The following is a 115,343-nucleotide window of genomic DNA, read 5'->3' as shown; positions in this document are numbered from 1 at the left end:
CTTGACCACATCCGCTCGCTATCGCTGTCGCGTGGCGAAAGCACCTGGCTGCGCGGCAATACGTTCTACGGCAAGCGCCAGATGTTCCGCTCCGATTTCATGGAGTGGTTCGAGGGGTTGCGCCTGCCGCCCTATGAGCTGGAGCGCAAGGGCGACCAATACGAACTGACGTTTGAAGGCAAATGGCCCGAGGTCATGCTCTGGGAAATCCCGGCCCTGTCGGTCCTTATGGAACTGCGCAGCCGCGCGGTGATCAACAGCATGGGCCGGTTTGAACTCCAGGTGCTCTATGCCCGCGCCATGACCCGGGTCTGGGAAAAGATTGAACAGCTGCGCGACATAGACGGCCTCAGCATCGCCGATTTCGGCACCCGCCGCCGTCATGGGTTTCTCTGGCAGGACTGGTGTGTGCAGGCGATGATGGAGGGGCTGGGCGATAAATTCACCGGTACCTCGAACTGCCTGATTGCCATGCGCCGCGAGGTCGAGGCTATTGGCACCAACGCCCATGAGCTGCCGATGGTCTATTCCGCGCTGGCCGAAGATGATGCCGCACTTGCGCAGGCCCCCTATGATGTGCTGTCCGACTGGCATGACGAGCATGAAGGCAATCTGCGCATCATCCTGCCCGATACCTATGGCACCCGGGGTTTCCTGGATCGCGCGCCGGACTGGCTGGCGGGCTGGACCGGCATCCGTATCGACAGCGGCGATCCCGCAAGCGGCGCCGAAACTGCGATCCGCTGGTGGCAGGAGCGGGGCGAGGACCCGCAGGACAAACGGGTGATCTTCTCCGACGGGTTGGATGTTGCCAAGATCAAGGAACTGCATGCGCAGTTTTCAGGCCGTACCAAAGTGTCCTTTGGCTGGGGCACGCTGCTGACCAATGACTTCCGCGGGCTGGTGCCGGATGACGGCCTCGCGCCGTTCTCCCTGGTGTGCAAGGCGGTGTCGGCCAATGGCCGCCCCACCGTCAAACTCTCCGACAACCCGGAAAAGGCGATGGGCCCGCAGGCTGAAATCGACCGTTACAAGCGGGTGTTTGGTGTCGGTGAACAGCAAAGCCAGGCGGTAATAGTCTAGAAATACTTCGCCCATCTGGGGGCGTTGGGCGCGGATTTCCCAATAAGTTGCGGCAATGGATCTGCCCCAATGTTTCGCACGCGAAACAATGGGTGAGTCCTGCTGACCTTGATCGCGGGCGTCGGCTTAGCCGTGATAGGCCGCAACCGTTTTCAGCTGCGAAAACCCGTAGAGCGCCTCAAAGCCTTTTTCGCGGCCATGGCCCGATTTGCCCACCCCGCCAAAGGGCAGCTCAACCCCGCCACCGGCGCCATAGTTGTTGAGGAAGACCTGACCCGCGCGCAGGCGCTTGGCCAGCCGCATCTGGCGGGCGCCGTCGCGGGTCCAGATGCCCGCAACCAGCCCGTAGTCGGTGCTGTTGGCAATCCTGACCGCCTCTGCCTCATCCTCAAATGGGATCAGCACCTGCACCGGACCGAATACCTCGTCCTGCGCCAGCGGATGATCCGCCGCAACATCTGCAAACAGGGTTGGGCGCACATAGGCGCCTTTGTCGCTGGCCGCCTCACTCAGCACACCCTGCGCCGCAATCGTGAGGTCGGCGCCCTGCGCCAGATAACCCTCGACGATCTCTTTCTGCCGGGCGGAAATCAGCGGTCCCAGACGCAGGTCGGACAGGGCCGGCCCCACGGTCAGCCGGCTGTAGGCCTCGGCCATGGCGGCGCGCACCTGATCATAGACGCCCCGTTGCACCAGAATGCGCGAAGCGGCGGAACAGGTCTGGCCTGCGTTCTGGATCCCTGCGTTCACCAGAAACGGCAGGGCGGCCTCCAGATCGGCATCGTCAAACACCAGCTGCGGAGACTTCCCACCCAGTTCCAGCGTGACCGGCACCACATTGGCCCCTGCCGCCTGCTGCACCAGCGCGCCGGTTCTGACCGACCCGGTAAAGGAGATATGATCAACACCCGGATGCCCCGCCAGCGCCGCGCCAGCCTCGGCGCCGATGCCCGGAACCACGTTCAGCGCGCCTGCGGGCAGCCCGGCCTCGACCGCGATATGGGCAAAGGCGAGCGCGGTCAGGCAGGCTTCCTCGGCGGGTTTCAGGACGCAGGCATTGCCCATTGCCAGCGCGGCACCGACAGAACGGCCGATGATCTGCATCGGGTAGTTCCAGGGTACGATATGACCGGTGACCCCATGGGGTTCGCGCAGGGTGTAGACGGTATAACCGGCCTGATAGGGGATGGTCTCGCCATGCAGTTTGTCCGCCGCGCCGCCGTAGAATTCCAGATACCGCGCCAGCGCCACCGCATCCGCCCGCGCCTGTGTCAGCGGCTTGCCGACGTCCAGTGCCTCCAGCTGGGCGAGGGTCTCGCAGCGCTCCAGCACCATCTGGCCCATCCGGGTCAGAAGCCGCCCGCGTTCGGTGGCGGTCATCTCTCCCCAAACACCATCCAGAGCGGTGCGGGCAGCGGCAACCGCGGCGTCAATGTCGCGGGAGTCACCACGGGCAATCTGGCAGAGGATATTGCCATCAGACGGGTTCGTGAGGGGTAGCGTTCCGCCCCCGGCAGGGGCCTGCCAGCTGCCACCGATCAGGCAGAGTGCGGGATCAAACCAAAGCGGCGCTGCGTCAGTCATTCTGGGCTCCTGCGATGTGGAAACTGTAACTCTTGATCTGATGCTCGGTAAAAGGCGCGCCTTCACGCAGCTGCTCGACCCCCTTCACGGCGCTGAGACAGGTGCCCCAGAACGCCACTGCATTGGGCGAGCCTGCGGAAATGCCCATTCGCCAATACCCCGGAAATTCGGCAAAGATCAGGCTGGCCGCGGCATGGCCGTACCCCTGCCTGCGATAGGCCGGATCAATGGCAAATTCCGACAGTTCACGGCGATCATCGGGCAGGTTAAGTACGATGGCAAACCCGATGCGGTCCTGCTCCTGGCGGATCCAGAACGCCGTCACATCCTTGCGGTGCAGCATCTGGCCTGCGCGCTCACTGGGGTCGATCCGCAGGTCCGGGGCAATTTCGGAGTAGTAGCGGGTCAGCGCCGCTGCCAGCCGCGCCCGTTCGCGCGGCAGGATCAAGGTCAGTCTAAAGCTCATGCAGCCCCCGTTTTCAGATCGGGTAGCACCGGAGCGGCTGCGATCAGAGATGTCGTATATGGATGTTGCGGATTGGCAAACAGATCTTCTGTCCTGCCGTGTTCGACGATCTGACCCTTTTGCATGACCAGACAGCGGTCGGTCATGCTGCGCACCACATGCAGGTCATGGCTGATGAACAGATAGCTGAGCCCATAGGAGGTGCAGAGCTCTGCCAGAAGGTCAAGGATCTGCGCCCGCACGGAGACATCCAGCGCCGAGACCGCTTCGTCAAACAGGATCAGCTCCGGCCGGGTGATGAGAGCGCGGGCAATGGCGATGCGCTGGCGCTGCCCTCCGGAAAACTGGTGGATATAGCGGCCTGCGTCCTCGGGGTTGAGGCCAACGGCACTTAGTGCCTCAGCCACGCGATCGTCCCGATCTTGCCCACTGGGGGCGTCTGGAACGCCGTGGAAGGGTTCGGTGATCAGCCGTGCGACGCGGTGGCGGGGGTTGAAACTGCCAAAGGGATCCTGGAACACCACCTGCATCTTGCGCCGCTGCTCGGCGCTCAACCCCCTGGGCGACAGCGGGGTACCATCCAGCAGGATCTCGCCGCCTTGCAGAGGTTCCAGCCCCAGAATGGCGCGGGTCAGGGTGGATTTCCCGCAGCCGGATTCGCCCACCAGCCCCAGCCGTTCGCCACGATGCAGGGCAAAGCTGACGTGATCCACCGCGCGCATATGGTCTGCTGGCGCAAACAGGCGTTTGCGTGGCAGGGGATAGTCGCGCACCGCGTCGCGCACCTCCAGAAGGGGGGTGTCCTGCGGGTCGGTATCCACCACCGGGGGCAGGGCGGCCTGATGGTTCGAGGCGGCAAAGAGTTTCTGCGTATAGGGATGACGGCGATTGGCAAGAAGCTGCGTCGTGCTGCCGGTCTCGACCACTTCGCCTTTTCGCATGACGACGATCTGGTCGGCCATATCAGCCACCACCGCGAGATCATGGGTGATGATGATCATCCCCATACCGTAGTCGCGCACCAGATCGCGCAGCAGGTCGAGGATCTGCGCCTGTGTTGTCACATCCAGCGCGGTTGTCGGCTCATCTGCGATCAGCAGCGCCGGCCGCATGGCGATGGCCATGGCGATGACCACGCGCTGGCGCTGGCCACCGGACAGCTCGTGCGGATAGCGGCTGAGCGGGAATCGTTCGGCGGGCAGGCCCACCCGGTCCAGCAGGCTGCGCGCCTCTGCTTCGGCTTCGGCTTTGGTCACGCTGCTGTGTAGCAGGAGGGTTTCCATCACCTGATCGCCAATGCTCTGCACCGGGTTGAGCGCGGTCATCGGCTCCTGAAATACCATGCCAATCTTGCGCCCGCGCAGATTGCACATCTGCTCTTCGCTCAGCGCCAGCAGGTCCTGGCCCTCAAGGCTCAGATGCCCGGAGAGGCGGGTGCAATTGGGCAGAAGCCGCAGGATGGTCAGCGCGGTCAGGGATTTGCCGGACCCGCTTTCGCCGGTGATGGCTAGGATCTCGCCCGGATCTACCGACAGGGAGACATCACGCAGGATCGGGAAGGTCCCGATGGAGAGCGAGAGGTTGGTGATCTCAAGCAGGGTCACGCGCGACCTCCCTGCAATTTCGGGTCCAGCCAATCGCGCAGCCCGTCCCCCATCAGGTTTAGCCCCAGAACGGTGAGGATGATCGCGCAGCCCGGCACCAGCGCCATATGGGGCGCGAGGCTGACCATGGTCTGCGCATCGGCCAGCATCCGGCCCCAGCTGGGCACCGGCGGTTGTGCGCCAAGGCCGACGTAGCTGAGCCCCGCCTCGGCCAGAATGCCAAGCGAGAACTGGATGGTGCCCTGCACGATCAGCAGGTTGGCGACATTGGGCAGGATATGTTCGGCTGAAATTCTGGTCGCGCCCTTGCCTGCGACGCGGGCGGCCAGAATGAACTCCCGCTGCCAGAGCGACAGCGCCGCGCCACGGGTGACGCGGGCAAAGACGGGGATGTTGAAAATGCCGATGGCGATGATCGCATTGATCGCACCGGCGCCAAGGATGGCAGTGATCAGGATGGCGATCACCAGCGAGGGGAAGGCAAAGACCAGATCATTGGCCCGCATGATGCCTTCGTCCAGCCAGGACCCGCGTTTGGCTGCCGCGGCGAGGCCAAGCGGCACGCCGAGCCCCATGCCGATGCCCACCGCCACCAGTGCCACCGCAATCGAGGTGCGTGCGCCAACCATGATCATCGACAGGATATCGCGGCCAAAGTGATCGGTGCCGAGCCAGTGTATGGCGTTTGGGGCTTGCAGCTTGGCGGGGATGTTCATCGCGGTGTGGTCGTAAGGCGTCCAGATGAACGACAGCAGTGCTGCCAGCAGAACCAGTGCGGAGAGGACACCACCAAGGATGAGACTACGGGTCATCGGGGTCCTCGGGTGTCGCGGAGTGGCTTGCGTCCGACCCTGGGTGGGTGCAAAGCGCCCTCCCGGGGGGAGGGTCGGGCGCTGCCCGGCTGTGCCGGGCATGTGCGGGACATGTGGTTTGTCATCCGCGCCCCCGCAGTCTTGGGTCGACCAGCGCATAGGTCAGATCGACAAGGAAATTCACCAGGATCACCGCAAAGACCAGAAGCATCACGACGCTTTCCACCACGATCAGATCGCGGGCAGAGATCGCCTGAAACACCAGCCGCCCCAGACCCGGCAGGTAGAACACCTGTTCAATGATGATCGCGCCGGCAAGGAGGAAGGAAAACTGCAACCCGATGATGGTCAGCACCGGGATCAGCGCATTGCGCAGCCCGTGACGCCACAGGGCCTGCCGCTGGCTCAACCCCTTGGCGCGGGCGGTGCGGATGAAATCCTCGCCCAGAATATCCAACAGAGCCGAGCGCATGACGCGGGCCAGAATAGCCGCCTGCGGCAGGGCCAGCGCAATGGCGGGCAGGGTGAGGGAATGCAGCGCGGCCAGCGGGCCGGCCTCCCAGCCGACAAACCCGCCGGCACTGAACCAGCGCAGATTGATGGCAAACACCAGCACCAGCATCATCGCAAACCAGAAGTTCGGGACAGCGACCCCCAGCTGGGTTGCGCCCATCACGGCAATATCCCCTGATTTGCCCCGGCGCGCGGCGGCATAGATGCCTGCGGGCAAGGCAATCAGTGTCGAGAGTGTCAGCGCATAGATCGCAAGCGGCAGCGAGACCCAGAGCCGATCCGCAACCATCCGGGCCACCGGTGTGCGATAGGTATAGGAGGTGCCGAAATCGCCCTGCAACATGCCGGTGGACCAGCTGATGTAGCGGGCGAATTTCCCCTCGTCCAAGCCCAGTTCGCTGCGCAGGGCAGCGATCGTGTCGGGCTGTGCGTTGATTCCCAGCATGAAGGAGGCCGGATCGCCCGGTGCAATCTCGATGACGAAGAAGATCACCCAAGAGGCGATGACAAGGCTGACGATCAGCGACAGCAGGCGTTTGGCGATATAGCGTCCCATTGGCGGCAGGTTAGGGGGGCGCTGGGCGGGGGTCCAGAGCGGGCGGGCATCGACCTTGATAAATCGTCAAAGGCATTGTTTTCCAGTTGTCTGGCAGGATCGCATTAGGCGAAGGCGTGCGGCTATCGCGCAGCTGTCGCGTCGGTTGCAGATACGGGGTTTGGCGGCGCGCGGTTCCGGGCTATCTCTGGTCGCATGACACCGAGAACCGCCGCCATTTCACTGTCTGATCCTGCTCGGACAAGGTCCGTTCCAAAGGCGCTGGAGGCGCCGGTTTTTATCGGCTCGGAGATTTACCGTGGTTCCAGCTACGGGCGTGCGCATCCTTTGCGGGTGCCGAGGGTCTCAACGGTGATGGATCTGACACGGGCGCTGGGCTGGCTGCCTACGGCGCAGTATCAGGTCTCTCCCCGGGCAAAGCCTGCCGCCCTTCGGCGCTGGCACAGCGCTGAGTATATCGCGGCGCTTCAGGCTGCCGAGCAGGCGCAGGCTGTCAGCGATGAGGTCAAGGCACGCCATCACATCGGCACCATTTCCAACCCGGTGTTCCCCGAGATTTTTCGAAGGCCGGCCACGGCCGCCGGCGGATCTATTCTGGCCGGTGAGCAGCTCGCGCATGGTGGGGTGATCTACAATCCGGCCGGTGGCACCCATCACGGGATGCCGGATCGGGCGAATGGGTTCTGTTATCTGAACGACCCGGTGCTGGCGATGCTGTCACTGCGCCATCACGGTGCAGAGCGGATCGCCTATGTCGATATTGATGCCCATCATGCCGATGGGGTCGAGCATGGGTTTGCGGGGGATCCCGATGTGTTGATGATCTCCACCCATGAGGAGAACCTCTGGCCGAAGACTGGTCGGCTGGACGATGACGCAGGTGGAAGCGCGCTGAATCTGCCGGTGCCGCGCGGGTTCAATGACAGCGAGATGGGCTATATGCTGGAAGAGCTGATCCTGCCGGCGGTGGTGGATTTCGCGCCTGATGCGGTGGTCCTGCAATGCGGGGCGGATGCGGTCACCGAGGATCCTTTGGCGCATCTGGATCTGTCGAACAATGCGCATTGGTCGGTGGTGGAGGCGCTGCGGTCGCTTGCGCCGCGCTATCTCGTGCTGGGCGGTGGGGGCTATAACCCCTGGTCTGTCGGGCGGCTTTGGACCGGGGTGTGGGCGGTGTTGAACGGGCATGAGATCCCCGACCGTCTGCCACCAGCGGCAGAGCAGGTGCTGCGCGGGCTGGAGTTCAAGGGGCATCGTCTGGGGCGCAACCCGCCGGAGCATTGGTTCACCACACTGCGCGATGAACCGCGTCCCGGCCCCGTGCGCGATCAGATCCGCGAGGCTGTGACGCTGCTGCGCAGGCGGCGGGGGCTGCGCTGAGGTCTGAGCAAACGGCAACAGCGCCCCGGTCTGGGGCGCTGTTATTCAGTCTCTAACACTGGGGGAATGGTCTATTTTGCCCAGCTGACCGCCGTCAGGTCGGTGGCCTGTGTGGGGGCATTGGCCCAGAGACCTTGCAGATCCGCCTTGGCCACGCTCAGCGATGCCAGCTGGAACAGGAAGCCATTCACATAGTCGTTTGCGATGATCTCCTGCGCCTGTTGCAGCATCTTTGTCCGGGTGTCGGGATCGGTGGTGCCCGAGAGATCCGTCATCAGCTGCTGGAAGGCGACATTGTCATACTGGAAGTAGTAATCGGGGCGGGCATAGATGCCGATATCCATCGGCTCCGTGTGGCTGACGATGGAGAGGCCAAAGCTTTTGCCCCGGAACACGGTTTCCAGCCACTGCGCCCATTCCACATTGATGATCTCTGCGGTGATGCCGACCTCGGCCAGCTGGGCGGCGATGATTTCCCCGCCCCGGCGCGCATATGAGGGCGGCGGCAGGTGCAGCGTGGTGGTGAAGCCATCGGCCAGACCCGCCTCGGTCAGGAGGGCGCGGGATTTCTCCGGGTCATAGGCGCTGCTGCCGGTCAGATCGACATAGGCGGGGTGATGTGGTGCGAAATGGCTGCCAATCGGCGTGCCGTAGCCGAACATCGCACCATCAATGATGGCCTGACGGTCGATCGCATGGGCGACGGCGGCGCGGACCTTGGGATTGTCGAAGGGCGCCTGTTTGTTGTTGATCGACAGGATTGTCTCGCCCTCGGTGGAGCCGACAAGCACCTGAAACCGCGGGTCGGCCTCAAACTGGGGCAGGTTTTCCGGCGCGGGGAAACCGGAGAAGGCATCGACATCTTCGGCCATCATCGCCGCAAAGGCCGCCGTGGGGTCGGAGATGAATTTGAAGGTTGCTCCGTCCAGCATGGCGGGCGTGCCCCAGTAATCCGGGTTGCGCACAAGATCTATCCGGTCGCCCTGAACCCAGCCATCAAAGGCAAAGGCCCCGGTGCCGACGGGCATGGTCTTGATGCTCTCGATGCTTTCGGGGGCCACGATGACGGCATCGCCCCATGCGAGGTTGAACAGCATCATACCGTTGGGCTGCGACAGGGTCAGCCTGACGGTGAGCGGATCGACCGCATCAACACTGGCGATATCTGCAAACAGCGCCTTCTGGGCATTTGTGCTATCCTCGGCGCGGGCGCGATCAAGGCTGAATTTCACATCCTCGGCGTCCATCGTGGAGCCATCGTGAAAGCGGACGTCCTTGTGCAGAGAGAAGGTGTAGGTCAGCCCATCCTCGGAGATTTCCCAGCTCTCGGCGAGACCGGGTACAACCGAGCCATCGCCCATGAAGCGGGTGAGCCCTTCAAAGACGTTGGAATAGAGCACCTGATCAATGGCCCCGGCGGCAGCGCTGGTGGGGTCCAGATGTGGTGGTTCCAGTTGTAGGGCCACGGTGACGGTCTCTCGCGCCGCAGCCGCCCCCGCCAGAATGGACAGTGCGGAACTGGCAGCAAACAGGAATGGCAATCGTGTCATTGGTGGTCTCTCCCTCTGGGTGGTGGCCGCATTTTGTGACCTTTCGGAAAACTGTTCCGCGTTTTCCGTCAGGTAATCAAGGTTAGCGGGACATTTCGCCCCCTAGAAGCGCGCAGCGTAAATTGCTAGCGGTGCGCAATGCGAACGGAGAGGACAGCATCATGAGTGCAACGGCCCGCAAAATGGCTCCCAATGCCGAGGATATCCGCGCCCGCAAAGGCGGCACCCCGCTGGTGAGCCTCACGGCCTATACCACGCCGATGGCGCAGCTGATGGACGCGCATTGCGATTTTGTGCTGGTCGGCGACAGCGTTGGCATGGTGCTGCACGGTTTGCCCTCGACGCTTGGCGTCACGATGGAGATGATGATCCTGCACGGGCAGGCGGTGGCGCGCGGATTGAAACAGGCGATGATGGTCATCGACATGCCCTTTGCCAGCTATGAGGAAGGTCCGCAGCAGGCGTTTCGCAATGCCGCAAGGCTGATGGCTGAAACCGGCGCCGGGGCGGTCAAGCTGGAGGGCGGTGTCGAGATGGCCGAGACCATCCGCTTTCTCGTGAAGCGCGGCATCCCGGTGATGGCGCATATCGGCCTCACGCCGCAGTCGATCAACACGCTGGGGGGCTACAAGGTGCAGGGCCGCGACGCGCAGGCCGATGCCGTGCTGGCGGATGCTCATGCGGTGGCGGATGCAGGGGCGTTTTCCGTGGTGCTGGAAAAGGTGCCGCAGGGGCTGGCCGATCGGATCACCGCTGAGGTGGCGATTCCGACCATCGGTATCGGGGCCAGTGCCGACTGTGACGGTCAAATTCTGGTTGTCGATGACATGCTGGGATTCTTTACCGCCTTTAAGCCGAAATTCGTGAAACGTTATGCCGATCTCGGCCCCTTGGCAGAGGCGGCGATTTCCGAGTATGCAGCCGAGGTGCGCGCGCGGAGCTTCCCGGCGGCCGAACATGTATTTGCAGACCAGGCCCCGGCACCGACGACGGCGGCACCGGCCAAGGCCCCGCAAAAGGACTGATCCCATCATGACTGCTCCGATCCTACGCCGCCTGAGCGAATTGCGTGCGCTGCATTCCGACTGGCGCCGTGAGGGCGCGCGTATCGGCCTGGTGCCCACCATGGGGGCGCTGCACGACGGTCATCTGTCACTGGTGGCGGCGGCCAAGGCGGCTTGTGACCGGGTGATCGTCACCATTTTTGTGAACCCCAAACAGTTCAACAATGCCGAGGATCTGGCCAAATATCCGCGCACTGAACTGACCGACGCGGAGAAACTGGCGCCCTACGGGGTAGATGCCATCTATGTGCCCGACCCGGATCAGATCTACCCCGAAGGCTATGCGACCACGGTGTCGGTGGCGGGGCTGACCGATGTGCTGGAGGGCGAGTTTCGTCCGGGTCATTTTGACGGGGTGGCGACGGTGGTGGCGAAGCTGTTTCTGCAAAGCGGCGCCGATCAGGCATTTTTCGGCGAGAAGGATTATCAGCAGCTGATGGTGGTCACCCGTATGGCGCGGGATCTGGATATTCCGATCACCGTGCAGGGCTGTGCCACGGTGCGCGAAGCCTCCGGGCTGGCGATGTCCTCGCGCAATATGCGCCTGTCAGCCGAGGCGCTGGGCAAGGCGGGGCAGCTTTATCCGGTGCTTAGCGACCTGGCCGGGCAGCTGCGCGGTGGGGCCGAGTTCGGCGCGCTTGTCGAGAGCGCGCGTGCGCGACTGGCCGCGGCCGGTTTTGGCGAGATCGAATATCTGGACCTGCGCTGTGCCGAGACGCTGGCCCCGCTTGTCCGCCCCGACCGCCCGGCCCGGCTGCTGGCGGCTGCCTGGCTGGATGGCATCCGGTTGATCGACAATATCGCGGTTGATCAACTAAATGATTAGTAGGGGCTGGTAGCGGTCGCAGTTTTACGTCTAATCTCTGCTCCAAACGACCCAGGGGAGGGGCAAGATGACGTATATTCTGGCGATTGATCAGGGCACGACCTCGACCAGAGCGATCCTGTTCGATGATAAGATGCAGGCGGTAGGATCCGCGCAGCAGGAATTCCCGCAGCATTTTCCGCAGGCCGGCTGGGTCGAGCATGACCCGGAGGATCTGTGGAGCACGACGCTGGATGTCTGTCGGCAGGTGATGCAGGCGCAGGACGTCAAGGCGGCGGATATTGCCGGCATCGGTATCACCAACCAGCGCGAAACCACGGTAGTCTGGGATCGCCACAGCGGCAAGGCGGTCCACAATGCCATTGTCTGGCAGGACCGCCGCACCAGCGCCATCTGCGAAGAGCTGCGCGCCGCGGGCCACGAGGACAGCGTGCGCCAGAAAACCGGGCTGCTGCTGGATCCCTATTTCTCGGGCACCAAGCTGAAGTGGATTCTGGACACTGTTCCAGATGCCCGCGCCCGGGCCGAGGCGGGAGATCTGCTGTTTGGCACTGTCGACAGCTTTCTGATCTGGCGGCTGACCGGTGGCGCCTCCCATGTGACCGATGCGACCAATGCGGCGCGGACGCTGATGTATGATATCCGCAAGGGGCGCTGGAGCAGCGAGATCTGCGGCTTTCTCGGGGTGCCGCGCGGGATGTTGCCGGAGGTCAAGGATTGTGCCGCAGATTTCGGCACCACCAAGGCAGAGTTCCTGGGCGGCGAGATCGCCATTCTGGGGGTTGCCGGCGATCAGCAGGCGGCCACCATCGGGCAGGCCTGTTTCCAGCCGGGGATGATGAAATCGACCTATGGCACGGGCTGTTTTGCGCTGCTGAACACCGGTGATACGCCAGTTGTGTCGCAGAACCGGATGCTGACCACCATTGCCTATCAGCTGGACGGCGCGCCGACCTATGCGCTGGAGGGGTCCATTTTCATCGCCGGTGCGGCGGTGCAATGGCTGCGCGACGGTCTGGGCATTATCGGCTCGGCCCAGGAGAGCGGTGCGCTGGCGCGCAATGCCGATCCCGGTCAGGACGTCATTCTGGTACCGGCCTTTACCGGGCTTGGTGCACCTTATTGGAAACCCGATTGCCGGGGCGGGATGTTCGGTCTGACCCGCAGCTCGGGGCCTGCGGAATTTGCCCGCGCGGCGTTGCAGAGCGTGGCCTATCAGACCCGTGACCTCTGGGAGGCGATGCGGGCGGATTGGCAAGGCGAGAGTCTGGTCACCCTGCGGGTGGATGGCGGCATGAGTGCCAGCAACTGGACCATGCAGAGCCTGGCGGATCTGTTGGGGGCGGCTGTGGATCGGCCGGTGATGCAGGAAACCACCGCGCTTGGGGCCGCCTGGCTGGCGGGGATGCGGGCCGGTGTCTATCCCGATCAGGCCGGGTTTGCCGAGACCTGGGCGCTGGATCAGCAATTCACCCCGGCGATGGATGAAGACCGGCGCAGCGCCGCCTATGGGCGCTGGAAACGCGCGGTTGAGGCAGTGATCGGCGTCTGACATTGCCGCAGGCGGGCGCTCCCGCCTGTTCCGTCACAGTCGTGGACTGTGTCTGCGCAGTTGGGGGTGGCGCCGCGCGATGCGCGGCGCCCGGTCGCCTCAGTTGATGCGGGTGCCTGCGGGTATGGTGCGGGGGCGGGCGTTCAGCTCTTCGATCGAAAACCCGGCAATGGATTTGTATTTCGCGGCATGGGCGGCGAGCTGATCCTGCGGGATCACGTCGTTGATGTCGGTGAACTCCCCGCCGCAGAGATCCTCGACCTGTTGCAACACGCCGTCGGGGCCTCCCCCTGCGCGGTTGGCCATGCCAATGGCGGTGGTGACGGGACGCAGGGCGTTTTCGTAGCGGGTGAGGGCCTCAGGTGTTGCGCCATGGGTCAGTATCTGGGCGCCAATCACGCGGGCGTCGACAATGGCCTGGCTGGCGCCGTTAGACCCGACCGGATAGGTCGGATGTGCGGCGTCGCCCATCAGGCTGACCGGACCATCCTGCCAGCATGGTAGCGGGTCGCGGTCCACCATTGGATATTCATAGACGGTTTCGGCTCCGGTGATCAGCACGGGCACGTCGATCCAGTCAAAGCGCCAATCGGCAAAATCCGGCAGAATGTCATCTATGTCGGCAGCGCGGTTCCAGCTTTCCTTGTTCCGGGGCACACCGGGATCGAATTGTTTCTCTGCGATCCAGTTGATTACCGCCTTGCCGTCGGCGTCCGGCGCGCTGATCGGATAGGCCACCAGCCGCAGCTGGTTATGGCCGATCATTGCCATGGCCGCGCCGCCGTGGAAGGCCGGGGCCTGTGTGGTGGCGCGCCACAGGATGCGACCGTTCCAGATCGGTGCGCCCTCACCCGGATACATCTGCGCGCGGATGGCGGAATGGATGCCGTCGGCGCCGATCAGGAGATTGCCCTGCACGCCGCGCCCGCCGTCCAGATGCAGGGTGACGCCGTGATCTGTGAGCTCATATCCCGCCGCCCGCGCGCCGGTGGTGAGGACGCTGTCGCCCGCGCGGGCGAGAAGCGCGTGATAGAGCATCATCTGCAAGGCGCCGCGATGGACGGAAAACTGCGGCCAGCTGTAGCCCGCCGCCTGACCGCGCGGCTCCTCCCAGATGGTGTTGCCCAGTTTGGAATAAAATCCCAGCTGCCGTGTGCGGACGCCGATGGCGGAGAGCTCGGCCTCCAGCCCCAGATCGAAGAGTTCGCGCACCGCATTGGGTTGCAGATTGATGCCGACGCCCATCGGTTTCAGCGTTTCGGTGGCCTCGTAGATGTGGAAGGGTACACCCAGCTCGTGCAGGGTGAGGCCAAGTGTGAGCCCCGCGATCCCGGCCCCCGCAATCATCACTGTCATCTGGCCTGTCCTCTTGTGCGCTGTCGAAATGCCGATATTAGAATCACGGCACCCGCATCGGGGCAAGGGGGGGCAAGTGCCTTGGTTAGAGCCTGATAGCCGCGGATGCGTCAGCTGTCCTCGCTGCTGCCGAGGCTGAGGTCGGGGCCGAAGATCACGTCGGAATAGCTGTTGAGGTAGATCTTGAGCCAGGGGGTGAAGCGATCCGGGTGGCGCTTCACCTCGGCCAGAAGGTCGTGGTAATCGACCCAGCGGGTCTCCATCACCTCATCCGGGTTGGGAGTGAGCTGCGGCGCGCGGTGGGCATGGGCGAGAAAGACATCAACCACCTCATGTTCGATCAGCCCGTTGCCGACATCGGCGCGGTATTCGAGGTGATGGCGAAACTCGGGGTAGAGGCCGGTGATGCCCAGCTCCTCATGCATCCGGCGGACCGCGCAGGCGGAGGAGGATTCATCCCATTGCGGATGGGTGCAGCAGGTGTTCGCCCACAGACCGGGGGTATGGTATTTGCCCAGAGCGCGGCGCTGCATCAGGATTTCGCCGCCCTTGACCACAAAGACCGAAACGGCCTTGTGCTTCAGCCCCTGTTCATGGGCAGCCAGCTTTTCAACCGGCGTCAGGGTGCCATTCACCCAGGCGGGGATCAGGTGGGTCATTGCAGGAGCTCGCAAGGATTGTGCAAGGGGCTGGGCTGTGCGGCCATCGGGCAGATATGGTTGTCATCGGGTGGAGGTCAATCCCGCAACCAAGGCTGGCCAGAGTTGCGGGCGCGTGGTTGCGGGTGCCGACGCGGAACGGTCAATATCCCAGCAGAAAACGAAAGGCAATTGTGCGAAAAGCCGCGGCCAGGGGCGCGCGGCTTTTGCTGTCGTGTCAGGGGACCGGGATCAGTTGGTCGCGGTCTCATCTGTGGTGGCGTCTGCGTCGCCTTCGGCGGCATCAGCGGGGCCGTGCATCGCGAGGAAGGCATAGATGTCTTCGGCGCCTTTCTTCAGGCGGAAGGACATTTTGGATTTCGCTTTGGAATCATCCAGATAATCGCGCAGGAACGCCTTGGGATCGGCGGTATAGGCGGCGAAGCTCTCTTCGTCCCATACCAGCCCCTGTTCGCCTGCGGCCACCATGTCGTCGCCGTATTTGTAGCCGTCCGCGGTGCCGGCGGTGCGGCCGACAACGCCCCAGAGGTTCGGGCCGGTTTTGCCGCCCTTGATGATCACGTCACCGCTGTCCGAGACAACCATGTGGCAGGATTTGCACTTGTTGAAGCCCTTTTCGCCCTTGTCGGCGTCGCCTTCGGCAAAGGCAGGGGCTGCAATCAGGCCAAGGGCCGCTACAGCAGTCAGAAGTTTCATGTCGCTTGCTCCAAAATTGAGTTGGCTCGATCAATACGCGCCGGATCTGCAGGAAAGTCAAACGGGCGTATTGCCGCGTTGGCTCTCGGTCGGGCGCTGCGACAGTTCACATGTGTCAGATCGCGCCGAGGTCAAGGGGAGGCCGTGGCGTCACATATCCTGCCAAGAGGGCAGCAGATCGCCGGGTTCGGCATGCGCGAGCGCGGCTGCGCGGGCGATGGCGCGACTGAGGCAGAGGGCGGCGGCATGTCCGATGGCGCCCAGATCAGCGCCCAGATCACCGTCGCTGATGGTCTTTGCCGGATCTGCGGTGCTGATCGCAAAAACCAGATCGCCGTCGCCGGGGGAATGTGCCGGTACGATGGCGCGTCCGATGCCGTCATGGGCGGCAATGGCGAGCCGCTGGCATTGTGATTTGCTCAGCGCCGCGTCGGTCGCGACAATGGCAATGGTGGTATTGCTGCCCTCGGTCGGCAGTTCGGTGCCCTGCGCCAGCGCCTGCATGGCGGCGATCTTGAGGCTCGGGGCGGGGGTGGTGAAGCCGGTGGCGGGATCGACGCCTGCACCGCCGAACTCCCCGTCAATTTCATAAGGAGCGGCCCAGAAATGGCGGTCTCCCGGTGTGGTGACCGAACCGAGCGGATTGGCCGCGACCAGCGCACCGACGGTGGTGCCGTCCGGCAGGACAAAGGACGCCGATCCGAGCCCACCCTTGAGTCGTGCTGCAAGAGCTCCGGTGCCCGCCCCGACGGTGCCAAGGGCAAAGCCGTGATCAGCCGCTTCATAGGCGGCGCGACCGAGGGCGGCATAGGGGTTTTCCGACCAGTCCTTATCGCCGCCGTTCAGGAGGTCAAAGAGGATCGCACCCGGCACGATCGGCACGCGCGCAGGCCCCACGGCAAAGCCCCGTCCGGCGGCGCGCAGCCCTGCGACCACGCCGGAGCAGGCATCCAGCCCGAAGGCGGAGCCGCCGGAGAGCACCAGCGCATCAATCTGAGCGACGGATTTGTCCGGTGCCAGCAGATCGGTTTCGCGGGTGCCCGGCGCGCCGCCCATCACATGCACCCCGGCCGTAAAGGGCCGATCGGCGGTCAGCACGGTGGTGCCGGATTTCAGCCGCCGGTCTTGGGCATTGCCAACCTTGAGGCCGGGGACATCGGTGATCAGGTTGCGCGGGCCGGGTTTCATCGGGTGTCTCCTGTTGGGGCGGGCATCTGGGGCAGATTATGGCAGGGGCGCGCTGGCGCGCGCGGCCTCCGGCGGGAGTATTTCTGGAAAGATGACAGGCGGGTCGGATATTTGGTCGGGCTTGGGCGGTCAGATACAGCGCCCGCCGTCGACCTCCAGCGCGACGCCGGTCACCATGCTGGCCTCATCCGAGCAGAGGTAGCAGGCGGCATTGCCCATATCCTCCGGGGTGGAAAAGCGGCCGATTGGAATGGTGGAGAGGAACTTGGCGCGGATTTCCGGCGTATCCTCTCCCATGAAGGTTTTCAGCAGCGGGGTTTCGCCCGCGACCGGGTTGATCGCATTGACCCGCACCCCGGCGGCGGCAAGCTCAACCGCCATGGTGCGGGTTGCGGTGATCATCCAGCCCTTGGAGGCATTGTACCAGTTGAGATTGGGACGGGGTGAGATGCCGGCGGTGGAGGCGACATTCAGGATGGCGCCGGAGTGGCGCGCCTTCATATGCGGCACCAATGCGCGGGCGGTCAGGTAGACGGATTTCATATTGACGGCAAAGACGCGGTCGAAATCCTCTTCGCTGACGTTTTCAAGCGGCGTCGGCAGGTGGCTGACACCAGCGTTGTTGACCAGAATATCGACCTGTCCGAATTGATCCAGCGCCGTGGCCGCCATCTGATCGACCGAGGCGCGGTCGGAGACATCGACGGTCTGGGCAAATGCCCGATCTGTGCCATGGCTGTTGCGGGCCTGTTCTGCGGCCTCTGCGGCGGCGTCGGCGTTGATATCGGCAATCATCACCCGCGCGCCCTCCTGCAGGAATTTGGTGACGATGCCGGCGCCAAAGCCTGAGGCCCCGCCGGTTACAATGGCGCATTTCCCTGCCAGCCGCATATGCTCTCTCCCCGAATTGACTCGGCGGCAGCTTGGCGGAGACCGGGGAGCAGCGCAATCGCCTGTCTCAGTCCGGGTCGATCTTACCGCGCGTCGCCTTGATGTCGCCGCGCTGGCGTTTGGCCTCCAGACGGCGGCGTACCGAGCCGCGGGTGGGTTTGGTGGCAATGCGGCGTTTGGGGACAATCAGGGCCTGGCGGATCAGTTCGGCCAGGCGTTCGCGCACCAGATCACGGTTGCGCTGCTGCGAGCGGGTTTCGTCGCATTGCAGGATGATCGCGCCGTCCTTGGTCCAGCGGCGGCCGGCCAGCCGTTTCAGGCGCGATTTCACCGCCGGGCTGAGCGCCGGGGAGCGTGCGGCCTCGAACCGCAGTTCGACGGCGGAGGAGACCTTGTTCACGTTCTGCCCGCCGGGACCGGAGGCGCGCATAAAGCTCTCGGTCAGTTCCCAGTCTTGCAGGGCGATGGTGTCGGTAATGTGCAACATGGGCGAACCATAATCTGCCATATCGCCAAGGTCCAAGCGAAAGCCGTGGCTGGGAGGTCACGGGAGGGCATCGCGTGACGCAAAAAGGGCCGCCCCGACGGAGGCGGCCCTTTCCGAAAGTCTGTAAGAGCAAAGGCAGGTTAGGGTCTGAAACCCAGCCGGATGGCGACTGCCAGAGAGGGCTGCCTCAGAGGGCCGCCGCTCCGGTTGTTGCTACGCCTTGCTCCAATACCTTTCTTGACACTGGATCACCTCCTTTTCTCTCTGTTTCCGCTGTCTTGGATGGTGGCACGGAACTGGAAGATCTCCAAATAAAAAGACGGCTGTCAGTTAACGCTGGCCTGCGACCGTGTAAGACGCGCCACGATCAGGCGGAAGGGGACGAGCGCCAGCAGCGCCAGTGCCACTTTCACGCCCCAGTCGGCAACAGCAAGCGAGACCCAGAGCGGGGCGATGGGGCCAGTGCCGAGGATCGGCAGCATTTCACCGGCCCAGCTGACATCATTGCCGGGTTCCAGCCAGACCAGAGCGCCGGAAAAGGCGATGCTGAAGAACAGCGCGGTGTCGAGCGTGGCGCCGATCAAGGTCGAGGCCAGCGGTGCCCGCCACCAGGCGCCATTGCGCAGGGCGGCAAAGATCGAGACGTCCAGCAGCTGTGCTGTGAGGAAGGCAAGGCCGGAGGCGATGGCGATGCGCAGGGTCACGAGGGGGCCGAATTCGCCCATGATCTGGGTGCCGATCAGCGAGCAGATGACGCCAACGACAAAACCGGCCAGCACCACCTTGCGAGCGGGTCCGGTGCCATAGACGCGGTTGGTCACATCGGTCACGAGGAAGGCGATGGGATAGGTGAAGGCGCCCCAGGTCAGCCATTGGCCGAACAGGAATTGCACCAGGATGTTGGAGGCCACAACAACAGCGGCCATGGCAAGAATGCCAGGAAGGTAAGAGCGTGTCATTTTGCAGTCCGTTTTTTAGACAAGGTCGCGGAGACTTGTTTCGCCGATGCGAAAGATCAGGCCCAATAGCGGAAAAGCCCCTGTTTGGGCAAGAGATTTGTCAGGTATTGCCTGCTGTCGCACCGGTGGTGGCCTAATCGGGCAGCCGGTATTCCACCAGTTCGGTGCGTTGCAGCGATTTGAAGTTGTCGTCGGAGACCATGGTGGCGCGCAGCGCGCCGCTGCTGTCGCGCCAGATCGAGACGCCCTCCAGATTGTCGTGCAGACCGAGACCGGTTTGCAGCAATGTGACCTCGCCGCTGATGCCATCGGCGGTGATGTCCCAGCGCCGCAGGCGGCTGCGAAAGCCGATGAAGCCAAAGTCGCGTTCCAGGAGGTAGAAGCGGCCGTCAGGGCCGAAATCGGCGCCCACAGGGAGGAATTTTCCCCGGCTCGGCAGATCAAAGGGACGGTCCCATCGGCTGCCATTCCACCGCCAGACGGGGATATCTCCGGCCTCGGTCAGGGCGCGTTCCGGCAGCGTGTAGAGATGGCCCTTGCCGTCGATGGCGAGGGCCTCCAGCGCCTTGTTCAGGGGCAGGCGGCGAAAGGCCTTTGGGCGGGGCAGCACCTCGGCGCGACTGTCGCCCCGGCGGTGCCGGGCAACGCGCGAGACGCCTTCAAAGGAGATGAAGAGGGTGCCGTCACGCGCGATGGCGAGGCCTTCTGCGTCGACGATCCGCCCGCGCAGGATCGCGCCGTCTGATGCGCGCAGCTTATGGGCCTCGGTCGGGGTGATGGCCTCGATGGGGTGCAGTGCCGCGGTTCCGCGCTGAATGCGGGCGGTGACGATGGTGGCCCGATCGCTGACCACGGTCATCTGCGCCCCGTCCGGCGACAGCGACAGGGCGGAGAACCCCCCGAACCATTTGGCCGGGTGGGTCCAGCGATAGGCCGCGATGAACTGCGCCCCGCCCGGCTGTGCGGCCGAGGCGACGGGCCGATAGGCCAGCAGCGCCGTCAGAGAGATGGTCAGCGCCGCTGCCAGCCCGAGGCTCAGTTTGATTGCAGAACGGCGGCGCATTGCTGAGGCAGGTCCGAAAGAGTGTATTCACGCCGGGGTTTGGGCGGCGGCGCATTGGGGTCGCGCGGTTTTGGCGGCGGCGGATTCAGGATGTCCTTCACCCACTGGCGCGCGTCATCGCAGCCGTCGCCGCGCGGGGGCGGATCCTGATCGACACAGCCGCGCGCGCCGGCCGGGCATTTCAGCCGGACGTGGAAGTGGTAGTGATGGCCATACCAGGGCCGGACCTTGCGCAGCCAGTCGCGGCTACCCTTCTCGTCGTTGCACATCTGGACCTTGGCGCCGGGGAAGACAAAGATCCGCGCCACGCGGTCATCCTTGGCGGCGGCGCGTAGGATGGCGTGGTGCTGGGGTGACCAGCTGGAATTGGTGTAGGCACCATTGGCCCGGCGTAGGGAGATCGAGGAGATCTTCTCGCGTTCGGCGACGGAGAGGTCGAGGCGCTTGGCCGGCAGCATCCAGATATCGGCGTCCAGACCCACCTGATGACTGCGGTGCCCGGACAGCATCGGGCCGCCGCGCGGCTGGCTGATATCGCCGACATAGAGCCCGTTCCAGCCGCTCTGGCGGGCGGCAACGCGGCTCAGATCCTTGATAAAGTCGATGGTTTCGGGATGGCCCCAGTTGCGGTTGCGCGACAGGCGCATCGCCTGCCAGGTCGGGCCGGTCTGGGGCAGCTGTTCTGCCCCGGCCACGCAGCCCTTGGCGTAGGAGCCATGCGGTGCGGGTTTCTGCGCGGAGCCTGCGCGTTTGGCACCGAACAGCTGCTTTGCGGGTACGTCCGAGTTTGCAGAGCGGCTGACCACCGGATTGGCGGAGGGTGATCGGCTGTCCCCGGCGGGGGCGCAGGCTGTCAACAGGAGGGCGGTGAGGGTGATGTATCGACTGAACTTCAACTCTGGTCTCCTTCTGCATTGACCCAGCGCAGAACGATGAGCCCGATAATGAACAATAGAATAACCGGTGCAATGCCGAGGCGGGCACTGCCGGTGAGCGTGGTGGCTATTCCGATCAGGGCCGGTGCCAGAAAGGCTGTGGCGCGACCCGAAAGGCCATAAAGACCGAAGGCCTCGGTCGCGTTCTCGGGCGTGGTGTGGCGGACCATGAGGCTGCGGCTGGCGGCCTGAAGGATACCACCAAAGCCACCGATCAGCACACCGCAGGCAAAGAAGACGGCGTCAGGCAGGCCGGAGCCTTCGGCGAGAGAGAGGCCAAAGAACTGGTCGCGGGACATGTTTACGACCAGGAAACAGACGGTTGTCAGGATCAGAATTGCGGTGGTGATGACCGGTTTCGGGCCAAAGCGGCGATCCGCCAGCCCGCCGAGCCAGCTGAACAGCGCCGAGGAAATCACGGCGATGATGCCGAAGACGCCGATCAGGGTGATTTCCCAGCCCAGCACCAGCCGCGCGTAAATTCCGCCAAAGGCATAAAGCCCGTTCAGCGCATCCCGGTAGAGCATCGAGGAGATCAGATAGCCGGTCAGGCTGGCGCGATGGCGCAGACTGCGGACGGCGCGACCAACGGAACGGATGGCATCGCCAAACCGCCCGCGCGCGCCGGTGATGGCATCGTCGCGCACCCAGCGGAAATAGGGGATGATAAAGAGCGCAAACCAGATCGCTGTCAGCGGACCTGCGGCGCGGGTGCCTTCGCGGGTCTCCGCATCCAGCCCCAGAATGGGATCAATCCCGATCAGGGTTTTGCCATTCCCCTGTTCGACGAACAATGTGAGCATCAGGAAAAGCGCGATCACCCCGCCAAGGTATCCGATAGCAAAGCCGGTGCCTGAGATGGTGCCGACGTCTTCCTTGTTGCCGAGAGAGGGCAGCTGCGCATTGACAAAGATCAGCGCAAATTCCGCGCCGATAAAGCCGAAGCCAAAGCTGATGAGCATCCACCAGAGGTTTGATCCGTCCGGGTCCATGAACCACAGGCCCCAGGCGCCGGTCACATACATCAGCGAAAACATCATGATCCAGGGCATTTTGCGCCCGGAGATATCCGCAAGCGCGCCCAGAAACGGGCCGCCAAGGCCGATCATCAGGCCGGTGATGGTGAGGCACATCGACCAGACCGTCTGCGCCTGCGCCTTTGCCGCCTCATCCGCGAGGCCCTGGGTCAGGTAATACTCGGCGGCAACGGCTGCGAAGAAGGGCGCAAAGACAAAGGTGACCAGCAGCGTGTGATAGGGCTGACTGGCCCAGTCAAAGGCCCACCAGCCCCAGATGCGCTTGCGCATGGATATCTGCGTCATGCCTCGTCGTCCCTCGCCCGATGCCTGTCGTGGTCTTTTGTCGTTACCTTTTGGTATGACAGGCCGGTATGGGGTTAGGCAAGCGTGTCCTGCGTTGACCTGTGGTAGATCGCGCTGGTCCTTCGTACAGCCATATGCTGTGCGGTCGGATGCTGCGGCGGGCCGACCCTAGCCGTTTTGGAGGGTTTCGGGCGCCGCAGGGGCAGGATCCGCCATCATCGGTGGCCAGGGGCGGCCTGCGTCCGCCTCGCACCAGGCCTTGATCCAGGCGGGCATCTCGGGGGCGTGGCTGTCGGTGCGACCGATCGTTTTGAGCACCTCCTGCGGTGCGACGATCCCCTTGGCATCTGTGATGGCGGTGCGCAGCATCACGTGGCTGGCGCAGTCGCCGTTGGATTTCCACATGGATTGTTCCAGATAGATGAAGCGATCGTCCCAGGCCACTGCCCGGCTGCGCATCTCGAACCGTTCAAAGCCGCGGATGCGGCGGCGAAACCGCACCGTGGTGCCCGCAACCGTCATGCCCCAGCGACGGCTGCGCAGGGCGCCGATCAGGCCGACACGCTGGGCCAGCATGGTACGGCCCAGATCATAGAGCGTCATCGCACGGCCGTTGTTGAGCTCCATCCAGATATCCAGATCCCAGGGCCAGCAGATGTGGCGGGAGACATGGGTGTCGGTCAGATCCAGCGGCGGCATCCGGCGGGCAACCAGCAGATCCTTGATCAGGCGGACGATGGGAAACATGGGCGCGCTCTCCTGTGTGATGTGCCCGTGTTGCCATCTGTTTACAGCGCGTCAACCGCAACCTCGCGGCAGTCTTGCGATTTTGCGCGGGCGCGCTTACCTGTGGACAGGCTCCAAAAAGGGAAATCAAAGAGATGCTGTCGCTGTTTCAAATTCTGATGCTGATCCTGGACATCGTCTGGTTCTTCATCATCGCCCATGTGATCATGAGCTGGCTGATCAATTTTCAGGTTCTGAACCTCAATCAGCAATTTGTGGCGCAGGTCTGGTATGGTCTGAACCGCTTGTTAGAGCCGCTTTATGCGCCAGTGCGCCGCATTTTGCCCAATATGCAGGGCCTTGATCTGGCGCCGCTGGTGGTGCTGATCGCCGTTTATGCGCTGCGGATTATTCTGACCAACAATATCGCCATGTTCTATTGACCCAATGGGCCGAGGCGCGGCGATCGCTCTGATCGCGGCGCGGCGATTGATGCGGATGGACCGCCCAGGCATCGGCCTGCGGCGGTCTTTTCGGTGCCACTTGTCTGACGGTCGGGGGTGCGCACCCTTGTGGGTCGAATCCCGTTGTGGGATTGTAGCTGCCAAGACGAGCAGAACACAAAACGAGGCCCCCAGCCCCCATGTCCGCATTGCAGCCGGAAATGACCGCTCCGACCGGGGCGACCTCCAGTGGCACATCCGTCACCGCCGCCTGTGCTACTGGCGCGACGCCGCTGTTGCGGGAAATCTTTGGCTTTGACGGGTTTCGCCCGGGGCAGGAGGAGATCGTCGACGCCGTGACCGCCGGTGAAAATGTGCTGGCGATCATGCCGACCGGCGGCGGCAAATCCCTGTGCTTCCAACTGCCTGCTCTGCTGCGTGAGGGGGTCACGGTGGTGATCTCGCCGCTGATTGCATTGATGCGCGACCAGGTGCGGGCGTTGCAGGAGGTTGGCGTGACCGCCGGGGCGCTCACCTCGGGCAATACCGACGAAGAAACCGAGGCGGTCTGGCAGTCCATTGAGGAGGGGCGGCTGAAGCTTCTGTATATGGCGCCGGAACGGCTGGCCTCCGGGGCGGCGATGGGGATGCTGCGGCGGATCGGTGTCAGCCTCATCGCGGTGGATGAGGCGCATTGCGTCAGCCAGTGGGGCCATGATTTCCGCCCCGATTACCTGCGGATTGGTGAATTGCGGCGGGCGCTGGACGTGCCGCTGGCGGCCTTTACCGCGACCGCAGATCAGGAAACCCGCGAAGAGATTGTCGAGAAGCTGTTTGATGGTGTCGCACCGCGCAGTTTCCTGCGCGGCTTTGACCGGCCCAATATCCATCTTGCCTTTGCCACCAAAGACAGCCCGCGCCGACAGATTCTGGAGTTTGCGGCCGCCCGAAAAGGTCAATCCGGCATCATCTATTGTGGGACACGTGCCAAGACCGAAGCGCTGGCGGCGGGGCTGCGCGAGGCGGGCCACGCCGCCTGTTATTATCACGGTGGCATGGACGCAGAGGACCGGCGCGGGGTGGAGACACGCTTTGCCCGCGAGGACGGTCTGATCGTTGTGGCCACGGTGGCCTTCGGCATGGGTATCGACAAGCCCGATATTCGCTGGGTCGCCCATGCGGATCTGCCCAAATCCATCGAGGCCTATTATCAGGAAATCGGACGCGGTGGCCGCGACGGCGCGCCTGCCGAGACGCTGACGCTGTTCGGGCCGGAAGATATTCGACTGCGTCGCAGTCAGATCGACGAGGGTCTGGCGCCGCCGGACCGCCGCAGTGCAGACCATGCCCGGCTGAATGCGCTGCTCGGACTGGCCGAAGCGCTGAAATGCCGCCGCCAGACCTTGCTGGCCTATTTCGGCGAGGCGGCTGAGCCCTGTGGCAACTGTGATCTCTGCGACCAGCCGGTGGATGTGTTCGACGGCACCACGGCGGTGCGCAAGGCGCTGTCGGCGATCCTGCGAACGAACGAGACCTATGGATCGGGACATCTGATCGACATTCTGGTGGGCAATGCCACCGACCGGGTGCGTGACAAGCGGCATGACGATCTGTCGGTCTTTGGCTGTGGCAAGGAATATGGCAAGCGACAGTGGCAGGCGGTGTTCCGGCAGATGATGGGGCATGATCTGGTGCGCCCCGACCCCGAACGCCATGGCGCGCTGCGGATGACCGAGGCGGCGCTGCCGGTTCTGCGCGGTGAACAGGACATTGCGCTGCGCCGCGACACCATCAGCTCTGCCAAGCGCAGCCCTGCGGTAAAGGCGCTGGTGTCGGATGAGGACGCGCCGCTGTTGTCGGCACTGAAAGCCAAGCGGCGCGCGCTGGCCGAGGCGCAGAAAGTGCCGGCTTATGTTATTTTTGCGGATCGCACGCTGATCGAGATGGCCGAAACCCGGCCCGATACGCTGGATAAAATGGCGCGGATCGGCGGTGTCGGGGCGAAGAAACTGGAGCGGTATGGCAGCGATTTCCTGTCGGTGATCACCGGCGAGAGCGCGGCGCTGCACCCGATGCGGCGCAAGCTGGCCGGGCGCGATGCCGGATCGGTTTATGATGCGTTGATGGCTGTGCAGGCGGAGCTGGCGCGGGGCAGCGACGGAACCGAGAAACCGCTGAGCTGTTCTGCGGCGCAGCTGACGAAGCTGGCGCAGGTCCGTCCGCAGACTGAAATCGCCATCACAAGGCTGTTAGGCGAGCGCCGCGCGGAACGTTTTGCAGCGGCGTTTCTCGACGTCTTGCGCGGCGCGGGCTAGGTCTTGTCCAGAACAGATGGGGGCAGAATATGCTGGTAGTGACTTCTCCGGCCAAAAAGCTGGACTGGAGCGAACGCGACGTTGAGATGACATGGCCCGCCATGCACGACGCGGCGGTGGATTTGGCATCCGTGGCGCGCGATCTGTCGGTCGCCGAGCTGATGAAGCTGATGCATATCAGCGAGGATCTGGGCAAGCTGAACTACGAGAGATTTCAGAGCTTTACCGCCGATCCGGGCAGCGATGCCACGCGCCCGGCCGCGCTGGCCTTTGCGGGTGACACCTATCAGGGGCTGGAGGCGGGATCTCTGGACGCGGAGGAAATGGCCTGGGCGCAGGACCATTTCCGCATTCTGTCGGGCCTTTACGGGCTGCTGCGGCCGCTGGATGCGATGCAAGCCTACCGGCTGGAGATGGGATCGCGGCTGAAGACGGCAAAGGGCAAGAATCTCTATGACTACTGGGGGCGGGACATCTCTGATGCGTTGAATGCCCAAGGTGAGGCAGTGGGCAGCGATGTGCTGGTGAACTGCGCCAGCCAGGAGTATTTCGGCGCGGTTGATCGCGAAGCGCTGGCGCTGCGGGTCGTGACGCCTGTCTTCATGGAAGACAAGAACGGCACGCCCAAGGTGGTGAGCTTTTACGCCAAGCGGGCGCGGGGCGCGATGGCGCGCTACATCATTCAGAACCGGCTAAGCGATCCTGCGGCGTTGCTGGATTTTGACAGCGGAGGCTATCGCTACATGCCGGAGATGTCGGAGCCGGATCAGCCGGTGTTCCTGCGCGCGGGCTGAGCGGGGCCGGTGCAGATCAGGCGGCGCCGGTCTGGGTAAGGTCGTCATCCGCCAGCGGCGCCGCCTCGGCAGGCAGATAGGCGTGAATACGTTCGTGGATCAGCGCCTTGCGCAGGGGTTTGGTCAGGTAGTGATCCAGACCTGCGGCGAGAATCCCGTCTGAATCGCCGGCCATGGCATGGGCCGTGAGGGCGACAACCGGCGTGTAGATGCCGGTGCCGTGTTCCAGCGCGCGGATTTTCTGCGTTGCCTCCTTGCCGTCCATCACCGGCATCGAGATGTCCATGAAAATCAGGTCAGGCTGGAAGGACTGATAGGCCTCCACCGCCTCAATCCCGTTGCTGGCAAATTGCAGATCTATGTTCAGATCTTTCACCATTTTGCGGAACACAAGCTGATTGGTCCGGTTGTCTTCTGCTGCCAGAATCCGCATCAGCCGGGGCGTCGGGGTGGCATCGACCGCCGCGGCGATCGGGGCCGGCGCCAGGGTCGGCGCCACGGTCGGGGAGGACGCCGGGGCCGTTGGCTGCGCTGACGGCAGCGGTGTGGCCACCGTATCGAGCACCTGCGGTGTGGCTGCAACCGGCTCAACCATATCTGCGGCACGCGCCGCTGATCCACGCTTGGGCAGGTCGACAAGCCGCTGGAACAGCTCGTCCCGCTGGATCGGTTTCAGCAGCACGCTGTCTGTCACGGATTGTACAACCGCGTTGCTGGCTGCTGTGGGGTCGCTGCTGAGCATGAGGATCGGCACACTGGCAAAGGAGCCGGAGCGCAGTTTGCGGGCCAGTTCGACCCCATCCTGATCGGGCAGTTGTTCATCGCAGATGACCAGATCGACGTCCTCAGGCATCTGGGCAATTGCGGTGGTGCCATTGTCAAAGACCGTCACATCCAGCCCCAGCGTCGCCAGCTGTTTGCTGAGCACGTCGCGCATGACCGATTGGGACTCGATAACCACGACCTGACACAGCCCCTTGGGCAGCGTCGGGATGCTGGTTGAAGCGCCCTCTGCCAATGGCAGCTCCATGCGGAAACCGAAGCAGGACCCCTTGCCCTCCTCGCTTTCGACCCAGATTTCGCCGCCCATCAGTTCAATCAGCCGCTTTGAGATCGCAAGGCCAAGGCCGGTGCCCTCGAACTGGCGATTGCGCTCATCCTCGACCTGATTGAATTCGCCAAAGATGTCCTGCACCTTCTCTGCGGGGATGCCGATGCCGGTGTCTTCGATGGTGACATGGATCGAACAGATCTTGTCGTCAGCATTGGAGATGCCGGTGATCTGCAGGGCAACATGACCTTCTGAGGTGAATTTCACCGCGTTGCCGACAAGATTGGTGAGCACCTGGCGAATGCGTCCGGGATCTCCGACGAAGCTGGTTGGCAGGAACAGATCGTAGTCCAGCAGCAGTGTCAGCCCCTTGTCCCGTGCGGTGGGCTGAAGCAGCATCAGCACCTCATGCACACTGCGCTCCAGATCAAAGGGTTCAGGGTGCAGCTGCAGTTTCTGCGCCTCGATCTTGGAATAGTCGAGCACGTCATTGATGATGACCAAAAGCGCTTCGCCGGAGTTTTTGATCGTGTTGGCGTAGAGCTGTTGTTCCTCGTTCAGATTGGTGTCGCTGAGCAGCTCGGCCATGCCGACAACACCGTTCATCGGGGTGCGAATCTCATGGGACATATTGGCCAGGAAGGCGGATTTGGCACGATTTGCGGCCTCGGCCCGCTCGCGGGCGGCCTCAAGCTCCTCCTCGTATTGGACGGTGGAGGTGATATCGAGCGCCAGGCTGACCATATCGCCGCCATGGCCGCGCTGATCCAGCAGCCGCAGGTAGCGGTCGTCCCACATCCGTACGACCACAGGTTCGGGGGAGGGCGACAGCCAGCGCTCCGACATCTGGGCGCGCCAGTGATCGGGATCCTGTTCTCCGGTGTTCACCAGCCCCTCATCGGTGAGAATCTGCAGGATCCGTACGTAGGAGACGCCCGGCGCCACTTCCTCCAGCCCGTCGAACAGGTCGAGATAGGCGCCATTGGCGCCGATCAGTTTGCTGTCGGCATCAAAGAAGGCAAAGCCGTCCTGAAAGGCCTGGATCGAATGCCAAAGCCGTCGCTCGGCGCGCTCAACCTTTTCGTTGGCGGTGGACAGGTCCGATTTCACCTTGGCGTTTTCGTCGCGCACCGTCGCGACCTCGGCCTGGGTGACCCCGATCTGGCGTGTCAATGCCAGCGCATGGCGCCCGAGTTTGCGGTTGGCTGCCGAAAGTTCCGCCTGCTTCAATTCAAGCAGGCGCTCCGCTGCGAGACGCGCGCGTCGTTCTTCCGTCAATCTGTCAGCAAGGTTCATCCCTGCGAACTCCACATAAAACCAACACGACCTGTCTGCCCTACTTTGGCGGGCAGAGATTAAATTGAGATTAGTTCATCTGTTACGTTGCGATATCTTGCTATGGCGTTAACCCCGTGCCAGCCTCTTGGCAGGTCTGGAGGGTTCTATTGTGCGTGTGCCTGTTTCATTTGTTGTACTTTTGTGCGGTTGGCTTGTTCAACCATTAGTTGTTTTCGCTGATTCAATTTTTCCGGAAACGCGCTATGTCATTCAGCGCGACACCGATCATTTCGGGGCCGATCTTGGGCCGCTTTTTGACACCGATATGGGCAGTTGCGCGCGGGCTTGTTCGGCACAGACCGATTGTGTCGGGTTTGCCTTCAACAGCCGATCAAACGCCTGTTTCCCAAAATCGGCGATGGATCAGCCGTCGCCCTATGACGGGGCGTTTTCAGCGCATAAGCTTCTGGCCGGTGAGGCAGAGAAGCAGGCGGCCAAACAGCGCGCCGCGGCCTTGCAGGGGCTGGAGGTTGCGGATCTGGCTGCGGTGTCCAAACAGGCAGAAAACCTTGGCCTTCGCTTTCCAACGGGTGGATCCAGCGTTGAGGATCTGATTGCTGCGGCGCAGGGGGCGCCGTCGGCAGCGGCGCTGCGGTGGGTTGCCGAGGCTGTGGTGCTGAGTGATCGCGGCGATCTGTGGCTGGACTATGCCCGCAGGCTGCTGCGTCAGGATCTCAACGGATCCGCTCAACGCCGCGCCCATGAAGAGGCCTTTGCGGCAGCGCTCAATGCCTATCTGCGCAGTTCGCAGCCGGCGGCGCAGGCGGCCGGATTGATCACCGCCGCAGAGGCGTTGGAACAGCTGGGGCGGGGACGTGCCGCGCTGGCGGTTCTGCGGCTGGCGGCAGATCGTGAAACCAGCGCGAAACTGTCACTGCGTCTGGATGAGGCAATTGCCAAATATGGATTTCGTGTCACCGGGAGCCGGGTTGAGAGCGACAGCGCATCGCCCCGCATTTGTGTCGAATTTTCTGAAGATTTGGTACGCAGCGGGATCGACTACAGCGACTTTGTGAAACTGGCCGATCCGCGTCTGGTTGCCGAGTCGACCGCGCGCGAGCTGTGTATTGACGGTGTGGAGCATGGCACCCGCTACCGGGTGATGCTGCGGCGCGGGCTGCCGGCGGCAACCGGCGAGACATTGGCCAAGGATGTAACGCTGACCCACTACGTGCGGGATCGCGCCCCCAACGTGCGTTTCTCCGGGCGGTCCTATGTGCTGCCCAAGGGAGATCAGGTGGCGGTGCCGGTTGAGACGGTAAACGCGACCACGCTCGATCTGCGCCTGCGCCGTGTGAGCGATCGCAACCTGCTGCGAACCCTACAGGAGGATTATTTTGCCCGGCCGCTGTCGCAGTGGCAGGATGAACATTTCGCCAGCGATATTGCCGAGGAAATCTGGACCGGCACCGCGGAGGTCCAGCAGGATCTGAACCAATCGGTGACCACACGGCTACCGCTTGATGAGGCGCTGGCGGATCAGCCGGTAGGTCTTTATGCGCTGAGCGCGCAGGTTCCGGGGGCCGATCCCTATGAGGCGCCTGCGGCAACCCAATGGTTCGTGCTGACGGATCTGGGTTTGAGCACCATGCTGGGCAGTGATGGGCTGCATGTGCAGGTACTGGGACTGGCAGATGCCGCGCCGCGCGCGGGCGTTCGTTTGCAGCTGGTGTCCAATGCCAACGCGGTGCTGGGGACGGCAGTCAGCGACGCTGACGGCTATGCCCGTTTCGACGCGGGGTTGACCCGTGGAGAGGGGGCATCGGCTCCGGCTGTCATCATGGCGCTGAGCGGCGAGGAGGACGCGGCGGAGGTCGATTTTGCCTTTCTCTCATTGCGGGACGCCGCCTTTGATCTGTCGGACCGAGGGGTGGAGGGGCGTCTGGCACCGGGTCCGATTGACGTGTTCCTGACCACTGATCGGGGGGCTTATCGTGCGGGTGAGGTGATTCATGCGACCGCCCTTGCCCGTGATCCGAGGGCCGAGGCGCTTCCGGGCGTGCCCTTGATCGCGGTTCTGAACCGCCCGGACGGGGTCGAATACGCCCGGGTGGTTTCCGATCAGGGGGTGCTGGGCGGCCATGTGTTCCGCCTGCCGATTGGCGATACGGCACCGCGCGGAACCTGGCGGTTGTCGATCCTGTCGGACCCCGAAGCCCCGGCGCTGGCCAGCAGGCAAATTCTGGTCGAGGATTTTCTGCCTGAACGCATTGATTTCACGCAAGAGCTGGCGGCAGGAGCCGACCAAGGTCTGCGTCCGGGCACAAGCGCCCCCTTGCGGATCGAAGCGCGGTATCTGTTTGGTGCCCCGGGCCGCGACCTGACTATCGAGGGCGAGGTGACCCTGCGCCCGGCGGAACAGGTGAGCGGTTGGACGGGCTATCGCTTTGGTCGCCATGACGAGGTCGTCGCGCCGCAGAGCCGCTATTTCGGCGGGATGAGCACCGATGCCTCGGGTCTGGGCGTGGTTACCGTGACACTGCCGGAGATTGACGCGCCGGGTCAGCCTCTGATTGCGGAGGTGACCACCCGGCTGGCCGATGGGGGCGCGCGACCCGTCGAACGGCAGATGACTGTGCCCATGCAGCCTGACGGGCCGGTGATTGGTATCAAGCCGCTTTTTGAAGAGGTCGTCGCAGAGGGCGATGCGGCGCGGTTTTCGGTGATTGCGCTGGCCCCGGACGGTAGCACGCGGGATATGCCGGTCACATGGAGTTTGAACCGGGTGGAAACCCGCTACCAGTGGTATCAGCTCTACGGCAACTGGAACTGGGAGCCGACCACCCGGCGCAGCCGGATCGCGACGGGTGAGGCAACCCTGAGCGCGGCGACGCCTCTGGTGCTGGAGCAGCCGGTGGACTGGGGCCGGTATGAGCTGGTGATCGAACATCGGGGCACGCCCTATGTGGCGGCTTCGACCGATTTCTATGCAGGGTGGTATGTGCCTGACGAGGGGGCTGATACGCCCGACCAGCTGGATGTCTTTCTTGATCGCGACAGTTATCAGCCCGGCGATACAGCGCGGTTACGGCTGGTCACCCGCGCGGCTGGCACGGCTCTGGTTTCGGTGATGTCGAACCGGTTGATCAGCCGCCAGATGGTCGAGGTTCCCGCCGGGGAGACGGTGATTCCACTGGCAGTTGGTGCCGACTGGGGCAGCGGGGCATATGTCTCGGCGATGGTGGTGCAGCCGCTTGCTGGCAAGGCGGATCAGACCCCGACCCGCGCATTGGGGCTTGCCCATGCTCGCGTCATTCGCCCTGGCCAGGCGCTGGAGGTAACCTTGGACCTCCCCGAGGTGGCCCGCCCCCGCCGGACTCAGCTGGCCCGCGTCGAGGTCGCGGGGGCCGCTCCCGGTGAAGAGGTCTGGCTGACGCTGGCGGCGGTTGATCTTGGGATATTGAACCTCACCGGGTTTCAGAGCCCGGACCCCCTGGCGCATTACTATGGCCAGCGGCGGCTCGGGATGGAGCTGCGGGATCTTTACGGTCGCCTGATCGAGAGTGGCAACGGCGCCTTGGGCCGGGTGCGCTCCGGCGGCGATGCTGGGGCGGGGATGCGACTGCAGTCGCCGCCACCGACGCAGGATCTGATGGCGGTGTTTTCCGGTCCCGTGAAGGTCAAGGCCGATGGAACGGCCGAGGTGCCGATCGCGCTGCCAGCGTTTAACGGCACGGTTCGGGTGATGGCTGTCGCCTGGTCGCAAGATGCGGTTGGACAGGCGGAGCGGGACGTGGTGGTGCGCGATCCGATCGTGGTGAGCGCCAATGCCCCGCGTTTTCTGGCGCCCGGAGACAGCAGCCGGGTTCTTGTGGAGCTCACTCATGCAGATGGGCCCGCAGGCCAACTGAGCCTTGCGGCGCGGGTCCTTGGCGGCGGGCTTGAGATCGGGACATTGCCGCAAGTCCTGGAGCTGGCCGATGGCGCAGATACCACCCTGATGCTGCCGGTCGAAGCGCTGGCTGTCGGAGATCCGGAGATTGAGCTCGCCGTGACGACACCAGAGGGCGAAACGCTGATCCAGACGCTGCGCCTGCCGGTGCGGGCCAATGATCCGATGATTGCCACGACCAGACGGTTCAGGCTGGCGGCGGGGGATAGTTTTCTGTTCTCATCTGACGTCTTTACCGGGCTGCGACCGGGCGGCGCGCGGGCAGTGATGTCTGCGGGGCCGCTGGCGCGGTTCGACGTGCCGGGTCTGCTGACGGGCCTCGACCTCTACCCCTATGGCTGTACCGAGCAGATCACATCCCGGGCGCTGCCCTTGCTGTATCTGTCGTCGGTGGCACAGGCTGCCGGGTTGGGTGACGGGCCGCAGGTTGCCGCCCGGATTGACAGCGCCATTCAGCAGGTGCTGTCGCGGCAGGCCAGCAATGGCGGTTTTGGTCTGTGGCGCGCCGAAAGCGGTGATTTCTGGCTGGATGCTTATGCCAGCGATTTTCTGAGCCGCGCGCGTGTGCAGGGCTATCAGGTCGCTGACACCCGGTTCCGGCAGGCCTTGGACAACCTACGCAACCGGGTGAATTATGCCCCCGATTTCGAGAATGGAGGTGAGGACATCGCCTATGCGCTGCTGGTGCTGGCGCGCGAGGGGGAGGCGGCGATGGGCGATCTGCGCTATTACGCCGACGTTAAGGCTGCGGATTTCGCCACACCCCTGGCCGTTGCCCAGATCGGGGCGGCGCTGGCGGCCTATGGCGATCAGCGCCGGGCCGATCAGATGTTTGCCCGGGCGGCCTCTATGTTGCAGGGGGATGATCCCGATCCGACCCTGTGGCGCGCCGACTATGGCAGCCAGCGCCGCGATCAGGCCGGTGTTCTGGCCCTGGCCAGCGAGGCCGGTGCGCAGGCGGTGGACAGCCGTCGTCTGAGCGCGGGCCTGACAGCCGATGGCCGGCTGCTGTCCACGCAGGAAAGCGCCTGGACGCTGATGGCGGCTCATGCGCTGATCGAGGGCGGTGGTGGCTCCGGTCTGTTGGTCAATGGACAGGCGACGGACGGGCCATTTGTTGAGGTCTTGGATGGAGATCAGGATCGCGATCCGATGGCGCTGACGGCGGCCTCGGGCAAGGAGGTCGATATCACCCTCACCACCCTTGGCGTTCCGCTGGTGGCGGCGCCGGCAGGGGGAACTGGTTACAGCATCGAGCGGAGCTATTACACACTGGAGGGCGAGGCACTGGCTCCGGATCAGTTCACGGTTGGCGACCGCTTTGTCACCGTGCTGCGGGTGGTCGCGTTTGAGCCGGGTGGCGCGCGGTTGATGATCAATGATCCGCTGCCTGCGGGGCTGGAGATTGATAATCCCAGCCTGCTGCGATCCGGTGATCTGAGCGGGCTAGACTGGCTGACGCTGAGCGACGCGCGACATGCAGAATTCCGTGCGGACCGGTTTCTGGCGGCTGTCGATCTGCGGAGGGGCCGCGACGACGAGGCCGGGTCGCCGGTGACGCTGGCCTATGTGGCGCGGGCGGTGACGCCCGGTCTGTTCCACCACCCGGCGGCGTCGGTTGAGGATATGTACCGGCCCGCCAGCCGGGCCCGCACCGGCACCGGGCGCGTGCAGGTCCGGTGATCCGCGCGCCAAAGATGCGGCTACGGGCAAGCTCCTCCTGGCGGCTGCTGGGAGGGGCAGTTGCCCTATGCGTGACCATTGCTGCGATGGGATTGGGGGTCGAGACCTGGATCGCCCGAACGCCGATGCCCGCAACACTGGCGGAGACAGCCACCGAGGTGCGCGACCGAAACGGCCAGTTGCTGCGGGCCTATCCGGTTGCCGATGGGATCTGGCGGATGGCGGTGCGGCCGGATCAGGTCGACGCGGGCTATCGCGCGATGCTGCTGCGCTATGAGGACAAGCGGTTCTACGACCATGGCGGCGTTGATGCGCTTGCTCTGCTGCGGGCGGCGGCGCAGGCGGTGTGGCAGCGGCGTGTGGTCTCGGGTGGCTCGACACTGACGATGCAGGTGGCGCGGCTGCTGGAGGATGGCAGCACCGGGCGCTGGGCAGGAAAACTGCGCCAGATTCGGCTGGCGCTGGCGCTGGAGCGGCGCCTGACCAAGGCGCAGATCCTTGAGTTGTATCTGGTTCACGCGCCCTTTGGTGGCAATCTGGAAGGCGTGCGGGCGGCGAGCTATGCCTGGTTCGGCAAGGAGCCGTCGCGGTTGTTTCCGGCCGAGGCGGCGCTGCTGGTCGCCTTGCCGCAGGCACCGGAGGCGCGCCGCCCGGATCGCGCTCCGAAACCTGCAGAGATGGCCCGCAATCGGGTATTGGCGCGGATGGCAGCCGCAGGCGTCTTGCCGGTGGAGGCGGCCGAGGCTGCGCAGCGGGCGCGGATCCCCCGGCAAATGCGCCCCTTCCCGCAGATGGCCGCGCATCTGGCGGATCGCGTGATAGCCGAGACGCCGGAGCTTGCGCGGATTGATCTGACGGTGGAGGCCGGATTACAGCACCGGCTGGCGCGGCTGGTGGCGCAGACCGTCGCGCGGCAGGACGCCCGGCTGTCGGCTGCGGTGCTGGTGGCCGATCACCAGAGCGGCGAGATCCTCGCCTCGGTCGGCTCAGCCGGATATCAGGATGATCTGCGACAGGGGTTTGTGGATATGACGCGCGCGGCGCGTTCGCCGGGGTCCACGCTGAAACCGCTGGTCTATGGTCTTGCCTTTGATCAGGGGCTGGCGCACCCGGAAACCATGATCCACGACGGGCCTATTGATATCGACGGGTATGCGCCACAGAATTTTGACGGAGGTTATCGCGGCGACCTGCGGATGCGGCGTGCGCTGCAGTTATCGCTGAATACGCCGGTAATACGGGTGATGCAGGCGCTGGGTCCGGCGCGGTTGATGTCAGCCCTGCGGCGCGGAGGCGCGCGACCGCAGCTGCCCGGCGGTAAGCCGGGGCTGGCGGTGGCGCTGGGCGGGGTCGGTGTGTCGCTGCGTGATCTGGTGCAGGTCTACGCTGGGCTGGCGGCTGGCGGGCAAGGCCCCCGGCTGCGGGCGCGCCTGCAGGCCCCTTATGAGCGGATGCCGCGTCTGATGAGCAAGGTCTCTGCCTGGCAGATCGGCGATATTCTGCGCGGCGTTCCGCCTCCAGCCGGGGCGCCTGCGGGTATGGTGGCCTATAAGACCGGAACATCCTACGGGCACCGCGATACCTGGGCGATCGGATGGGATGGCCGCTATGTGGTGGGGGTCTGGCTGGGACGGGCGGATGGCACGCCGGTGCCAGGAGCCTTTGGAGCGGAACTGGCGGCGCCACTGTTGTTTGAGGCCTTTGGGCGGATTGGACGCGGGTTTACCCCCTTTCCAGCCGCACCTGCCTCTACCCTGCGCGTCGCTACGGCGGAGCTGCCGTTGCCATTGCAGCGCTTTGACAGGGGGGGCATTGGTGGCCCGCCCGGTGAGCGCCTGCAGCTGGCCTTTCCCCCGGATGGGGCGGCTCTGTTGCTGGCTGAGGGCGGGCAAATGACCCTGCGGATCAAGGGCGGCGAAGCGCCGTTTCTGGTGCTGGCCAATCAGATTCCCGTGGTGACCGGTGCCCGCCGTCGCAGCATCGATCTGCCGGGGTTGGAACGCGGGTTTTCAACGCTGGTGGTTGTTGACCGTAACGGCAGATCGGATCAGGCACGGGTGCGCATCACCCGCCCGGATGAGTAGCTGTGAGGTTGCTGGAATATGGAATCAGCGCCGCCCCTCGCGCAGCCAGCCTGCGATGATCGCAGCGCTGGCCAGCAGCAGCACCAGCCAAGCGGGAAGCAGCGGCGTCTGGTTGACCGAGACGGTCCGATAGGCGTCGCGCGGGGTCAGTCCGATCCAGCCACGTCCAGCGGCAACGCGTCCCTCGCGCACATCGCGCAGGCTCGGGATACCGTCGTGCAGCGCGCGCACGCCGCCACGGGTCTGGGCCACGGCGGCGGCCATGATATCGCCGGTGGCAATGGTCTGTTCAAATTCACGCGGCGCCGCAGGGCCGAGGCCGATGACGGTGGACTGGCTGCCTTCTTCCAGTCGGTAAAGACCGGGTTCCGGCCCCTCGTAGCGGCCTTCCCAGCGGCCGGGCGCGGTTTGGGTCATCGTGACGGTGACTGTGCTGCCATCGGGATTTGTGACCGTGACATCGCCGACATCTTCGCCCAGGCTGCGGCGCTGGATGCGCATACGCTGCCCGGTTGCCTCGGCTGACAGGACGTCCTCTTCCAGCTCGGGCTCTTTCATCATCCAATGGGCAAGGCGCCGCAGCAGCTCAAGCTGCGGGCCGCCGCCTTCGTATCCCCGGCTCCAGAGCCAGGCATGATCGGAGGCCAGCAGCGCCACGCGCCCCTCGCCGACCCGGTTCAGAACCAGCAGCGGGCGGTCATCCAGGCCGCTCATCAGGACATTGCCCTGGGGGACGTCGACTTCGATCTGCCGCAGCCAGCGGCCCCAGTCGGAGGCGCCGGTGAGATCGGCGGTAACAGGGTGGCGCTGGCCCAGATCGGTGATTTCCGGGCGATAGGCGCGCTCCAGCACCCGCGCCGAGGGGCTGGCAGGCAGGATGCTGGCCAGCGGAGAACGATAGATGCTGTCGGCGCTGGCAAAATCCGGCCCCGCCGCCACCAGAACCGCGCCTCCGCGTTCAACATAATCGGCCACATTGTCGAGGTAGATCGCCGGCAGGATGCCGCGCCGTTTGTAGCGATCAAAGATGATCAGATCGAAATCATTGATCTTTTCCAGAAACAGCTCCCGCGTTGGAAAGGCAATCAGCGACAGCTCATCGACCGGTACCCCGTCCTGTTTTTCCGGTGGGCGCAGAATGGTGAAATGCACCAGATCCACCGCGCTGTCGGATTTCAGCAGATTGCGCCAGGTGCGCCCGCCCGGATGCGGCTCGCCCGAGACCAGCAGCACGCGCAACCGATCGCGCACCCCGTTGATCTGGACCAGCGCGGCGTTGTTGCGATCGGTCAGCTCGCCCTCGGCGGTGGGGACGGTGAACTGGATCACGTTGCGCCCCCCATGTGGCAGGGTCAGTGGCAGGTCGAAATCGACACCGACAGGCAGGTTAAAGCGCTGCGGTTCGGCGCCGCCGATGGAAATCGCCAGCTCTGCCAGATTGCCGGTTGCGGGGGCCTCGCCCTGATCCTCGATCCTGAGGGTCAGGGTCACGGGTTCACCGATGATGGCAAAGCTGGGGGCGTTCTTGACGATCAGCCGCCGGTCCCAATCGCTGGGGCGACCGGTCAGCAGCAGATGCAGCGGGGCAGGCAGGGCCGGGGTCTGCGCAATGTCATGGATCTGGCCATCGCTGAGCGCGATCATCCCGGCAACCCGACCGCGCGGCACATTGGCAAGCGCCTCGGCCAGTGCGCCCATCAGCAGGGTGCCACTGTTGTCGCTGCTGCCATCACGCGGCGGGACGCTGTCGACGGCAATCCAGCGAACCTCGGTGTTCGGGCGCTGACTGAGGGCGGTCTCCAATGCGACACGGGCGGCCCCTGTCTGGTCGGGGCGGTCGGACAGGGCCTGGCTGGCGGTCTTATCCTCAAGCACCAGAACGATGTCACTGAGCGCGGCGCGGTCTTCGATCTGGTACACCGGGCCGCTGAGGGCCGCGATCAGCACCAGAGCGGCGAGCGCACGCATCGGCCATCCCGCAAGGCGTTTCCAGACCGCCAGAGCCAGCACCGCAACCGACAGCGCCGCAAGCAGGCCGATCAGCGGCCAGGGGACCAGTGGGTCAAAGAGGATGGTCTGTGTCATCTGTCCAGCCTCATGTCATTGCCCCAGCCGATCCAGCAGGGCGGGGACATGCACCTGATCGGATTTGTAGTTGCCAGTGAGCACATGCATGACCAGATTGACCCCAAAGCGGTAGGCCAATTCGCGCTGACGCTCGCCGGTATAGCCGCGCCCCACTGGCAGCAGAGGGCGGCCGTTGTCATCCACGGCCCAGGCGGAGGCCCAGTCGTTGCCGCCGATGACAACCGGTGTGACACCATCATTTAGGTTGCGGAAGGGGATGCCTTCCACCTGCTGGGCATCGGCGGGCGCGGCTTCGACCCAGAGCGTGCCGCGGCTGTGGCGTCCGGGGAAATCCTGTAGCAGATAGAAGGCGCGGGTCAGCACATGGTCTGCGGGCAGCGGTTCGAGTGGCGGCACGTCCAGCCGCAGGGCCAGTTGTTGCAGGCGCCGCCCTGCCGGGCTGCTGGCACCGGCGCGGGTCAGGTCGGCGTCGCGGGTGTCAAAGAGGATCATCCCGCCGGTGCGCAGATAGGTGTTGAGCCGGTCGTAGGCCGCACCCGAGGGCAGTGGCTGATTGGCGGTCACCGGCCAGTAGAGCAGCGGGTAGAACGCCAGCTCGTCGCGCTCCAGATCAACGCCGGCGGGGGGAGAGGGTTCAACCGATGTGCGGAACCGCAATGTGTTGGACAGCCCTTGCAAGCCGTCGCGCGCCAGCTGGTCAATCTGCGGGTTGCCGGTCAGCACATGGGCCAGCGTCAGCTCGGCCGCGCGGTCTGCGGCGAGGGCGTCTGCTGCGGGATCGGATGCGTCGGACCGGGCCGCGCTGTCGGTTTGCTCGATCACCACGGCGTTGCCCTGGGCGTGGCTGCGCAGGTCGCTGCCGGAGCCGGTGGCCCAGATACAGGTGGCGAGGACCAGGGCCGATGCGAGGTTTTGCGCCTTGGGTGCGGTCGGTCGTGTCCGACGCGTCAGTAATCCCGACAGCAGCAGCGCGGCGATCACGTCGAGCGCCAGCAGCAGCAGGGAGAGGCTGATCAGGATGCCGCCAAGCGGGCGCTCCGGCGTGCCACCATAGCCAAGGATTGGCAGCCCGACGGGCCAGCCAATTGGCGTCAGCTGATCCTCGGCCCGCATGACATTGCGGGCAATCCGCCGATCTCCGTTCTGGTACAGCCCAGGTTGCAGGCCGGGGCCGGTCAGGGCGGCAACCAGATCAGGCCCTGCGACACCGGGCAGGGCATCGGCATCCGAAAGGTCACCAAAGCCATCGAGCACCTGAAGCGGCGCCCATGTGGTGCCCTCCAGATCCGTAGCCTCGGCCGGTTTGGCACCGGAGGAAACCGCCAGCCGCTCCATCATCTGCACAAATAGGCCCGAGAGCGGCAGGGTGCTCCATTCCGCATTGGCGGTGACATGGAAGAGCACGATCTGACCATTGCCGAGCGGTTTGCGTGTCACCAGCGGCGTCCCATCGGAGAGTTCCGCAATCACCCGCTCCGCAAGGCTGGGATCGGGTTGCGCTACCACCTGTGAACTGACGGTGACGTCCTCGGGGATGGTCAGCCCGAAGAAAGGAGAGCCTTCGGCAAAGGTGGCCAGCGTCTTGGGCTCGCCCCAGCTCATGGCGCCGCCAATGCTGCGGCCTCCGATCCGCAGGCGCACGGGCAGCAGCGGCTCTTCGTCGGTGCGGGCGGTATCGCTTGCGGCCAGCCGGGGACCGGCAAACCGCAGGAGCAATCCGCCTTCGTTGACCCAGTCCACCACCGCTGCCTCCTGATCGGGGGGCAGACGTGCGGTATCGGCCAGGACGATCACATCCGGGTTGGCAGGCAAGAGATCGTTCAGCCCGCCTTCCAGCAGGTCTGCGTTTGGCGCCAGCGCCTTGCGCAGATAGTGCAGGGGCGACAGCAGGGCGAGGCCTTCGTTGCCGCTCTGGCTGGAGATCAGCGCCACCTCGCGGCGGCGCAGACCGTCATCGGTAAGCGATATAGCCCCGGCGCTGCGGTGACCCTGCAGTTCGAAGAGCCGGATACGTGCGCGCAGCTCAGCGGGCAGGGACAGGCGGGCGGTGGCTTCAAGCCCATTGGCGGCAACGGTATCTGTATCGGCAAAATCCACCGTCGCCGCGCCCAGAGTCCGCATGGTGCCGCCCGGATCCGGCCCACGGGCAAGCACGGTGACGGTCTGGTCACTGCCGGGGGTGATCTGGGTGTGGCTGCGAGTGACCGTGATTTCCATCGCGCCGTCGACATAGACCACCGGACGCAGGGCCAGCCTTGGGGTGGGATGTTGATAGACGGTCAACTCGCCGCGCTGGCGCAGCGTCGCCATCAACGCATCGCGACCCGGATAGTCCAAGCCGTCACTGAACCACAGGCTGTCAAAGCCCCCGTCAACTGCTGCTATCTGCGCCTGTGCCGTCGTGAGCTGGTCTTGCGAGGGTTGCCAGGCCTGTGGCGTTTCGCCGATCAGCTGTCGGCGCCAGCTGACTGCGCTTTGGAACTGCGGGGGCTGCGGTGCGGTGAGCCGCAGCACGGCTACGGGCCGATCGGCACGTCCGGCCTCGGCCAGGAGGCGGTCGATCTCCTCGCGGGTGCGCTCCCATTCCGGGGCGCCGGCCCAGCTGCCATCAAGCACCATCAGCAGCGGGCCGCGGCCCGAGGGTGCGGTGCTTGGGTTGAGCACAGGCCCGGCCAGACCAACGATGGCCGCTGCCACCGCCATCAGCCGCAGTAAGAGCAGCCACCATGGGGTCCGGTCCGAAAGACTGTCATCGTCGCGCAACCCCAGCAGCAGTGTGACCGCCGGAAACAGGCGTTTGCGCGGGGCAGGCGGGACTGCCCGCAGCAGCAGCCAGAGCAACGGCAGTGCCAGGAGTGCCAGAAGCAACCAGGGGGCCGTGAAGCCGATGCCCGCAATCGTTGTCATGTGCCGGATCTTTCCATGGCATGGTACAGCCACATCAGGGCCGCCTGTGCGCTGTCGCCGGTGTGATGGGTGCCGAGGCGCCAGCCTGCCACGCGGCAGAGGTGCTCCAATGCGTCGCGCCGTTCGGCCAGGCGATCAAGGTAGCGTTGCCTAAGCGCGCCTGCCTTCAGGGTTTCGTGCCGCAGACCGCCGCCGATGCTTTCGAATATCGTGCGCCCGTCAAAGGGGAACTCCTCCTCTGCCGGATCAAGCACCTGCATCAGCACGCCGTGCACGCCGCGATCCGCGGCCTTGGCCAGCGCCTGTTCCAGTGGCGCGAAGGGGCCCAGAAAATCCGACAGGAACAGAACCCGCGCGTTGGGTTGCATGGCGCGATCTTCCGGCGGGGCATAATCCGTGGCGTCGTCCCTGCTCAGATACTCGGCCAGTCGCAGGATCTGGGTATTGCCGCGCCGGGGTGGCAGATGCCCACCGGTCAGGCCGACCCGTTCGCCGCCACGTAGCATCATCACCGACGTCGCCAGCCCCAATAGCCGCGCCCGGTCAATTTTCTGCGGCAGGGCACTGCCGGAGGCAAAGCGCATCGACGCCCCCTGATCGACCCAGAGATGCACCGTCTGCGCAATCTGCCATTCCCGCTCGCGTACGAATTGCTGATCGCCCTTGGCCGAGCGCCGGTGGTCGATCATGCGGCGGCTGTCACCGGCCTGAACCGGGCGATATTGCCAGAAATCATCGCCCAGCCCGGCACGGCGGCGACCGTGTTCGCCAATCAGCACAGATCCGGCCAGTTGTTGCGCCTGCACCAGGAGCGGCGGAAATCGGCTGGCGGCACTTTCGGCGCGGTGGCGCAGATCCGCCGCTGCCGGCTGGAGCGCGCTGCCGGTCGGCCGGGCTGGCTGAAGGGCGCGCGGCTGTGTCACGCGGCGACACCGGGCCGGGCCATCGCCTCGGCTGTGCTTGTGATAAGAGCGCTCAGGTTCTCGCCACGGGCACGCGCGGCGAAGTTCAGCGCCATCCGGTGGCTGAGTACGGGCTGGGCCATATCCAGCACGTCGTCGGCATTGGGAGCGAGGCGCCCCTCGAGCAGGGCGCGGGCGCGCACCGCCAGCATCAGCGCCTGAGCGGCCCGTGGTCCGGGCCCCCAGGCAACGGTTTGCTGCACCTGTTCGGAGGCCGCCGGATCATCCGGGCGGAAGGCGCGCACGAGATCGAGAATCAGTTCGACCACGCCGTCACCGACGGGCATCCGGCGCAGCAGAGTCTGCGCGGCCATCAGTTCATCGGCGGTGAAGACCTGGTAGGCGCTGCCTTCCTCAACCCCAGTTGTGGCCAGCAGGATATCGCGTTCGGTCTGCCGCGTCGGATAGGGGACATCAATCTGGAACAGGAAACGGTCCAGCTGGGCTTCGGGCAGCGGATAGGTGCCCTCCTGTTCGATGGGGTTCTGGGTGGCCAGCACGTGGAAGGGCATCCCCAGCGGTCGGTCGGCGCCCGCCACGGTCACCATACGCTCCTGCATCGCCTGCAGCAGTGCCGATTGTGTTCGTGGGCTGGCGCGGTTGATCTCATCGGCCATCAGCAGCTGGCAGAACACCGGCCCCGGCACAAAGCGAAAGGCGCGGCTGCCATCGCTGGCGGTGTCCAGGACCTCGGAGCCCAGAATATCGGCAGGCATCAGGTCCGGGGTGAACTGCACCCGGTTGCCGGCCAGCCCCATAACGGTGGACAGGGTTTCGACCAGCCGGGTCTTGCCCAGCCCGGGCAGGCCGATTAACAGCCCATGACCACCGCACAGCAGCGTGCTCAGAGTGAGATCAACCACTCTTTCCTGACCGATAAAGCGCCGGGTGATAGAGGATCTGGCCTGTGTCAGCTTGTCTTCAAGCGCTTCAATCTCGGCCAGCAGATCGTCGGGTTCGGACATGACTTTCCCTTCACGGCGAATATATAGTGTTACTGTATCGCGTTGAGAGAAAATGGCAAAAGCAATGAGCGGACAAAATCCCGTGACTTCCGGCAGCAAATCCCCTGAAACAGGATCAGAACCGCCCAGTGCCGAGGGGCTGGCGGCCGCTGCCAAGACGGCGAGCAAAGGCGGGTTGCCGCCGGTACATCTGTGGAATCCGCCGTTTTGCGGCGATCTGGACATGCGGATCGCCCGTGATGGCACCTGGTTCTACCTTGGCACGCCGATTGGCCGGTTTGAACTGGTGAAGCTGTTTTCCTCCATTCTGAAGCTGGAAGACGGCAAATACTTTCTGGTGACCCCGGTCGAGAAAGTGGGCATCACGGTCGAGGATGCGCCTTTCGTTGCGGTGGATTTCGAGGTCGAGGGCGACGGCGCCGCGCAGATTCTGCGGTTCGAGACACATGTCGGCGACAGGGTCGAAGCCGGGCCTGCGCATAAGATCCGTGTGGTAAGAGACGATGCAACCGGCGAGCCCTCGCCCTATGTGATGGTGCGTGCCGGGCTGGAGGCCTTGATTGATCGCAAGAGCTTTTATCGGCTGGTCGAGCTGGGATGCCACCGAGACGGCTGGTTCGGGCTGTGGTCGGGCGGCGAGTTTTTTGGGATGATCCCGTCGGCTGATTTGCCGGAGGGCTGACCACGCCGCATCCGACCCGGCGCTCGTCGGCAGGGGTTTGCCGGTGGCAAAGGGCAGCGGCAGGAAGTCGCTGACCCGCTTGAGTATATTGTTAAATTACCGAAAATTCTTGTGAAAACCCGCTCAAAATCGGCGGAGATATGGGGCAGATTGGGGGCGTGCAAAAACGGGCCGATCAATGGCGCAACCGGCGGGGGCCGGGACGAGCCTTTGGTGACTTTTGCCCGGAGCATGTCTGTTTGGCCGCCAATCGGGGGTGGCTCCAAAGGAGGTTTTCGATGCCGAAGTTTGCGGCCAATATTTCATTGCTGTTTGCCGAATTGCCCTATCTGGATCGTTTTCCGGCGGCGGCGCGGGCCGGATTTGAGGCGGTGGAAATCCTGTTTCCCTATGAGCTGGCTGCGAAGGAAACCCAGCGCGCCCTGCTGGCCAATGGTCTGGAACTGCTGCTGATCAATGCGCCGCCGCCAAATTATACAGGCGGGATGCCGGGCTATGCCGCGCTGCCGATGGGGTCGGATCGCTTTCAGCGCGATATTCGGCGGGTGCTGCGCTATGCGGAGGTGTTGCGGCCCGGAATGATCCACATCATGGCCGGCTACGCAAAAGGGGATGTCGCCAAGGAAACGCTGATCCGCAATCTGCAATGGGCGGCCGACTATGCGCCGGGCCAGCAGTTCACCATCGAGCCGCTGAACAGCGGTGATCAGCCGGGGTATTTTCTGGATGACTACAATCTCGCCGTAGAGGTGCTGGAGGCGGTGGATCGCAAGAACGTGGGGCTGCAATACGACGCCTACCATGCGCAGTTGATCCACGGCGATGCGGTGAAGGTCTGGGAAGCCTTTGGTAACCGGGCTGTCCATGTACAGATCGGTGCGGCGCCGGGGCGTTGCGAACCGGGAACCGGGCCGGTCGATTTCGAGCAGCTGTTCGCGGCCATCGACGAGAGCGGCTATGGTGGTTGGGTCAGCGCGGAATACACCCCCAGTACCAAGCGGACAGAGGACAGTCTGGCCTGGATGGGGTGAGAGCGGGCCGAACCCTGTGAGGGGGGCTGGCGGACCCTGAGGCTTGGGGAGGGCTGCGGCCAAACGTCCAGCGGGACAGAAATACATATTCGTGAATTGAAATATGACTGAGCGCTGGGCATAAGGCAGTAAGTCGTGATCTGGAGACCTCCATGCTGCCTGCGCGTTTTGCCCCCATCCTATTTGGTCTGATCCTGTCGGGTATCATGTCGTGTATCGTCACCGGGGTGGCCACGCTGAAGGCGGTGGGCCTGAGTTCCGAAGCGCCGGGACTGTGGATGGCTGCCTGGAGTTTTGGCTGGCCGGTGGCCTTTGGCGTGGTGCTGGTTGTTGCACCCGCCGTGCGCCGCATGGTGGCATGGATGGTGAAGCCGCCGCAGGAAGCCAGCAAGGGTACGGTTTCCTCTCCCCGGCAGGATCGCTGAGCGAAGCCCCTCCGGCGATGTCCTGACCGAGCAAGCGCTCCCGCCCGTCATCACAGCATCATGGATGCTATTCTTCCCGTTGGGCCGGGCGCCATGCCTAAGGCATGGCGTGCCGCTGAAATGCGAGGCGGGCGTCCGATCCGATCCGATCCGCTTCGGTCGGGTTTTGAAAGCGGCCCGGATCTTTGGCATCAAGCCTCGGCCAAAGCTAGTGAGCTTCGGCCCAGTTCCGTCCTTTGCCTGCGTCCACTACCAGCTTCACGTCGAGATGCACGGCCGGATCTGCGGCGGTTTCCATCACCCTGCGCGCGGTTTCGATGGTGTCGTCGACAGCGGCCTCGGGCACTTCGAACAGCAATTCGTCATGCACCTGTAGCAGCATCCGCGCGGGCAGATGGGCGATTGCGGCGGGCATACGGATCATGGCGCGGCGGATCACATCCGCAGCCGTGCCCTGTATCGGTGCATTGATCGCTGCGCGTTTGGCAAAACCTGCACGTGGTCCCTTGGCGGAGATTTCCGGAGTATGGATCTTGCGCCCGAACAGGGTCTGGACATGGCCGTGTTCCTTGGCAAAGGCGACGGTGTCATCCATGTAGCGGCGAATGCCGGGGAACCGCTCGAAATAGCGATCGATGAAGCCCTGCGCCTCGGTGCGCGGGATGCGCAGATTGCGGGCCAGACCAAAGCCGGAGATCCCGTAAATCACGCCAAAGTTGATCGCTTTGGCCTGACGGCGGATTTCGGGGGTCATTTCATCCAGCGGTACGTTGAACATCTCGGACGCGGTGAGCGCATGGATGTCCTGACCTTCTGCAAAGGCCTGCTTCAGCGTATCGATCCCGGCGACATGGGCCAGGATGCGCAATTCGATCTGGCTGTAGTCAAGCGACAGCAGGACATTGCCATGCTCGGGCACGAAGGCTTCGCGGATGCGGCGCCCTTCCTCGGACCGGACCGGGATATTCTGGAGGTTGGGATCGGTTGAGGCCAGGCGGCCAGTGTTGGCACCGGTCTGCACATAGGAGGTGTGCACGCGCCCGGTTTCCGCATTTATGTGATCCTGAAGCGCGTCGGTATAGGTCGATTTGAGCTTGCTCAGCTGGCGCCAATCCAGCACCAGACCAGGCAGGGCGTGTTCCGTCGCGAGATCCTCCAGGATATCGGCGCCGGTGGCATAGGCGCCGGTCTTGCCTTTTTTGCCGCCTTCCAGACCGAGTTTGTCAAACAGGATTTCCCCCAGCTGCTTGGGGGATCCGACGTTGAATTCCTGGCCTGCCAACTGGTGAATTTCCGCCTCCAGCCCGGCCATTTTCTGCGCAAAGGCGTTCGACATGCGGGACAGCGTATCACGATCGACCTTGATGCCTTCGCGCTCCATCCGGGCGAGCACCGGCACCAGCGGGCGTTCCAGCGTTTCATAGACCGTGGTGACCGCTGACCGGTGCAATTGCGGTTTGAACAGCTGCCAGAGGCGCAGGGTGATATCGGCGTCTTCCGCGGCATAGGCGACCGCATCGCCAATGGGCACACGGTCGAAGGTGATCGCGGATTTTCCACTGCCCAGCAGCGGTTTGATCGGGATCGGAGTGTGGTTCAGGTAACGCTCTGACAGCGTGTCCATACCGTGCCCGTGCTGACCTGCGTGCATGGCATAAGACATCAGCATTGTATCGTCGATCGGCGCCACATCAATGCCACGGCGGGCAAAGATCTTGGCGTCATATTTCATGTTCTGGCCGATCTTGAGGATGCTGTCGTCCTCAAGCACCGGTTTCAGCAGATCGAGCGCCTCCTGCAAAGGCATCTGCCCCTCCGCCAGCTCGTCCGAGCCAAACAGATCGTCGCTATTGCCGGATTTATGGGTGAGCGGGATATAGCAGGCGGTCCCCGGCTCCACGCAGAGTGAAATGCCAACCAGATCCACCACCATTTCATCAAAGCCGGTGGTTTCCGTATCAACAGCGACCCAGCCGCGTTCGCGGATCCGGGCAATCCACTTCTTTAACGCCTCGGCATCGCGGACGCATTCATATGACGCGCTGTCAAACGGCAGGTCGGTTACGGTCGGAGCGTCCGTTGCCGCGGTATCTTTGGCCGGGGCGTCCGTGATTGTGGGTGGTTCCTTACCAAGCTGGTCCGCGATGCGTTTGGACAGGGTGCGGAATTCCATTTCGGCGAGGAAGGCCAGCAGGTGATCGGCGTCCGGATCGCGCACCTCTAGGTCATCCAGAGTGAAATCCAGCGTCATGTTGCTGTCCAGCTGAACCAGTCTTTTGGACAGTTCGATCTGCTCGCGATTTTCGATCAGGGTCTGTCGGCGCTTGGGTTGTTTGATCTCTTCGGCGCGGTCCAGCAGCTCTTCCAGGGAGCCGTATTCGTTGATCAGCAGTGCGGCGGTCTTGATCCCGATCCCGGGTGCGCCGGGCACATTGTCGACCGAGTCGCCCGCCAGCGCCTGCACGTCCACTACACGGTCCGGGCCAACCCCGAATTTCTCGACAACGCCATCGCTGTCGATCCGCCTGTTTTTCATGGCATCCAGCATTTCAACACCGCCACCGACGAGCTGCATCAGATCCTTGTCGGAGGAGATGATGGTCACGCGGCCACCTGCGTCGCGGGCCTGGCAGGCGAGGGTGGCGATGATGTCATCGGCCTCGAAACCTTCCTGTTCCTTGCAGGCGATGTTGAAGGCTTCGGTCGCGGTGCGGGTCAATGGAATCTGCGGCCGCAGATCCTCGGGCATGGCCTCGCGGTTGGCTTTGTATTGATCATAGAGATCGTTGCGGAAGGTATGCGACCCCTTGTCAAAGATCACCGCAACATGGGTTGGTGCATCGGGACCACCATTGCCCTCAACATAGCGCTGAAGCATGTTGCAGAAACCGGCAACCGCCCCGATTGGCAGGCCGTCGGACTTGCGGGTGAGGGGCGGCAGCGCGTGGTATGCGCGGAAAATGAATGCCGATCCGTCGATCAGGTGCAGATGGCAGCCCTTGCCAAAAGATGCGGTGGTCATGGCCGATGCTCCGGGTGTTGCGCGTTGGCCCCCGTTATCGGTGATCAGCGGAGGGAGAGCAATTGCCCATTCTCGGCCTTTGTGATGTCGGCTGGCGTCAGGCTGTTTTTGCCTGTTTGTTCGCCTCGACGATCAGGCGCATTTCGTCCCGTGCCATTGGTCGGCCAAAGTAAAACCCCTGTACGGAGGCGCATTTCTCGGTGCGCAGGAACTGCAATTCATCCTCTACCTCGACACCCTCGGCCAGGACCGGGATATTGAGCGCAGCGCCCAGGAGCAGGGTGGATCGGACAATTGCCGCCCGTTGATCGTTTTTGTGGACGTCCTGTACGAAGCTGCGGTCGATCTTGATCTTGTCAAAGGGGAAGGTTTGCAGCATCGCGAGCGACGAGTAGCCGGTGCCAAAATCATCCATGGCGATCCGCAGGCCCATGTTTTTCAGCTGTTGCATGACCTTCAGGGTATGGACCTGATCGTCGATAATGCTGGCCTCGGTGATTTCCAGTTCCAGACGTTCAGCAGCAAGGCCGGTTTCCAGCAGGATGTCGGAGACATGTTCGACGAAAGAGGGCTGCATCAGCTGCTGTGGCGCCACGTTGACCGCGATGTTGAAATGCTCGGGCCAACCACTTGCCTCTCGGCAGGCCGTGCGCAGAACCCAAAGGCCGATTTCGCGGATCAGCCCGGTTTCCTCGGCGATGGGAATGAAGGTGTCGGGGGGAATGCGGCCTTTTTCCGGGTGGTTCCAGCGCAGGAGAACCTCGAACCCGATGGGAGCGAGAGAGCGCAGATCGTTCTGCAGCTGATAGGCCAGTTCGAACTGATTGCCCGCGAGGCAGGCCTGCCGCAGATCGTTGACCAGTTCCAGACGGTCGCGGTTGTGTTTTTCCATCTGCGCATTGAACAGGCATATGTGCCGGTCTGCGTCCGATTTGGCACGATACATCGCCACATCCGACTTGTGCAGCAGATCGCGCAGGTCGCGGCCGTCTTCCAGGCTGGTGGCAACACCGATGGCGACACCGACGATCGCCGATGTGTTGTCAAAATCCACCGGCTCGACGGTCAAGGCGTGCAGCCGCTCAGCAAAGGCCATGACCTGATCGACCCGGCGAAACCCTTGCTTTAGAGCGACAAATTCGTCGCCGCCGACGCGCGCGATATATTCATCTTTCTCCAGAACGCTATTCAGCCGGTCGGCTACGGTCATCAGAACAGCATCCCCGGCTGCGTGACCATAAAGATCGTTGATTTCCTTAAACAGATTGAGATCAAGGGTCAGCACGGCAACGCGTTCGGTTTCGTCGCGCGCCAGCAAGTCGGTCAGGCTGGCCATCTTGCGCGTCAGGGACATCCGGTTGGGCAGGCCGGTCAGGGGATCGTGCAGGGCGGCGTGTTGCAGCTGGTCGCGGGCCTCGCTTTCGACGTTTGTTTCGATGCTGAGCGCCGCAAAGCCGATCACCAGGATGATCGTCATCGTACCCAGAACAAACAGGCCAAGCGTCGCATCCGAGATCACCTCGGGCGGGACGGAATACAGTGGGCTGAGCTGAACGGTGATGGCCGACATGCCGGTGAAGTGCATCGTACAGATCGTCAGCGTCATCAGGGCGACGGCAACAAGCCAATGCCGTCCGGTGTTGAACCGGGTGAGATACTGATAGGTCGCCATTCCGAACACCGTGCCCAGCAGAATGGAGGATATGAGCGGTGTGGTCTGCCAGACGATCTCTCCTGGCAGTAGATAGCCGCTCATCCCGAGATAATGCATGGTCGAGACGCTGAGGCCAAACATCGCGCCGCTGGCCGCAACGCGGTAATTGGTCGAATGTGCAATGGCGTAGACACCGTTTGACATCAGCATACCGACAACGGCTGCACCCAGGGACAGCGCCGTGATCAGCGGATCATATCCGTGGACATATCCGGGATCAAAAGCAAGCATGGCGATGAAATGAGTGGTCCAGACGGTGCCGCCGCTGATCAGGCTGGTCAGCACCAGCTGGACGATTTTGCGATTACCGACGGTCTGACCGAGCCGCTGTGTCATCAGGACGGAAAGACAGGAACCGATGACGCAGACAAGCGCAGCCACGGTCACAAGGCCGAGGCTGTGTTCTTGCGTAATGCATTGAACGACGCTGTACATCACAGTCTCCGGTAGCAGCAGATATACCTTCTATCCTGTGCATCATCATCGTAAAGAATCCGCTACCGCGACCGGATCGACGCCGTCTTGATCACTAAAATTCGCCTCAACCTCGTCGCACTTTTCACGAGCTGGCGCAGGTGTTGGCATAAACGCAAAACGCCGCCCGTTCCGGCGGCGTTTCCAATCTTGTGATTTTTTTCAGGCGGTTACGCCTGGTTCTGTGCTGCATCCTTATGGACAAACTTGCAGTCGCAATAGGGGCATTCGACATAGCCTTCGGCTTCGGGGATTTGCAGGTAGACCCGCGGATGTCCCAGCGCACCTTCGCTGCCGTCGCAGGCGACGCGGTAGCTGTCCACGATCTTGGTTTCCGGCGCTTCGATGGTCATCTCTGGCGGTCCTCTTGGTTATCGTTTAGGGGCTTTTATGAGCCAAGGGAAAACCGGGGGCAAGAGCCGCGATGACAGAGGACGCAATCCGTATTGAAGGTTTGCAAAAAACCTACAAGGGCCGCAGGGGGCAACCCGCGAAAGCCGCGCTGAAAGGTGTGGATCTGAGCATTCCGCGTGGCTCTGTGTTTGGTCTTCTTGGTCCCAACGGTGCCGGCAAATCCACGATGATCAACATCATGGCCGGGTTGGTTCTGAAAACCGCAGGCAAGGTCACGATCTGGGGCTTTGACCAGGATGAAAATCCGCGTCAGTCCCGGGCGGCTATCGGGGTGATGCCGCAGGAGCTGAATCTTGATCCGTTTTTCAGTCCACGTGGCGCCTTGGAAGTGCAGGCCGGGCTGTATGGTGTGCCAAAATCCGAGCGGCGCAGCGATGAGATCCTGCGTATGGTCGGGCTTGAGGACAAGGCACATGCCTATGCGCGAACTCTGTCCGGTGGAATGCAGCGGCGGCTGTTGCTGGGCAAGGCGCTGGTGCATCATCCGAATATTCTGGTGCTGGACGAGCCGACAGCAGGCGTGGATATCGAATTGCGCCAGATGCTGTGGGAGAACATCCGCAAGCTGAACGCGCAGGGCATGACAATCATCCTGACGACCCATTACCTCGAAGAGGCCGAGGAAATGTGTGATGAGATCGCAATCATCAACCAGGGCGAGCTGGTAGCACGCGACACCACCGCAAATCTGCTGGGGCGTCTGGACGCCAAGGCGATGGTGGTGCATCCGGCGGCGGCGGTGACGGAACTGCCAGCCGGTAAGGGGATCACATCGGAGTTGCGCGGCGATGGGGCAGTGATCCTGCGCTATCATGGCAACGCAACCAGTGCCGAGGAGGTGCTCTCAGCGGTGCGCGCCGCAGGGATCTCCATCCGCGATGTGAAGACCGAGGAGGCGGATCTGGAAGACGTGTTCCTGGCGCTGACGACGTCGCGCAGCTGAGACGCGTATTAAAGCAGTCGCGCTGTTGACTACAGGCAACGGGGCCCGTGTTAGAGACGATAAGTTAGCCCAGCCCGGCGTGACGCGGTTATTGCGTTTCGACGCAGTGGCGGCGAAAGGCGCGTTTCAGCATGTCCAGTTCGGCGCGCAAAAGCTCGACCTCGACTCGCAGGTCATCGCCCGTGAGTTCACCGCAGATCAGGGTGAAATCGCCGAGTTTGACATCGCTCTTGAGGTCGTAGATCACAAAACTCTGCACCCCGTCGGCGATCGCTTCGGTTGGGATCGGGATTGTCAGCGACCATTCGCCTGCGGTGTCGCTTTCGGTCAGGGCAACATCGCGAACCGGGCGATCCAGGTGCCGGACCTCAATCAGCGGGGCGGAGGCGCTGTGACCGGACCCCGTGATCCGGCCTTCCCAGAGCCCCTCGCGAAAACGAATTTTGGTCAATGTCAGTTGGCTCATGTCCGGCCTTTCGAATGTGGGTTACAGGCTGGCGCGGCGACTGCGCGACAGAGTGACATCGCGCAGGGTCACCTGGTTCATTTCCGGGGCTTCAAAGATCAGCTCCAGCCAAAGCCGCTCGACCCGTTTTTCGTTCAACTCAGCATAGGCTAGGTCGTATTCCACATGGGTGCGCTTGTCGCCCATCGGCAGTTCCCGCACCATCTGTTCAGTATTCGGGCCGTGTTTGATATTGAGCCGGGCAAAGATCTCGATCGGTTTTTCCGTCTCAAGCGTGCAGTCCACCCGCAGCAGATGGTCACGGTTCAGCCCTGCGGTGACGTCTTGCGGCAACTCGATGACCAGTGACAGGAACGAGCCGTCAAACCCGAACACATCCAGACGCACACCATAAGGGGCGAGGTCTTCCTCGCGGTTGTTGCGCAGCTGGCGCAGGGTGAGTTCGGAAACGGTGCAGTCGTGAAACAGCTCCACCTCTCCGCCGAGCCGTGTTTTGCTGGCGACGGCCGAGGCACCGGGAACCGGCAGCGGGCCACGCCACAGTTCGGGCCGCCAGCCCCAGTCGGTGCCGTGAGGGCGGGGAAAAGCGTTCGAGCCCACCTGCGGCAGCGCCAGCCGACCTTCGGCGATGTGAATGAGCCGGTCCAGATGCAGGCGCAGGGTTCGGGCGCGATTGCGTTGTTCCCTCAGACGGCTGAGGGGCATTTTCGACGCCTGCTGTGCCAGCCGACGCCAACGCCTGAGAACGCGCGCGAACAGCAGTTTTTCTATTGTCCTGCCCATTGGCTCAATATCCTGTCCTGCGAGTCATGCTTTTCGGCGATGCGGCAAAGCAGCAGCGTTTCATTGTTTTCTTCGACCCTAGCCAAAGCGGTGACCGCTGACAAACTCGGAAGCGGAAATCCGTTTGGATGGTTGGTGCTTGGCAGCTCGCGTCGCCGTGTCATCGCGCCCGCCGTTCTGGCGTGGATATCACCGGGTGATACCATCGGTAGCGGGATCAAGATCGGCAGTCACCGATGCTTCGAGCGTTTTTGCGGTCAGTTCGTTCAGCAATTGTGCGCCGCGTCGACCAAGGTTGCGGCTGCCGCTGGGCGCGTAGAGCGCAACGGCCACCAGTTGGTCGTTCAGCACGAAGGCGCCGCGCCAGTGCACGGGGCTGGCGCCACGAGCGCGGTGGTCCGGCATGTTCAGCTTGACCAGCGGCAGCATCATGTCGTTGCGCTCAGCGACCAGCCGGGCGCCGGGTGCTGTCTTTAACAGATCAGCGCTGGTCAATGCCGCATCCGCTGGGCCAGCGGGTCCGACAGCGACGGTGATCAAGGCGCGGTTGCGACTGGCGGGGCCTGGACGCAGACTGGAACAGGGAACGACGATGGCAAACCCACCTTCGGCGCGATGGCCCGTCATGCGGGGATCGATGCAGAAGCCGGCTGGTGGCACCAGATGAATGGTGTCACTGGCAAAGCTCATCCGGGTGATATCCCCGGGCTGCGGCTCAGTCGTGGCCCCCACCAGCGAGAGACCTGAATCGGCGGTGCAGGCGGCCAGAGCGGCGGCGGCAAGCAGGGTCAGAGCACGCCGATACAGTCGGTGGCAGCCGGTCACCTGCAACGTCGTGCGTGCGCCATCGCAAAGCCACTGTGCAATCGCGGTAGAAAAGCAACAACCGGATAGCCGGGGTTGAGTGGACCGATACCCGTTTTCCGTTTGTGCCTCTGACTGCGTTCCATCAGAAATAGATACTATTTTTCCGTCGCTTATGATGGTCACGGTGGTCTCTGCCTGTCGTTGTCTTGCTCGATTCCGGAATAGTCCGGGGGCGCCTCTGTCGCAAGCAGCCCACGCAAAAGTCGGCCGGGTGTTGCCTTGTAATGTCAGGGGGCAGTGATTAGGGTCTGACCGCTGCAGAGCCAGCAGGCGATTTCGCGCTGACACCTTCCGACACGTAAGAGGAGCAGGGGATGCAATCCACCCTGTTTTCATTCATCTGGACCTATTCACGGCGCCAGCAGATAGGTCTGTTGGCGCTGACCATGGTCACATTCCCCTTTCTCTACGCTGCGTTGGAACTGCCCAAGCGGATCATCAATGACGCCATCGGGGCACCGATGGATCAGGTTGAGGTACTGGGCCAGGAGATTGGCCAGGTCGATTACCTGCTGCTGCTCTGTTTTGGGTTCCTTGCTGCGGTTCTGATCAGCGGGCTGCTGAAGATGCGTCTCAATACCATGAAGGGGGTTGTGGCGGAGCGACTGCTGCGACGTCTGCGCTATACGCTGATCAACCGGATGATGCGCTTTCCCACGCCCTATTTCCGCACCACGAGCCAGGGTGAACTTGTGTCGATGATCACCTCGGAGTCGGAGCCGATGGGCGGGCTGATGGGGGATGCCGTGGCCCAGCCAGTGTTTCAGGCCGGGCAGATGCTGACGATCGTCGTGTTCCTGTTCATGCAGAGTCTGTGGTTCGGTCTCGCGTCCATCGCATTGATCCCGCTACAGGCCTGGCTCATCCCGATGCTGCAACGGCAGATCAACCTGCTGAACAAGGATCGTATCCAGGAGGTGCGGGCTTTCTCGGCCGAGATCGGTGAAACGGCGGCCGGGATCAGCGATCTGCGGATCAATGGCGGACGACGCTACCGGCTGGCGCAGATTTCGACGCGTTTGGGGCGACTGTTCGATATTCGGCGACGCATCTACAGCAAGAAATACTTCATGAAGTTCCTCAACAACATGATCGGCCATCTGACGCCTTTTGTGTTCTATTCCGCCGGAGGGGTGCTGGCGATCCGCGGCGATATCACAGTGGGCGCTCTGGTGGCGGCGCTGGCAGCTTATAAGGACCTTTCCGCGCCGTGGCGGGAGTTGCTGACCTATTATAATCAGGTGCAGGATATGAGCCTGCGCTGGTCGATCATGACCGATCGTTTCTCGCCCAAGGGGATGATCCCGGAGACGCTGATCGACGGTGTGCCCGCCGATATTCCCCATCTGCGCGGGGAGATCGAGCTGCGCAATGTTTCGGTGAAGGACGCCGATGGCAATATGGTGCTTGAAGATCTGTCGCTGACCATTCCCGCCGGGGGACGTGTCGCGATCCAGAGCGGCAGCGAGGCCGAACGCGCAGCTTTTGCCGCATTGCTGACGCGTGAGGTGATGCCGTTTCGAGGTACGGTGACCATTGCAGGCCATCGGCTGGATCAGCTGCACCAAGGCGTGATCGCGACGCGCGTGGGCTATGCCTATTCGCGGCCCTACCTATTTGACGGATCGCTCGGGGACAATGTGCTGATGCCGCTCCGTGATCAACCTCACATGCCAGCGCACACCGAGGCGCGCGGCAAAAACCGGGCGCTGACCGAAGCCTGCCGTGCGGGTAACAGCCCCGACCCGCTGACGGCGGATTGGATCAATCCGGCGCTGGCCGGGCTCGGATCGGAAAGCGAGCTGCGCGATTGGTGGTTCCAGCTGGTTGAGGCGATGGGCATTGATGAGCAGCTGTTTCGACGCACCCTGCACACGCGTTTTCAGATCGGACCGCATCTGGGGCTGGTCCAGCAGATCATCGGGCTGCGAGCTCTGGTTGCTGAACGGCTGGAGCGTGCCGGGCTGTCTGACGTCGTGCACCGTTTCGACCCGGACAGTTTCAACCCGGCGGTGCCGTTGGGCGGCAATATCCTGTTTGCCGCGCCCACGCGCGCCATCGCCCCGGAAGAGCTGATTGCCGAAGATGGGCCGATTATCAGTGCGCTGCGTGACAATGGCTTGCAGCAGGATGTGATCGCTTTTGGCCTCGGGGTTATGGAAACACTGCGGCAGACCTTTGGTCTGGCTGATACCGACCATCCGCTGTTCAAGCGGCTGGGGCTGGACGAGGCGCTCTATCAACGTATCGCTGAGGTTGCCGACCGGCAGAAGACTCTGGGTGTGCTGGGATTGCGGGAGGATGAGCGGGGTCTGCTTGCATCGGTTCCGTTTCTGATTTCCGAAGAGCAGATCGGCACCGCGTTCCCGGAACGCTTCAAGCAGCAGATCCTGACGATGCGCCGTGATATGGCGCAGACCCTGCAGGCGCAATTGGGCGATCTCTTTATTTCGATCTCGCCCGACGCCTATCTTCCGCGTCTCACCGTGTTGGAGAATCTTCTATACGGGCGGCTGTCGCTGGGCGCGGGAGCAAAGGCGAAACAGGTTGAGGATCTGGTCGCCGACGTGCTGGAGGAACACGGGCTGCGCAAGCGGCTGGCGCTTATTCTCTATGATCTGCCGGCAGGTCTGGGCGGCGCGGCGCTGGAGCCGGTGTTTCAGGAGCGCGCGGCCTTTACCCGTGCAGCGATCAAACGGCCGGATGTCCTGATCTTGGATCGCGCGCTGGCGAGTCATGACAGCGCCAGTCGGCTGAAATCACGCGAGCGCCTTGCTGAGCTGATGCCAAATACCACGATGCTGTTTCTGGAAGATCAATTCAATCACCCCGAACGCTATGATATTTTTGTGAAAATTCAGAACGGGCGCATCGACGGGGTGGAAGGCGGATTGACCGACCCGATGGAGAATGCCGCGCGAAACGACCTTGGCAAACGGCTGGAGCTTATTCAAAGCACAGATCTGTTCTCGAAACTGGATGCGCGGAACCAGCGTCTGTTGGCCTTCTCGGCGCGCTGGCATGATGTGGCCAAGGGCGATTACGTGTTCCGATTTGGAGAGAGCGGCGATGCGGTGTTTCTCTGTCTGACCGGTACAGCGGAACTGTACTGGCCCGATCGAACGCCGGAGACCACGCCGATTTCCCGGGTTGAGCCGGGGCGGTTGATCGGTGATCTGGCTGTTATCCTGCGCGACACACGGCAATTGGACCTGATTGCGGTGGAAGATTGCCGTTTTCTCAGGATTGGCGCCGAAGAGTACCGTGCCGTGATCGAGGCGGATGCGGGCGTGGCCGTGCAGCTGCTCGAAACGGTCTCACGGCATCTGGTGCAGGTTGCGGGTGTCGTCCGCGCGGCGGATCAGAACGTTGCAGGCAGCCAAGCACCAGCGGTGGCTGCGACCAATACACTTGCGGAGGAGCATAGCGGCAATGTCCATTGATCCCACAATGGCGGCCTATGCTGCCCATGCGCAACTGGTCGATCCGGCCCGGCGCAGCCCGCAGATCTGGCGGCTGCTGCTTGGTATGCTGCTCGTGGCAGTACTCAGCTACGCGATGACCAATGTCGCTGTCCAGCTGCTGATTGCTGTCGCGCCGGGTGATTGGGTGAGTGATTTGCCGACCGGGGGCTCGCCTGTAGCCATGCTGGTGCTGCTGGGCAGCTTCTTACCCGTGACCGTGGCTGTTGCCTGCGTGCTGCGCCTGTTGCACCGACGCGGCCTGACCAGCCTGATCGGCCCGATACCGCAGACTTCGCGACAGTTCTGCCGGACCGGCGTTCGACTGATGGTCCTGATGATGGGGCTTGCCGTTCTGTGGTTGGTCCTGCCGGGCGGGCTGGACGGCGGTGTGATGTCGGATCTGGTGCCGAACCTGCCACCAGCGCAATGGCTGCTGTTGCTACCATTCGCGCTGATGGCGATATTCGTGCAGGTCAGCGCCGAGGAAATCCTGTTCCGGGGGTATCTCCAGCAGGCGCTTGCGGCACGGTTTTCTCATCCGCTGGTCTGGCTTCTGGTGCCGTCGATCCTCTTTGCTGCTGGTCACTATGTGCCGGCCGATGCGGGGGTGAATGCGCCCTTCATTGCGCTCTGGGCGGGGGCGTTTGGACTGCTGATGGCGGATCTGACCGCCCGGGCGGGCACGCTGGGCCCCGCAATCGCAGTACATTTTGCCAATAATATCATTGCTATCCTCTTGTTCGGATCGCCCACCAGCCTGTCGGGATTGGCGCTATATCTGGTCCCGTTTGAGCTGTCGGATCCCGTTGTCATGCGGCAAATGCTCTGGCTGGATCTCGCGGTTGTGGGCTTCTGCTGGTTGGTTGCGCGGCTTGCCATCCGGCGCTGATTGCATTTAGACGCGCGGGGCCTTATTTGAAGGTCCAAACCGCCCCTACAAAGGCATGGCTTATGAACTGGATCACCAACTACGTCCGGCCGCGGATCAATTCGATCTTCTCGCGCCGCGAAGTTCCCGAGAACCTTTGGCGCAAATGCGACGAATGCGGCACCATGCTGTTTCACCGCGAGCTGAGCGACAATCTGAATGTCTGCAACAATTGCGGACACCACATGCACATCACGCCACGCGACCGGTTTCTGGCGCTGTTTGATGGCGGTGTCTTCACCGAAGTCAAAGTGCCTGAACCTCTGGCCGACCCGCTCAAGTTCCGTGATCAGAAACGTTATCCCGACCGGATGAAAGCGGCGCAGAAGAAGACCGCGGAGAAAGAGGCGATGCTGGTGGCTGCCGGTGAAATCGGCCGGACGCCGATCATCGCTGCGGCACAGGATTTCTCCTTCATGGGCGGCTCCATGGGCATGTTCGTAGGCAATGCGATCATCGCGGCCGCTCAGGAAGCCGTGAAGCTGAAACGCCCGCTGGTGCTATTCTCCGCCGCCGGAGGCGCACGCATGCAGGAGGGCATCCTGTCGCTGATGCAGATGCCGCGGACCACCGTTGCGGTGCAGATGCTGAAAGAGGCGGGCCTGCCCTATATCGTCGTGCTGACCCATCCGACGACCGGTGGTGTGACAGCCTCTTACGCGATGCTGGGGGATGTCCATATCTCCGAACCCAATGCGCTGATCTGTTTTGCTGGCCCCCGGGTGATCGAACAGACCATTCGCGAGAAACTGCCTGAGGGCTTTCAGCGCGCCGAATACCTTCTGGATCACGGCATGTTGGACCGGGTGACCCCGCGCACGGAGATGCGTGACGAGCTGATCACCATCACCCGCATGCTGCTGGGCCTGCCGCCGCAGATTGTCGGCGACCTGCCCGCCCCGGATGCGAGCGAACAGGCCGGGAACGACACCAAGGGTGCCGCAGATGCACCGGCCTCAGGCGGCTGATCCTGATAATCTCTGATGTTGCGGCCCGCTCGTTCTTCGGGTGGGCCGTTTGCATATCTTACCGCCTGTACCAACGCCAGTGAGCTGTAGAATGACCCAGACCTCCGACGCGATCCTTGCCCGTATGATGGCGCTGCACCCCAAGATCATCGACCTGACGCTGGACCGGGTCTGGCGGCTGCTGGAAGCGCTGGACAATCCGCAGGACAAGCTGCCGCCGGTGATCCATCTGGCGGGCACCAACGGCAAGGGCTCGACCCAGGCGATGATCCGGGCCGGGCTTGAGGGGATGGGAAAGAGCGTTCATGCCTATACCTCGCCGCATCTTGCGCGCTTTCATGAGCGGATCCGGCTGGCCGGAGAGCTGATCTCGGAACAGCATCTGACCGAGGTGCTGGACGAGTGCTATGCCAGGAACGGCGGCGAGAACATTACCTATTTCGAGATAACAACGGTGGCGGGGATTCTCGCCTTTTCCCGCAGGCCTGCCGACTACACGCTGCTGGAAGTGGGCCTGGGCGGGCGTCTGGATGCGACCAATGTGATCACCCCGGCGCTCAGCGTGATCACCCCGGTTTCGATTGACCATGAGCAGTTCCTGGGCAACACGCTGGCCAAGATCGCGGGCGAGAAAGCCGGCATCATCAAGCGCGGGGTACCGGTTGTGGTTGGCCCGCAGCCCGAGGAGGCCATGGAGGTGATCGAGGCCACCGCCGCCCGTCTTGGCGCGCCGCTGATCGCCTATGGCCAGCACTGGCATGTCTGGGAGGAGCGCAGGCGGCTGGTGTTTCAGGACGAGAACGGCCTGCTGGATTTGCCGCTTCCGGTCCTGCTTGGCGCGCATCAGGTCCAGAACGCCGGCGCCGCACTGGCGGCGCTGCGCCATCTGGGCGCCGATGAGGCGGCTTGCGAGGCGGCGATGGCGAACGCCGAATGGCCCGCGCGGATGCAACGGCTCAAAACCGGCCCGCTGATCGAGGCCGCGCCGGAGGTCGAACTCTGGCTGGACGGCGGTCATAACGCCGCGGCGGGCGTGGCGCTTGCGGATGTGCTGGCCAAGCTGCCGGAGCGCCCAACGCATCTGATCTGCGGCATGCTGAACACTAAGGACGTGCGCGGCTACATGGCCCCGCTGGCCCCGCATGTTGCAAGCCTGACGGCGATTTCGATCCCCGATGAGGTGAACACGCTGAGCGCCGGGGAGACCGAAGTCGCGGCCAAATCCGTGGGTATCGAGGCCGGCACGGCAGACAGCACTATGGCAGCGCTGGAGGCGATTGTCGCCAAGGACCCGCAGGCACGAGTGCTGATCTGCGGCTCGCTCTATCTGGCCGGTCACATTCTGCGCGAAAACGGCTGACGACTGATGACTGACGGCGCCGGTGATCGGTGCCAGTGCTTCCCGTCATCTTTCCAAAAATACTCCGGGGGTGAGAAAGCCGTGCTTTCGAGGGGCAGCGCCCCCTTGTTGCTCTCAGCCCTCGCGTCCCCAGTCCCGGTCCTGCATCTCACGCAGCCGGGAGGCTGTGCGTTCGAATTCAAATGTGCCTTCCCCCTCGACATAGAGCATTTCCGGCTCCGCAGCGGCTGAGCAGATGAGGCGCACCCCTGCCTCGTAAAGCGCATCAATCAGTGTCACAAAACGCTTGGCTTCATTGAAGTTGTTGCGGCTGAGACGGGGAATATCCTCAAGCACCAGAACCTTGACCACCTCGGCGATGGCCAGGTAGTCGCCGGGACCCAGCATTTTGCCGCAGAGATCATAAAATCCGGCCCGAGCGACACCGTTGCGGAAGGCGGGCAGCGTTACGTCTCGCCCTTTGACCTCCAGCGTCAGGGGAAGGGCCGGGCCGCCGGAGAGATCCTCCCAGATTTCGCGAATCTTGGCGTTTGCCTCGGCATTCACTGGTGAGAAATAGACCTGTGCCCCAGTCAGACGATCCTGACGATAATCGACCGGGCTGACCATTTCATGGACCTGCATCTGCTGCTTGATCAGGTCGATGAAGGGCAGGAACAGCTGCCGGTTCAACCCGTTCTTATAGAGATCATCCGGCACCCTGTTTGACGTTGTGATCACCGTTACACCAGCGGCGAACAGCGCCTCGAACAGGCGGCCGACAATCATTGCATCGGTGATATCGCTGATCTGCATCTCGTCGAAGGCCAGCAGCCGGACCGACCCCGCCACCTCTGCCGCAACGGGTGCCAGCGCGTCTTCGACCCCCTGCTGGCGCGCTTCGTGCATTTTGCCGTGGATTTCCTGCATGAAGGCGTGAAAGTGTACGCGCCGCGATGGAACGTCATCAAGGCTGTCGACAAACAGATCCATGAGCATCGACTTGCCCCGTCCGACCCCACCCCAGAGATAAAGGCCCTTCACCGCCTGATAGCTGGCCTTGCGAAAGAGGCCGCGTTTCACCGGCGGGGCTTTCAGGCCCGCGGCGATGCGGTCGAAATGGGGAAGCACGGCCTCCTGCGCAGGGTCGGGCTTCAACATGCCTGCGTCGATTTTCTGCTGATAAAGCGCGGTCAGATGGGTCATGTCGGAAGGGATAGCCTGAGGGCCTTCGGATGGAAAGATATCTCAGCCTATCGCGGTTTTGCAGCTGCAAGGACAGATGCGGGCGGTCGCGAAGTCTCTGTGGAAAAGGGCAGGCTGTAATACATCAAATATTCTTGCCTATAGGCGCAAAAATCCTGATTTGACCGACTCTGTTTTTTCCGTACCGTCGCCTGACCGGAGCCCCTCCGGCAAGGAGAGTGATCATGACCCGCCCCGCACCGCTGTTTACCCCCGTCCTGATTGTCGGCTGCATCATTATTATGGCAAGCTTTGCGGTGCGTGCGTCTTTTGGCGTCTTTCAGATCCCGATTGCCGAGGAATTCGGCTGGTTGCGGTCCGAATTTTCGCTGGCGATTGCCATCCAGAATCTGGCCTGGGGCATCGGGCAGCCGATTTTCGGCGCGATCGCAGAGAAGATCGGCGACCGCAAGGCGATCATCATCGGCGCGCTGGTCTATGCAGCCGGTCTGGTGCTCAGCGCCTTCGCAACCACGCCGTTTGAGATGCAGGCTTACGAATGGCTGGTGGGTTTCGGCATAGCCGGAACCGGGTTTGGTGTCGTGCTGGCCGTGGTTGGCCGGGCCAGTTCGGATGAGAACCGGTCAATGTCTCTCGCAATTGTCACTGCCGCTGGCTCTGCCGGGCAGATTTTCGGCGCGCCGACTGCCGAATGGATGCTGACGTTTTTGAGCTGGCAGAGCGTTTTTCTGGTGTTTGCGGGCGTTGTTCTGGCGCTGATCGCGACCCTGCCCCTGATGCGCGCCTCGGAAGCGGCCTCCAAGGCGGAGCTGGAAGAGAGCATGGGGGCAATCCTGGTAAAGGCGTTCAAGGATCCGTCCTATACGCTGATTTTCCTCGGCTTTTTCAGCTGCGGCTATCAGCTGGCCTTTGTCACGGCGCATTTCCCTGCGTTTGTGACAGAGATGTGCGGCCCGATCCTGCCGGGAGGTGCGCTTTATTCGATGGGTATCACCTCAACCTCGACATTGGGGGCGGTTGCGATATCGCTGATCGGCGCGGCCAATGTCGGGGGAACCCTGCTCGCCGGTTGGCTAGGCAACCGGTATTCCAAGAAATACCTGCTGGCGGCGATCTATACCGGCCGCACGATTGCGGCGGCGGCCTTTATTCTGGTGCCGATCACGCCGGTTTCGGTCATCATTTTTTCCATCGTGATGGGGTCGCTGTGGCTTGCGACGGTGCCGCTGACCTCCGGTCTTGTCGCGCATCTCTACGGGCTGCGTTACATGGGCACGCTTTATGGGATCGTGTTCTTCAGTCACCAACTGGGTAGTTTTCTGGGCGTGTGGCTGGGGGGGCGGATGTATGACATCTACGGAGATTACACGCTGGTCTGGTGGATCGGTGTCGGGATCGGCGCGTTCAGCGCCATTGTGCACCTGCCCATTCGCGAACACCCGCGGGCCCGGATGGCCGCTGCCTGAGGGCTGCGACTTGGGGGTCAGCTCCCTCCTTGCCAGCGGTCCAGAATGTGGCGGCTGGTGATCAGATCCATATGTGCGCCGCCCCCGTTTTTGAACAGGGTGATCTTGGTAGGGTCGAATTCGGGAAAGCGCTCCAGATCGTAGAAGTCCGCCAGGATTTCGTTGCGGCGGATCACGCCGTCGGCCAGCGGAATCTTGAACTCCCCAATGTGATCGATGGTGGTGTCAAAGCTGTCACAATAGATCTCGGCGCGTTGCAGAGCGGTATCATCCGCCTCGCGCATATCTGGGCGGTAGGCGCCGATCAGATTGAGATGCTGGCCAGGGTGCAACCAGTCCCCATGGATGATAGGCGTCGACGACATGGTGCAGGTCACGATGATATCCGCCGCCCGCACAGCAGTTTCCAGATCGGGTGCTGTTTTCGTATGGGGGTAGCGGTGTGCCAGCGCCTCTGCCTTTGCCAACGTACGATTCCAGATGCGGATCTGAGCTTTGGGGTAGGCGGTGCCAAAGGCCTCTATCAGCGAGGCCCCGACTGTACCGGCCCCAACAATCAGGATCTCCCGGCTGTCTGGATTGGCCAAGCGGAGCGCCCCCAGCAGGCTATCACCAGCCGTTTTCCATTTGGTCACCAGATGGAAGTCGATCAGCGCCTCCAGCATCCCGTGTTGATCGTCGTAGAGGCACACCGCACCATTGACCATCGGCTGGCCGCGATCCGGGTTGCCGGGAAAGATCGTCGCGCTTTTCACCGCAAGACCAAGTCCATCAATCCACGCGGCGCGGTTCAGCAGCGTGTCCTTGCCCCGGTAGAGGAAACTATCGGTGACCTCAGCCTTTGGCAGCCGGTGTCCTGCGGCGAGGGCATCGCAGAACGATCGCCAGTCCAGATTGGCTTCGCCCTGGTCGAATGGGATTTGCAGGATCGCGCTCATTGGGCCTCCTCCGGCGACAGCAGTCCCTCTGTTACCAGGCGATCAGCCCAGGTCTGGGGATGGGTAAAGAGATGCGTCTGCCAGCCGCGTTCGGCGGCAGCCTCGATGTTTTCGGGGCGGTCGTCGGTGAACAGGAGACGCTCAGACGGTACGCCGGTATCCTGTTCAAGCTGGGCGTAGATCTCTGCCTCAGGTTTGATCGTGCGTAGATGGCCGGAGACAAATGCTTTGTCGAACTCGTCGAAGAACGGGTAGGTGGTTCTGGCCAGTTCAAAGGTGCCAATCCCAAAATTCGTGAGCGCAAAGACCGGCACAGCGCGTCGGCGCAGAGCGCGCATCAGGCGAACGGAGTGAGGAATCGCAGGGCTGGCCATCTGGAGCCAGCTGTCGTGCCAATGGCGAATCTCCTCGGCCCATTCGGGATGCTGATCGGCCAGCGCATAGACGGCGCCCTTGAAATCGTCGCCCCGGTCTATGCCCAGGTTCATTTCATGCAGGTCGACCTCGCGAAACAGCGCTTCGCGTCGCTCCTTGCCGATCTTGGCATCGTAGAAGCGTTCAGGCTCCCATTCGATCAGCACGCGGCCGATGTCAAAAACGACGGCTTGGATGGTCATCTTCAGGCTCTCCTATCCGGTCGAACGCGGTCGTGGGCGAGGGGCCGGGCGACTGCGGCGGGTTTCGCGCCAGACTGAAACAAGACCGGCGCCAATGATCAAGGTCGATCCGATCCAGACCGGGCCGTCTGGCCATTCGTCAAAGACTAATACGCCCCAAACCACGGCCATCGGCATGGCGATATATTCAAACGGAGCAACCAGACCAGCCTCGCACTGGCGATAGGCCTGGCTGACCAGATAACCGCCGACGGAGCCGGCTAGCCCCACGGTCAGAAACAGGAGCCAATCCTGAGAGGCAGGCCAGATCCAGGCGCGCAGGATGAACTGCAGACCAGCGCTGTCGGAGGTGGCGAAGCGCCCGTCACCGGCTAGCAGGCCGACAAGGGAGCTGACCAGCAGAAACCCAAGCGTCGGGTAGAAGGACAGTGTCGCCGCCTTGTCCGAACCGCCAGCCCGGCGGGTCAGGACATGCAGCGTGGCATAGCCGCAGGCACCGAGAAACGGCAGGATTGCAGCAGGCTGAAAGGTGCCGGGACCCGGGCGCATGATCATCAGAATACCGACAAAACCGATGGCAACCGCCATCCAGCGCCAAGGGCCAACCCGCTCTTTCAGAAACAGGACTGACAGGCTGGTGACAACCAGCGGCGTGGCAAAGGCAATCGCCACCGCTTCGGCGATGGGCATGATCGCGAGACCGGTAAAGAAACAGAGATTGGCAAATAGCACCGCGAGGCTGCGCAGCAGATGCAGACGGGGTTGCCGCGTGCGCAGAATGCCATAGCCGCCTTCCAGAGGGATGATCAGCGCCAGCAAGACGAATATGGCCACGACGGAGCGGAACATCACCACCTGATATAGCGGGTAATCGCCGGACAGGAATTTGAAGATGACGTCGATGATGGAGAAACAGATGGCGGCCCCGACTGCCGCAAGGACGCCAAGAATGGGGAGGCCTGCCTGTTGCTGCGTCACATCTGCTCTCCCCCTCGGTGATTGGTGCAATCAGTGACGCAACGATGGGCAAAGGGCAAGAGCAGGGGGCGACCGGACCGGTTCAGGTGGCGCTTGCGGCGCGGATCTCACGCTCGAGCGCGTCGAGAAAGCGGGATCGGTCGGCTTTGGTAAAGCCTTTGCCGCTGCCCCCGGCACCAAGCGGATTGGCGGCGCGCAGATCTGCCATCAGATCGCGCATCGCCAGTTGTTGGCCGATATTGGCCTCTGTGAAGCGTTCCCCATTGTGCCGCAACACCCGGGCGCCGGCCTCGATACATTTTGCGGCCAGCGGAATATCTCCGGTGACCACGACATCGCCGTTTCCGCAACGCTCGGCGATCCACATGTCGGCTACATCGGCGCCTTCAGATACGATCACGGTCTCTACCAGCGGGTTCTGCGAGGGGCGCAGCCCACCGTTTGAGACAACATACATCGTGACCTTGTGGCGGGTTGCCACGCGCTCTGCCTCGGCTTTGACGGGGCAGGCATCGGCGTCGATATAGAGCGCCATCACTCAGCGGCCTTGGTGGGTTTTACCTTGGCGGCCGGTTTCGCCTTGGCGGCGGTCTTGGAGGTCTCGGGGCCGGTCTTCTTCACCTTGAACTCCTCCGGGATCGGCATCCGGTTGAACGCGTCAAGGCCGGCAATCTTATAGGCCTCGGCCAGGGTCGGATAGTTGAAGGTGTTCTGGACGAAGTAATCCACCGTGCCTTTGAGGTTGAGCACCGCCTGGGCGATATGGATCAGTTCGGTTGCGCCTTCGCCGACAATCTGAACACCGAGCACTCGGCGCGTCTTGAGAGAGAACAGCATCTTCAGCATGCCGTGTTCCAGCCCCATGATATGACCGCGAGAGGTTTCGCGGAAGCGCGCGATGCCGATTTCGTAGTGGATGCCACGTTCCTGGAGTTCTTCCTCCGACATGCCGCAGGTTGACATCTCAGGCACCGAATAGATGCCATAGGGGAACCATGGGCTTTCGGGCAGGGTCGGTGTTTCCAGCGCGTGACAGGCTGCAACCCGCCCCTGCTGCAATGAGGTCGACGCCAGGGAGGGGTGGCCGATCACATCGCCGGTGGCATAGATATGCGGCACGGCGGTCTGATAGGATTTGCGATCAACACTGAGACGGCCGCGGTGATCCGTTTCCAGACCAACAGCCTCAAGGTTCAGCGCCTCGGTATTGCCCATGCGACCAGCGGCGAACAGCAGCATGTCGCCGCGTACATGACGTCCGTTCTCCAGGCTCACCTCGATATGGCTGCCTTCGTCCTCGATCTTGGTGATGGCAGAGCCGAGACGCAAATCGACGCCGTTCTCGCGGATCTGGTGAGTGAAATCCTGAATCAATGTGCTGTCGATGAAGTCGAGGAAGGTGTCGCGCGGCTCGATCAGGGTCACACGGACATCAAGGGCAGAGAACATGGTGGCATATTCGACGCCGATCACCCCAGCTCCGACCACGACCAGCGAACGCGGGATTTCCTCCATTTCGAGGAACTCATCGCCGTCGACGACGGTTTTGCCGTTGAATGGTACATACTCCGGGCGATAGGTGCGCGTGCCGGTGGCAATCAGGAATTTCTCGCCGGTGACACGGGTGGTATCGCCTGCCTCGGTAGCGACTTCGACCTCGTTCGGGCCGACAAAACGCGCAAGGCCGGCCAGGACCTCGACGTGGTTTCGGTTGAACTGATGTTCCAGCACGTCGACCTCATGGTCGAGGGTCATGTGCAGGCGGGCCTTGAGATCCTCGGCCTGGATCTGATCCTTCACCCGATAGGCGCGGCCATAGAAACTGCGCTCGCGCCAGCCAGAGAGGTTCAGCACGGTCTCTCGCAGGGTTTTGGACGGGACAGTGCCGGTATGCACCGAGACACCGCCCAGACGATCCTTGCGGTCGATGACCAATACGCGGCGGTGCAGTTTGCCTGCCTGAATCGCTGCGGTGCGCCCGGAGGGGCCGGATCCGATAATGATGAGGTCGTAGTTGAAATCTGCCATGTATCAGCCCCGGTAGAGCGCTTCGGCATGGAAGGACACATGGTCCTCCATGAAGGTAGAGACAAAGAAATAGCTGTGGTCATATCCCGGCTGCATCCGCAGGACCGCCTGCTGGCGGCGGGCCGCCGCAGCCTCGGCCAGAGCCTCCGGTTTCAACAGGTCGAGGAATTGATCGGATGTGCCGGTGTCGATCAGGATTGGCCCGTCAAAGCCGCTCTCCTGCATCATCAGGGTGGCGTCGTGGCGCGCCCATGCGGCTTCGTCAGTGCCCAGATAGGCCGTCAGCTGCTTGCGGCCCCAGTCACTGGCCGAGGGGTTGCAGATCGGCGCGAAGGCCGACACCGACCGGAACCGGCCAGGCAGGTTCATCGCCATCGTCAGCGCGCCATGTCCGCCCATGGAGTGGCCGGTGATCGACTGGCGATCCATATCCAGTGCAAACTGCTCAGCCAGCAGGGCAGGCAGCTCCTCGGTGACGTAATCCCACATCCGGAAATGCGGCGCCCAGGGATCCTGGGTGGCGTTCACGTAGAAACCAGCCCCCTGTCCCAGGTCATAGGCTTCGTCATCCGCAACCCCGTCGCCGCGCGGGGAGGTGTCCGGAAACACGATGGCGATCCCCTGTTCCGCGCACCAGGCCTGCGCGCCTGCCTTGGTCATGGCGTTTTCGTGGGTGCAGGTCAGCCCGGACAGATACCACAGCAGCGGAACCGGCCCATCGGCGACTTCCTCCGGCAGGAACAGCCCAAAGGTCATGTCGCAATTGGTGCTGCTGCTGGCATGGCGATAGACGCCTTGCACGCCTCCGAAGGCGGCATTTTCCGAGACGGTTTCCATGGGGCGACTCCTTTGTTCTATGTTGCTCTATCGCTACCTGTGGTCAGCCATAGGGTCCAGTGACTGCGCGTCTGTGGTCCCTGTTTTTGCGACATATCATTGCAAAAACCTGAAGACTGCGGACGCCGATGGCCGCGATTGATGTCAATATCGCCCGGTCAGCGGTCGGATCGGCTCAGGGCTGCGTCAATACCGAGACCCCGGCGATCACCAAGGGCAGTGTCAGGATCGAGAGTGTCGTCGACAGCAGGATGGCGGCTGAGGCCCGGTGTGGGGCGACCCCATAGTGTTGCGCCAGCATGTAGACGTTTCCGGCCACCGGCAGCGCTGCGGCGGCGATTGCGACACCGGCGGCATAGGGATCCACAGGCACCAGCACCAGCACGCAGAGCGCCACTGCGGCCGGGTGCAATACCAGCTTGGCGAAGCTGAGCCAGCTGGCAATCTGCACCCGTTCGGCAGATTTGGAGGCCAGAGACGCGCCGATCGCAAAGAGCGCGCCGGGCGTTGCCGCATCGCCCAGCAAGGCGAGAAACGCATTCGCAGGGGTCGGTATCGGCAGCGCCAGCGCCGACCAGATCAGACCTGCGCAGATCGACAGGATCATCGGGTTTCGCAGCAACCCACGACCAACCAGCCCCAGCGTGGCGCCGCTAAGGCCGCTGCCGCGCCCCAGGTTGATCAGGACGACGATCAGAGAGGAAAACACCACCAGATCGACGCTGAGAACCAGCATCATCGGCCCTACCGAGGCCGGGCCGAACAAGATGATCATCATTGGCAGGCCGAGAAAGCCAACGTTGCCGATGGCCGCGCATTGCGCCTCTACTGCGGCGGTTTGCATGTCGAGGCGACGCAGCGCAGCCACCAGCGTGGTGACCCCATAAACTACCGATGTGCCCAACAGATACCCGAGCACCAGCCGGGGATCGAAGATCTCCGAAAAAGACAGATTGGCGGCAAATCGGAAGATCATTGCCGAAAGTGGGAAATAGAAGACGAACTTTGTGAGGCTGGCGGTGGCCTCTTCCGAGAAAAAGCGGCTGCGACCGGCCCAATATCCAAGACCGATGATCGCAAAAAACGGGAGTGTTCTCAGAAATATGTCGAGCATCGTGGGAATTGGTAACCTAATTTGACCAACTCGGGAAGAGCGTTTCTCACCCCGCGCAGGGCTCCCGCCTGTCATCGGACCTCGGATGAGGTCCTCTTCCCGTTGGGCCGGGCAGCGCTGACGCGCTGGCACCTATCCGTTGGCCCCCATGGCGTAACCGCAGAGCCGCCGCCATAAGCGGTTCCGGTGTGTTTCCATCCGCGCGTTTGCCTATGCCGACAAACGCGTTAAGCTCATGTCATGAGTTGGACAGATCGTCGGCGCAAGCGTTTTTTTGTTCGCCGCGCAGGGCTCTGGCTCATAGACTATCACGACGCCGCAACCGTTTGTGAGGTCACGCTTGACCTTGCCGCAGAATGCCTAGATTGGGCCTGCAACCCGCGATATCCGATCACTGTGTCGCCCCCTGACCGAGAGTATTGATGAACCAGCCAACCGCTATTCCCCGCAAGGGTCGCAAATATGATCAGGTGCTCCTCGGTGCGCGGGATGTGTTTATGGCCCATGGGTTTGAGGGCGCCAGCGTGGATGATATTGCCCGAGAAGCCGGGGTCTCGAAGGCAACGCTCTACAGCTACTTTCCGGACAAGCGGCTGTTGTTCATGGAAGTTGCTCGGCACGGTTGCGCGCGTCAGGCTGACACAGCGGTCAGCATTGGCGCGGGTTGCTGTGACCCTGAGACCGCGCTGCGTGAGGCGGGGCACCACGTTCTGTCGGTGATCCTGTCGGAGTTTGGCGTGAAGATGTTTCGCATCTGCGTTGCCGAGGCGGACAGGTTTCCGGATCTGGGACGCCGCTTCTACGAAAGCGGACCGGCAACCATCCGGGCGCAGCTGCGCGAGTATCTGGCAGAAGCGACCGCACGGGGCGAGCTGCGGATCGAGGATCTGGATCTGGCGGCTGATCAGTTTGCGGAACTGTGTCGCGCGGATATGTTCCTTAGGCTGCTTTTCAACATCGACGCCGATATCGGCGATGACGAGCGTGAGCGTGTGGTTGAGGCCGCGATCAAGACGTTTCTTGCCCGCTACGGGATCGCTGGTACGGCAGGCAACAGTGCTCGCTGATCTGCCATCGGGTCGAACCGGCTAGGGCAGCTCAGTGAGTGGTGAATTCGCGCGGTGTCTCACGGTAGATTTGGTGGCAGTTGTGACAGGCGGATAGCAGGCGCGGCAGGCTGCGTTTCAACCCGACCGCCGAGCGGGTATTCAGTGCGCGTGCCGCGCGTTCGGCAGACTCCGCATGGCGTTTGAAATCAGCCCAGTTTGCCCAGATACCGCCGCGTGCATGGGATGACAGATCGGTGACATCCTGGCGGAATTCGCGCGGAATGCGGCGCGTTGACCGGATCAGAGCGCGTCGGGCCGCGCGCGCGGCACCGCGATCGAATGCGATGTAGTCGCGGGTCATCGCTGCAAGATCCTGAACGGCCGTTTTTTGGCCACCCATCAGAGCGATACGTTGGGCAACGTGTTTGTTGGTCGGTTGAGGATCGGCATCGACCTTGCCGGCCAGCAGCAGAAGTGAGGCGATCAGCAACGCGCTGCCCATGAGAAGGCAGAGGCCCCCCAGACCACGCCAGTGCTCGTCGGCTCGGGTCTGAACCCGGTCAGATCGATGGCGTTGTTGTTTGGGGTCATGCTGCATGGTCTCTTGGCTCCAGATCCTGATCAGGCGCGATGCGAAAAAACTATGCGGTTGAGGTTAGATCCCGGTTAATGATGGGACAGACGGGCTGGCTAGAACCCTTCGGCGATGGTCGAAGCGTTTGTACTAGGCGCAATCGCGGGCGGCGGGTTATCGTCTGGCCATGAGCACTCCTCGATTTGATATTCTGGGCCAGGCGCTTTCCGATGCCAGCCGCACCCGTATGTTATGCGAGCTGCTGGACGGTCGGTCCTACACCAATAAGGAGCTGGCGGCGGCGGCAGGTGTCACCGCGCCGACAGCAACAGCGCATCTGCAGCTGCTGCAATCCGCAGGCCTGGTCGTTGCTGAAAAGCGAGGGCGCTGCGTTTTTCACAGGTTGGCCAGCGCCGAGGTGGCACAGACCCTTGAGCAACTGGCTGCGATTGCGCCGTCGGATCATCTGCATCGTGCGCAGCAGCGAAAGGCGGGTGTCCTGGCACCATTGCGCAGTTGCTACGACCACTTTGCCGGTCCATTGGCGGTGGCGATGACCCGACGGTTTCTCGATCTTGGAATTCTGGTTGAGCGCAACGGCGGGTTCGAAGTGATTCCGGCAGCAGAATGGGACCGGCTGGGAGTGACCCTGCCGACACGGCCTTCACGGCAAGCCTTTGCGAAGCCCTGCATGGACTGGACGGAGCGGCGCCTGCATATCTCGGGCGAATTGGGGCGTCAGCTGTTGTCTCACGCGCTGACTTCGGGCTGGGTCAAGCGTCAGCCGGTCAAACGGGGGCTGCTGCTGACCGCCCCGGGACGTGCGGCTTTTGAGCAGACCATCGGTCTGGACACACGCTCTGTTCTGCCCGAGCTTTCGCCTTCCTGAGGACGCCAGCTGCGGCGCAAGGTGGCAATAATGCTTGATTTACTGTCTGTTTGGCGCAACGCTGTCATTATGAGCTTTGACCAAGTGCAGCCCTTCTCATCGTTTTCCGGCCCGCAGCAGGTTGCCTTTCACCGGACCGAACTTTCGGTGATCCTGTCGTTGTATGGCCGTATGGTTGCAGCCGGGGAATGGCGGGACTACGGCATTTCGACCCTTCGGGATTTGGCCGTTTTCTCGGTGTTCCGGCGCACCGCTGAGCACCCTCTTTACCGTATCGAGAAGCGTCCCAAGCTGCGTAATAGGCAGGGGCAATATGCGGTTGTCGGTATGGATGGGCAGATTCTGAAGCGCGGCCATGATCTCAAATCCGTGTTGCGTGTGCTCGAACGCAAGCTCATCCGATCCGTGACCTGACCGCCGGTTGCGGCGCTGCCTGATGATCCGGGCCGCGAAGAAGCGGCTTCAGAGGTCTGGGCGCCGGTGACGAGTGATCGGTCCATCGCCTTGCACCATGATCCGCTCCACCGCATCCGCCACCGGCTCCAGTGCAACCGCCATATGATGGGCGTTTGCATGGATCATGGTTTCGTGGTCCTGCATCAGGGCGACATGGCCCTTCCAGAACAGGAGATCGCCGCGTCTGAGATCACTGGGAACCGCTGTGTTGCCGAGCAATATGTCTTGGCCCAGTTCATTTTCCTGCTGGTCGCTGTCACCGGGGCAGGTGACGCCGCAGGCCAGCATCGCCGCCTGGACCAGACCCGAGCAGTCGATCCCCCAGCGGCTGTTTCCGCCCCATAGATAAGGCGTGCCGAGAAAGAGCTGTGCAACCGCGACCGGATCGGTTTCGGGCACTGAAACCGGCCGCAGATGAGACGCGGGGATGAACCCCAGATTGGTTTCCGCAAATCGATCTGTGAAAGCTAGGACGCTCACCCTGCTGCCGTGGCTGAGACTGCAGAGGTCGGCGGATTTCATATCTGCGGCGCTATAGGCATGTGTTGCCGGTGTGCAGACCCGATGGGTTGCGGGGGCGGCATCGGTTGCGAGGGCTGTGGCCGGAACATAGCCGACATAGCCATCAGCCATAGCCTGCACGAACGCCCATCCATCGCGCTCTTCGTAGATCGTGATCTCGGCGCCAAGCAACAGTTGACGGTCGCGCGGCCCGTCCGGGCGCCGTAACAGGTTTACCACGGGCAAACGAATACAGGCGGGTTGTCCTGTCACTGCCGTGCGGTCGGGCGAGTGCTGCGCCAGATGTGCAGCGATCACGCGGTCATTGGCCGGGGTGCGGCGGGGATCGGTCATCCGGTGCCTCAGAGGCTCAGCATGGTTGGCAACGCATCGAGCAGGGCCCGAGCGCCCTGCAATGCGCCGCCCTTTGGCCGGGCCGGGGCGGCGGTCGGCGTCCAGCCATAGATGTCGAAATGGATATACCGGCTGCCGCCGGCAAAGCGGCGCAGGAACAGAGCCGCGGTGATTGATCCGGCAAAGCCGCCGCTTGGCGCGTTGTCCAGATCAGCGATCAGCGGTTCAATCATGGTCTCATAGGGCGCGTGAAAAGGCATCCTCCAGACCGGATCGGCTGAGGCAGCGGCGGCCGCGCTGAGCGCATCGGCATCGCTATCGCTATCGGTGTAAAACGGCGCCAGATCCGGACCGACCGCCACACGCGCCGCGCCCGTCAGCGTGGCCACGGAGATAAGCAGATCCGGGGCGTCTTCCGCCGCGTAGGACAGGGCATCGGCTAGGACCAGCCGACCTTCGGCATCGGTGTTGTTGATTTCGACGGTCAGACCGTTGCGCGCGGTGAGTACATCACCGGGGCGAAAGGCATTCGCCGAAACGCTGTTCTCAACCGCTGGGATCAGGACGCGGAGCTGCAAAGACAATTGCAGCGCCATGATCATCTCTGCGAGCCCCAGGACATTGGCGGCACCTCCCATATCTTTTTTCATCAGGGCCATGCTGCTGCCGGGTTTGAGATTGAGGCCGCCGGTGTCAAAACAGACGCCCTTGCCTACAAGGGTGAGCTTCGGGCCAGTATTGCCCCAGCGCATATCCAGCAGGCGGGGGCGACGATCCGAAGCGCGGCCAACGGTGTGGATCATGGGGAAGTTCTGCGTCAGAAGATCTTCATCGGCGACAACGTCAAGGGCGGCGCCATATCGATCCGCCAGCGCCTGTGTTGCCTCCTGCAAATCCTGCGGCCCCATGTCAGAGGCGGGCGTATTGATCAAGTCGCGAGTCAGATATTCCCCGGCCGCGCAGGCCTCGATCCGGGCTGCATTGATGCCCTCGGGTGCGATCAGATGGGTTTCGGAGACGCGCCCGGATTTATACCGATCAAACCTATATTGGGCGAGCAGCCAACCTAGGCACTCAGCCGGGCGATCCTCCTCGGCGATCCCTTCGACCAGGCGATAGGTTGCTCCGGGCAGCGCAGAGAGGGCGCCGGCCAGAATGAACCTGCCCCTCGCGCGGTCCTTGGCGGTGCCGTATCCCACCAACACCTGTCTGGGCGCACCGTCGCGATCCGGAATGACGAGCACCTGCCCGATGGCGCCGCGAAACCCATTGGTGCGGGCCCAGTTACTGGTCTCGCTCGGCGCATTGGCAAGCCAGTCTTCGCACTTGTCCTGATCCAGCACATGCAGATCGAGGCTGGCCGTCGCCGGGTCGGCGAAGGCCGGACGCGCAAGGCGGCTGATGGCGGATGGCTTGGCAGAGGGCATGACAGGATACTCCGGGACCGGGGGGCGATTTCATCGTCAGAGTATCTGTCACAGCGCCGTCTGCAAGCCCTGCTGATTGTCGGTCAACCCGTGGTTTCAACAGGTTGCATCCGCCACGGCCGCAGGCGCAACGCCAATAAGGGCCCCGCTAAGAGCCCGGACGCATAACCTGCGTCGCTACGAAATTGCCATTTGGTTGGCATCAAGCCTTGGTCTGACAGTTGGAGACCGGCTCCATCGGCGGCAGATCCGCTGTCAGATATATCCGAGCAAGTGTCCCCCCAGGATCACTTGTCAGACCGAAAGGTCCTGTTGCTCCCATACAGCGGTCAGGGATCGCTCGCCGATCCGCATCAGCCGGAACAGGGTCGCCGAAACTGCTGCAAAATCGTTTATGTCGATCGCGCCGGTCACGTCACGGGCAACCCGTGCCATTGCTGTCATGCCAATCTGATCGGCGATAGCGATCAGGGAACGCGCACTTTTGCGTAGGTTTGGCAAATCGTTCTGGCGCCAGAGACGTTCGCAATGAGACAGCCGCACGGCGAGTTCCTCGATCGCGCGACAAACCACATCTTCTGCCCCGGCTTCGCCGAGTTGCGTATAGAGATCCGACAGTTTGTCGGAGTCTAGGCGCACATTTTCTTTGTGTACTACAGTGAGTATTTGAGCCACCACATTAAACCCCAATTTATTCATGCCCCCACGGCACGGGCCAAACTTGCGCCTTAGAAGTTGTCAAAAGGTTTCCAGCCGGATGACCAAATCTCTCGAATTTGCTAACAATCCTTGGTAACAGACCTGCCAGAGGTCAATCGAGGAACGACACATGCAATTTGCCAAACCCCTGCCGAGCTATCTGGTGACGCGCTATCATGGGTGGAAAGCCACGACCTATAGCGAAAATCAAGGCTGGTACCGGCGGCTCGCCAGCGAAGGGCAGCGCCCGCGCGCGATGGTTATTTCCTGCTGCGACAGTCGGGTTCATGTCACCTCGATTTTCGGTGCCGATCAGGGCGAGTTCTTCATTCACCGTAATATTGCGAATTTGGTGCCGCCTTATCAGCCTGACGGCGATCACCATGGCACCAGCGCGACCGTTGAATACGCTGTTACCGTTCTGAAGGTGGCACATCTGATTGTGTTGGGGCATTCACAATGCGGTGGTGTGCAGGGATGTATCGACATGTGCAAAGGCCATGCACCAGCGCTGGATGCCAAGGAGAGCTTTGTCGGGCGTTGGATGGATATCCTGAAGCCGAAGTTTCCGCTGGTCGAAGATATCGAGGATACCGACGCGCAGGCGCGTCAGTTTGAACGGCAGGCGGTGGTTGCATCGCTCGAAAACCTGATGACCTTCCCCTTCATTGATAGCGCCGTGCGGGATGGAACATTGAGCCTGCATGGCCTTTGGACCGATATCGGCGAGGGTGGTCTGGAGTGTTATGAGCCGCGCAGCGGCAAGTTCCAGCCGGTCTGATCGGGGGCATATCGCCAACGCAAAACGGTCCCGATCAGACCTCAGGCCGCCGCCGGATTTGAAGCGGCGGCCATTCTCAGCGCTGCTTGCGTATAGCCGCCCGCGGCCCCGTCGATGAAATGGACGTGATCGTCGCGCATCGCGGACGGTACGATGCAGGTTACCAGCGCTTCGTCCTGTTCGTGAAGGCCATAGCGCACCTGCCCTGCTGCCGCGGCTTTCTCCAGGATATGCGTGATCTCGTCGCGCACCTCTGCCGGACAGTCGAGTGTCAGTTTCAGGCCATCGTCGAATTTTCGAAAATCCGCGTTGGCGACGAGCATTCTGCGGTAATGCTGGGCATCAAAGCCACCAATCGGACGCTTGCGGGTGAGCGCATAGGCCGCAAAGACAGTCTGAACAAACAACTGCAGCTTTCGCAAAATCAACGCGGTTTTCCCGCGTGACATCTTTGCCTCCAGCGTCAGACCCGGCGGGGGGAAGCTGAAGCTTGGCCCGCCCTCCGGCACCGGATGACCATGGCGCTGCAACTTGTCTGCAACTGCGAGAACATCGCTGGCGATTTTGGCAAAATCCCTGGCTGAGGCCCGACTATCGGGCTGCACCACGACCGAGAGGATCATCCCGTTGCGAGCCGGTATCGTATTCCAGCGGCAGGACAGGCCTGTCAGATCCGGCGGATCGGGCAGCGGTGCGGGGGGCACTTCGAAACCTCCCAGCTTCATCTGCCGTTCCGCCCAGTTGAGGCCACCACCGGCAAACATTGCGTAGTCGGCCGCGTCTGAGACGGCATAGCGGGCAACGGCGACATCCAGGCCTTCGGCTCTGATCCAGGACACCGGCAGCAATGCGGCGCGCAGCTCGATGTCGAATTCCGCGCTGGTCCAGCTGCGCAGCCGCGCCAGCGTGTCGCGCGCGATAGCGGCGTGTTCAGGGGCCACTGCAAAGGAGGCGCCGTCACCGCCAAAGACATAGGGAAACGGCGTGCCTCCTAGGGCGTTGATCATCGCGGCAATCGCCGAGGCGCCGATGGTGTTTACCGTCTTGTAGCGCCCGGTCGCGATCAGATCGGTGGAATTGACGATATCGCAGCAGCCGACCATCCAGTCCCTCGGCAGCGGCGTAAAGGCACCAGAACGGGTCAGACCGGCAAAGTCGCGGCTGGGCGCTAGGCTTTGGTAGAAACCATCCTGTGTCATCTGCGATCCGTTCATCCTGTTGACACCATAGCCTAGCGCGACAGCAGCACACGACCAATCACGGCTAAGTGGTTTCGCACTCTTGTGAATTGGTGCGAAATCGCCACTGTGGACGGATTATGATTGCTGGTCTTGGCTGCTTGCCGGGGCAGACATCTCATTCCGGGGGGGACCAACATGCAGGCCGGGCTGGTCATATTATGTCTGGGCTACGTGCTCAGTCAGTTTTTTCGCGCATTCCTGGCGGTGCTCAGCTCCGCCTTGCAAAACGATCTGGGAGCCACGCCCGAGGATCTCGCCTTTGCCTCAGGGCTCTGGTTCCTGACCTTTGCGGCGATGCAACTGCCGGTCGGCTGGGCGCTGGATCGTGTCGGACCAAGCCGGACCGCTGCGGCACTGCTGCTGCTTGGCGGTGGCGGCGGAACGCTGGTCTTTGCGCTGGCGGCTCAGCCCTCACATATCAGCCTTGCGATGGTCCTGATCGGGATCGGCTGTTCTCCCGTGCTCATGGCGTCCTATTACATATTCGCACGCGAATATCCGCCACGCCGTTTTGCGACACTGGCGGCCGTGATGCTCGGGGTGGGCTCGCTGGGCAATCTGGTCGCGTCCTATCCAACGGCGCTGGCGGTTGAGGTCTTGGGATGGCGGGGCACGCTGTTCGGGCTTGCAGGGATCTCTACCGCAGTCGCACTGGGCATCGCGCTGACGGTAAAGGATCCGGCGCGGGTCGAGGCGGGCGAGGGGGCCAAAGGGTCTGTTCTCGATATTCTGCGCCTGCCGGTCCTCTGGCCGATATTCATCATGATGTTCGTGGCCTACGCCCCCTCTGCGGCCTTGCGGGGGCTGTGGATCGGACCCTATCTGAGCGATGTTTTTGGACTGGGGCGGGAGGCGGTCGGGTTGGCCAGCCTGGTGATGGGGGGCGCGATGATCCTTGGCACCTTTGCCTATGGTCCGATGGACCGGCTGCTGGGAACCCGCAAGGGGGTCGTGCTTGGCGGCAATCTGCTTGCCTGTGTCGCGCTGGGGGCCTTGATGCTGTGGGTGGATGGTCCCGTGCCGCTGGTGGTGGCGCTGATGGCGGCCGTTGGCTTCTTTGGCGCTGCGTTTCCGGTGATTCTGGCGCAGGGGCGTGCCTTTGTGCCGCCGCATCTGGTGGGTCGCGGTGTGACCATGCTCAACTTCTTTGGCATCGGCGGGGTGGGAATCATGCAGTTTGCCAGTGGGCGCCTGCATGCGGAAACGTCCGGTGCGGACCTTTCCTTGCCCTATTTGGCCATTTTCGGTTTCCTGCTCGCGTTTTTGCTGGCCGGATGCGCAATATATCTGCTCAGCCGAGACAGCTTGGATTGATCTAGCCTTTCCTCGCGCGGGCTTTCCCGATAAGACACCGCAGCCGGTCACGAGGCCGGACACAATTGGAGACACAAAATGGGTTATCGCGTCGTTATCGCGGGCGCCACGGGCAACGTGGGCCGTGAAATGCTGAACATTCTGGCTGAACGCCAGTTTCCTGTGGATGAGATTGCAGTTCTGGCGAGCCGCAAATCCCTCGGCACCGAAGTCACATTCGGCGACAAAACACTGAAGACCCAAGATCTCGACACCTTTGATTTCAGCGGCTGGGATATGGCGCTGTTTGCCATCGGGTCCGACGCGACCAAGAAATACGCGCCCAAGGCCGCTGGCGCCGGTTGCGTGGTTATCGATAACTCGTCGCTTTATCGTTATGATCACGATGTGCCGCTGATTGTTCCTGAGGTGAACCCGCAGGCGGTGCATGGTTATGCCAAAAAGAACATCATCGCGAACCCCAACTGCTCGACCGCACAGATGGTTGTCGCGCTGAAGCCGCTGCATGATCGCGCCAAGATCAAGCGCGTTGTGGTCTCCACCTATCAGTCGGTTTCCGGCTCCGGCAAGGAAGCGATTGATGAGCTGTGGGATCAGACCAAAGCAGTCTACAATCCGACACAGGATGTTCCGCCCTCTGTCTATACCAAGCAGATCGCTTTCAACGTGATCCCGCATATCGACGTCTTTCTTGATGATGGTTCCACCAAGGAAGAGTGGAAGATGGTTGCGGAGACCAAGAAGATCGTCGATCCGTCGATCAAGGTCACGGCGACATGCGTCCGCGTGCCGGTCTTTGTCGGCCACTCCGAATCCATCAACATCGAGTTCGAAGACTTCCTGGACGAAGATGAAGCCCGCGATATTCTGCGCGAAGCGCCGGGCATTATGGTGATCGATAAGCGCGAAGACGGCGGCTATGTGACGCCGGTCGAATGCGTCGGCGACTTCGCAACCTTTATCAGCCGGATCCGCCAGGACTCGACCATTGATAACGGCATCAACCTGTGGTGCGTCAGCGACAACCTGCGCAAGGGCGCTGCCCTGAACGCTGTCCAGATCGCAGAGCTTCTGGGGCGTGAAGTTCTGAAAAAAGGTTAAAAACCTATCCATTCAGAGAGGGGGCTGTCTCGAAAGAGACGGCCCCTTTACCGTTTGTACAACTGTTCTTGCCAGCCTTTATCCCACTAGTCTGATGAGAGTTGGATGAGGTAACTTGGGGGTAAGACCATGATGGGAAAAACGCCGACGCAGGCGCAGACACATGAGACTGTAATCAGCTCGGGGGAAACGGCTTGGGCCACGGCACGCAACGGTTCGCGCCTAGATGCCGAAATGGCGGCGCAGCTGCGGATGGTTTTGAGCGAGAGCTTTCGCACAGCAAAGAACTGGCTGGATCTGATCCGGGCTCTGCGCAGCAAGGGATTTTATCTGGAGCGCAGTGACGGGCGGACCCGTCTTCGCGATGCGCATAGCCACGTCGAAATCTGTACCTGCCGGTTTCTTGGGTTTCCTGGGAAAGAGCTGGAGGCGCGATTTGGGGCTCCATTGCCGGACAACATAAGCCAAGCCTGAGCAAGCACTGGCAGTTTGCGTCATGATGGGATGCAACGGCTGGTAACATCTCGCAACGATACGTAGATTTGATCACAGGCGGGCCGCTTGTCCGCGATTTGATCAATCGAGAGATATCATGCGACCTGTTCATTCAGTTTTTGCCATTCTTGCGGCTGCCACCGGCACAATCAGCATTGCCACATCCGCAGTTGCGGATGTGTTCCCTGTTTCTAGCCAGGTTTCCGCGGTAACGCTTTATCCGGGGCTTGCCCAAATCACCCGCACCGCGGCGGTGGACCTGCCTGCCGGGCGGCACCAGCTGATCCTGCAAAACGTGCCACAAAGCGCGCAGACCGCCAGCCTGCAGGTGCAGATCGCGGGCGTGCGCCGTATCAGCACCCTAATGCGAGAGGAGTCCGTGCCCCCTCAGGACGTGGCGACACCTGAGATTGACGCTGCTGAGGCACGTATCCGTCAGATCGAAGAACAGATTGCAGCCGTGACGGATGAAGCCGAACGTGCCCGAGCCACGGCCCGAGCCGCGCAGAGCTCAATCCAATTCCTTGAACAACTTGGCGGTAATGATGGTCTGGCGGGGGCGGATGCCTCAGCGCTGGCGGATATCGCGGTGATGATCTCAAACCGGGCTACTGCAAGCCATCGTGAGATTATTGATGCAGAGGCCGAGGCCCGCGCCAAGGAGCAAGCTCTGACAGCACTCCAGGACGAATTGAAGGAGGCCCACGCAGCACTCGCAGCCATCGCGCTGGAGGATGAGGATCGGCTCTTCATTGAGGTGGAAGTCGACGTTGCGGAGGCTGGGGGCGCCGAGGTTACACTCACCTATCTGACAGCTGGAGCGGGACATATAGGGTGGTCTCCCCATTATGAGCTGCATCTTGCGACAGGTGATGTGGCGGAGCTGACTCTGGCGCGCAGCGTGATGCTGGCGCAGGATACGGGCGAGAGCTGGCAGGACATTGCGCTGACGCTGTCGACGGCGGAACCGCTGGGGCAATCAGCGCCATCGCGCCTGTTCCCACAGCTGCGTCGGATCGAGAAACCGATGCCTGTCCCAACGCCTAAGCAGCGGCTGTCATCTGATATGGAATTGCAGCTTGCCAACGAACCGATAATCGAAGCGGCTGTGTTGGTTGATGAGCTACTTCCGCAATGGAGCGTCGACACGGGTGGCGTTGCGGCTGTCTATGGGTTTGGTGAGCCGGTCTCCATTGCCTCGGGTGTGGATGCGTTGCGGCTAGAAATGGACAGTGTCACCGCAAGCGCCGAGTTGAGGGCACAGGCGGTGCCACTGCGCAATGAGGTCGCTTATCGCGTGGTGCGTTTCGCAAACGAATTTGGCGAGCAGTTGCTGCCTGCAACGGAGGCTGCTCATTTCGTGGACGGGAAGCTGGTCGCCGTTGCAGAGTTTCCGGGCCTGGCACCTGGGGCAGAGGCAGACATCGGGTTTGGGCCGATCAAGGGGCTGACCCTGCGCCGCGATGTTCTGGATCAGAGCGAAGGTGAACAGGGGCTGATTTCGCGCAATGCGGAACAGTTTAGCCGGGTTGAGATCGAGATCGAGAACCTGACTGACCAGCCCTGGCCTTTGCGGGTTCTTGACCGTGTTCCATACTCCCAGCAGGACGACCTTAAGATACGCTGGTCTGCGCGCCCTGCGCCGACGGAAGAAAACGTCGAGAAACAGCGCGGGATATTGGCCTGGGACATGGAGATCACTCAGGGCGCGCGTGAAGTGATCCAGATCGAGACAGAGCTGAGCTGGCCTGAAGATCAAATTCTGCGCTAGCCCTGCCGCCTGCCGGTCTCGGCGCTAGCGTTGCCCGCGCAGGCGGCCCACCACGCCGCTAGGGAAGAAGTAGACGCTAAGAATGAAAAGGACACCCAGCCACAATAGCCACCTGTCCGGGCTCAGGAGTTCGGGCAGCAACGGCAACCCCTCGGTCATGCCGGAAAGCACGCCCATCAGGTTTTGCAGGTAATTCTGCGCAAGTACAAAAACGGTCGCACCAACCACCGCACCGTAGATCGTTCCCATACCACCGATGACGACCATCAGCAGGATATCAATCATGATGGTCATCGACAGGGTGGTGTCTGGTCCCACGTAACGTAGCCAGATCGCATAGAGAGAGCCGGACAGCGCGGCAATCGCCGCCGAGAGACAGGTGGCCGTAACGCGGTAGTAAACAACGCGGTAGCCGATCGCCTCCGCCCGGAAATCGTTCTCGCGGACGGCCTGCAAAACGCGACCGAACGGTGAATTCACGACGCGCAGCAGGGCGAGAAACAGCAGCGCGCTGCCTGCGAAAATCAGGTAGTAGGTGAGCAGTCGTCCGTTGAGTTTGACGCCGAACAGTTCACCGCCAAACAGCTCCGTGCCAAATTTGAACGCAGGTCCCAACTCGCGCGGGGTCTTGAACGTCAGACCGTCTTCGCCGCCGGTCAGACCAGAGAGCTGGCTGACAAGGACGGCAACGGCGGAGGCAACCGCAAGCGTGATCATCGCAAAAAAGATGGCCCGCACCCGCAATGAAAACAGGCCAATCAACAGCGCCAGCCCAGCGGCGAGACCAGCACCGGTGAGAGAGCCGACCAGAAGCGCATCGAATCCGCGCCCCATGTGGGTGGAGGACAGTGCCACACCATAGGCGCCCATGCCAAAGAACATCGTGTGGGCAAAGCTGACGATGCCGCCGTAGCCCAGCAGCAGATCATAGCTCGCCACCAGCACCACGAATATGCAAATGCGTGCAGCCGTATCCACTGTCCGCACGCCCGGAAACAGGAAGGGTGCGAAGGCAAGGCAAATCAGAATGACAGCCAGCAACAGGGCCAGAATGCGAGAGCGGGGCAGGTCGCCAGACAGAAGGATGTGCATCATTTTGCCTTTACCACCGGGATCATGCCCATCGGGCGCCACATCAGGATTGCGACCATCAGGGCGATATTGGAAACAAGGGCCAGTTTCGGCTCTACGAAGGCGACATAGTTCTGCAACAGCCCGACCAGCAGCGCACCGATGAAGCAGCCTTCAACCGATCCGAGACCGCCGATGATCACCACAATGAAGATCAGGATCATCGCCTGATTGCCCATATGGGCGGTGATAACTTCCTGATAGAGGCCCCACATCACACCTCCCAGGCCCGCAAGGGCTGAACCTGCGATGAACACGCCGACGAAGACGAGGCGCAGGCGATATCCGAGCGCGGCGACCATCTCGCCATTCTGTACGCCTGCGCGCACGATCAACCCGATCTTGGTCCGGCGCAGCACGAAGCGCATGGCAGCAAAGACCGCAAGGCCGACGGCGACGGTAACAAGACGGTACTTCTCGATAGCGGCGTCGCCGAGGGTCAGCGCCCCCTTCAGCGCCTCGGGACGTGTGAAGTAGATTTCTTCCGGCCCCCAAAGGACGATGATCAGCTGTTCGGCAATGATCAGGCCACCCATGGTGACCAGGATCTGGCTCAGATGATTGCCATAGACGGGTTTGACGATCACCCGTTCGAATGCCCAGCCCATGAGGGCGGTCGCCGCCATTGCGGCAAGAACGGCGGCGAGAATGGCCAGCAGGTTCAATGCCAGCGACGGCGCATTGGTCAGCTGGCCCAGTGTCAGCAAAACCGAAATTCCGATGAAGGCTCCAACAGAAACGAAGGCGCCATGGCCGAAGTTGATGACATCCATCAGCCCGAAAACAAGCGTCAGCCCGGAGGCCATGAGGAAGATCATCATTCCCATGGCCAGCCCGGAAACAGTCAGGGTCATCCAGCTTGCAGGGTTCTGCACGGCGATAAAACCGGCGATAGCCAACAGTGGAACCAGCAGCAGCGGTGCGTAGGGGGCCAGTCGGTCGCGGAGCGACGATTGAGCCATCGTTGGCGCGTGTTCGGGGGCAGCGGTCATCTGTTGATCTCCTGCCGGATAAGGCAATGGCGGGGTCTGTCTTGAACATCGGGCATGTTCAATGCGCCTCCATGCTGAGGCCCATCAGCCGCTCCTGCAAAGCGGTGTCGCCTGCCAATTCAGCCATTGCGCCTGACCAGATGACACGGCCGTCGTCCATAACGCTGGCGGTGTCGCCAAGCGCCTTGGCGACTGCAAAATTCTGTTCGACCATCAGGATCGATGCACCCTGATCTTTCAGGTCCTTGATCGCGCGTGCCATGGTGGAGATGATCGCCGGGGCCAGGCCTTTTGTCGGTTCGTCGATCAGGTATAGCTTGCGTTCTTCGATCATGGCGCGGGCAATTGACAGCATCTGTTTTTGCCCGCCGGAGAGATTTCCGGCTTCGGATTTCCAAAAGGTCTTCAGCGGCGGAAAGGCCTGAAAGATCCAGTCGAGCCGCGCCGTATCAATCGGGCCGGAAACCGCGGCGAGGACCATGTTTTCTTCAACAGTCAGATCGGCAAAGATCCCCATATCCTCGGGGACGAAGCCGATGCCCGCGCGTGCAATGCTGGCGGTGGGCGTCTGGGTGATGTCGGCTCCATCGAACAGGATGCGGCCACGATGGGTTCGCCAATGGCCGATAATGCTGCGTAGGGTCGTTGTTTTGCCGACACCGTTGCGCCCCAGCAGCATGGTGACACCGCCGCGCGGAACATCGAGGTCGACCCCCTGAAGAATATGGTACTGGGCGATCTTGGTATGGATCTCCTCAATCCGCAGAAGAGGAGGGGGGGCGGTCCGGTCGAGGTCAGACATGATCAAGGATCCCCTCCAGCCCACGGCCCATATAGGCCTCCTGCACCACGTCGGAGGCCATCACCTCCGTCGGAAGGCCATCGGCAGCCAGCGCGCCATTGTGAAGAACGATAATGCGGTCGGCTAGGGTTCGGATCACATCCATCTTATGCTCGACCAACAAGATGGTGCGGTCGGTCTGGCTTTTCAGATCCGCGATGAGATCCAGCACGACCGGCGCTTCGTCCACGCTCATCCCGGCTGTCGGCTCGTCAAACATATAGACAAGAGGATCGAGCGCGATCAGCAGAGCGACTTCCAGCTTGCGCTGATTGCCATGGGACAGCTCCGAAACCATCTGCTGACGCTCGTCCAGCAGGCGGACCTGGGCGAGAATTCTTTCGGCCTGATCAATCAGATCGGTGTGGCCTGTGACCATCGACCAAAGATTGAAGCCGCGCGCAGCCTTGGCCTGCACCACCAGCCGGACGTTTTCCAGCACAGTAAGGTCGGGAAACAGATTGGTCATCTGGAATGCGCGACCGATGCCTGCTTTGGTGCGGGCTGATACGGACTGCGTGCTGATATCCCGCCCCATCAGCGTGACGCGACCGGCGCTGGCGGGAATCTGTCCTGAAATCAGGTTGAAATAAGTGGTCTTCCCGGCGCCATTGGGGCCGACAATGGCCGTGAGTTCGCCCGGATGAAAGTCACAAGTCACAGCATCGACGGCCACATGCCCGCCAAAGCGTACGGTGAGATCGCTGGTGGACAGTAGAGGGGCGGGCATGGGTGCATCCATCTGAAACGGGGGCGGTGGCCGGGTGATCGTGGCGGGCCGCGCAATCCTGTGCGACGTGCCGGGCCCGGTGGCGGTCGCCCCGGACCCGGTCGCGTTGTGTGATCAGTTGCGGATCGGAATCGGCAGATCGTCGATGCTCAGCTCGCGAACCAGTTCCGGGATCGCCCATTCGACATCGTCGTCGACACGCAGTTTGAAGTGATACATGGATTGCAGCGCCTGATGATCCTCGGCCCGGAATTTCATGGTGCCCTTCGGGGTTTGCCATTCCATGCCTTCCATCGCCGCAATCAACGCCTCGGTGTCGGTGGATCCGGCCTTCTTGATCGCTTCCACGGCGGCGATGCCAGCGGCCATTCCGCCTGCGGTGAAGAAATCGGGCGGGCTGTCGAACCGTTCAAAATGGGTCTTCACCAGCCAGTCGTTCACCGGATTGTCAGGCAGTTCGTAGTAGTAATACGTGCCACCTTCCATACCTGCGAAATCCTTGAACCCTTTCAGGGCGGCGAGGATGTTTCCAACGCCGGCAAATTCGATCCCGAAACGACCGGGATCCATTGCGTTGATCTTGGCCCATGGATTGCCACCACCGGCCCAGATGATGAAAAGCTTCTTCTCGCCCTCGAGATCTTTCATCGCGTTGAAAATGCGCTCGCCCGCAGCGGTAAAGTCGGTGGTGTCGGTTGGGGCGAATTCCTCATGGACAATTTGGTGGCCCTGAGCGGCCAGGGCTTCGCGGAAGGCTGCGATGCCGTCGCGGCCAAAGGCATAGTCCTGTGCCAGCGTCGCGATATGCACATTTTCACCGGCTAGGGCGATGGCGCTGGCCACCGCATCCTGCGAGGAATTGCGCGAGGTGCGGAAAATGTAACGGTTCCAATTCGCGCCCGTGATGGAATCGGCAACCGCCGGCTCCACGATCAGCAGTTTTTCGTATTCTTCGGCAACCGGCAGCATCGCCAGCGCAACGCCGGAGCTGACCGGCCCGATGGCCAAATCCACCTCGTCGTCGCCGTAGGCTTCTTCCAGAAGTGCCTTGCCATTCTCAGGCTTGAGCTGGGTGTCCTTTTCGATCACGACGATCTTTTCGCCGTTGATTTCCATAGTGCCGCCGGTGGCATATTCCAGACCCAGCATCAGCCCGTCATGGGATTGTTTGGCATAGGCTTCGAACGGGCCGGTCTTGCCGTAGACATGGGCGATTTTGATATCTGCAAAGGCGGCGGTGGCCAGCGCAGAGGTCAGCGTCAGTGCGGAGACCATCCCCGCAGCAAATGTGCGTTTCATCCTGTAGCTCCCTCGTGGCGCGCCAAGATGTTTGGCGCGGTCTCGCTCCTGTGGTGGCAGGCTAGCGGCGGGGTGTCAAACCGGTCAATTGCGCGGAAATACGTATTTTTTGATCTCATTTTGTGAACGTGGCGTTCGGCGTCTATTTCGCAGACCATTCAGTGGCGAGGGCGCGGGCGTTATTGGCCAAGACCATCACGTCAATCCCAACTGCAAGGAACTGCGCGCCCATATCCAGATAGGCCTGTGTCGCCTCGGGGGCAGTGCCCAGAATGCCAGGCGCCCTTCCGGCAGCCTTGATCCGGGTCATGGCATCGGCGATCACTGCTCTGACCTCCGGGTGGGCGGAGTTGCCCTGATGTCCCATGTCAGTGGACAGGTCGGCAGGTCCTATGAAAATCCCGTCGACACCTTCGACCTCCAGAATGTCGTCGAGATTTTCGATGCCTTTACGGTTTTCGACCTGCAACAGGAGGCAGATTTCCTGATCGGCGGTTCGAGTATAGTCGCTGACAGATCCGAACATCGACGCCCGCGCCGCAGTTGCGCCCACGCCACGGGTGCCGGTGGGCGGATAGTGGCAGGCTCGGACCAGCTCTCTGGCCTGTTCGGCAGTTTCGACGATAGGTATCAGGACCGTTTGCGCACCGGCGTCTAGAACCTGTTTGATAATCCATGTCTCTCCAACCGGAACGCGCACGACGGGATGACTCTTGGAGGCAGCCAGAGCCATCAGCTGATCACGAATGGACCGGATGTCGTTTGGCGCATGTTCACCGTCGATCACCAGCCAATCGAAGCCACAGGTTCCCATTACTTCGGCTACGGCACCCTCACCAAAGCTCATCCAGCACCCAATCTGGCGATCGCCCCGCGATAGAGCCTGTTTGAAGGTGTTTGTGGTGGCGGGCATTGGCAAATCTCCTGTTTGGGTCGGGTGGCGCGGGTTTGTTCTGGTCACCGGGCTTTCAGGGCGCGCGCAATCTCGGTGATAACCTCATGGGCCAGCATAACATCGGCTTCGGTTGTCTCAAACTGGCCAGCCTGGAACCGGATAACCAGCGCGCCGTCGACGCGGGTCTGGGTCAGATAGATACGACCATCGTCATTGATCGCGTTCACCAGTTGTAGATTGAGATCATCCAGATCTTTAGCGCCCTGCGGGGCATAGCGGAACGACCAAAGCGACCACATTGGTGGTGTCGCAATCTCGAAATCAGGCTCTAACTTGAGCTTATCGTGCAGTTGATTGGACCAGATGATGTGGTTGCGCAGGCGCTGGCGCAGACCCTCCAGCCCGTAGGTGCGGATCAGGAACCAGATTTTCAGGGCCCGGAACCGGCGGCCCAGCGGCACCGACCATTCGGAATAGTTGATGATGCCGTCATGGCCGTGGGTCTTGAGGTATTCCGGGCTGATCGCGAGGGTTTGCACCAGATCATCCGGGTTCTTCAGGAAATGGGCGGAGCAGTCGAACTGCACGCCCAGCCATTTGTGCGGGTTGAAGACGATGCTGTCGGCGCGCTCCACCCCCGGCCAGTAATGGCGGTATTCCGGGCAGATCATCGCAGAGCCGGCCCAGGCGGCGTCGACATGAGTGTAGAGTCTATGCTTCTCGGCCACATCCAGTACCTGGTTGACGGGGTCAGTGGCGCCAACGCCGGTGCCGCCCACGCAGAGAATGACGCCCGCGGGCTGGTGACCCGCTGCGAGGTCGGATTGGATCGCCGCCTCCAGCGCGTCCGGGTCCATCCCGCGCCAATCGCCCTTGATGGGGATGCGGATCAGGTTCTGCTGGCCGATGCCCGCGACCCAGATAGCGCGGTCGATGGAGGTGTGGACTTCAGATGAACAGTAAATCCGGAGTGGCTTTTGGGCGAACAGGCCCTGCTGGTTGCCCTGCCAGTTCAGCGCCTTTTCCCGCATGGTCAGCACGGCAGCGAGGGTGGCGGAGGAGGCCGAGTCCTGAATGACGCCCTGGAACTGGTCCGGCAGGTCCAGCGCCTGGCGCAGCCAGTCCATCATCCGCGTTTCCATCTCAGTTGCCGCCGGCGAGGTCTGCCACAGCATGCATTGCGGAGCGATGGCGGAGGCGAGGAACTCCGCCAGCACCGAGGGCGCGGCGGCGTTGGAGGTGAAATAGGCAAAGAAGCGCGGGTGCTGCCAATGGGTGATGCCGGGCATCACGATGTCTTCAAAATCGCGGAAGATCACCTCCATCCCCTCGCCATCCTCGGGCGGGGTTTGGGGCAGGGCGCTCAGCACCTCGCCGGGAGCAGTCTGCGCTCGCACCGGGCGGTCGCCGACGGTCAGGTGATAGTCCTGTGCCCAGTCTGCAACCTTGCGGCCCCAGTGAGAAAAATCATTCCAGTTCATCGTGTCGTCCTTGGGCTTAGCATCCGGCTACCTTAGATGAGCATATAATTAACATGTGCATTAATACCTGTCCACATGCTCAATCGTATCCGATGTCAGAGATCCGCTCAGCGTCATTCCGCCAATACAGGTATAGACCCGGTCGATTTGGATTGCCCAGCAGCGTAAGTGCTAGTCACTCCGGGTACTGAGGATTTGCCTTTGCGCCCCTAGACAGCGATAATCTGGCATGACCAAGCAGTTACCAAGCACAGACCGATCCTTGCCCATTGCCCTGCTGCGCGCGCGTGAGCGCGTGATGGGCCCTATTCGCGCGTTGCTGAGCGACGCGGGGCTGACCGAACAGCAATGGCGCGTGTTGCGGGTCGTTCAGGAAACAGGTGACATTGATCCGACGCAGATTTCCGAGCGCGCGTGCCTGCTGCTTCCAAGCTTGACCCGCATCCTGCAGAAGCTGGAGGATAAGGGGCTGATCCAACGGGCAAAGGATCAGATGGATCGCCGCCGCCAGATTGTCAGTATTACCGAAGCGGGCGAACAGGTGATTGACGACAACTTGCAGGCCAGTCTCGCCGTGATCGAACGGACCCGCGCGCAGATGGGGAATGAGCGTTACGAGGCGCTTCTGGATCTGCTGAACGAACTGCACCAGCTGGAAGAGTAGCCGCAACAGGTGTCCCTAACGGGCGGGCAAAAGCATGATCTGAATATCCGCCACATTGGTGCCGGTTCCGCCGGTTACAAACAGATCATCCGCAAATCTGAGCGCCCGGTTGCTGTCGTTGTTCCTGAGCAAGGCCATCGGGTCGCCCCCCTTGTCCAGAATGCGCTGCCACGTGCCCCCATCGACAATGCCTCCTGCCGCATCCGTCGGACCGTCCCGCCCATCGGTGCCCGCTGACAGGAAAGCCCAGCTTCCGCTCAGCGTTTGGCGGCCTAAGCGCGCCACATGGAGCGCCAGTTCCTGATTGCGTCCACCGCGGCCTGTTCCGGTCAGATTTACCGTTGTTTCCCCGCCGAAGATCAGCGCGACCGGGTGGTTTGAAACCCGTGCCTGGGTTGCGGAGATAATCCGTGCCGCGGCGGCCTCCACATCTCCGGTCAGGGCATAATCAACGATATCGGTAGACCAGCCCTTGCGTGCGGCCAGTTCCTTCATGGCGATCAGGCTGTGACGGTTGGACCCGATCAGATGTGCAATGACGGACCCTGTATCAAGGAGGGTTTGTGCAGGGTCTTCCTGTGCTGACAAATGGGTCTGAACAGCGCCCGGAAGCGATGCCCAAAGGTCATGCGCTACAAGACAGTCGCGCGCCATGGTGCGCGATCCCAGCGGTGCCACCGTCGGACCCGAGGCTATCGCGCGCAGATCATCACCGATCACATCCGACAGAATATAGCTGAAGACCGGTGCGGGGTAGGCGGAGCGCAGGAGGCCACCTCCCTTCAGCTCAGAGAGTTGCTGGCGGATCAGATTCATCTGCATGATGTCCAGTCCGGCTCCCAAAAGGAGATCGGTGACTGCGGTTTTGTGGGCAAGTGTAAGCCCTGCAGCCGGCGCCACGGCGAGGGCAGAACCACCACCGGAAATCAGCGCCACCACACTGTCATTGGCAGTCAGGTCGCCGACGGCCTGACGCAGGACGGCGCCAGCCGCGAGGCTCATGTCATTGGGCACCGGATGGTCACCGGCCAGGACACTGGCTCCGGGGATCTCGGCAAGGTTTTCCGGGTTGGTGACGGCGACCGCCCTGTCGGATGGCGGGAGCATCCGCATGGCCTGTCGCATCATGGGTACGGCGGCCTTCCCCAGTGCGATAAGGATCAGGCGTCCGCCGGGGCGCGGCAGGGGTGGGGGATGCTGTCGCAAGCTTTCCGCCAAGGCCATGGCAGGGTCGGCTCGGGCGATGGCGGCGGCAAACAGATCGCCGAGGGTGCTTCGCAGGTCAGCCATGCTGGACACCGGGGGTATTCGTTGGCCTGTGGCGGGCCTGCCTGCGCGGCCCATGCGGCGTAATGGTGTCGAGAGACAGGGTGTGGTCCATGTTGCGCATCCGGTGCCGCAGCATTTGGCGGGTGAGACGGGCCAGATCGCCCTGGTGCTCGGGGTGTTCCGCGACATTGACCCTTTCGCCCTCGGCGGTGTGGTCAAACAGCAGTGGCGGCAGGTCAGCGGCAAATTCAACCAATGTAAACCGCGCGTCCCGTAGAATAGCGAGGCAGGAATTGCTGGCATCGGTTCCCAGATGGTGTTGCCAAATACTGGGGCGTTCTGGCTCGCCAAAGTCCAGTTCCGAATAGCTGTAGCTGCGCCAGTCGTCTGGTGTTTCCCCGGAAACCAGTGGGAGCAAAGACCGCCCATCCATTGAGTTGGGGACCGCCTGACCGACCCAGTCGAGAATAGTCGGGGCCAGGTCGATCGACTCCGTGATGTCTTGCACGACCGCTCCGGCGCGTATGGCGTTGCCCGGTTGGCGAATGATCAACGGGGTATGATAGGCGGCATCATAGACAGAGAATTTACCCCAGCTGTGCCGGTCACCCAGCATTTCCCCATGATCGGCGCTGAGCACGACAAGTGTATTCTCCAATTGGTCGCTGTCCTGCAGATATTGCATGACCCGGCCAATATGAGCGTCGACCTCGCTGGCGAGGCCTAGGTAGATCGCCCGCAGCGTCTGGATTACCGGGTCGCTGGGGTCCAAATCCGGAAAACCCTCGACAAAGGAGGCGGGAGACGCAGCGCGGGTGGTCGGGTCGAAAAACGGATGGACCGCGCGTTCGTCCTCTACAGTGGCGAGGCGCTGCGGCAGCGGCAGGCTGGCGGGATCGTACATCCGGTTGTAAGGCGCAGGCGCGACCAGCGGCGGATGCGGGCGGATATAGGTGAGATGTGCGAACCAGCTCTGATCGCGGTAGCCAGGCATTGTCGCCAGAAACCGATCGGTGAGAAAGGCGGTATCGCTATCCTCGGCCCGGTACACAGCGGGGTCGTTCAGTCTAGGAGCGCCCCCGGTTGGCGATACCGGTTTGTAGATGTCCCAGTAGCGATCGAAGGTATAGCCCTTGTTCAGCAGATGCGCGCGCCATGGATGCGACATCTCCATCCGCATTTCCAGCATCTCGTGGAAACCGGCCATCGGGTATTCGTAGGTCTGCATCGCCGGGTCGCCGGGGTGGTAGATGCGCGGGTCATGCGAGGTGTCGGTATAGCCAAACAGCATCGGCAGATAACCCGCCTTGCGCATCTCAGACGCGAGGTTTGGTGTGTCATGCCGGAGCGGTGTCCCGTTGCGAACGGATCGGTGGTTCATCGCATACTGGCCAGTCAGGATCGAGGCCCGCGACGGTCCGCAGGGATTCACGACCGTATAGTTTCTCTGGAAAGTAACGGCATCCGCCATTAAGGCGCGCAGGTTTGGCAGCGCAACGTGCTCGGCCAGGGCTCCAAACAGGCAATCCGCCCGCATCTGATCGATCAGGATAAACAGGACATTCCTGCGCTGGTCTGAAGCTTGGCTCATGTGGAATTTCCTTGCCGCAATTGCGGCCAGATAAGCCTGAAATGACGAGTATGGCAAAGGGTTTCCCTGCCATCACATTGTTGAATTTGACCGTTTGTGTGGCATTTTGTGTTTTTATGTTTGATTTTTTCGGCATCCCTGTGGTTCACTCTCCAGCGAAATCTCACTCCTTGCCAAGGCTGCCTATTGCCCGAAGACCAGAAAATCTCGCACCGCGAATTGGAGCTGCTGGAGGCCTTGCGCCGTCTGGGCGGATCGGCACGCAGCGGCGAGCTGGCCAAGGTTCTGAAGGTGTCGGAGGAAACCGTGCGTCGGACCATCAAGGCGCTCGCGAAACAGGGACTAGTGCAGCGAGTGCACGGAGGCGCCTACCTAGCGGGACCAGATGCGGCGGATAGTTTCTTCCGACGGATCTCGAAATATACGGCGGAAAAGCAAAGCATCGCTGCCAGGGCACTGGACCACGTTACCGACGGGATGGCGGTTTTTCTCGATGTCGGCTCCACCACCGCTTTTGTCGCCAAGGCGCTGCGCAGCCGCGCCGGTCTGACGGTGGTCACGAATTCCATTGGTGTGGCGCAGACGCTGGCCAATCATAACGGCAACAGGGTGCATTTCCTCGGCGGCGAAATACAGAGCAACGAACGCGGTACATTTGGACATGTCGCTGAACAGCAGGTCCAGGAGTTCGCGCTGGATGTGGCGGTGTTGTCGGCAGATGCGTTTTCTGCCAAACACGGCGCGCTTTACCAAAGTGCGACAGAAGCACAGCTGGCAGCTGTGGTGGCGCAGGTTGCCGAATGGACCATGCTGGTGGTCGCGCACCCGAAATTCGAAGGCACTGCGCCGCATCGCGGTCCGCAACCGGAACTGCTGGATCTGTTGCTGACCGATATCATGCCTGCCCGCAAATACCGCCGTGCATTGGAACTCTGGGAGATTGACCTTGAACTGGCGCCTGGTTCGAACACCCCCGAAACAGAAGGGGGCGAGAGCAAGATCAGGAAGGGATAACCTGATTGGCGGAAGCGCCCGGAGGGCTGCGCAGCTGGGGTTTCCCATCGCGCCAAGAAAAGAGCGGTAACGTCACGACGCTGCCCAACAAAAGGACAAGACATAACTCTATGGCCATATTGAGCTTTCTGACCAGCCTTGCCGGTGCCGTCATGTTGCTGCTGTTTGCGGTACGGATGGTGCGGACCGGTATTGAACGCAGCTACGGCGCGACGTTCCAGCGGCTATTGACCGGGCAGCGCAGCCTTGTGCAGGCCAGCTTCGTGGGGATTGGCATGGCCATCGTTCTGCAAAGCTCTGCCGCGGTTGCCCTGCTGACCTCGGGATTTGCGGCAAGCGGTTTGCTGTCCTTTGCCTCTGGTCTGGCGATTGTTCTGGGTGGCGACCTTGGATCGGCGCTTATCATTCAGCTCTTGTCGTTCCAGCTCGACTGGCTGGTGCCCGTGCTGCTGGCTGTCGGTGGCTATCTTTTCGTCAAGGTCGAGGCGAAGAAGGCCCGGCAAATGGGGCGCATTCTGATGGGGATCGCCTTTATTCTGATTTCGCTGCGGTTCCTGCGCGAGGCTATGGACCCCATCCGGGAGAGCGCGTTCCTACCGGCAATCGCGGAATATCTCGCCCGGGATTACATCACGGCGTTTCTCGTGGGCGCTGCGCTGGCCTTTGTCATGCACTCTTCGGTGGCGGCCATCCTCATGTGCGTCACCCTCGTTCAGATCGATGCGATCCCTTTCGCGGCCGGGTTGTCCCTGGTCCTGGGGGCCAATTTCGGCTCGGCCTTCATTCCGGTCTGGCTGAGCCGAGGGATGCCTGCGCCAGGGCGGCGTGTGCCGCTTGCGAATTTGGGACTGCGTGGAACCTGGGCAGTGATCTGCGTCTTTGGCGCCAATATCGCTTTGCGGGCAGGTGTTCTGGGCGCACCTGAGGGCGGCCAGATGCTGGTCTATGCGCATCTTCTGTTCAACACATCGCTGTTGATCCTGGCGCTGCCGTTCTGCGGAATGCTGCATGGTGTCATGACCAGCCTGATACCAAACCCGACCCCTCTGCAGGGCAACACGCACGGGCTGCCGGTGAGCGTATTGAACACAGATGATTACCGGCAACCCAATCAGGCGATCAGCAGCCTGAAACGCGAACTGCTGCGGATGTCGGATCTGGTCGGTGCGATGTTCCGACCAATTCCCGATCTTTATCAGCACGGCGACCGTGCCCAGATCAAGGCGGTGCAGGCTCTGGATCGGGAAGTGAACAGCTGCTTGTCGGGTATCCGAAGCTACGTGGCTGGCATGCCAAGCGAAGGGTTCGGCAAAGAAAATGCCAAGGTTGCCCGAGATCTGGTTGAATATGCCATCCGGCTGGAGACGGCCGGCGACGTGGTGGATGAACGGCTCGCCGTCCTAGCTGCGTCCATGCACAAGAAGGGGGTGCGGTTCTCAAAAGAAGGCTGGGCAGAAATCACCCGTATGCACGAGGTGATCGTCGCCAATATGCAGCTTGCATCGAATGTGCTGATCTCGGACGATCTGGAAAGCGCACGCTTGCTGAGCCTTGAGAAAACCGAGGTCAAGCGGATGGAACGTGACAGCCGTAAGCGCCATCTGCGCCGATTGCAGCGCGGCGCTGCGGAAAGTTTCGAGAGCTCGGATATCCATCTCGAGACATTGCGCGCGCTGCGGGAATTCAACAGCCATATCGCCGCCATCGCCTATCCGATCCTATACCGCAACGGGCAGCTGCTGGAGACCCGTTTGATCCAGGATATGCCTGCGGACGAAATGGACTGATGTGTGTTCTGGAAGCCCGCTAGCTGTGAAAGCCTGATATGACGCCATTTGTGATTGCCATCATTCTGTCGGCCGCGTTGCTGCACGCGATCTGGAATGCCATTGTAAAGACGGCGATCGACAGGACCACGACGCTGGGTCTGGTGGCTTTGGGGCACGTCATCCCCGGGGCGGTCATGGTGGCCACGCTACCTTTGCCGGATGTGGCAAGCCTGCCCTACATCGGCGTGTCGACGGTGGTGCATTTTGGGTATTTCTACATGCTCGGTCGCGCGTATCATCACGGCGACCTGAGCGTCGTCTATCCCATTGCGCGCGGCATTGTCCCAGCGTTGGTTTCACTCTGGGCGATGATCTTTGTCGGGGAAATCCTGCCGGTGCAGGCCTGGGTGGGAATCGCGCTCATTGCTGGGGGGATTCAGCTTAGCAGTTGGAAGGCGCTGCGATCAGGGGTCGGGCAGAGCGCTTTGTGGTACGCGCTGGGCACCGGTTTTTTCATCTCACTATATTCGCTGGTTGACGGCATTGGCGTGCGTCTGTCTGGCAACACGGTCAGCTACTGGGCTTGGGGCGCGTTTCTCCATGTCTTTGTCGCGGCGTTTGTTCTTCTGCGGAAACGTGCAACACTGCCCGATGTGCCTGTCGGCGTCTGGGCTTTGGGGATCGCCGGCGGTCTGGTATCTATGTGCGCCTACGGGCTGGTTCTCTTTGCCAAGAACTTTGCGCCGCTGGGGGCTGTATCTGCCCTGCGGGAAACGTCTGTTATCTTTGCCGCGCTGATCGGTTTTCTGATCCTGAAAGAGGGCAACTGGAAACGGCGTCTTGGGGCGGCTGTGCTCATGGCGGCGGGGGTCGCGCTCATCGGCATGGCGGTTTGAGGGTTTCGGCGATTTTGTGAACACTTCCACAGTGTTGCATCGTTGACGTGAGAGGCGCCAAAGGCGCAGACTGACTGCGGTGGAACCATGTGGGAGTCGGCGTCTTCGCTGACAAGCGCGCATAAGTTTCGTTCCGAATGTCTAGGGACGGAACTGAAACTGGCACCATAAATACGCCTGTAGGGCCTCTTCTGGCCTTATCGAATTCTGAATCTGTCACTGTAGCAATCGGAGTGTGTTTCGCAGAGTTCCACTACCAAAAAAGAAAAACAAAAGACCAACAGATCCATAGGGAGAAAAAGAATATGACTGCAAAGTCCAATGTAACCCGCCGCTCGATTCTGAAGAGCGCTGGTGCGGCAGCCCTGGCAGCGCCGCTCTATTCCAAGAGCGCACTGGCCTCCTCCGGCGAGATCAACATTCTGATGTGGTCCGACTATCTGCCACCTGAGTTCATCGCCGGGTTCGAGGGTAAGACCGGGATCAAGGTGAACTACACAGGTATCGGGTCGAACGAAGAAATCATTAACAAGATGAAAGCCACGAAGGGGCAAGGCTTCGATATCGTTTCGCCAACCAACAACCGCTCCTTGCAATGGGGGCCACTGGAGCTGCTGAAGCCGTTTGATCTCAATAAGGTAAATGTTGATGCGGTGAACCCGGCGATGGCGAAGATTGGTACGGATGCCTGGAACTTTGGCGATAATGGCGCCCATTGGCTGCCGCATATCTGGGGCACTGAGGGAATTGCCTACCGGACTGACAAGTGGCTGCCATCGGGCGATGCGCCGTCTTACGGCGATGTCTGGAGTGAAGAAAACGCAGGCAAGACCATGGGCCGTGCCCATTCCATGATGCTGGGTGCGGGGCTCTACATGGAGGCCGCCGGCGAAATGGAACCTGGCTCGATCTGGGCGGCATATGAAGATGAAGACACCATGCGCAAGGTCTGGGGGCAGGTCACCGACTGGTGTGTGGCGCGCAAAAACCGGATCAAGCTGATCTGGAACGATGCGGATACCCAGAAAAACGGCCTGCTGAACGAAGGTGTCGTTGTCGGGCAGACCTGGGATGGACCGCCGCTTGCGCTGAAATCCGCAGGTGAGCCTGTTCATTACCAGGCACCGGTCGAGGGGGCGATGGCCTGGGTTGACGGCATGTCGATGCCAGTCGGCGCCCAGAACGAAGAGCAGGTCTATGCCTTTATCGACTATGCTTACCAGCAGGAACCTGCGGGCAAGGCAATCGACAGCCATGGGTACAATTCGCCCGTGCTGAAAGCGGATGATTACTCCGGCGATGTCTATAAGAAGAACTTTGCCGAAGCCTATCCCGGCAACAGCCTTGCCAATCTCAACCCATGGCCGGCTGAAGCCCCCTGGTACGCAGACGTACGGACCGAATTCGTCAACAAGTTCAAGAGCGCCTGATCACCTGATCGGGCAAGTACATCTGGCTCCCGTTTCGGCGGGGGCCAGCCACACGCCTGAGGGCGTAAATTCAACATATCATCAACCGGATGCTATCTGCATCGGCCGGGGGTTCGCCTCCGAACGAACGGTTGCACCGAGGGAGAGGCCACATGAGTGCTGGGGTAGGCGTAGATCTTGAAAACCTCTGGATCCGCTTTGGAGATTTCGTCGCCGTGCGCGACGCAAATGTCAAAATCAACGGAGGCGATTTCTTTTCGTTCCTGGGCCCGTCTGGCTGTGGCAAGACGACAATCTTGCGCGCGGTTTCCGGTTTCCTGGAGCCAAGCGAAGGGAACGTCTTGATTGGCGGCAATAACATGCGCGGGATTGGCCCGAACAAGCGCCCGACCGCGCTGATCTTTCAGAACCTTGCGCTGTTCCCGCTGATGAAGGTTTGGGAAAACATCACCTTCTCCATGGAGATCAACGGCGCGTCGGCAAAGGATCGGCGCAAGCGCGCGGATGAGCTTCTGGACATGATTGCACTGCCGGGGCAGGGGGACAAACTGCCGTCGGAACTGTCTGGCGGTCAGCGTCAGCGGGTTGCCATCGCGCGCGCGCTCTGCGCTGAGCCGGATGTGCTCCTGCTGGATGAACCGCTGTCGGCACTTGATCTGAAGTTGCGTCAGCACATGCGGACCGAGCTGCGCGAAATTCAGCAGCGGGTCGGCATTACGTTTATCTATATCACCCACGATCAGGGTGAGGCGCTGACCATGTCCGACAATATCGCCGTCATGCGCGCCGGCGTGATCGACCAGATCGGCAACGGCAAGGCGGTCTATAACGATCCTGCAACGGCCTTTGCCGCATCCTTTGTCGGGGAGAACAACGTGTTCCGCGGCAAGGTGAAGCGGGTAATGGGGAATGAAGCGCTCATAGCGACGAACCGGTCCGGTAATCTGGTCGCGCGGATTTCTTCTGCCAATCAGGGGAAGATGAAAGAGGGCGATGATGCGATGATGTTCATTCGCCCCGAAGCTTTTGCCCTGGCGCCGCAAGGGGCCACCGGTGATCATTTTGTGACCGCCAAGGTCAACCACGAGGAATTTGAAGGCAATGCCTTCAACATCTTCATGGAGGGAGACGGCGGTAAGGAGCTGAAAGTTTCCATCCCGAACCTTGGTCAGTCGTTCGACGATCACACAGGTCAAAACATCACCCTGGAATACGAGACGAAGAATGCCGTCGTCGTGCCCGCGGGTGAGCTGGCCGCAGAATAAGGAGGGCCAGATCATGCCAAGATTCCTGAGGGAATTCTTTAATCGCAACGGCTACGGACTGGGTTCGTTGATGCTTGGTCTCGTCCTGTTTTGGACTATCGGCCTCATCATTCTGCCGCAGCTGTCGATGCTCGACTTTTCATTCCGACCGAACCTGCCTCCACCAGAGATCGGCGGGCCGAAGGACGTCTATACGCTGGAGAACTACAAATATCTGGTCTTTGGCCCCGAGGGCGGTAGCCAAGACTACAATGCAGTTGATCTGCGGGTATTCTTCCGCACGCTCGTCGCTGCGGTCTGTGTCACGGTGTTCAACCTGATCCTTTGCTATCCGATCGCCTATTATCTCGCGCAGACCAAGGGCAATCACATCCGTATTTTTGCCCTGATGCTGATCATCCCCTATTGGATCAATGAAATCCTACGGGCCTTTGCCCTGCGCATCATTTTCGGGGAAAGCGGTGTTCTGAACACGGCCCTCGTCGGGATGGGGGTTTTCGATACGCCGTTTGATTTCATTCGCAATGATATCGCGCTCTATGCAGGGCTTGGCTATGCCTACATCCTGTTGATGATCTTTCCGATCTATAACGTGATCGAAAGCTTGGATCGCAACCAGATCGAGGCCGCTCGAGACATGGGGGCCAGCTGGGCCAAGATCCACCAACGCGTTGTAATCCCCTATGCCAAACCAGGTATCAGCTCGGGGTGCACCATGGTGTTCATGCTCTCGGCGGGCGCTCTGGCGGCGCCGCAGATCCTGGGTGGCCCCTCGTCCTTGTGGTTCACGCAGTTGATCTACCAGCAGTTCAATGACAACTCCGACTGGCCGCAGGGTGCTGCCTATGCGGTGGTACTGCTTGTGACCTGTATCCTGTTGGTTCTGGCCGTCATGCGCCTGTTCAAGGTGAATATGGGAGATATCGGCAAATGAAGAATTTCTCCTTTCTGCGCCTGAGCGTCTGGTTCTATCTGGCGATATTCTTCGCCTATCTTCTGGGGCCGCTGGTGATCATGTCGGTCACCGCCTTCAACTCGCCGGGCTTTCCGCAAGCCACGCCATGGGAGTGCCTGACATTCGAATGGTTCTCTGCCCTGTTCCAGGACGAGCGCATTCTGAATGGCATCTGGAATTCTATTCTGGTGGGCGCGGGCACGGTGGTGTTGTCGGTGGCAATGGGTCTGGCGGGCGCTTTGATGCTAACGCAGATCTGGCCGAAGCTCCGGGCGACCTATTACACCGTCATCATCGCACCGATCCTGATACCGGGCGTGGTGATCGGTATTTCGACTCTGGTGTTCTGGGATCGTATCAACCGTATGGTTGGTCTGGGGGCGGATAGTTTCCTGTCCAATGGGCTGTTCTTGACCATCATCGGCCAATCCACCTTCATCGCCAGCTATTGTATGCTGGTGCTGGTGGCGCGTCTGCAGCGTTACGACATCGCGCTGACTGAGGCGGCGCTTGATCTGGGGGCGACCCATGCGCAGGCGTTCCGCAAGGTTCTGTTGCCATTCATGAAACCGGCAATTGCGTCGGCGGCGGTTCTTGCCTTCCTTGCTAGTTTTGAGAACTACAACACCACTACTTTCACCTTCGGCGAATACCCGACCCTGACAATCGAACTGGCGCAAAAGGTGCGCTACGGTATCACTCCGGCGATCTCTGCTCTGGCATTTATCATCGTTGTGCTGACGGTTTTTGCGGCGCTGTTCAACGAGGCAACAATCCGTCGGCGTGAGTTGGTCGCGGCGGCCCGCAAGGACGCGACGGTGGAAGAGCTGGAAAGTGGCCGACTTCGGCTGCCGGGGTTCCTCAGTTCGAACTGGGCGGCTCTTGGGCTGGTTGGGGTTGCCTGCTTCACCATTGTGATTGTCGGCACGGCGACTGTTTACAGCCCAGCTCAATGTATCGCCGAAGTGAAGGAGCAGAAACGTCTGGAAACCGAGCTGCGTATTCAGGAATTGCGTCAGCGCCGTGCCGAAGACGCTGCTCGCCGAGCAGCTGAAGAAGCAGAAAACGGGAGCTCTGATGCTGGAGGCGCAACATCTGAGCCATCTGGCAGCGGTGGTAATAGCTCTGGGTTTGGCGGGGTATTTGACCCCAATGCTCTGGGTGGCGGAGACAGCGCTGCCCCTGAAGGCGAAGACGAAAGCTCGGCACCGGCAAGCGGCGGAAACTCCGCCTTCGGTGGCGCGTTCGATCCCAATGCGCTCTCGGGTGAAAGCACGTCTGACGGCAACTGAGCAACTCTGCGTGTAAAACGACAAAGCCCTGCCCAAGGTTCTCTCTTGGGCAGGGCTTATTTCATGCCAGACCAGTCCAGGCTGGTGACAGATCAATCTGGTTCCTCGAGCCCGTGAGAGGGGTAGGCCGCGATTTGCCCGATCCCGCAGGCCGGTTGTCATGCGGTCCGCAGGTCAGCTGAGATGCGCCCGGGCTGCAACTGTTGGCCGGACCGGCGCCTGAACGGATCCAAATCGACGTAGTTTGTGCCACCCCGTCAACCGCCCTGTCAGGATCCGCCACAGCGAGCGATAGACATTGATGATCAGCAATTGGCGATAAATGAAGCGGTTCAACAGCAACAGCAGCACCATGGCACGCGGGGTCGATGGCTCGGACCGTACGGCATAATCAGCCATGATCATTTCCAGCAGCGGTAGCGCAAGGAAAATGGCGAGCACGGCATAATCACGAACGGTGAAGGCGTCAAAGGTGGTTCCGTCAAAGCTGGACACGAACCGCACCAACATGAGCACCAGCAACAGGTCGATGATCGGGCCAAGAAGCGGCATGATCACTCCGAAGACAACCAGATCCGTAAGCCCGACCAAGCCGACAGCATGGCCCTGACGGATGGTGCCGCGATGTTTCCATGCGGATTGCAGGATCCCGATCGACCAGCGCATCCGCTGTTTCATCAGTGTTCCGACGGATGCGGGCGCCTCGGTGTAGGCATATGCACGCTCCGCGGCACGGACCTCATACCCCTTTTCGAGGAGTGAGATGGTCAGATCGGTGTCTTCTGCCAGCGTCTGGCTGCTGTAGTAGCCACATTTGCGCACAGCGTCGGTTCGCCAGGCGCCAAATGCACCGGGTACAACCATGATCGCATTGATCGTTTCATAGGCGCGGCGGTCGATGTTCTGGGCGACCGTATACTCAAGCTTTTCCAGCTTTGTCAGAAGGTTGTTAGAGTTGCCGACCATGATTTTGCCAGCCACTGCACCAACGTTGGGGTTGCGCAAGGGCTGCATCAGACGGCGGATAGCATCCGGCGCGACGATGGTATCGGCATCAATCGCAACGACAAAGTCGGTGGTGACATGCGAGAAGGCGAGATTGGATGCTTTCCACTTGCCGCCATTGGGCTGACGCAGGATCTGTACCTTCGGGTTGCCTTTGTAGGTCTTTTTCACCAGCTCATAGGTGGAGTCCGTTGACCCGTCATCCACCACCAGCACTGATAGGTTGGGGTAGTCTGACTCCAGCACGCTGTAGATCGTCTTCAGGATGCTATTCTCTTCGTTATAGGCTGGGATCACCACCGTCACCGGGGCGGAAAAATCACCTGTCCGGTGGCGTAGATCCATGCGGTCCGCACGGCGGGACCGGATCGCCATTATGAACAGGACAAGAGCGCGGATGACCCCGAGAAGCACGGCAAATGGAACCACAAATGCCACCCACGTGGCGCTGTTGCCCACACCTGTAAAGGCCAGCGCTTCGAAGGGTTCAAGGCTGGCGACCTGCCGCGTCTCGTAGGGGCTTCCAAACCCGGCCATTGCCTGTTCTAGCGTCAGAAACTGATAGCCGCGCGCTTTCAGCTCGGGCAGCAACAGGCGTAGAGCGCTGATGGTACTGCTGCGCGGACCTCCGCCATCGTGCATGAGCAGCACCTGACCGCTGCCGTCCAAGGCTCCCAGAGTGTAGTCTACCAGTTGCTTCGGGCTCAGGCTGCGCCAATCCGGTGGCACGATATCGGCACCCAGGAGGTGATAACGTTGATCGATAATGGTCTTCAGCCGCCGCGCCAGATCGCCCTCCAGCGGTCCGGGACCACGCATATAGGGCGCGCGGAAAACAACTGGTGTGCGGCCGGTCAGCCAGGAAAAGATCCTTGACTGCAAAGCCAGTTCAACCTGCACCCGCGCAGGGGAGGCGCGATTGAGCTGCGGGTGAGAGAAGGTGTGCAGCCCGAAGTCAAATTCGGCTTCGGCGAGTGCGTTGACGACGTTCTTTTGCTCAAACATCTGATTGCCGACCATGAAGAACGTCGCAGGGACGTTGGCGGCATTCAGGATATCGAGGATCTCCTGCGTGTGGTCCTGCGACGGCCCGTCATCGAAGGTCAGGAGAATGGATTTGTCTGGCAAGACCCCGTAACGGTCCGCGATGACCGGCAAGGGCAGCGGATCAGTGATCGCATCGATGACCATGAGCGTTTCGGAATCGCGGGTCACATGGCGACGGCCGACGACTTCGGTTTCGCTGAACCGCAGAAATGGGCCGGTGCCACGATACGAGACAAAGCTGTTCAGATCGATATCACGCAATGTGGCAAAGGCTTCGTCCGACAGGATATCTTGCTGGGCGAGCAGAGGCCAAATGGAGGGATCCTCTTGCCCCAGCCCCCAGATCGCAACACCGTCGATGCCAGCTTCTGCGACACTCAGCAACTGGCTGTAGTGGCTTACGGCATCCAGATACCAGATCATGTTTCGCTCGCCACCAGCGTCCATATAGGAGATCAGCCCATGACCTTTTTCGGGTGCATAGCCCGCGAAGGCGCCATATTGGTCGGCCTGGGACATTGCATCTGCATAGCTGATAAACTCCGGCGCACTCGTGCCAGTGGTCCAGTGCACACCACCAGCCGCGAGACCAATCACCAGTTTATCCTGTGGGATAGTGGTGCGCGCACGTTCGAGAACGGACTGGAACCAATCAAGCGGAGCTGGCGATTCTTCGTAGATCCCGAGACGGTAGCTGTTCTGAATGGCGGGCAGGATCACCCGCTCGGGCAATGCGCTGCTATAGGCAAGGGTTTCGATCTGGTCTGGCGCGATAACTGCACAGGTTTCCAGGTTTGCTGCCGCGAAGTCCCCTTTCACACCATCGAGATGGAGTAGAGCCTTTTGCAGGTTTTGCACCTCAAGCCGACGCATATCAAAACACAGACCGGACCACCCCTGCCGCGCCGCAAGCGCTGCGGTATTAGACCAGTGACCAGACGCCTCGCTGCTGAGCGCGCTGGCCTGCACATGGATCAGCGGCTGGATCGGACTATCACCAAAAGGGTTGGTCCGCACGACATAGGGCGTACTAAAATCCTGATTGCCGGACTGCAACCAGTCGACACCTTTGTCGCTGATGATCAGCCATTCGGGGACAAACACATTGATCGTGTTGCAGGTCCGTTGAACGGAGTTGGAAACGTCTTCGAGGTCCGCCGTTACAAAAGCGTATACTTTCGAGGGGTTATTGCTCGCACTGCGGGGCGTGCCTGTTTGGGTTTCGCAGGAACTGCCGCCCGCAATATCCGCGCTGGCGTAATCGCGGTCGAGCTGATCATTGCCCCCATCGCCTTCCAGATTGTCACTCTGCGGCAGGAAACGGCGCCAATCTTGGCTGATGTTATCCGCAGGCGCGCTGTTCTGAAACAATGGTCGCGCCAATTTGAACTCGGTGATCACATTCTGTGTCACGGCAATGATCATCGCCGCCGCCAGGGCGAGCGCAATCACAAACAACAGGACCGCCAGAAACGGCCGGGTTGCGTTGCCAGCTTTGAAGATCTGCTTCTCCGCGTCGGTCGAAAGAGCCATCTCGGCCGGCAGAATCTCAGTCGGAAATGTCTTGTGACGACGCGTTGAAGCAGCAGGAGCCTTTGCTCTGCTTTTCTTTGGACCTGGCGTCGGCCGATTATCAGTCGTCGTGTACATCACTTGCCAACCCGTTCAAATAACGTGTTACTTTTTCAATTACTCGTTTGGGGGGCAGGCGATTTTCGCCAGTCGTGCTTTCGCGCGAACCATTTCGATTCCGCGTCCGCTAATTAAGTTTTTAACAAAGTCCTAACGATAATTCAAGATGGGCATCGCGGCTCGTTCAAGTTATGGTAAACAGCGCCGAAACCAGAAAGTTGGACAGGGTAATGCGGTGGAAACGTCGTGAGTTTCTGGGGTTGGCCTCAGGTGGCCTGATAGGTGCAGCATGGCCGGCTGAAGCGCAGACAGATCACGCAGAGGGAATTCGGGCGTTTTCCATACTGCTGACAGGTGTGCATCCATCCCTGCCTGAGAACGCACTTGGCTCGCTGATCTTTGCGTTCCTGTCGCAAGGCGTTGCTTTGGCGGTTGAAGTTGAGTTCGATGACTTCGCCAGACACAGCCCGGATGCCGTTCATCCGGTCTTGTCGATGCTGAGTGACACGGCATCCAAAAACCGGACATTCGTCGAGATTGTCCCTGCCACGCGCGATCTCATGCAGAAGACGGGATATTTCAAGGCACGAGCACTCTGGAGCCTGCGATCACAGATTGATCGGCTTTTGCCGGGGTCGATGGCGGCGGCGGCCCAGCCTGCGCATTTTTCGACCGTGTCCACAAATGGGGTGGAGGGCGACCTGAGGCAGGATGGCTTGCGGACCGGAGGGTGCACGACCGTGATCTACGATGCGGTTGCTGATGCCGAACGCGAGGCGCTGCTTGGGCCGGCCGCAGTTCTTATGTTACCGCTTAAGGCGCGTCTTGATCTGAGATCAGCCCAGCAGAAGATGACATCCGGGCTTTTCTCCCAATTGGGGGACGGGACGGTGCTGGCCATTGATGTGGCGGAACTGCCGATTGATCCGGCACGCGCTTATGAGGTCGGTCAACGTATCGCCGCGAGTGTCAATCGCGCGCGCCTTTCAGGGTATCTTCTGTCGGTCCTGCCGCGAGAACTCTACAAACGGTGTTGTGCTTTCCTGCCAAACCACTCCCGGCACTATGTCATTCTGCCCGAGTTCCCTGAGAGTGGGGAAGGCTATGACGCGTTACTGGGCCAGGCGCGGGCACGTCTCGGCGTTGACTGTGTGACTCTGGTGCGCGGCGGGGAGCGTCGCGCGGATGGCGCTTTGTTGTTGGAGACCCGTGACGGGGAGCAGCGCCGTCTGGGAGCGCCGGGCCTGGGGCCTGACGGCGAACCGGTTGAAGGCCCGCTCTTCCTTGCCGATGAGGTTGCGCCGCAGCGGGGAGACGTGCGGCATCCGGATGCTGTCTTCGTTCATAAGGTTGACGCTGTTGGCAAGCTCGCCGCCAAGATTCCGGCCGCGAATGGGATCTGCCTTAATTATCCTACAGGAATTGTTGACCCGGCGCATGAGTTGCTGCTGGAGGCGCGAGAGGCACTGCGCAGTACTGATTTGGCGCCGGAGTCGCCTGTGTTTGATGAGGCCATGATGGCCGACGCACAACTGGCCTACAGCTATCTGGAACAGGCAGAGATGAGCGCCACCGGGTTGGCGCTGACCGTCAGGAAGCAGATTAACGGTAAGTCTTTCAACAACTATGAAATCACGATGTGGGATGTCGGCAGCCTGATACTGGGGCTGCTCGCCGCAATTGATCTGGATCTGGCGCCCGCTGACAAGATCTATCGCCGCATCAAGAAGATCATGGCATCCCTGCCGGTGATTACTGACGGGGACATGGCCTATCCGCCCACGCTGATCAATGTGCGGGATGCGTCTATCGAACGCCGCGGCTTTGATGCCTGTGATTTTGCACGCCTGAGCAGTGCCGTGACCCGGGCCGCGAAACATGCGGCGCTTGCGGAGGCGTCGTCTCAGCTAATGAAGAAATGGGAAATTGCGGGCCTTATGCAGGGTGGTGTGCTGAAGAATATTCTGAAGACACGCATCCAGTCGTCGTATCTGTCGCACTGCGCCCACTATCAGACGCGTATTCTGCCGTTGCTGGGTCAGCCTGATACGCGATCTCCTTATCGGGAGGCCTTCGTCGGGGATACCGTCGCCGACAGAACGGTCAGTCTACTCTATACGGTGGATCAGATTGGTATTCTGCCCACCGAACCGCTGCTGCTGGAATATGTCGAGTTGGGGCCCTCGGCGGAATGCGCGGTCCTCACCGATATCTTCCTTGGGGCGATGAAGCATCACTATGATCAGACCGGGCAATTGCTGGCGCCATCAGAGACCCCAATCGATACAGCGCCCTGGTTTGTCTATCAGGGGTTCGATCTTGGCCATGAAACGCGATGGAATGTCAGTTATCGAAAGGGGCGCGATGTGCTCTTTGAGCCAGTGGCGACCAGCCCCTACGGGATCTTTTCAACCAAAGCGGCTTATCTGTGGTATGCGGTGCGGCCATGCGCGTTCAGCCTGAAGATGCTGGAAACAGCACAGAGCCGCGCCCGAATTGATGGTTTTGGCATGAGCAGTGGCCTGTTCCTTGACGGCTATGGGCAAATGGCAAACCATGCTGACCTTAACACCAATGGGATCGTCCTGCAGGCGCTTGCGCATCTGAAGCGCCGCGCCCGCTAGGGGTTAGCGAATTGGATCGCGGCCAAGTTAACTCACCGGGCCGAAGACCTGACAGCCGCTGGCCGAGATTTCGCCCTGTGCAACCGGATAGCCGCGCCGTGGGTTGAGGCGGATGGGCTGCATCCCTGTCAATCGGTTCATGCAGCGTTCGGTGTCGCGGACAGAGTTTCGCTTGCCCCCGATGTAAATGTCGAGCCAGGGGCGGCCGTTCTTGCCGGTATGGCAGGGACCGTTTTGTGGCTGGTGCCCGTCGCCACATACATCTTCTACGATTGCGTATTTGCGCAGGCGCTCGATGTAAAACCGTGTGCCTGCCGGGAAGTCCAACGTCTGGCGCCCGCGCCGAATGGCATGTCCCACCGCGATGGTAATTGGGTCATTATAAGTGCCGGTTCCGCCGGCCTGGCGCCGCAGGACCGGGCGCGCAATGGCGGCACTGCCGGGGGGAGTGTTATCCCAATAGCTGTAGCCGGTAAGATACCCTTCGAATCTCACCTCGGTGCCACGTTTGACGAATTCGTCCAGCTGACTCTTGATATTGTTGTTGATGCTTTGCGCCGGGAGTATTCCGGCAGAAACGCTCATCATGGTCAGTGCAGCGGCAGCCACTGCAGTTTTTCGAATAATAGAGTTCCAGATCGTCGACATGACGTGTTCCTTGTCGAGGGCAGCCTCGTGCTATCGCGGCTGATAGGGAGATCAGCACGCTGGTTTTGGTACAGCTCACCCGGCGCACCGACTGCATGTCGATGCGTTCCAGGCGGCCGGGTTCGGTATTGCCCTGTCGGCAGTTATTGGTGTCGTGTGGTGGCCCGCGAACTGGCGTTCCCGGCAGGGGTGCAAAACGATGACGCGTCCATTTCGTTGGTCCCGTTCCGCAGCGCCTCACGACTGAAGCAAAGCGGATACACCAGATACGGTGTCGTACTCAAAGTGAGCCCACCGGTTTTGGCGGGAAGCTTCCAATGGATAAGCGGATTTCAGGCAGCATCGATTTTGGCGGCCACTTGATTTTTTTAAGAGTTTGGAGTCGCGGCGCGGCACCATCGTCGTTTCCAGCGCGGCCTGAGGCAGAGCGCCAACGTCGGCTCGGCTAGATGCGATAGATCGCTCAAGCTGTGTCTCAACGAAAACACGCTGTCTCTGCACGCGCTGAATGTGGGGAGGACCCGGGAAAGTTGGACGCTTGCCTGTATGATCTGCCCTGCGAGCTGTCGGTTGAAAAACCGTAGCCTTGGCCCGCATTTTTCACTTTTGTCCAAACAGACTGGATCGGCCCCATACCGCTTGGCACCAGCCGGCACGATGCCCGGCCTTGTCCTGGTCGGCGGGCGGTCGTGTTGCACTTGATTTGTCATTCAACCCTCCTGTTCCGGGTGCTGCTGCGGTGCCGCGCCCCGCTTAGCTCGCGGGATTGCGGTCCTTGGCAATGAGAATGACGGCTGAAAATTAAAATCAGCCTTAACCAGAGTGATTCGCGCATCGCAATCTGTAGACAATTTGATTCAACGGCGGTTAACCGCTGACAGTCTCAAGCAGCTGTCGGCGTTGTTGCTGCAATGGCAACGAATCGGAGTTCGAATGCTAAGGATCGATTCGGTCTCGAGGGGCGTTGTTCTCGACCGGTGGGCTGTCGGCGGACAATCTGTGGGAGAAGCTCTGCAATCGCGAAATATCCCTGCATACGGAGGGGGTAGCGGCCGAGAATGGCGGCTTCAGATATGCTGTTAAGCATATAAACTTGCGATGTTCTGGAAACTGGTGCTGCTGGAGAGAATTGAACTCTCGACCTCTCCCTTACCAAGGGAGTGCTCTACCTCTGAGCTACAGCAGCGCCGGTGAGGGGGCTTTTAGGCATAAACGAAGTGGGGTGCAAGAGCATTCTGGACGGTTTTTTCACACTCCGGTACAGAAGATCTATGGCAGAGAAGAAAACAGTAAAAAGCGGCGGGTCAGCGCCCACACGCGAAGATCGGTTGAAGGCCGCATTGAAGGCGAATATGGGCCGTCGGAAGGCTCAGGCCAAGGCGCGTGCGGTGAAAGACGACAGTATCGACCGCAGGGCCGACGACCTCTCAACAGGCAGTTCCAAGGAGTAAGGGCAGATGGATTCGATTTTGGTGACTGGGAATGGCCCGCTCAAGGGGCAGATTCCCATCGCGGGTGCAAAAAACGCCTGTCTCACGCTGATGCCGGCAACCATGCTGAGCGAGGAGCCGCTGACGCTGACTAATGCGCCGCGACTTTCGGATATTCGCACCATGACGACCTTGTTGCAGTCGCTGGGAGCCGAGGTGTCGACGCTGCAGGATGGCCAAGTGCTGGCGATGTCCAGCCATGACATCAACAATCATACCGCAGACTACGATATCGTGCGTAAAATGCGGGCGTCGATTCTGGTTCTGGGGCCAATGTTGGCACGCGATGGTCATGCGGTTGTCTCGCTGCCTGGTGGCTGTGCCATTGGGGCGCGTCCGGTAGATCTGCACCTGAAAGCGCTGGAAGCGCTGGGTGCAGAGCTGGAACTGAAAGACGGTTACGTCCATGCCAAGGCGCCGATGGGCGGCTTGAAAGGTGGCACTATCGATTTCCCCTTGGTTTCAGTCGGCGCGACCGAAAATGCCCTGATGGCCGCGACTTTGGCCAAAGGCACCACCGTGATCAACAACGCGGCGCGGGAGCCTGAAATCGTCGACCTGGCGCAGTGCTTGCGCAAGATGGGTGCTCAGATCGAAGGTGAAGGCACCTCGACGATCACAATTCAGGGCGTGGATCGTCTGCACGGCGCCACCCATCCGGTTGTTACCGACCGGATCGAGCTGGGCACCTATATGCTGGCGCCAGCGATCTGCGGTGGTGAGGTTGAGCTGCTCGGCGGAAAACGGTCCTTGATCGAGGCGTTCTGTGATAAGTTGGAGGCCGCCGGCGTCGAGATCACCGAGAATGAGAACAGCCTGACCGTGCGCCGCGGCAGTAACCGCGTTCAGGCCGTGGATGTCGTGACCGAACCGTTCCCCGGTTTTCCGACCGATCTTCAGGCGCAGATGATGGCCCTGATGTGCACGGCCGAGGGAACCAGCGTTCTGGAAGAGAAGATCTTTGAGAACAGGTTTATGCATGCGCCGGAGCTGATGCGCATGGGCGCGAAGATCGACGTGCATGGTGGCCATGCTACCGTGACCGGCGTCGAAAAACTGAAAGGCGCGCCGGTGATGGCCACCGATCTGCGTGCCTCGGTTTCCCTGATCCTTGCCGGCCTCGCGGCAGAGGGTGAAACCAAGGTTAGTCGGGTCTATCATCTGGACCGCGGCTACGAGCATGTGGTGCGGAAGTTGTCGTCGGTCGGTGCCAAGATCGAACGGATCCAGGAGCAGTGATGTCAGATGCCAGTTTCGACGATGGGCGCGAAGCGCCGCTGAATCTTGGTGCCCTGGGTCCCGACGATCTGCAGGTCATCGCCTCGCTCGCACAGGATGCGGTGTTTCCGGTGACGGAAATCAGCTGGCGCCCGACCGAACGGCGTTTTGCCCTGCTGCTGAACCGGTTCCGCTGGGAGGACAAGGACGCCGCTGAAAGGCGCGGGCGCCCTTATGAACGGGTGCAGAGTGTACTGGTGGTCGATCAGGTGCTGTCTGTGGCGTCGCAAGGGGTGGATCGCAAAGAGCGCGATCTTATCCTGTCTCTCCTATCGCTGAGTTTTGAGCCTGGCACCGACGGTGACGGGCATATTGTCCTGACGCTTGCCGGTGATGGGGCCATCCGTCTGGCTGTAGAGGCGATCGAGGTGACCTTGCGCGATGTGACGCGTCCCTATCAGGCGCCGTCGGGTCGGGCACCGAAGCACGAGACATAATGTTGCGCCGACTGGTCAAGGCTGATCTTGCGGATCTTCGTGCCCTGTGGCGCGAGGGGCTGACAGAGTTTCCTGCGTCATTTCTGATGACCGTGGAAGAAGCCGACAGCATTCCGGATGCGGCTCTGATCAGCGGCTTCGAGAGCGGCGCCTATTGGGGCGCGTTTGCCGAGGAACAGTTGGTGGGTTTTGCCGTGCTACGGCAGGGGGGATTGTCACGCATTTCCCATACCGCCGATCTGGGGCCTTTCTATATCTCACGTGCCTATCAAGGTCAGGGGATGGCCCGAGCCCTATTGACGCAAATTCTGGGTCACGCTCGGGAGATTGGATTGACCCAGGTCGAGCTTTGCGTGGATCAGGAAAACAAGAAAGCGCAAAGGCTCTATCAGCAGGCCGGTTTTCGCCCATTCGGTCTTCGCCCCCGTTCGGTGATGCTGGGAAGTGAGCCCCGACATGATGTGCTGATGCTATGTCCGCTGGATGATGCTCTGCGACCGGACATGATATCGCAACTGGCGCGGCGGGTGCTGCGCTGACATCAACGCAAGCAATCATCTTGAGACTGAGGGCTGGGGGCTATATTGCAGGCGCAAAGGAGAGCCATGATGCCCGTTTTTCTAAACGCGTCCGACGCTGATTTCGAAAAGGCCTTTACCGCGCTTCTGGGCGCGAAACGTGAAGACAGTCCCGATGTGGATGCTGTGGTTGCCGATATTATCGCGGATGTCCGCGCCAGTGGTGATGCCGCGCTGATTGAGCTGACCGCAAAATTCGACCGGTTGCAACTGACAGCCGATCAGCTGCGAATCTCTGATGCCGAAATTGACGCGGCTGTGCAGGCGGTCTCTGGCGAGGAACGTGCAGCGCTTGAGCTGGCGGTCGATCGAATTCGCGCCTATCACGCACGGCAGATGCCTGCGGATGATGCGTGGCAGGATGATACTGGCGCGTCATTGGGGTGGCGCTGGTCGGCGGTATCGGCCGCAGGTCTTTATGTGCCGGGGGGGCTGGCGAGTTATCCGTCCTCTGTGCTGATGAATGCGGTTCCGGCGAAGGTTGCCGGTGTTGAACGGCTCGCGGTTGTGGTTCCGACGCCGGATGGGCAGATCAACCCGTTGGTTCTGCTGGCGGCGCGGTTGGCGGGCGTCGATGAAATCTACCGTATCGGTGGTGCGCAGGCGATTGCGGCGCTTGCTTATGGAACCGAGAGCATCGCACCTGTCGACAAAATCACCGGCCCCGGAAACGCATTTGTTGCTGCGGCAAAACGGCGTGTTTTCGGGAAGGTAGGCATCGACATGATTGCAGGGCCGTCCGAGATCCTGGTGATTGCGGACAAGGACAACGACCCAGACTGGATCGCGCTGGATCTGCTGAGTCAGGCTGAGCATGACGAAAGTGCGCAGTCGATCCTGATCACCGATGACGAAGGATTTGGGCAGGCCGTGGCGGAAGCGGTCGAGCAACGATTGAAGACGTTGGAGCGTGCCGCCATCGCTGGCCCCAGCTGGCGCGACTATGGTGCCGTGATTACCGTGCCGGATCTTGCAGAGGCAGCGCGGCTTTCGAACCGCATCGCGCCCGAGCATCTTGAACTCTGTGTTGCTGATCCGCGCGCGCTCAGCGAAAAGACCATTCATGCCGGGGCGATATTCCTTGGCCAATATACGCCCGAAGCCATCGGTGATTATATCGGCGGACCGAACCACGTGTTGCCAACGGCGCGATCTGCACGGTTCTCATCTGGCCTGTCAGTCATGGATTTCCTGAAGCGCACGACGCTGAGTGAGATCACGCCTGAGGCGCTGCGGGCTATCGGACCTGCGGCCGAGACACTTGCGAACAGCGAAAGCCTGCAGGCCCATGGTCTGTCTATCCGCGCCCGGCTGGATCGGTTGAATCGGTAATGCAACGGAGCAGGCCGTGACGAATTGCGGGGCGGCCTTCAGATGCGAGACTGTCCCAAGAGACACATCCTTGCGGCACATCGTGCCCCGCGGATTGCCGTTGCAGCGGCCATCGGCTAGTCAGTTATCTGTATGACCCGCGCACAGAGATCTGACCCATGAGCCGCATCAGCCAAATTGACCTTGATGACAGTAACTTGCCGCCGCCGACGCCCGAGATTGAGCAGGAGCGCCGGGTCGCCATTTTCGACCTGATCGAGGACAACAGCTTTGCCCTACCAGCGCGCGGCGAGCGCGAGGTGCCAGAAGGTCCCTATCATCTAGGTCTTGCGATCCGGGATAAGCGGTTGGTGTTTGATGTGGCGTCCGAAGCCGGGGAGAAAGCGGCGGAATTCCATCTGTCACTGTCGCCGTTCCGTCAGGTCGTCAAAGACTACTATCAGATCTGCGAGAGCTATTTCACAGCTGTTAAGACCCTGCCGCCCAGTCAGATCGAGACGATCGACATGGCCCGCCGAGGTATCCATAACGAAGGCAGCCGCGTTCTTCAGGAACGTCTGGAAGGGAAGGCCGAGATTGATACGGATACGGCGCGCCGCCTCTTCACG

The 115,343-nt window shown here is 61.6% G+C and carries 94 protein-coding genes and 1 tRNA gene (2 of these 95 only partly in view); 42 read left to right on the top strand and 53 right to left on the bottom strand.

Translation table 11 applies throughout. The features are described from left to right. A protein-coding gene (gene pncB, locus VWZ87_RS04770) for a nicotinate phosphoribosyltransferase (RefSeq protein ID WP_416534271.1) crosses the window boundary here: on the top strand, positions 1-1,083 show its 3' portion. Its footprint begins 207 nt before the window's first position; only the last 1,083 of its 1,290 coding nucleotides appear in the window; the start codon falls outside the window, past its left edge; it ends in the stop codon at positions 1,081-1,083. A 126-nt stretch (positions 1,084-1,209) separates the two neighbouring features. On the opposite strand, the gene VWZ87_RS04765 is transcribed toward pncB, so the two are convergent. From VWZ87_RS04765 to VWZ87_RS04745, 5 genes are all read right to left on the bottom strand, one after another. Further along, positions 1,210-2,667, bottom strand: a complete 1,458-nt coding sequence (locus VWZ87_RS04765) for an aldehyde dehydrogenase family protein (RefSeq protein WP_416534272.1) — start codon at positions 2,665-2,667, stop codon at positions 1,210-1,212. Continuing rightward, positions 2,660-3,133: a GNAT family N-acetyltransferase gene (locus VWZ87_RS04760; RefSeq protein WP_260078801.1), complete on the bottom strand. Its 474-nt coding sequence runs from the start codon at positions 3,131-3,133 to the stop codon at positions 2,660-2,662. The genes VWZ87_RS04765 and VWZ87_RS04760 overlap by 8 nt, the downstream gene beginning before the upstream one ends. Further along, complete coding sequence (locus VWZ87_RS04755) at positions 3,130-4,737, bottom strand: ABC transporter ATP-binding protein (RefSeq protein WP_416534273.1); 1,608 nt, start codon at positions 4,735-4,737, stop codon at positions 3,130-3,132. The genes VWZ87_RS04760 and VWZ87_RS04755 overlap by 4 nt, the downstream gene beginning before the upstream one ends. Further along, positions 4,734-5,549: an ABC transporter permease gene (locus VWZ87_RS04750; RefSeq protein WP_340546385.1), complete on the bottom strand. Its 816-nt coding sequence runs from the start codon at positions 5,547-5,549 to the stop codon at positions 4,734-4,736. Before VWZ87_RS04750 ends, VWZ87_RS04755 begins: the two co-directional genes overlap by 4 nt. A 121-nt stretch (positions 5,550-5,670) precedes the next feature. Continuing rightward, positions 5,671-6,618: an ABC transporter permease gene (locus tag VWZ87_RS04745; protein ID WP_416534274.1), complete on the bottom strand. Its 948-nt coding sequence runs from the start codon at positions 6,616-6,618 to the stop codon at positions 5,671-5,673. A gap of 195 nt (positions 6,619-6,813) precedes the next feature. On the opposite strand from VWZ87_RS04745, the gene VWZ87_RS04740 reads away from it, so the two are divergent. Beyond that, positions 6,814-7,998, top strand: coding sequence for an acetoin utilization protein AcuC (locus tag VWZ87_RS04740; protein ID WP_416534275.1), 1,185 nt, complete (start codon positions 6,814-6,816; stop codon positions 7,996-7,998). Positions 7,999-8,069: 71 nt separating this feature from the next. On the opposite strand, the gene VWZ87_RS04735 is transcribed toward VWZ87_RS04740, so the two are convergent. Continuing rightward, on the bottom strand, positions 8,070-9,548 hold the full coding sequence (locus VWZ87_RS04735) for an ABC transporter substrate-binding protein (RefSeq protein WP_416534276.1): 1,479 nt from the start codon (positions 9,546-9,548) through the stop codon (positions 8,070-8,072). A 161-nt stretch (positions 9,549-9,709) separates the two neighbouring features. Between VWZ87_RS04735 and panB the strand changes: the two genes are divergently transcribed. The 3 genes from panB to glpK all read left to right on the top strand — a co-directional run bounded on the left by panB (position 9,710) and on the right by glpK (position 12,990). Next, positions 9,710-10,573 (top strand): 3-methyl-2-oxobutanoate hydroxymethyltransferase, encoded by an 864-nt coding sequence (gene panB, locus VWZ87_RS04730; RefSeq protein WP_416534277.1) that lies wholly within the window; start codon positions 9,710-9,712, stop codon positions 10,571-10,573. Between the two features lie 7 nt (positions 10,574-10,580). Next, positions 10,581-11,438 carry a pantoate--beta-alanine ligase gene (panC, locus tag VWZ87_RS04725; RefSeq protein ID WP_416534278.1) on the top strand — a complete coding sequence of 286 codons (858 nt, stop codon included), beginning with the start codon at positions 10,581-10,583 and terminating at the stop codon, positions 11,436-11,438. A gap of 67 nt (positions 11,439-11,505) precedes the next feature. Continuing rightward, positions 11,506-12,990, top strand: coding sequence for a glycerol kinase GlpK (gene glpK / locus VWZ87_RS04720; protein WP_340546391.1), 1,485 nt, complete (start codon positions 11,506-11,508; stop codon positions 12,988-12,990). Positions 12,991-13,089: 99 nt separating this feature from the next. On the opposite strand, the gene VWZ87_RS04715 is transcribed toward glpK, so the two are convergent. From VWZ87_RS04715 to VWZ87_RS04665, 11 genes are all read right to left on the bottom strand, one after another. Beyond that, positions 13,090-14,346, bottom strand: a complete 1,257-nt coding sequence (locus VWZ87_RS04715) for a flavin-dependent oxidoreductase (RefSeq protein ID WP_416536881.1) — start codon at positions 14,344-14,346, stop codon at positions 13,090-13,092. A 110-nt stretch (positions 14,347-14,456) separates the two neighbouring features. Continuing rightward, complete coding sequence (gene idi / locus VWZ87_RS04710; RefSeq protein WP_416534582.1) at positions 14,457-15,005, bottom strand: isopentenyl-diphosphate Delta-isomerase; 549 nt, start codon at positions 15,003-15,005, stop codon at positions 14,457-14,459. Positions 15,006-15,236: 231 nt separating this feature from the next. Next, positions 15,237-15,701 carry a c-type cytochrome gene (locus VWZ87_RS04705; RefSeq protein ID WP_416534581.1) on the bottom strand — a complete coding sequence of 155 codons (465 nt, stop codon included), beginning with the start codon at positions 15,699-15,701 and terminating at the stop codon, positions 15,237-15,239. A 150-nt stretch (positions 15,702-15,851) separates the two neighbouring features. Continuing rightward, entirely contained in the window at positions 15,852-16,889 is a 1,038-nt protein-coding gene (locus tag VWZ87_RS04700; RefSeq protein ID WP_416534580.1) for a P1 family peptidase, read from the bottom strand. A gap of 129 nt (positions 16,890-17,018) precedes the next feature. Continuing rightward, the gene (locus tag VWZ87_RS04695; protein WP_416534579.1) at positions 17,019-17,780 is read right to left on the bottom strand and encodes an SDR family oxidoreductase; all 762 of its coding nucleotides are present in this window, start codon (positions 17,778-17,780) and stop codon (positions 17,019-17,021) included. Between the two features lie 67 nt (positions 17,781-17,847). Then, a complete protein-coding gene (arfB, locus tag VWZ87_RS04690; protein WP_416534578.1) occupies positions 17,848-18,267 on the bottom strand; it encodes an alternative ribosome rescue aminoacyl-tRNA hydrolase ArfB in 420 nt (139 codons plus the stop codon). Positions 18,268-18,593: 326 nt separating this feature from the next. After that, positions 18,594-19,226 (bottom strand): queuosine precursor transporter, encoded by a 633-nt coding sequence (locus VWZ87_RS04685; protein WP_416534577.1) that lies wholly within the window; start codon positions 19,224-19,226, stop codon positions 18,594-18,596. Between the two features lie 133 nt (positions 19,227-19,359). After that, entirely contained in the window at positions 19,360-20,289 is a 930-nt protein-coding gene (locus VWZ87_RS04680; RefSeq protein ID WP_416534576.1) for an esterase-like activity of phytase family protein, read from the bottom strand. Next, entirely contained in the window at positions 20,262-21,185 is a 924-nt protein-coding gene (mepA, locus tag VWZ87_RS04675) for a penicillin-insensitive murein endopeptidase (protein ID WP_416534575.1), read from the bottom strand. Before mepA ends, VWZ87_RS04680 begins: the two co-directional genes overlap by 28 nt. Next, the gene (locus VWZ87_RS04670; RefSeq protein ID WP_416534584.1) at positions 21,182-22,603 is read right to left on the bottom strand and encodes an MFS transporter; all 1,422 of its coding nucleotides are present in this window, start codon (positions 22,601-22,603) and stop codon (positions 21,182-21,184) included. Before VWZ87_RS04670 ends, mepA begins: the two co-directional genes overlap by 4 nt. A gap of 111 nt (positions 22,604-22,714) precedes the next feature. After that, complete coding sequence (locus VWZ87_RS04665; protein WP_416534574.1) at positions 22,715-23,293, bottom strand: acyl-CoA thioesterase; 579 nt, start codon at positions 23,291-23,293, stop codon at positions 22,715-22,717. A gap of 134 nt (positions 23,294-23,427) precedes the next feature. On the opposite strand from VWZ87_RS04665, the gene VWZ87_RS04660 reads away from it, so the two are divergent. From VWZ87_RS04660 to yaaA, 3 genes are all read left to right on the top strand, one after another. After that, positions 23,428-23,715: a YggT family protein gene (locus VWZ87_RS04660; protein ID WP_014873231.1), complete on the top strand. Its 288-nt coding sequence runs from the start codon at positions 23,428-23,430 to the stop codon at positions 23,713-23,715. Positions 23,716-23,915: 200 nt separating this feature from the next. Next, entirely contained in the window at positions 23,916-26,030 is a 2,115-nt protein-coding gene (gene recQ / locus VWZ87_RS04655) for a DNA helicase RecQ (protein ID WP_416536880.1), read from the top strand. Positions 26,031-26,059: 29 nt separating this feature from the next. Then, positions 26,060-26,824: a peroxide stress protein YaaA gene (yaaA, locus tag VWZ87_RS04650; RefSeq protein ID WP_416534572.1), complete on the top strand. Its 765-nt coding sequence runs from the start codon at positions 26,060-26,062 to the stop codon at positions 26,822-26,824. A gap of 16 nt (positions 26,825-26,840) precedes the next feature. On the opposite strand, the gene VWZ87_RS04645 is transcribed toward yaaA, so the two are convergent. After that, positions 26,841-29,171, bottom strand: a complete 2,331-nt coding sequence (locus tag VWZ87_RS04645; RefSeq protein ID WP_416534571.1) for a response regulator — start codon at positions 29,169-29,171, stop codon at positions 26,841-26,843. A 307-nt stretch (positions 29,172-29,478) separates the two neighbouring features. Between VWZ87_RS04645 and VWZ87_RS04640 the strand changes: the two genes are divergently transcribed. Together VWZ87_RS04640 and pbpC are read left to right on the top strand one after the other, a co-directional pair. Continuing rightward, positions 29,479-34,788, top strand: a complete 5,310-nt coding sequence (locus tag VWZ87_RS04640; RefSeq protein WP_416534570.1) for an alpha-2-macroglobulin family protein — start codon at positions 29,479-29,481, stop codon at positions 34,786-34,788. A 14-nt stretch (positions 34,789-34,802) separates the two neighbouring features. After that, positions 34,803-36,872, top strand: a complete 2,070-nt coding sequence (gene pbpC, locus VWZ87_RS04635) for a penicillin-binding protein 1C (RefSeq protein WP_416534569.1) — start codon at positions 34,803-34,805, stop codon at positions 36,870-36,872. A gap of 24 nt (positions 36,873-36,896) precedes the next feature. On the opposite strand, the gene VWZ87_RS04630 is transcribed toward pbpC, so the two are convergent. From VWZ87_RS04630 to VWZ87_RS04615, 4 genes are read right to left on the bottom strand one after another with little or no spacing between them, the layout of a single operon-like run. Next, the gene (locus VWZ87_RS04630) at positions 36,897-38,957 is read right to left on the bottom strand and encodes a hypothetical protein (RefSeq protein ID WP_416534568.1); all 2,061 of its coding nucleotides are present in this window, start codon (positions 38,955-38,957) and stop codon (positions 36,897-36,899) included. Positions 38,958-38,972: 15 nt separating this feature from the next. Then, entirely contained in the window at positions 38,973-41,867 is a 2,895-nt protein-coding gene (locus tag VWZ87_RS04625) for a DUF4159 domain-containing protein (protein WP_416534567.1), read from the bottom strand. Then, positions 41,864-42,790 carry a DUF58 domain-containing protein gene (locus VWZ87_RS04620; protein ID WP_416534566.1) on the bottom strand — a complete coding sequence of 309 codons (927 nt, stop codon included), beginning with the start codon at positions 42,788-42,790 and terminating at the stop codon, positions 41,864-41,866. The genes VWZ87_RS04625 and VWZ87_RS04620 overlap by 4 nt, the downstream gene beginning before the upstream one ends. Continuing rightward, positions 42,787-43,794, bottom strand: coding sequence for an AAA family ATPase (locus VWZ87_RS04615; protein WP_416534565.1), 1,008 nt, complete (start codon positions 43,792-43,794; stop codon positions 42,787-42,789). Before VWZ87_RS04615 ends, VWZ87_RS04620 begins: the two co-directional genes overlap by 4 nt. A gap of 64 nt (positions 43,795-43,858) precedes the next feature. On the opposite strand from VWZ87_RS04615, the gene VWZ87_RS04610 reads away from it, so the two are divergent. From VWZ87_RS04610 to VWZ87_RS04600, 3 genes are all read left to right on the top strand, one after another. Next, positions 43,859-44,476 (top strand): DUF1285 domain-containing protein, encoded by a 618-nt coding sequence (locus VWZ87_RS04610; RefSeq protein ID WP_416534564.1) that lies wholly within the window; start codon positions 43,859-43,861, stop codon positions 44,474-44,476. 278 nt (positions 44,477-44,754) lie between these two features. Continuing rightward, the gene (locus VWZ87_RS04605) at positions 44,755-45,507 is read left to right on the top strand and encodes a hydroxypyruvate isomerase family protein (RefSeq protein ID WP_340546410.1); all 753 of its coding nucleotides are present in this window, start codon (positions 44,755-44,757) and stop codon (positions 45,505-45,507) included. Between the two features lie 152 nt (positions 45,508-45,659). Continuing rightward, positions 45,660-45,932, top strand: a complete 273-nt coding sequence (locus VWZ87_RS04600; RefSeq protein WP_340546411.1) for a DUF2798 domain-containing protein — start codon at positions 45,660-45,662, stop codon at positions 45,930-45,932. 208 nt (positions 45,933-46,140) lie between these two features. On the opposite strand, the gene polA is transcribed toward VWZ87_RS04600, so the two are convergent. From polA to VWZ87_RS04585, 3 genes are all read right to left on the bottom strand, one after another. Further along, positions 46,141-48,954 carry a DNA polymerase I gene (polA, locus tag VWZ87_RS04595; RefSeq protein ID WP_416534563.1) on the bottom strand — a complete coding sequence of 938 codons (2,814 nt, stop codon included), beginning with the start codon at positions 48,952-48,954 and terminating at the stop codon, positions 46,141-46,143. Between the two features lie 97 nt (positions 48,955-49,051). After that, complete coding sequence (locus tag VWZ87_RS04590; protein WP_416534562.1) at positions 49,052-51,103, bottom strand: EAL domain-containing protein; 2,052 nt, start codon at positions 51,101-51,103, stop codon at positions 49,052-49,054. Positions 51,104-51,312: 209 nt separating this feature from the next. Beyond that, positions 51,313-51,495, bottom strand: a complete 183-nt coding sequence (locus VWZ87_RS04585; RefSeq protein WP_416534561.1) for a zinc-finger domain-containing protein — start codon at positions 51,493-51,495, stop codon at positions 51,313-51,315. A 71-nt stretch (positions 51,496-51,566) separates the two neighbouring features. On the opposite strand from VWZ87_RS04585, the gene VWZ87_RS04580 reads away from it, so the two are divergent. Next, positions 51,567-52,499, top strand: a complete 933-nt coding sequence (locus VWZ87_RS04580; protein ID WP_416536879.1) for an ATP-binding cassette domain-containing protein — start codon at positions 51,567-51,569, stop codon at positions 52,497-52,499. Positions 52,500-52,587: 88 nt separating this feature from the next. Here VWZ87_RS04580 and VWZ87_RS04575 read toward each other — a convergent pair whose 3' ends face one another. The 3 genes from VWZ87_RS04575 to VWZ87_RS04565 form a co-directional block, all read right to left on the bottom strand. Continuing rightward, the gene (locus VWZ87_RS04575) at positions 52,588-52,965 is read right to left on the bottom strand and encodes a hypothetical protein (RefSeq protein WP_416534559.1); all 378 of its coding nucleotides are present in this window, start codon (positions 52,963-52,965) and stop codon (positions 52,588-52,590) included. A 21-nt stretch (positions 52,966-52,986) separates the two neighbouring features. Further along, positions 52,987-53,748 (bottom strand): DUF6478 family protein, encoded by a 762-nt coding sequence (locus tag VWZ87_RS04570; protein ID WP_340546417.1) that lies wholly within the window; start codon positions 53,746-53,748, stop codon positions 52,987-52,989. A gap of 189 nt (positions 53,749-53,937) precedes the next feature. Further along, positions 53,938-54,573: a hypothetical protein gene (locus tag VWZ87_RS04565; RefSeq protein ID WP_340546418.1), complete on the bottom strand. Its 636-nt coding sequence runs from the start codon at positions 54,571-54,573 to the stop codon at positions 53,938-53,940. Positions 54,574-54,929: 356 nt separating this feature from the next. On the opposite strand from VWZ87_RS04565, the gene VWZ87_RS04560 reads away from it, so the two are divergent. The 4 genes from VWZ87_RS04560 to VWZ87_RS04545 all read left to right on the top strand — a co-directional run bounded on the left by VWZ87_RS04560 (position 54,930) and on the right by VWZ87_RS04545 (position 61,335). Further along, on the top strand, positions 54,930-58,058 hold the full coding sequence (locus VWZ87_RS04560; protein WP_416534558.1) for an ABC transporter transmembrane domain-containing protein: 3,129 nt from the start codon (positions 54,930-54,932) through the stop codon (positions 58,056-58,058). Beyond that, a complete protein-coding gene (locus VWZ87_RS04555) occupies positions 58,048-58,968 on the top strand; it encodes a CPBP family intramembrane glutamic endopeptidase (RefSeq protein ID WP_416534557.1) in 921 nt (306 codons plus the stop codon). The genes VWZ87_RS04560 and VWZ87_RS04555 overlap by 11 nt, the downstream gene beginning before the upstream one ends. A gap of 62 nt (positions 58,969-59,030) precedes the next feature. Next, entirely contained in the window at positions 59,031-59,975 is a 945-nt protein-coding gene (gene accD, locus VWZ87_RS04550) for an acetyl-CoA carboxylase, carboxyltransferase subunit beta (protein ID WP_340546421.1), read from the top strand. A 91-nt stretch (positions 59,976-60,066) separates the two neighbouring features. Further along, a complete protein-coding gene (locus VWZ87_RS04545; RefSeq protein ID WP_340546422.1) occupies positions 60,067-61,335 on the top strand; it encodes a bifunctional folylpolyglutamate synthase/dihydrofolate synthase in 1,269 nt (422 codons plus the stop codon). A gap of 114 nt (positions 61,336-61,449) precedes the next feature. On the opposite strand, the gene zapE is transcribed toward VWZ87_RS04545, so the two are convergent. Further along, positions 61,450-62,520, bottom strand: coding sequence for a cell division protein ZapE (zapE, locus tag VWZ87_RS04540; protein ID WP_416534556.1), 1,071 nt, complete (start codon positions 62,518-62,520; stop codon positions 61,450-61,452). Positions 62,521-62,744: 224 nt separating this feature from the next. On the opposite strand from zapE, the gene VWZ87_RS04535 reads away from it, so the two are divergent. Continuing rightward, positions 62,745-63,986: an MFS transporter gene (locus tag VWZ87_RS04535; protein ID WP_416534555.1), complete on the top strand. Its 1,242-nt coding sequence runs from the start codon at positions 62,745-62,747 to the stop codon at positions 63,984-63,986. 17 nt (positions 63,987-64,003) lie between these two features. Here the strand turns inward: VWZ87_RS04535 and VWZ87_RS04530 are convergent, their stop codons facing one another. The 7 genes from VWZ87_RS04530 to VWZ87_RS04500 all read right to left on the bottom strand — a co-directional run bounded on the left by VWZ87_RS04530 (position 64,004) and on the right by VWZ87_RS04500 (position 70,498). Further along, a complete protein-coding gene (locus tag VWZ87_RS04530; RefSeq protein ID WP_416534554.1) occupies positions 64,004-64,924 on the bottom strand; it encodes an ornithine cyclodeaminase family protein in 921 nt (306 codons plus the stop codon). Further along, the gene (locus VWZ87_RS04525; protein ID WP_416534553.1) at positions 64,921-65,541 is read right to left on the bottom strand and encodes an HAD-IA family hydrolase; all 621 of its coding nucleotides are present in this window, start codon (positions 65,539-65,541) and stop codon (positions 64,921-64,923) included. The genes VWZ87_RS04530 and VWZ87_RS04525 overlap by 4 nt, the downstream gene beginning before the upstream one ends. A 12-nt stretch (positions 65,542-65,553) precedes the next feature. Next, the gene (locus tag VWZ87_RS04520; RefSeq protein ID WP_416534552.1) at positions 65,554-66,519 is read right to left on the bottom strand and encodes a DMT family transporter; all 966 of its coding nucleotides are present in this window, start codon (positions 66,517-66,519) and stop codon (positions 65,554-65,556) included. An 82-nt stretch (positions 66,520-66,601) separates the two neighbouring features. Then, a complete protein-coding gene (locus tag VWZ87_RS04515; RefSeq protein ID WP_340546428.1) occupies positions 66,602-67,057 on the bottom strand; it encodes a YaiI/YqxD family protein in 456 nt (151 codons plus the stop codon). Next, positions 67,054-68,547, bottom strand: a complete 1,494-nt coding sequence (gene sthA / locus VWZ87_RS04510; RefSeq protein WP_416534551.1) for a Si-specific NAD(P)(+) transhydrogenase — start codon at positions 68,545-68,547, stop codon at positions 67,054-67,056. Before sthA ends, VWZ87_RS04515 begins: the two co-directional genes overlap by 4 nt. A 3-nt stretch (positions 68,548-68,550) precedes the next feature. Next, positions 68,551-69,384, bottom strand: a complete 834-nt coding sequence (gene fghA / locus VWZ87_RS04505; RefSeq protein WP_340546430.1) for an S-formylglutathione hydrolase — start codon at positions 69,382-69,384, stop codon at positions 68,551-68,553. A gap of 175 nt (positions 69,385-69,559) precedes the next feature. Continuing rightward, positions 69,560-70,498: an AEC family transporter gene (locus VWZ87_RS04500; RefSeq protein ID WP_416534550.1), complete on the bottom strand. Its 939-nt coding sequence runs from the start codon at positions 70,496-70,498 to the stop codon at positions 69,560-69,562. A 422-nt stretch (positions 70,499-70,920) separates the two neighbouring features. On the opposite strand from VWZ87_RS04500, the gene VWZ87_RS04495 reads away from it, so the two are divergent. Beyond that, positions 70,921-71,565, top strand: a complete 645-nt coding sequence (locus tag VWZ87_RS04495; protein WP_416534549.1) for a TetR/AcrR family transcriptional regulator — start codon at positions 70,921-70,923, stop codon at positions 71,563-71,565. 31 nt (positions 71,566-71,596) lie between these two features. Here the strand turns inward: VWZ87_RS04495 and VWZ87_RS04490 are convergent, their stop codons facing one another. After that, complete coding sequence (locus VWZ87_RS04490; RefSeq protein ID WP_416534548.1) at positions 71,597-72,145, bottom strand: cytochrome c; 549 nt, start codon at positions 72,143-72,145, stop codon at positions 71,597-71,599. Positions 72,146-72,308: 163 nt separating this feature from the next. On the opposite strand from VWZ87_RS04490, the gene VWZ87_RS04485 reads away from it, so the two are divergent. Then, on the top strand, positions 72,309-73,010 hold the full coding sequence (locus tag VWZ87_RS04485) for an ArsR/SmtB family transcription factor (protein WP_340546434.1): 702 nt from the start codon (positions 72,309-72,311) through the stop codon (positions 73,008-73,010). Positions 73,011-73,079: 69 nt separating this feature from the next. Further along, on the top strand, positions 73,080-73,424 hold the full coding sequence (locus VWZ87_RS04480) for a DUF2794 domain-containing protein (protein WP_340546435.1): 345 nt from the start codon (positions 73,080-73,082) through the stop codon (positions 73,422-73,424). Between the two features lie 48 nt (positions 73,425-73,472). Here the strand turns inward: VWZ87_RS04480 and VWZ87_RS04475 are convergent, their stop codons facing one another. The 3 genes from VWZ87_RS04475 to VWZ87_RS04465 form a co-directional block, all read right to left on the bottom strand. Next, the gene (locus tag VWZ87_RS04475) at positions 73,473-74,321 is read right to left on the bottom strand and encodes a C40 family peptidase (protein WP_416534547.1); all 849 of its coding nucleotides are present in this window, start codon (positions 74,319-74,321) and stop codon (positions 73,473-73,475) included. A gap of 8 nt (positions 74,322-74,329) precedes the next feature. Continuing rightward, positions 74,330-75,748, bottom strand: a complete 1,419-nt coding sequence (locus tag VWZ87_RS04470) for a leucyl aminopeptidase family protein (protein ID WP_416534546.1) — start codon at positions 75,746-75,748, stop codon at positions 74,330-74,332. Positions 75,749-76,042: 294 nt separating this feature from the next. Next, positions 76,043-76,447, bottom strand: coding sequence for a hypothetical protein (locus VWZ87_RS04465; protein WP_340546438.1), 405 nt, complete (start codon positions 76,445-76,447; stop codon positions 76,043-76,045). Positions 76,448-76,577: 130 nt separating this feature from the next. Here VWZ87_RS04465 and VWZ87_RS04460 point away from each other — a divergent pair, with 130 nt between their 5' ends. Beyond that, positions 76,578-77,228 (top strand): carbonic anhydrase, encoded by a 651-nt coding sequence (locus tag VWZ87_RS04460; RefSeq protein ID WP_340546439.1) that lies wholly within the window; start codon positions 76,578-76,580, stop codon positions 77,226-77,228. Positions 77,229-77,269: 41 nt separating this feature from the next. Here the strand turns inward: VWZ87_RS04460 and VWZ87_RS04455 are convergent, their stop codons facing one another. Beyond that, positions 77,270-78,427, bottom strand: a complete 1,158-nt coding sequence (locus tag VWZ87_RS04455) for a DUF3095 domain-containing protein (protein WP_416534545.1) — start codon at positions 78,425-78,427, stop codon at positions 77,270-77,272. Between the two features lie 177 nt (positions 78,428-78,604). On the opposite strand from VWZ87_RS04455, the gene VWZ87_RS04450 reads away from it, so the two are divergent. The 4 genes from VWZ87_RS04450 to VWZ87_RS04435 all read left to right on the top strand — a co-directional run bounded on the left by VWZ87_RS04450 (position 78,605) and on the right by VWZ87_RS04435 (position 83,150). Further along, positions 78,605-79,783: an MFS transporter gene (locus VWZ87_RS04450; RefSeq protein ID WP_416534544.1), complete on the top strand. Its 1,179-nt coding sequence runs from the start codon at positions 78,605-78,607 to the stop codon at positions 79,781-79,783. A 78-nt stretch (positions 79,784-79,861) separates the two neighbouring features. Continuing rightward, positions 79,862-80,884: an aspartate-semialdehyde dehydrogenase gene (locus VWZ87_RS04445; RefSeq protein ID WP_340546442.1), complete on the top strand. Its 1,023-nt coding sequence runs from the start codon at positions 79,862-79,864 to the stop codon at positions 80,882-80,884. 129 nt (positions 80,885-81,013) lie between these two features. Next, positions 81,014-81,358 (top strand): hypothetical protein, encoded by a 345-nt coding sequence (locus tag VWZ87_RS04440; RefSeq protein WP_340546443.1) that lies wholly within the window; start codon positions 81,014-81,016, stop codon positions 81,356-81,358. Between the two features lie 118 nt (positions 81,359-81,476). After that, complete coding sequence (locus VWZ87_RS04435; protein WP_416534543.1) at positions 81,477-83,150, top strand: DUF4139 domain-containing protein; 1,674 nt, start codon at positions 81,477-81,479, stop codon at positions 83,148-83,150. 24 nt (positions 83,151-83,174) lie between these two features. Here the strand turns inward: VWZ87_RS04435 and VWZ87_RS04430 are convergent, their stop codons facing one another. The 7 genes from VWZ87_RS04430 to VWZ87_RS04400 all read right to left on the bottom strand — a co-directional run bounded on the left by VWZ87_RS04430 (position 83,175) and on the right by VWZ87_RS04400 (position 90,519). Next, positions 83,175-84,245 (bottom strand): branched-chain amino acid ABC transporter permease, encoded by a 1,071-nt coding sequence (locus tag VWZ87_RS04430; RefSeq protein ID WP_416534542.1) that lies wholly within the window; start codon positions 84,243-84,245, stop codon positions 83,175-83,177. Beyond that, entirely contained in the window at positions 84,242-85,273 is a 1,032-nt protein-coding gene (locus VWZ87_RS04425) for a branched-chain amino acid ABC transporter permease (RefSeq protein ID WP_416534541.1), read from the bottom strand. The genes VWZ87_RS04430 and VWZ87_RS04425 overlap by 4 nt, the downstream gene beginning before the upstream one ends. 58 nt (positions 85,274-85,331) lie before the next feature. Continuing rightward, positions 85,332-86,075: an ABC transporter ATP-binding protein gene (locus tag VWZ87_RS04420; protein WP_416534540.1), complete on the bottom strand. Its 744-nt coding sequence runs from the start codon at positions 86,073-86,075 to the stop codon at positions 85,332-85,334. Then, positions 86,068-86,844 (bottom strand): ABC transporter ATP-binding protein, encoded by a 777-nt coding sequence (locus VWZ87_RS04415; RefSeq protein ID WP_340546448.1) that lies wholly within the window; start codon positions 86,842-86,844, stop codon positions 86,068-86,070. The genes VWZ87_RS04420 and VWZ87_RS04415 overlap by 8 nt, the downstream gene beginning before the upstream one ends. A 114-nt stretch (positions 86,845-86,958) precedes the next feature. Further along, positions 86,959-88,143: a substrate-binding domain-containing protein gene (locus tag VWZ87_RS04410; protein WP_340546449.1), complete on the bottom strand. Its 1,185-nt coding sequence runs from the start codon at positions 88,141-88,143 to the stop codon at positions 86,959-86,961. A gap of 142 nt (positions 88,144-88,285) precedes the next feature. Next, positions 88,286-89,056: an HpcH/HpaI aldolase family protein gene (locus VWZ87_RS04405; protein ID WP_416534539.1), complete on the bottom strand. Its 771-nt coding sequence runs from the start codon at positions 89,054-89,056 to the stop codon at positions 88,286-88,288. A 44-nt stretch (positions 89,057-89,100) separates the two neighbouring features. Beyond that, the gene (locus VWZ87_RS04400; RefSeq protein WP_416534538.1) at positions 89,101-90,519 is read right to left on the bottom strand and encodes a pyridoxal phosphate-dependent decarboxylase family protein; all 1,419 of its coding nucleotides are present in this window, start codon (positions 90,517-90,519) and stop codon (positions 89,101-89,103) included. A gap of 229 nt (positions 90,520-90,748) precedes the next feature. On the opposite strand from VWZ87_RS04400, the gene hpaR reads away from it, so the two are divergent. Next, positions 90,749-91,183 (top strand): homoprotocatechuate degradation operon regulator HpaR, encoded by a 435-nt coding sequence (hpaR, locus tag VWZ87_RS04395; RefSeq protein ID WP_340546452.1) that lies wholly within the window; start codon positions 90,749-90,751, stop codon positions 91,181-91,183. Between the two features lie 15 nt (positions 91,184-91,198). Here the strand turns inward: hpaR and VWZ87_RS04390 are convergent, their stop codons facing one another. Both VWZ87_RS04390 and VWZ87_RS04385 read right to left on the bottom strand, forming a co-directional pair. Then, complete coding sequence (locus VWZ87_RS04390; protein WP_416534537.1) at positions 91,199-92,473, bottom strand: glycerate kinase type-2 family protein; 1,275 nt, start codon at positions 92,471-92,473, stop codon at positions 91,199-91,201. Then, on the bottom strand, positions 92,466-94,043 hold the full coding sequence (locus tag VWZ87_RS04385) for a sulfatase-like hydrolase/transferase (RefSeq protein ID WP_416534536.1): 1,578 nt from the start codon (positions 94,041-94,043) through the stop codon (positions 92,466-92,468). The genes VWZ87_RS04390 and VWZ87_RS04385 overlap by 8 nt, the downstream gene beginning before the upstream one ends. A 186-nt stretch (positions 94,044-94,229) precedes the next feature. Here VWZ87_RS04385 and VWZ87_RS04380 point away from each other — a divergent pair, with 186 nt between their 5' ends. The 7 genes from VWZ87_RS04380 to VWZ87_RS04350 all read left to right on the top strand — a co-directional run bounded on the left by VWZ87_RS04380 (position 94,230) and on the right by VWZ87_RS04350 (position 102,664). After that, the gene (locus VWZ87_RS04380; RefSeq protein ID WP_416534535.1) at positions 94,230-95,057 is read left to right on the top strand and encodes a DeoR/GlpR family DNA-binding transcription regulator; all 828 of its coding nucleotides are present in this window, start codon (positions 94,230-94,232) and stop codon (positions 95,055-95,057) included. A 110-nt stretch (positions 95,058-95,167) separates the two neighbouring features. After that, positions 95,168-96,844 carry a Na/Pi cotransporter family protein gene (locus tag VWZ87_RS04375; protein WP_340546456.1) on the top strand — a complete coding sequence of 559 codons (1,677 nt, stop codon included), beginning with the start codon at positions 95,168-95,170 and terminating at the stop codon, positions 96,842-96,844. 38 nt (positions 96,845-96,882) lie between these two features. Then, positions 96,883-97,722 (top strand): hypothetical protein, encoded by an 840-nt coding sequence (locus VWZ87_RS04370; protein ID WP_416534534.1) that lies wholly within the window; start codon positions 96,883-96,885, stop codon positions 97,720-97,722. 305 nt (positions 97,723-98,027) lie between these two features. Then, complete coding sequence (locus VWZ87_RS04365) at positions 98,028-99,152, top strand: extracellular solute-binding protein (protein WP_340546458.1); 1,125 nt, start codon at positions 98,028-98,030, stop codon at positions 99,150-99,152. A 152-nt stretch (positions 99,153-99,304) separates the two neighbouring features. Further along, complete coding sequence (locus tag VWZ87_RS04360; RefSeq protein WP_340546459.1) at positions 99,305-100,417, top strand: ABC transporter ATP-binding protein; 1,113 nt, start codon at positions 99,305-99,307, stop codon at positions 100,415-100,417. A gap of 13 nt (positions 100,418-100,430) precedes the next feature. Then, positions 100,431-101,351 carry an ABC transporter permease gene (locus tag VWZ87_RS04355; protein WP_340546460.1) on the top strand — a complete coding sequence of 307 codons (921 nt, stop codon included), beginning with the start codon at positions 100,431-100,433 and terminating at the stop codon, positions 101,349-101,351. Next, positions 101,348-102,664 carry an ABC transporter permease gene (locus VWZ87_RS04350; protein ID WP_340546461.1) on the top strand — a complete coding sequence of 439 codons (1,317 nt, stop codon included), beginning with the start codon at positions 101,348-101,350 and terminating at the stop codon, positions 102,662-102,664. Before VWZ87_RS04355 ends, VWZ87_RS04350 begins: the two co-directional genes overlap by 4 nt. A gap of 174 nt (positions 102,665-102,838) precedes the next feature. Here VWZ87_RS04350 and VWZ87_RS04345 read toward each other — a convergent pair whose 3' ends face one another. Beyond that, positions 102,839-106,249 (bottom strand): glycosyltransferase, encoded by a 3,411-nt coding sequence (locus VWZ87_RS04345; protein WP_416534533.1) that lies wholly within the window; start codon positions 106,247-106,249, stop codon positions 102,839-102,841. A 329-nt stretch (positions 106,250-106,578) separates the two neighbouring features. Here VWZ87_RS04345 and VWZ87_RS04340 point away from each other — a divergent pair, with 329 nt between their 5' ends. Next, positions 106,579-108,972 carry a DUF3131 domain-containing protein gene (locus VWZ87_RS04340; RefSeq protein ID WP_416534532.1) on the top strand — a complete coding sequence of 798 codons (2,394 nt, stop codon included), beginning with the start codon at positions 106,579-106,581 and terminating at the stop codon, positions 108,970-108,972. A gap of 27 nt (positions 108,973-108,999) precedes the next feature. Here VWZ87_RS04340 and VWZ87_RS04335 read toward each other — a convergent pair whose 3' ends face one another. Continuing rightward, the gene (locus VWZ87_RS04335; protein WP_416534531.1) at positions 109,000-109,620 is read right to left on the bottom strand and encodes a hypothetical protein; all 621 of its coding nucleotides are present in this window, start codon (positions 109,618-109,620) and stop codon (positions 109,000-109,002) included. Between the two features lie 1,111 nt (positions 109,621-110,731). Next, a tRNA-Thr gene (locus tag VWZ87_RS04330) sits at positions 110,732-110,806 on the bottom strand. 85 nt (positions 110,807-110,891) lie between these two features. On the opposite strand from VWZ87_RS04330, the gene VWZ87_RS04325 reads away from it, so the two are divergent. From VWZ87_RS04325 to VWZ87_RS04300, 6 genes are all read left to right on the top strand, one after another. Continuing rightward, the gene (locus VWZ87_RS04325; RefSeq protein ID WP_416534530.1) at positions 110,892-111,071 is read left to right on the top strand and encodes a hypothetical protein; all 180 of its coding nucleotides are present in this window, start codon (positions 110,892-110,894) and stop codon (positions 111,069-111,071) included. A gap of 6 nt (positions 111,072-111,077) precedes the next feature. Continuing rightward, complete coding sequence (murA, locus tag VWZ87_RS04320; RefSeq protein ID WP_340546466.1) at positions 111,078-112,349, top strand: UDP-N-acetylglucosamine 1-carboxyvinyltransferase; 1,272 nt, start codon at positions 111,078-111,080, stop codon at positions 112,347-112,349. Further along, the gene (locus VWZ87_RS04315) at positions 112,349-112,825 is read left to right on the top strand and encodes a DUF2948 family protein (RefSeq protein ID WP_416534529.1); all 477 of its coding nucleotides are present in this window, start codon (positions 112,349-112,351) and stop codon (positions 112,823-112,825) included. The genes murA and VWZ87_RS04315 overlap by 1 nt, the downstream gene beginning before the upstream one ends. Beyond that, complete coding sequence (locus VWZ87_RS04310) at positions 112,825-113,364, top strand: GNAT family N-acetyltransferase (protein ID WP_416534528.1); 540 nt, start codon at positions 112,825-112,827, stop codon at positions 113,362-113,364. The genes VWZ87_RS04315 and VWZ87_RS04310 overlap by 1 nt, the downstream gene beginning before the upstream one ends. A gap of 69 nt (positions 113,365-113,433) precedes the next feature. After that, positions 113,434-114,735 carry a histidinol dehydrogenase gene (gene hisD / locus VWZ87_RS04305; RefSeq protein ID WP_416534527.1) on the top strand — a complete coding sequence of 434 codons (1,302 nt, stop codon included), beginning with the start codon at positions 113,434-113,436 and terminating at the stop codon, positions 114,733-114,735. A gap of 158 nt (positions 114,736-114,893) precedes the next feature. Further along, positions 114,894-115,343, top strand: the 5' portion of a protein-coding gene (locus tag VWZ87_RS04300) for a UPF0262 family protein (RefSeq protein ID WP_340546470.1). It continues 30 nt past the right edge of the window; the window shows 450 of its 480 coding nt (coding positions 1-450); it begins with the start codon at positions 114,894-114,896; the stop codon falls past the right edge of the window.

The organism is Phaeobacter sp. JH20_37, from assembly GCF_048056015.1.
In the GTDB taxonomy this organism is placed as follows: domain Bacteria; phylum Pseudomonadota; class Alphaproteobacteria; order Rhodobacterales; family Rhodobacteraceae; genus Phaeobacter; species Phaeobacter bryozoorum.
Note: the sequence above shows the minus strand (reverse complement) of the source record. Positions and strands in the feature narration are given on the sequence as shown.

Excerpts from the sequence above, each read along its gene's own strand:
- VWZ87_RS04315 (WP_416534529.1), top strand. The coding sequence starts at position 112,349 with ATGTCAGATGCCAGTTTCGACGATGGGCGCGAAGCGCCGCTGAATCTT.
- VWZ87_RS04530 (WP_416534554.1), bottom strand. The coding sequence starts at position 64,924 with ATGAGCGCGATCCTGCAAATCCCATTCGACCAGGGCGAAGCCAATCTG.
- VWZ87_RS04450 (WP_416534544.1), top strand. The coding sequence starts at position 78,605 with ATGCAGGCCGGGCTGGTCATATTATGTCTGGGCTACGTGCTCAGTCAG.
- VWZ87_RS04440 (WP_340546443.1), top strand. The coding sequence starts at position 81,014 with ATGATGGGAAAAACGCCGACGCAGGCGCAGACACATGAGACTGTAATC.
- accD (WP_340546421.1), top strand. The coding sequence starts at position 59,031 with ATGAACTGGATCACCAACTACGTCCGGCCGCGGATCAATTCGATCTTC.
- VWZ87_RS04560 (WP_416534558.1), top strand. The coding sequence starts at position 54,930 with ATGCAATCCACCCTGTTTTCATTCATCTGGACCTATTCACGGCGCCAG.
- VWZ87_RS04645 (WP_416534571.1), bottom strand. The coding sequence starts at position 29,171 with ATGAACCTTGCTGACAGATTGACGGAAGAACGACGCGCGCGTCTCGCA.
- VWZ87_RS04625 (WP_416534567.1), bottom strand. The coding sequence starts at position 41,867 with ATGACAACGATTGCGGGCATCGGCTTCACGGCCCCCTGGTTGCTTCTG.
- VWZ87_RS04585 (WP_416534561.1), bottom strand. The coding sequence starts at position 51,495 with ATGACCATCGAAGCGCCGGAAACCAAGATCGTGGACAGCTACCGCGTC.
- VWZ87_RS04615 (WP_416534565.1), bottom strand. The coding sequence starts at position 43,794 with ATGTCCGAACCCGACGATCTGCTGGCCGAGATTGAAGCGCTTGAAGAC.
- VWZ87_RS04460 (WP_340546439.1), top strand. The coding sequence starts at position 76,578 with ATGCAATTTGCCAAACCCCTGCCGAGCTATCTGGTGACGCGCTATCAT.
- VWZ87_RS04340 (WP_416534532.1), top strand. The coding sequence starts at position 106,579 with ATGCGGTGGAAACGTCGTGAGTTTCTGGGGTTGGCCTCAGGTGGCCTG.
- VWZ87_RS04415 (WP_340546448.1), bottom strand. The coding sequence starts at position 86,844 with ATGCCCGCCCCTCTACTGTCCACCAGCGATCTCACCGTACGCTTTGGC.
- VWZ87_RS04345 (WP_416534533.1), bottom strand. The coding sequence starts at position 106,249 with ATGGCTCTTTCGACCGACGCGGAGAAGCAGATCTTCAAAGCTGGCAAC.
- hisD (WP_416534527.1), top strand. The coding sequence starts at position 113,434 with ATGCCCGTTTTTCTAAACGCGTCCGACGCTGATTTCGAAAAGGCCTTT.
- fghA (WP_340546430.1), bottom strand. The coding sequence starts at position 69,384 with ATGGAAACCGTCTCGGAAAATGCCGCCTTCGGAGGCGTGCAAGGCGTC.
- VWZ87_RS04370 (WP_416534534.1), top strand. The coding sequence starts at position 96,883 with ATGACGCCATTTGTGATTGCCATCATTCTGTCGGCCGCGTTGCTGCAC.
- murA (WP_340546466.1), top strand. The coding sequence starts at position 111,078 with ATGGATTCGATTTTGGTGACTGGGAATGGCCCGCTCAAGGGGCAGATT.
- zapE (WP_416534556.1), bottom strand. The coding sequence starts at position 62,520 with ATGACCCATCTGACCGCGCTTTATCAGCAGAAAATCGACGCAGGCATG.
- VWZ87_RS04425 (WP_416534541.1), bottom strand. The coding sequence starts at position 85,273 with ATGACCGCTGCCCCCGAACACGCGCCAACGATGGCTCAATCGTCGCTC.
- VWZ87_RS04455 (WP_416534545.1), bottom strand. The coding sequence starts at position 78,427 with ATGACACAGGATGGTTTCTACCAAAGCCTAGCGCCCAGCCGCGACTTT.
- VWZ87_RS04490 (WP_416534548.1), bottom strand. The coding sequence starts at position 72,145 with ATGCAGCATGACCCCAAACAACAACGCCATCGATCTGACCGGGTTCAG.
- VWZ87_RS04445 (WP_340546442.1), top strand. The coding sequence starts at position 79,862 with ATGGGTTATCGCGTCGTTATCGCGGGCGCCACGGGCAACGTGGGCCGT.
- VWZ87_RS04465 (WP_340546438.1), bottom strand. The coding sequence starts at position 76,447 with ATGAATAAATTGGGGTTTAATGTGGTGGCTCAAATACTCACTGTAGTA.
- VWZ87_RS04590 (WP_416534562.1), bottom strand. The coding sequence starts at position 51,103 with ATGTACAGCGTCGTTCAATGCATTACGCAAGAACACAGCCTCGGCCTT.
- panC (WP_416534278.1), top strand. The coding sequence starts at position 10,581 with ATGACTGCTCCGATCCTACGCCGCCTGAGCGAATTGCGTGCGCTGCAT.
- VWZ87_RS04405 (WP_416534539.1), bottom strand. The coding sequence starts at position 89,056 with ATGCCCGCCACCACAAACACCTTCAAACAGGCTCTATCGCGGGGCGAT.
- VWZ87_RS04360 (WP_340546459.1), top strand. The coding sequence starts at position 99,305 with ATGAGTGCTGGGGTAGGCGTAGATCTTGAAAACCTCTGGATCCGCTTT.
- VWZ87_RS04435 (WP_416534543.1), top strand. The coding sequence starts at position 81,477 with ATGCGACCTGTTCATTCAGTTTTTGCCATTCTTGCGGCTGCCACCGGC.
- VWZ87_RS04765 (WP_416534272.1), bottom strand. The coding sequence starts at position 2,667 with ATGACTGACGCAGCGCCGCTTTGGTTTGATCCCGCACTCTGCCTGATC.
- VWZ87_RS04485 (WP_340546434.1), top strand. The coding sequence starts at position 72,309 with ATGAGCACTCCTCGATTTGATATTCTGGGCCAGGCGCTTTCCGATGCC.
- glpK (WP_340546391.1), top strand. The coding sequence starts at position 11,506 with ATGACGTATATTCTGGCGATTGATCAGGGCACGACCTCGACCAGAGCG.
- VWZ87_RS04350 (WP_340546461.1), top strand. The coding sequence starts at position 101,348 with ATGAAGAATTTCTCCTTTCTGCGCCTGAGCGTCTGGTTCTATCTGGCG.
- VWZ87_RS04400 (WP_416534538.1), bottom strand. The coding sequence starts at position 90,519 with ATGAACTGGAATGATTTTTCTCACTGGGGCCGCAAGGTTGCAGACTGG.
- VWZ87_RS04500 (WP_416534550.1), bottom strand. The coding sequence starts at position 70,498 with ATGCTCGACATATTTCTGAGAACACTCCCGTTTTTTGCGATCATCGGT.
- VWZ87_RS04700 (WP_416534580.1), bottom strand. The coding sequence starts at position 16,889 with ATGAAACCCGGCCCGCGCAACCTGATCACCGATGTCCCCGGCCTCAAG.
- VWZ87_RS04325 (WP_416534530.1), top strand. The coding sequence starts at position 110,892 with ATGGCAGAGAAGAAAACAGTAAAAAGCGGCGGGTCAGCGCCCACACGC.
- VWZ87_RS04525 (WP_416534553.1), bottom strand. The coding sequence starts at position 65,541 with ATGACCATCCAAGCCGTCGTTTTTGACATCGGCCGCGTGCTGATCGAA.
- VWZ87_RS04740 (WP_416534275.1), top strand. The coding sequence starts at position 6,814 with ATGACACCGAGAACCGCCGCCATTTCACTGTCTGATCCTGCTCGGACA.
- hpaR (WP_340546452.1), top strand. The coding sequence starts at position 90,749 with ATGACCAAGCAGTTACCAAGCACAGACCGATCCTTGCCCATTGCCCTG.
- polA (WP_416534563.1), bottom strand. The coding sequence starts at position 48,954 with ATGACCACCGCATCTTTTGGCAAGGGCTGCCATCTGCACCTGATCGAC.
- VWZ87_RS04610 (WP_416534564.1), top strand. The coding sequence starts at position 43,859 with ATGAGCGGACAAAATCCCGTGACTTCCGGCAGCAAATCCCCTGAAACA.
- VWZ87_RS04545 (WP_340546422.1), top strand. The coding sequence starts at position 60,067 with ATGACCCAGACCTCCGACGCGATCCTTGCCCGTATGATGGCGCTGCAC.
- VWZ87_RS04735 (WP_416534276.1), bottom strand. The coding sequence starts at position 9,548 with ATGACACGATTGCCATTCCTGTTTGCTGCCAGTTCCGCACTGTCCATT.
- VWZ87_RS04535 (WP_416534555.1), top strand. The coding sequence starts at position 62,745 with ATGACCCGCCCCGCACCGCTGTTTACCCCCGTCCTGATTGTCGGCTGC.
- VWZ87_RS04580 (WP_416536879.1), top strand. The coding sequence starts at position 51,567 with ATGACAGAGGACGCAATCCGTATTGAAGGTTTGCAAAAAACCTACAAG.
- VWZ87_RS04600 (WP_340546411.1), top strand. The coding sequence starts at position 45,660 with ATGCTGCCTGCGCGTTTTGCCCCCATCCTATTTGGTCTGATCCTGTCG.
- VWZ87_RS04385 (WP_416534536.1), bottom strand. The coding sequence starts at position 94,043 with ATGAGCCAAGCTTCAGACCAGCGCAGGAATGTCCTGTTTATCCTGATC.
- VWZ87_RS04555 (WP_416534557.1), top strand. The coding sequence starts at position 58,048 with ATGTCCATTGATCCCACAATGGCGGCCTATGCTGCCCATGCGCAACTG.
- VWZ87_RS04470 (WP_416534546.1), bottom strand. The coding sequence starts at position 75,748 with ATGCCCTCTGCCAAGCCATCCGCCATCAGCCGCCTTGCGCGTCCGGCC.
- pbpC (WP_416534569.1), top strand. The coding sequence starts at position 34,803 with ATGCGGCTACGGGCAAGCTCCTCCTGGCGGCTGCTGGGAGGGGCAGTT.
- VWZ87_RS04480 (WP_340546435.1), top strand. The coding sequence starts at position 73,080 with ATGAGCTTTGACCAAGTGCAGCCCTTCTCATCGTTTTCCGGCCCGCAG.
- VWZ87_RS04680 (WP_416534576.1), bottom strand. The coding sequence starts at position 20,289 with ATGCGCCGCCGTTCTGCAATCAAACTGAGCCTCGGGCTGGCAGCGGCG.
- sthA (WP_416534551.1), bottom strand. The coding sequence starts at position 68,547 with ATGGCAGATTTCAACTACGACCTCATCATTATCGGATCCGGCCCCTCC.
- VWZ87_RS04660 (WP_014873231.1), top strand. The coding sequence starts at position 23,428 with ATGCTGTCGCTGTTTCAAATTCTGATGCTGATCCTGGACATCGTCTGG.
- VWZ87_RS04665 (WP_416534574.1), bottom strand. The coding sequence starts at position 23,293 with ATGTTTCCCATCGTCCGCCTGATCAAGGATCTGCTGGTTGCCCGCCGG.
- VWZ87_RS04570 (WP_340546417.1), bottom strand. The coding sequence starts at position 53,748 with ATGGGCAGGACAATAGAAAAACTGCTGTTCGCGCGCGTTCTCAGGCGT.
- VWZ87_RS04575 (WP_416534559.1), bottom strand. The coding sequence starts at position 52,965 with ATGAGCCAACTGACATTGACCAAAATTCGTTTTCGCGAGGGGCTCTGG.
- VWZ87_RS04745 (WP_416534274.1), bottom strand. The coding sequence starts at position 6,618 with ATGGGACGCTATATCGCCAAACGCCTGCTGTCGCTGATCGTCAGCCTT.
- VWZ87_RS04630 (WP_416534568.1), bottom strand. The coding sequence starts at position 38,957 with ATGACACAGACCATCCTCTTTGACCCACTGGTCCCCTGGCCGCTGATC.
- panB (WP_416534277.1), top strand. The coding sequence starts at position 9,710 with ATGAGTGCAACGGCCCGCAAAATGGCTCCCAATGCCGAGGATATCCGC.
- VWZ87_RS04705 (WP_416534581.1), bottom strand. The coding sequence starts at position 15,701 with ATGAAACTTCTGACTGCTGTAGCGGCCCTTGGCCTGATTGCAGCCCCT.
- VWZ87_RS04335 (WP_416534531.1), bottom strand. The coding sequence starts at position 109,620 with ATGTCGACGATCTGGAACTCTATTATTCGAAAAACTGCAGTGGCTGCC.
- VWZ87_RS04715 (WP_416536881.1), bottom strand. The coding sequence starts at position 14,346 with ATGACAGTGATGATTGCGGGGGCCGGGATCGCGGGGCTCACACTTGGC.
- VWZ87_RS04605 (WP_340546410.1), top strand. The coding sequence starts at position 44,755 with ATGCCGAAGTTTGCGGCCAATATTTCATTGCTGTTTGCCGAATTGCCC.
- VWZ87_RS04750 (WP_340546385.1), bottom strand. The coding sequence starts at position 5,549 with ATGACCCGTAGTCTCATCCTTGGTGGTGTCCTCTCCGCACTGGTTCTG.
- VWZ87_RS04430 (WP_416534542.1), bottom strand. The coding sequence starts at position 84,245 with ATGATGCACATCCTTCTGTCTGGCGACCTGCCCCGCTCTCGCATTCTG.
- VWZ87_RS04685 (WP_416534577.1), bottom strand. The coding sequence starts at position 19,226 with ATGACACGCTCTTACCTTCCTGGCATTCTTGCCATGGCCGCTGTTGTT.
- VWZ87_RS04760 (WP_260078801.1), bottom strand. The coding sequence starts at position 3,133 with ATGAGCTTTAGACTGACCTTGATCCTGCCGCGCGAACGGGCGCGGCTG.
- VWZ87_RS04355 (WP_340546460.1), top strand. The coding sequence starts at position 100,431 with ATGCCAAGATTCCTGAGGGAATTCTTTAATCGCAACGGCTACGGACTG.
- yaaA (WP_416534572.1), top strand. The coding sequence starts at position 26,060 with ATGCTGGTAGTGACTTCTCCGGCCAAAAAGCTGGACTGGAGCGAACGC.
- VWZ87_RS04310 (WP_416534528.1), top strand. The coding sequence starts at position 112,825 with ATGTTGCGCCGACTGGTCAAGGCTGATCTTGCGGATCTTCGTGCCCTG.
- VWZ87_RS04375 (WP_340546456.1), top strand. The coding sequence starts at position 95,168 with ATGGCCATATTGAGCTTTCTGACCAGCCTTGCCGGTGCCGTCATGTTG.
- recQ (WP_416536880.1), top strand. The coding sequence starts at position 23,916 with ATGTCCGCATTGCAGCCGGAAATGACCGCTCCGACCGGGGCGACCTCC.
- arfB (WP_416534578.1), bottom strand. The coding sequence starts at position 18,267 with ATGTTGCACATTACCGACACCATCGCCCTGCAAGACTGGGAACTGACC.
- VWZ87_RS04695 (WP_416534579.1), bottom strand. The coding sequence starts at position 17,780 with ATGCGGCTGGCAGGGAAATGCGCCATTGTAACCGGCGGGGCCTCAGGC.
- VWZ87_RS04495 (WP_416534549.1), top strand. The coding sequence starts at position 70,921 with ATGAACCAGCCAACCGCTATTCCCCGCAAGGGTCGCAAATATGATCAG.
- VWZ87_RS04420 (WP_416534540.1), bottom strand. The coding sequence starts at position 86,075 with ATGTCTGACCTCGACCGGACCGCCCCCCCTCCTCTTCTGCGGATTGAG.
- VWZ87_RS04390 (WP_416534537.1), bottom strand. The coding sequence starts at position 92,473 with ATGGCTGACCTGCGAAGCACCCTCGGCGATCTGTTTGCCGCCGCCATC.
- VWZ87_RS04365 (WP_340546458.1), top strand. The coding sequence starts at position 98,028 with ATGACTGCAAAGTCCAATGTAACCCGCCGCTCGATTCTGAAGAGCGCT.
- VWZ87_RS04410 (WP_340546449.1), bottom strand. The coding sequence starts at position 88,143 with ATGAAACGCACATTTGCTGCGGGGATGGTCTCCGCACTGACGCTGACC.
- idi (WP_416534582.1), bottom strand. The coding sequence starts at position 15,005 with ATGACCCACCTGATCCCCGCCTGGGTGAATGGCACCCTGACGCCGGTT.
- VWZ87_RS04475 (WP_416534547.1), bottom strand. The coding sequence starts at position 74,321 with ATGACCGATCCCCGCCGCACCCCGGCCAATGACCGCGTGATCGCTGCA.
- VWZ87_RS04640 (WP_416534570.1), top strand. The coding sequence starts at position 29,479 with ATGGGCAGTTGCGCGCGGGCTTGTTCGGCACAGACCGATTGTGTCGGG.